Raw genomic sequence first — 114,178 nt, 5'->3', positions numbered from 1 at the left:
GCGGCATGAAGTGCAGCATGTCCCGCGCGCCGGGCTGGAAATGCACCAGGACGCCGTGCCGGTCGAAAAGCTGCCGGGCGAGCGCGCCGATCAGCACGGACTGATAGGTGAGGAACAGGGGATTGTTGGACACGTCGACCAGCTTTGCCGCCAAGTCTTCACGGAAATTGAGCCGGATGGCGCGGAACAGTCCCCGGCCGCGCACTTCCAGGAGGGTGCGCGGATATTTGATGTGCAACGCTTCCAGCCTTGCCTCCAGATAATCCCCCATTTCCCGCGCATTGTCGATCAACCCGTCTTCATAGAGTGTGTTGAGCGTCTCGATCGCGACCGCGCAGCTTTCACCGATCCCGCTGAAGGTGGAGCTGTGCAGGTTGCAGTCGTTGCGATTGCCATAGGCCTGTTCGAACAGGGCGCGCGAAGTCACCATCGCGCCGATCGCCCGCTTTCCGCCGCCCAAGGTCTTGGCAAGGGTCACCATGTCCGGCACCACATCTTCGTGCATGAAGGCGCAGAAACGGCCAGTCCTTCCGCAACCGACCTTCACCTCGTCGAAGATCGACAATATGTCATTGTCGCGGCAAAGCTGGGCGAATTGCTTGAGATATCCGGCCGGGGGGACCTCGCAGGCCGTGCCACGGATCGGTTCGATGATGGCCGCGATGATGCTGTTGCCGTTTGCGCCGCTTTCATCCGCGATCGCCCGGTGCATCGCGTCGATGTCGCCGTACGGGATATAGATAAGATTCTCCTTGGGCACACCCAGCAGGAAACCGGTATGGACATTGGTTGCGGTCGTCAGCGACAGTGCGCCATGCGTCTTCCCGTGAAAGGCACCGCGCATGCAGAGGAATTTCCGTTTACCCTTTGGCGTCTGGATGCGCTCTGCCAGTTTCATTGCCGCTTCGTTGGCTTCGGCGCCTGACGTCGAAAAGAAGCTGGTGTCCAGAGGATCGGGCAGGATTTGCGCCAGATTATAGGCCAAGGCCGCCTGCAGTTTGTGGGGGGCGAGCTTGATGATGTCGAGCACCTGTCGGGCATGGCACAGCTGTTCGGCGGCGACGATGCGGGGGTGATTATGGCCGAGGCCCGCCGCACCCATGCCGGTCGAAAAATCCAGAACCTCCCGTCCATCGGCCAGGTGCAGCACTATGCCCTGCGCTGCCCGCACGTCGAGGTCATCGAGGCCCAATATGCCATAAAGTCCCAGCAGATGCCGGTTGAGGTGCCGGGCATAGAGGCGGTTGGCTTCGCTTACTTCCAGCGACAGCGATTGTTCAAGTGTCAGGATCGCCGGCTGATCAAAGGCAGCGGGCAGGATTTCCTGTTTGAACTGGGTTGCCATTTTGACCGATTCTCCCGCCGAACGATGCCGATGGGACAATCTTTATGGACGCTGGAGAGACGCGGGAATCCATGGATTTATATACTCCCAAGGGGCCGTGGCCTAGCCCTTCGGAGGCTCACCATTTGCGACCGTTACACCCTCGAAATAGATGGCGGCCAAAGCGGTGCGGTTGGTGATGCGCAGCTTCTGGAAAATATTGTGGAGATGGATCTTCACCGTGCCTTCGCCAGCGCCCAATTGTCGCGCGATGTCGCGGTTGGAAAGGCCCCGGCATGCCTGCGCGGCGATCTCCATCTCGCGCGGGGTAAGCGCGGCCAGACCGAGCGACGGGCCGTCATCGCGCCAGACGCGGTTGGCTTGACGCGCCATTTCCTGTGGCAGCCATTGGCATCCACGCGCGACGCTCCGCAGGCAGTCGATCAGCGTGTTGGGGGCTGCTTCCTTCAGCACGACGCCCCAAATGCCGTTTTCGATCGCTTCGGATAGCTGTTGGGGCGTAATCAATGCGGTCAGGAAGACGGGCCGGACGGGCAGATTTGCCATCCTTATGCGCCGCAACAGCGCCAGCCCGCTGATGTCGGGCATGTTGATGTCCAGCACCACGATGTCGGGTTTCAATCGGTCGATCGCCTGGAAAGCCGCCGTGCCGTCGGTCATGCTGCCGACGACGCGGAAATCGGGCTCCATCGCGACCAGTTCGGCTAGGCCGTGCAGCACCACCGGATGATCATCCAGCAGGAAAACCGAATGCTTCATTGCAAAGGCACCTCGATCCGCATCGCCAGCCCGGGCGCGTAGCGCATTATGTCCATGCGGCCGCCCAGGTCCCGAATGCGCGCCCGCAAGGATCGCGGCCAGCCGGGCTTGCGGCCGGATGCCGGCACCATGCCGCAGCCATTGTCGGAGATGGTGAGGCGCAGGGCGTCATCCTGCTGGTTCAGTTCAACGGACAAACGGGTCGCGCCGCCATGCCGCACCGCATTGGCTGTCGCCTCGCTCAGCAATTGCCTGAGTTCACGGTGAAGATCGCCTGACGCCTCCATGTCGGGCGGGTCGATCGACAGGGCGATATCGCATCCCCATTGGTCGGCCAGTTCATCGGCGCTCTGGGCGAGCGACAGGGAAAGAAGGCGCACGGGCGGCGCTTCTGTGTCGCGGCTGCCCTCGACGAACAGGCGGATGCGGCGCTGCTGTTCGGCCATGACGCTCGCGACGCTGTCGAGCGCCCCGCGGGCGCCTTCCGGCAGGCTCATGCCGGCGGCCTTCAGTTTCAGCGAGGCGGCGGTCAGTTCCTGCAGAACGCTGTCGTGCAGGTCGCGCGCCAGCCGGATGCGTTCCTGCCCGCGTGCATTGTCGGCAATCGCATGGATCAACTCCCATCTTTCCAGCTCATGCCCGATGCGAAGCGCGGTGATCTGCGTCAGATGCTGCGTTTCTTCGTGATGATTGGCGGAGCCGATGACGAACAGCCTGTCCGCGCTCCCGGCGCTCCCTACGGGAGCTGATCGCACTCCGGCCGGGTCGGCAGATAGTTTCTCCCACCCGGCGGCGGCGGCGATCGCGTCCAGCTCTGCTGCATCGCCGCGCCGGAAAAGCTCCTTCCATTCCCGCTTCGGGCTTCTGGCGCGCCAGAAGGAGGGATCATCGATTTCCGCAATCCTGAGACCCCCCGCGCCCCACAATGCGACGGTTCCGCCGGAGCCTTTCTGATTTTGCCAGAGCAGCAGCACCTGGCTGACGCCGAGAAGCTCCGACGCATGACGCAGCATGTCGCTCAACAACAGTCGCCGGTCCGTCGGGGCGGGGGCCGGATACCAGCTGGCCAGTTGAGCGAAGCGGTGGCTGCTCCGCGCGCGGCATGCGCCGAAATAGCCGAGCATGGCCGCCGCCACGAGGAAATAGGCCGACCGCATGATCAACAGGTTGAGTTCGGACTCCCCATCCTGCAAATCCTGCCATCCCAGGGCTACCAGCAACAGCTGCATGACGACCGCGCCCAGCACGGCGCCCAGCATGTCCCAACGGAGCGTCGTCGCCAGCAGGATGAACGGCAGAAAAGGGAAAAATGGACTGCTAAGCTCATCCGTCAGATAGACGAGCGCGCCAAGCGCCAGCAGGTCTATGCCGTGAATGATCAGATGCAGCTTGCTTTCCAGCGGCCAGCGCGGCGGCGTCAGGGCCAGCCAGAGCGAAAAGGCGATATAGCTTGCCAGCAGCAAATGCGCTTCGGCAAGGAAACCGGCCGGGCGTGTCGGGTCCAGGTATATGGCCAAGGCCGCGAACAGCACCGTGACCAGCCTGCCCGCCGATATCAGCCATTCAGGATCGGCACCAACGCGCAATCGTCCCAGAAGAGAGCTTCTTCGTAATGCCGCCAACATGCGCGGCGCCGGTTCTTGCATTTTGCGCGTACGCATATCTTTGCGAGGATTGTCACGAACTTACATGATGCACAAATGCGATTATGGATAAGAGGCCAGAAGGCAACGGCCAATTCCGCGCGCATCAGTCGATCATCATCAGACTGGCGTTCCCGCCAGCGGCAGTGGTGTTGATCGATATCGACACCTCTTCGAGCAACCAGTCGCAATGATAGGCGAGGGGCTGGTCCTGGTCGGCGGCATGGACCGGGATGATCGGCCCGGGCATCGCCGCGACTTCGGCCACCGCCCGGGCGACCGTCATTCCGTCGCCTTCCACCAGGACGACGGAACAGGGGCCGTCCGCCCAAGCGGAAAAGGCGGTGGCGACATGGGGCGGCAGATCGTCAGGCAGCGGCTCTTCGACCACGCCCTGGTTGCCGGTCGCCAGCACCGCCGCCATCTGTTCGAACAAGCCATGCCGCGTGCTCGGCTTCATCCCTATCCGGCCACGGGGGTGAAGGCTGTAGAGGTTGCTTTCCCCCACCGGCCCCGGCAGCGCAAGCTTGGTTCCCAGCGTAGAGGCAGCGGCATAGTCGCGAGCTTTTGCCGCGTTGGCCCATTCACCCTTCGCTTCCAGCCAGTCGGCGAAATCATGGATCGGCGAAGCGGCATCCATTGCCCGGTGACGCAGGACGGGCGGCCGGGCCACCAGCCTGCCAAGGTAGAGCGGCCCGCCCGCCTTCGGGCCTGTTCCCGACAGCCCCCGCCCGCCGAACGGCTGGACGCCCACGATCGCGCCGATCATGTTGCGGTTCACATAGAGATTGCCCGCCTGAACGCGCGCCGTGACATGCGCGATGGTCTCATCCAGGCGGGTGTGCAGGCCGAAGGTCAGGCCATAGCCAGTCGCATTGATCGCATCGATCAGCGCATCCAGCCGCTCCCGCCGGAACCGCACGACATGCAGGACGGGGCCGAAAACTTCCTGTTCAAGCTCTGCGATATCGCCGATTTCGATGATCGTCGGCGCGACGAAGCTGCCATGCGCCGCCTCGACAGGAAGGGCGAGTTGATCGATATGTGCGCCGCGCGCGCGCATCCTGGCGACGTGCTTTTCGATCCCGGCCTTGGCCTCCTCCGTGATCACAGGGCCGATATCTACCTTCAGCGCGTCGGGCCGACCGAGACGCATTTCACGCAGTGCGCCCTTCAGCATCAGGAGGATGCGATCCGCCACCTCTTCCTGCAGGCACAGCACACGAAGCGCGGAGCAGCGCTGGCCAGCACTGTCGAAGGCCGACACCAGCACATCCGCCACCACCTGTTCTGCAAGGGCGGATGAATCGACGATCATCGCATTCTGCCCGCCCGTTTCGGCAACCAGCGGGATAGGGCGTCCCGCAGGGGACAGCCGCTTGGCAAGCTCGCCCTGGATCAGCCGCGCGACAGCGGTTGAGCCGGTGAACATGACGCCTGCCGTGTCCGGCGCTGCCACAAGGGCGCTGCCCAACAGCCCATCGCCGGGGGTCAGCTGAAGGGCATGGGCCGGCACGCCCGCCTCGTGCAGCAGGCGCACGGCCTCCGCCGCTATCAAAGGCGTCTGGCCCGCCGGTTTGGCGAGCACCGGATTGCCCGCGACCAGAGCGGCGGCGACTTGCCCGGTGAAGATCGCCAGGGGGAAATTCCATGGACTGATGCAGATGATGGGGCCCAAGGGCTGCTGCTCGGCGCCGAAGCTGGTGCGTGCCTGCACTGCATAATAGCGCAGGAAATCGATCGCCTCGCGCACTTCCGCGATGGCATTGGGAAGCGATTTTCCAGCCTCTCGGATCAGCAGGCCGAGCAGGATCGGCATGCGCGCCTGCATCGCATCGGCGGCGCGCTCCAATATCGCAGCGCGCTCGTCCACGGACTTGCTGCCCCAATCCGATGAGGCGGCGTGGGCGACAAGGGCGGCGGCATCTTCCGCCGCCACTTCCATTACCGTGCCGACCCTGTCCCGATGATCGGCGGGATTGACGATCGCCCGCTCTTCGCCTGACCCGAAAGTCGGGGCTGCCGTCCAGCCGATCTCTGCGCTTTCGCGAAGGGCTTGCGAGAGCGCGGCGAGCGTTGCCTCGTCGCTCAAATCGAAACCCGCCGAATTGCGGCGATCGGGATAGATATGGGCAGGCAACGCTATCTGGTCATGCCTGGCTCCCGGATGGGGCATGGCGCGGACCAGTTCGACTGGATCAGCGGTCAGATCTTCCAGCCGAACCGCCGGATCGCCGATGCGGTGGACGAAGGAGGAATTGGCGCCATTTTCAAGCAGGCGGCGGACAAGATAGGCAAGCAGCGTCTCATGCGTGCCCACCGGCGCATAGATGCGGCACGGCCGGTCAAGCTTGTCCTTGCCCACCACCTGCTCGTACAGCGGCTCGCCCATGCCATGCAGGCACTGGAACTCATATTGGCCGCTCCTGAAATCCGGCCCGGCGATGCGGTAGATGGTCGCGAGCGTCTGGGCATTATGCGTCGCGAACTGCGGGAAGACTGCGTCCGGTGCCGCAAGCAGCTTTTGCGCGCAAGCGATATAGGCGACGTCGGTATGCACCTTGCGCGTATAGACCGGGAAGTCGGCAAGGCCGTCCACTTGCGCCCGCTTGATCTCCGCGTCCCAATAGGCGCCTTTTACCAGACGAACCATGATGCGGCGCCCGGAACGCCGGGCAAGGTCGATGATCCAGTCGATCACGAACGGGCAACGCTTGCCATAGGCCTGGATGACGAAGCCCAGGCCGTCCCATCCGGCAAGGTCGCGATCGGTTGCCAGGCTTTCGAGAAGGTCGAGCGAAAGTTCGAGCCGGTCCATTTCCTCGGCATCGATATTAAGGCCGATGTCATAGCGCTTGGCGAGCAGGGCCAGCTGCCTCACCCGGGGCAGCAGTTCGCCCATGATCCGTTCCGCCTGCGCCCGGACATAGCGGGGATGAAGGGCGGACAGCTTGATCGAAATGCCGGGCCCTTCATAGATGCCGCGCCCACCGGCCGCCTTTCCGATCGCGTGGATGGCGCGTTCATAGTCGGCATGATAGCGGTCGGCATCCGCAGCGGTCGCCGCTGCCTCGCCCAGCATGTCATAGCTGTAGCGAAAGCCTTTCGCTTCCAGGTTGCGCGCGCGCTTCAAGGCTTGGGTGATCGTCTCTCCGGTGACGAACTGTTCGCCCATCATCCGCATGGCGAGATCGACGCCGCGGCGGATCACCGGCTCCCCGGCGCGCGCCACCAGACGCGTCAGCGCGGCGCCAAGCCCACGGTCATCGACGCTGCCGACCAGCTTGCCCGTGACCACCAGTCCCCATGTGGCCGCATTGACGAACAGCGATTTGCCACCGCCCACATGGGCGCTCCAGTCGCCGCCAGCCAGCTTGTCGCGGATCAGCGCGTCCCGGGTCGCATCGTCAGGGATACGCAGCAATGCTTCGGCAAGGCACATCAGCGCAACGCCCTCTTCGCTGGACAGCGAATATTCCTGGATCAGCGCTTCCACGCCGCTGCCGCTGCGGTTGGCCCGGAGCGTCGTCACCAGCTGGCGGGCGATTTGCCTGACCGCTTCCCGGTCCAGCCCATCCAAAGTTGCGGCCTCCAGCAGCGGCGCCACGCACGCCGCTTCATCGCGGCGATAGGCGGCCGTGATCGCCTGCCGAAGCGGGCTTTGCGATCGGATCGGGGGCGCGAAGGCGTCGAAGACGGCGTGATGGGGCATGGCCAGCAAATTATCCAAAGATCTTAGGCGTCATATATGGATAGAACGCGCTGAATTCCGACTTCCCGCAACGCAAAATGTACAGAAAGTGAGCTAGTCCCGCTTTGCGCATGCAAGCGCGAGCGTGTAGTTACTGGCGTCCGGGCAAGAAACTGCTGCCCTAGGGAGGAGAGGCCAATGGCTGAGTGGCGGCATCATTGGGCCGATATCAATGGCCTCACCATGCATTATGTCGAGCAGGGCCAGGGGCCGCTGGTGGTGCTGGCCCACGGATTTCCGCACAGCTGGTTCAGCTGGCGGCACCAGATCGCGGCTATAGCTGCCGCCGGATATCGCGTCGTCGCCTTCGATCTGCGCGGCATGGGGCAGACAAGCGCCCCGGTCGAAGAGGAAGCCTATGATGTTCAGCATACGATGGGCGATCTTGTCGGCTTGCTCGACCATCTTGGCGAGGAACGGGCTGTCTTTGCCGGGCTGGATTTCGGGCTCTTCGCCATTTACGACATGGCCTATCACTGGCCCCAACGCATGCGCGCAATCATCGGGCTGGGGAATCCGGCCTGGCCTCATGACCCGGACTGCTCGCCGCTGACCGCCGCCCGCGACCTCGGGCAAAGGCATTTCTATCATATCGACTATTTCACGCGGCAGCCGGGCGTTGCCGAAGCCGCGCTCGATGCAGAACCGCGCGCGTTTCTGAAGCGGGTCTTTTACGCTCTCTCAGGCGATTATCATTATGTCGACGTCTGGAAGCACCCGCCTGGGACATCCTATCTCGATGCCCTGCCCGAAGCGCCGCCATTGCCATGGCCGTGGCTGAGCGATCTGGAGCTTGAGTTTTTCGTGAGCGACTATGCCCGATCCGGATTTCTGGGCGGGCTGAACTGGTATCGCGCCATGGACCTGCGTTGGGCCTATCGCCGCCAGTTCGAGAATATACCCAACCCCGTGCCCTTCTATTTCCTGACAAGCGAGAATGACACGGACATGGAAGCTTTCCATGGTGACGATCCATTGGCGAAATTGCCAAGCCAATATGCCGACCTGCGCCGCGTCGAGATCCTGCCCAAAGCTGGACATATGCTCCAGATGGAGCGGGCGGCCGAAGTCAGCGCCCGCATGGTGGAGTTCCTGGCGGACATCGGCAGGTCGGAAGGCTGATGCGTGGAAGGGCAGAGGCTTCAGGGGGAGCGGGCGTGCGGCGCACCGCTGAAGGGCTAGCCCTTTCTGCGGCGAGGGCCGGTTCGGCTTTAAGTTACGGTACAACTTCAAGAATTGATCTCGCCGACCCATGTAAATGATGCTGCCTTGCTCGGACGTGACAAGGCTACGACAGCGTCAACGGGGATTTGATTAAGCCATTATTTGCTCAAACAGCTTGAAATCGAACGCCATCGACTTGATTTCGAGTGAATCTGCCCTTATCGCTGCGGGCAGGAGAGAGATGCTGAAGTAAACAGAATGGGTTTGGCCGTCCGGGCGCTGGGGTAAGGCTCAGTCGTCCGGAATTCTCTGGCTGGATCGTGACAACGCTGTCTTTCGGGTCGAGACAACTGGGAAGGCCATAAAAACCCGGCTTCATATCGGGCAAATTCAGGGAGGATGAATGTGAGGAAAACTCTATTTTTAATTGGTACGATGCTGACGAGCGCGCCCGCTTTTGCGCAGCCGGCAACGCAGGTGCAGAACGTCGAAGCAGCCGCGGGTAGCGGTAACGCCGCCGATATCGTGGTGACGGCGCAGAAGCGCGTCGAGCGTCTGATCGACACGCCGCAGACCGTCAATGTGGTCAACGGCGAACAGTTGGAGCGCTTCAACATCACGCGCTTTGAAGATGTCGCGAAGTTCGTGCCGGGTCTGTCGATCTCGTCGGGCGACGGCCGTCAGCAGGCCGTGTCTCTGCGCGGCGTGGCATTCGATCAGGACAGCCAGACGAACCGGTCGGTCGACATCTACCTCAATGAAGTCCCGTTCGATCCCACACAGGCGCTTCAGGCTCAATTCGACATCGGGTCCATCCAGGTGCTTCGTGGTCCCCAGGGCACACTGCGCGGCGGGACGGGTCCGTCCGGCGCGATATTGATCGGCACGCGCCAGCCCAGCCTGCAGAAGTTCGAGGTAAGCGGCAGTGCAAGCTATAGCGATCGCGAAGCCGTCAATTTGCAGGGCGGCGTCAGCATTCCCGTGGTGACCGACAAGGTCGGCCTTCGCGTCGCCGGTCTTTACGACCTCAATTATGGGAATGGCGTAAGGAACATCCTCACGGGCGACACCGACCGCTCGCGCTCTTACGCCGGTCGCATATCCTTGCTGCTGCATCCGACAGAAAATCTCGACATCCTCGTGATGCACCAGCAATTCCGTTCGAAGGTCAGGCAGCTCCGCCCCGTAGTCAGTGCGGAAGGTGCACCTGTTGGCGAGTTCGGCTTTATCGGTCCGGATGACCGCGCCGCGATCACTGATGGCGACAATCTGTTCGTCACAAAGGGACGCGCCACCATCGTCAATGCAAGCTATGATTTCGGCGGTCACCTGCTCAGCTACATCGGAAGCTATCAGAACAACGACTTCAACACCGTGCGCGATCTTGATCTTGGCAACGGGCTGCTGTCCTTTGGTCCTGGGTTCCGACTCCCGGTTCAGCTGTTCCAGCGGATCGACATCAAGACGAAGACCCTGACCAACGAACTGCGGTTCGAGCGGACTGGCGAACATTTCTGGATCTACCGCTTCGGCGTTTACTTTAACGACGTGAAGTCACCTTTCACTGGCCTCGTCGACTATACGGGTGCGAACGGTGACTGCGAAGCTACGCCCGGACCATTGGCCGGTTTCGGCTTGCCATGTCTGCCGTTGGGTGGAGGCACTCCGACGAAATCGCATGATCGGGGCTATTTCACGACGCAGACCTTCAACTTCACCGACAAGGACACGCTGGACGTCGGCCTGCGCTATTCAACGAACGAGATCAATGACCCGACCAATCCGTCAAAATATGACGCCTGGACCGGCACGGCGAGCTACAAGCATGAGTTTTCCGACAGCCTGATCGTCTATGGCAATTACGGACGTGCCTATCGCCCCGGTGGGTTTGACACGACCGAGGCTGCGACCAATGGAGGTCCGGGCCGCATTCCCACTTCCCTCTATAGATGGAGCCCGGAAAAGTCCGATTCTTTCGAAGTCGGCGCGAAAGGCACATTGTTCAATAATCGCCTGACCTATGCCGTGTCGGCCTTCTACCAGAAGTTCAACAACTTCATTAATCGGGTCAACGGCATCGCCTGTGACTATGATCCGTCGACACCTGGGACTCAGGACGGATGCTCCGCCACCAACTTGACCTATAATGGTGATGCAATCGTGCGCGGTGTTGAAATGGAGCTGCGCGGGCAGATCACGCGCAACTGGAATGCTCAGCTTTCGGCATCCTATACAGACGCCAAATATGACAATGCGGAAATTCCCTGCAACGACTATAACAATGACGGCAACCCCGACTTCGGCGGAGCACCCGCAGTACAACCCGGGCGCTATTACAGCGTTTGTTCGTCCAACAGCGCCTTGTCCGCGCTGCCCAAGTTCCAGGCGTCGTTCAACACGGAATATAGCATAGATCTGCCGGACGATTTCCAGACCTTCGTGCGCCTGTTGGGCCGCTATCAAGGCAAGCGGGTCAACCCGAACTCCAACATCCGCTACCCCAATTCCTTCAAGCTGGATGCGTTCGCGGGCGTCAGGACGCCGATCGGTGCGGAGGTGAACTTCTTTGTGCGCAATGTCTTCGACCAGCGCCGGGACAATGTCGATCCGGGCCAAATCTTCGACCTGTTCGGCACGCCGACTGGCTACACGGCGATCAATTATGATCAGCGCCGTGAATTCGGTATTCAGACGCGGCTTTCCTTCTGATCATGGGCTCGCCCCCAACAGGGGGCGGGCATCATGGTGAATGTCAGAGCCAAGGCAAAAGAGAGGGCCCGCTGCGCAAGCTGCGGGCCCTCTCTTCGATCTTCGGTCAGGGCGGCGGCACGCGGGGCAGCCGCGTGCCTGTCCTTAGGTCCTATTCAGCCGCCAGGCCATATTCCGGCGGCATGATCGTGGGCAGGCCCGGATCGAAATGGGCGGTCAGCAACTGGATGAACTCCCCGTCATGCAGCGGATCCGTCGGCATCTTGAACGGAACGCCGCGAGCGCGCAGTTCCGACAGGAAGATGTCGAACACCCGCTCATGCGACAGGTCATCGCTATGATCGAGCACCAGCGACATTTCATCCAGGTCCATGAAAATGTCCGCTCCCCAATGGACCAGGAACCGGACTTCGTCGGCGGGCAGCTGCTGGATGACCTTGCCGTCGGTCTTGATCTGCCAGTCGCTGGATGACGGATCGGCCGCGATGACGGAGTCGATCGCCAGACCCTCGGGCCTGCGCATATGCTCCGGACCACAGGAGTTGGCGCCATGATACATGACCTCATTCTCGACCACGGCGGCACGCCCCCACATCGGCGCGTACAGCTGCTTGGGCTGGCCCTGAGGACCATCGGGCCAGTAAGTGAAGCCCCCGCCGATCTGCCCCTTATAATACCAGGTCAGAACCTGCGCCTTCTTGATCTGCCACTCGCGGAACAGCCCTGATTTGGTCATCAGTCCGACGAGCCAGGACGGAGAATTCTGAATCGTGATGCCGCGGAAGTCAGCGCCATCGACGTGAGGCGTGCCGCCCGAACCCGAAGGACCCTGGATGTTGCAGAGCATCAGGTTCGGCGTCGCATATTTGGCGTTCCAATAGCCGCGCACCAGTTCAAGGAACTTGAAATTGAGGAAGCAATCCTCGATTTCGGGGTAGAGGCTGGCATGGCCGCGTCCCAGGGTCGCGCGGAACACGGGGCTCAGGAACATGTCCCATGTGGGCACAAAGCCTTCGGGAAGGCTTCCCGACGTCGTGGCGATCACTTCTTCAGGGGAAGAGAACTCCTGCGACAGGATCGTTTTCCACGGACCTTTGTCGCGCATGACGTTGAAAAGCCTCTGACGCTGATCTTCGCTGAAGGCGGCTTCTACCAGCTGCGGCTCTGCGACGGGTCGCAGGAATGCGTTGTTGTTCATGGCCGTTTCCTCATAGCCCGAAGGCTTCTTCTAACTGGCGCACAAAATAGCGGCGCTGCGGATCGCTGCGCCCTGACAGCCTAAATCCCGCGCCGGGAAAGAGTGGACAAAGCTCAACGATTGTCAATCCCGTGCTGCAAAGGTCATGTCCTTGCCGAGAGTGAAAAGAGGGGCTTGACTAAAGGTTGACGTGGACCAACAATTCCGCGGGCTTCGGGAAAGCAGTGCGCGAGTTGAGTGAAGCGAGTGCCGTCTTCCGGAAAATGTTGGAACGGCCGCGGGATGCCCGCCGGCCGGATAAGGCGGTTACTGCATGATGGAACATGTGCGCGCGGATGCATTTGATACGGGAGCGGCGCGACTGAGACGCGGCATGCTGGTTCGCGCCATGCTTGCGCAGAATACCGGCACCGGCTGCGCTTTCGGCGGGTTGGCCATAACCGTTCTCGCGCTGCAGGATCGTTATGGCGCATCTTTGGGCATGGCGGCGATGGCGCTTTCCCTTGCCGTTCTTTCCATGACTGCGTTCGGCCCGCTGATCGCGGGTGCCATCGCCCGCTGGGGTCTGCGGCGGATCATGCCGGCAGGAGTGCTGCTCTCCCTCATCGGATATATCTCCCTTGCCTATGCGCCGAGCATGCTGTTCGCACTCGCGGCCTGTGGTCTTCTGATCGGACCTGGCGCGGCCTTGTTTGCCGCCCTTCCGCCAGCTGTACTGGCGGGCGGCTGGTATCCCGAAGCGCGCGGCAAGGTGATGGGCATCACCTATCTGCCCCTGTTTACGACGGTCATTCCGGTGGTGGGCGTCAGCATCGTCCAGACTTATGGGCTGAAGGTCTTCTTTCTCTCGCTCGCCGCCCTGCACCTGCTGTTGCTGCCCTTGATGCTGGGCGTGGTCGACCCGCCGATGGAGGCGCTGGACGATCAAGGGCCTGCCGAAAGCCCGGGCTTGGGTTCTCGCCATATCGTCATCCTTGGCGGCGCGATGTTCTGGATGATCGCGGTGGCAGACGGCATCCTGAACGGCACCGCTATTACCGGGGGTGCGCACATTTTGCCAATCGTCACGGAATATAAGGCGTCGATGGAGGCAGGAGCCATGTTGCTCGCTGTGTCCGGCGCGTCGAGCATCATGGGTTCCCTATTTTCCGGCTACGCCTGCGACCGCATTGGTGCTGCCAATACGCTGGGTCTGGCCGGAGTAGGCTTTGCCATCGCCTGGGTCCTGCTGGCGATTACCGGATGGATGCCCGCCCTGGTTGTTTCTTCGTTCCTCATAGGTCTGTGTGGAGCATCGGTGTTCCCGCCGCTCAACGCGCTGGTGGTGCAGATCTATGGGGCCGAGGCGCTGCCGAAAGTGCTCGGCCTGCTGGGTGTCATGACGCTTCCCTTCACCTTCCTCATGTCTCCCGCCGCAGGTTGGTTGCGCGACTATGCGGGCAATTATGAACCCGTCTTCATCGCAGTGGTGATAGCCAGCGGCGCGGCGGCCGCCATATTCTTCGGCATCAGCAGATATCTTGCGCGCAACGGTGGATCGGGGAGCGACATGCCGGAAGCCGTCCTGTCGCCCGTCAACCCGACCTGAATTCTTCCAGCCATCCGGAACATTTCAGGCTGCCGGTCGACCGCTCGGCGCGCGCTTGATAAATGTTGAACAACGCCAACGATTGAGAATTTTGAGGAGCGGTAAAGCGCTAGTCATACGGCCTTGGCGGACCCGCCCTTCAGAAGATTGGAGGGAGAAAGTCGGATTGAGATAATCGCAAGAGAGGTTTTCCGGAGATGGCCCACAAGAAATTCCACCTCGGCTATTTCACCAAGTTCGGCGCCACCTCCTGGCCGGGTGACGGCACGGAGTTCGGTTCGCAATGGGCGGATGGGTCTTACCATAAAGAGCTGGCCCGGATGCTGGAGGCCGCGAAGTTCGACTTCATTTTCTTCGAGGACACGACGATCGTGGGTGACCGCTATGGCGGCTCCATGGAGCTGGATCTCAAGAACGCCACCCTGGCGCCCAAGCTCGACCCGTTGCCGCTCCTGCCCCTGATGGCGCAGGATACGTCGCACATCGGCCTGATCGCGACCGCCTCCACGACTTTCTACCCGCCCTATCTGCTCGCTCGGCTGCTCTCTACCATTGATAGCCTGACGAAGGGGCGGGCAGGCTGGAACATGGTGACGTCGAGCGAGAAGAACGCCGCCCTGAACTTCGGCCTGGAAAAGCTGCTCCCGCCGAGCGAACGCTACGACATCGCCGATGAGTTCGTCGAACTGTGCAAGAAGCTGTGGGACAGCTGGGAAGAGGGCGCGCTGGTCGCGAACACTGAAACCGGTGTTTATGTGGATCATACAAAGGTCCACACCGTCAACTTCGAGGGCAAGCATTTCCGCTCACGTGGCCCGCTGAACACGCTGCGATCGCCGCAGGGCTATCCTGTCCTGGCGCAGGCGGGCGCGTCTGATCGCGGGCGTGATTTCTCGTCCAAAAATGCCGAGGTCGTCCTTGGCATGATGACGGGCGGCGTCAAGGGCATGAAGGCCTATCGCGATGACATCCGCAACCGCGCCGAAAAGCAGGGCCGCAATCCCGACGACATCAAGGTCTTCTTCCTGACGCCGCTCAACATCCTCCCCGAAAATGGCGAAGTCCGCGAAATGACGGAGGCGGACAAGCAGGCCGCGTTCGAGCATAATATCGTCATGGCGTCGTCGTCGCTCGACATCGACTTCTCGCAATATGATCTCGACGCGCCCGTGCCGCAGGACATTGTCGCTGGCGGCCATACTAGTGCGCTTGAACATATGAAGAAGGCCGGGCGGGAGGAGGGCAAGTCCCTGCGCGACCTCTTCTCTACGGGGAAAGGCGGCAGCAATGCGCGCTTCAGGGGCACGGCGCAGCAGGTCGCGGACCAGCTGATGGCGGTGATGGACGAAGTGGGCGGCGACGGCATCCTGATCGAAGGATCGGGCTACAACCACCAGCTTCCAGCCCTGCTCGATGGCGTCATTCCCGCACTCCAGAAGGCGGGTGCCGTCCGCACCGAATATGAGGGCACGACCCTGCGCGAGATCCTGCGGGAATTTTAGTTTCGCGGCGGACTGGCCTTCGTTCAGCCAACAGCGGCCTGTTGCGACTGGCCGCTCGCCTCTTGCAAGACCATATTGTGCGTCTAAGGAACGGGATGATAATGCATTGAACTGAAAAAACACGATAAAGAGGTCGCAATGACGCGCATATTGGTGGCAGAGGATGATCCGCTGACATTAAGCGGCATCGGTATGCTGCTGGACAAGACCAACTTCGAAGTGGTCGCCACTGTGAACACCGGCACGGCGGCGCTCGACGCACTGCCCAAGGCGCGGCCGGACATGCTGATCCTCGACAACAGCATGCCCGAGCGCACCGGCCTCGACGTGTTGCGGACGCTGCGTCATCGCGGCGACAATCGCCCGGTCGTCCTGCTGACCGGCGGCATCAACGACCAGGCGACGAAGGAGGCCATGCAACTGGGCGTGGACGGCATCGTCATCAAATCGACCGCGCCCCGTGACCTTCTGACATGCCTGGAAACCGTGGCGCAGGGGCGGCGCTGGCTCGACCAGGAAGTCATGCAGCGGGCTATGCAACTGGCGATGTCGCCGGACGCGCCGCGCGATCCCTTCGCGGTGCTGAGCGGGCGCGAGCGGGCCGTGGCCTCGCTCGCCCAGCGGGGCCTGCGCAACAAGGAAATCGCCGACGAACTGGGCCTGACCGAAGGGACGGTTAAGGTCCATCTGCACAAGGTTTTCGAAAAGCTCGGGCTGCGCGGCCGGACCGAACTCATCCTGCTCGGCCAGGACCGCGAGGACTGACATTATACCCAAAGAGATAGGCGCTTTCATCCGAAGGTAAGCGCGCTTCTCGCCACGGGTTGAATGGCCGTCCCGTGGCACAGCGGGCATTTGCCGATCATGGCAGCGGTCGTGGACCGCGCATGATGGGCGAATGATGACGCGGTTTCTGATCCTCTGCATGGCGATGGTGGCGGCGCTCGGCTTTGCCGGCCAGCCCGCGCATGCGCAGGTGACCGCCTATGCCGCGGGTCAGGGATCGGTGAACAGCATCACCGTTGGCGTCGACGTGCGCGCTTCCGTGCGCGGCCGTTGCGGCTTCGCGACCGGCGGCGCGCCTTCGGGCAGCATCGACCAGGCGGATTTCGACCAGACCGGCTTCACCAGGGATTTCGCGATCCAGCTCAATTGCAGCGGCGCGTCGCGCATCGCCATCTCGTCGGCGAATGGCGGCATGGCGGGGTCCGCGACGGGCGGACAGGGCTATGCCGCCAAGGCGCCCTATCAGGTCGCGCTGCGCATGGTGGCGGATAATGGGACCAGCGCTTCTGCCTCCTGCGATGCTTCGGCGCTGGCTTCGGGCGGCGCTTGCAGCTTTGCCGGGGTGGCTGGCGAGACCAAGGGGCTGCGCCTTGCGGGCGCGTCGACGAAGGCGAACGGCTCCTATCTCCGCGTCAGCGCCCCTGCCTATTCCGGGGCCGACACGCTGGTCGCGGGCCGTTACAGCGACACATTGTCCATCACGGTTAGCGTTTCTCCTTAAAATGCTGATAAGTAGTTAGAATGAGTGATCTTTCACGATTGGAGAGCATTGTCATGATCGATGACGCGGACAATCTCCCCTCCGGCCAGCAGCCAGACAGTCAAGCGCCCGCTCGCCTGGATGGCGGCGATCCTGTTCCTCACGCCGGTTCAGGCGCAGGCAGGGGCGCAATTCGACGTGGTCGGTCATGTCGCGCCGCGATGCTGGATTTCGAACGCGGCCCTGCAGCCGCAACCCGCCACGCAGGGAAGCGCGATCTGCAATCAGGCGCGTCCCGCCCTGCAATCGCGCGTTCGCGTCCTGGAGACTGCCGGAACAGCACAGCCGCTGGGCCCGCAGCTGTCAGCCCGCACCGCGTTGGAGATCATCGTCTCGCCGCAACTGTGATCGGCTGGAAAGCCGGGCTGATTATCGCCGCCTTGTCCGGCGCGATCCTGACGGCGGTCCCCGCAAAGGCGCAGACGCAAATATCCTCCGTCTGCGGCGTCACCGGCAATGCCACCGCGCCTGCCAGCATCACCTATGACCCTTTCTCCCCCACCGGCCTTTCCGAAGTCACCATCCCGCTGATCCTGCGGCGCAACCGTGGTCTGCTCACCGGCCGCACGAATGAGGTCAGCCTGGTCCTTACCGCGCCATCGGGCACGCCGCCGCTGGAAGTCACCTATCGCGGTTATCGCGTCCTCTATCCCGAAGGATCGACCGCCGGGCGTCCCCGCTCGCTCGATTCGAAGGATGGCGGCGCGGGCGCAGCGGGAGAGATCCGCTACGACTTCGGCGGTCTCTTCTCCTCGGATCTGTCGGCCGCGCTAAACCTGCGCGTGTCGGTGCCGCCGGGCACAGACTTGTCCGCGGGCGATCCGATCATCCTCGACATGCTCTACATCTGTTCGGGGGAAGGCGGGATGCTGAGCGTGCCGGTGCCCACGCGGGAAACGGGGTCGATCAGGATCAACGTCAACACCGTCAGCGCGCTCCAGGCCTATTATGCAGGCGCGGCGCTCGACTTCGGCGAAATCGGCGATGTGACGACCGCGCAGGTCCAGGCTGCGCCGGACCGTTACACCACATCATCGGCCAATGCGCTCAAGGTCCGCAGTTCGGGCGCCTATGAAGTGCAGGTGCGATCGCAAAATGATTTCCGCCTCACCTTCCCCGGCGGCAATCTGGGCGATGCCGCGCAAACGATCCGCTACAGCGCCCGCTTCCTGGGGCAGGAGGTCACGTCCAACGCATCCTTCGGCACGCGCACCTGCGCCCGTGCGGGCGTCGGCGGCGAAGCGGGCACGCTCCCCTTGCGCGCCACGCTGAAGGAAGGCGGCGCGGCCAAGACACCCGCCACCAACTATGCCGACATCATCAGCATCACCTTCACCCCCATCGTGTCCGCCGCATCGGCGATCAACTGCGCGGGGCTCTAGGGTCCTCCCGCTATATCGTCCGGTATAGCGGCTTATCTCCTGAAGTTAGGGCGTTTTTCGCTGGCCGCTGAATGGGTTGGCCGCGTGAATGGCCGTATCTCCAATCTCGTCGGGGCGATCGCAACCCCAATCATTTTGGAGATATGAAGATGAAGAAGCTGCTTGTTTCCGCCCTGATGTTCGGTTCGGTCGCCACCGCCGCTCCCGCTTTTGCACAGGCCAGCGGTTCGGTGGATGTCAGCGGCACCGTTGCGGCAAAATGCTCTGCCGTGACGCCGATCAGCGGCAGCATCACGCTGGGCGAACTTGCCAAGGCAGACGGCACCGTCGATCCCGCCTTCGCTGGCAATACGGGCGGGCTCAGCCGCACCTTCACCATCAAGTGCAACGGCGCGAACCCCAAGCTCACGGTCGAAGCCAAGCCGCTGGTGAACGCTGCGGCGACCAACTCGCCCAACGGCTACACCAACACGGTCCACTATACCGCAACGGTCGTCGCAACCGGTGCCAAGGGCGGCAGCGCGACCGTGGCTGATCAGTCGCTCAGCTCCGGCGCGACCTCGGGCCAGGTCGGCGATCGTCTGGCGGCGGTTTCGAACAACCTCTCGCTCACCGTCGGCAGCGGCCTGACGGCGGACTCCACCGCGATCCTCGACGCTGGCACCTATGCGGGCAAGGTCGAAATCACGGTTGCTCCGGCCGCCTGATCCAGGACATCGGGCAGGCCTGATCATCGGGTCTGCCCGATCTAGCCCAGGGGCATGGACTTGAAAGATCCTCTCGCACTGGCGACGGAACTCCGGAGCCGGGCAGCGGATGCCCCGGCGGAGCAACGTGCCGACCTGCTGTTCCTTGCGACTGAATATGAGCGGATGGCCGACGTGGCCCCGCTTTCGCCGGATGGGGAGCAGGTGAGGGTCCGCCTGCCCCAATGATGCTCCAGTGCAACAGTGCATCCTTTCCGGATGAACATCTGGGCAATTCAGGCTTTTTCTGTCTTGGCGGCGGCGGCTCATAAGTTCATCACCTTGCCAGCCGCTCCGGTGAACTGGCCCAAGCTGTTAGGAACAAGCCCTTGAAGTTTCAGCCTAGATCCTTCGTCACTGCGCTCCTGGCCTGCGTGGCGGCAGCCGGACTTGTCCCGGCGGCGGATGCGATGACGGTCCAGCCGGTGGTCATCGATCTCACCACCTCTGGCCGCAGCATGAGCCAGGTCGTGACGGTCGAAAACAGCTTCGACAAGCCGCTACCGGTGGAACTGCGCATCGAAACGCTGGACCTGACCGCCGATGGCGCGAAGCCGACCGGTAAGGATAGCGGCGAACTCGCCGTCTTCCCCCCGCAGGCGTTGATTCAGCCCGGCCAGCGTCAGAATTTCCGCGTCCAATATGTGGGTGATCCTGCCCTCGCGCGCAGCAAACATTATTTCGTGACCGTCGCGCAGCTGCCGGTGCAGACCAGCGACACCCAATCCAACATCCAGCTGCTCTATAACTTCCAGGTGCTGGTCAGCATCTCGCCTGATGGTGCAAAGCCCGCTCTGTCGATCGCGTCGGCCGAAATCGGGAAGAATGCGGAAGGTGCGCCTGCCCCTGTCATCACCGTGTCGAACACCTCCGTCGCGCATGGCTATCTGTCGCGCGGCCGGGTCCGCGTTGTCCAGTTCGGCCCTGATGGCAAGGAAGTGCTGCGCAAGCAACTGACCGGGCCAGAGCTTCAGCAGACGATCGGCTATGGCCTGATCGGCGGCGGACAGACGCGCCGGGTGACGCTGCCCGTCACGCTTCCACAGCCCAGCGGCAGGGTCGAGGCGCAGTTCACGCCCGACAGCTGAGCCTACTCTTGTCCGTAAAGCCGACTGCCGCCGCCGGGGCGCTGCTGCTCGCCGCCTGCCTCATGCCGACTGGCGCGCGCGCGCAGACTGGCACGGCCTTGCCCGCGCCGGTGGTGATAGATCCCGATGCGAACGCAACTGGCATAAACCCGACCGGCAAGCCCGTCATTCTCACCGCGCCGGTGATGGACGGGCAAGCCTATCTCGGCGATGCGACCGTCACCTTGGATCCCGGCGGGCGGGCAAGCTTTTCCGCCGAACGCCTGCTGACGCTGCTTGAACCGCGCATCGCCGCTCCCCTGGTGGCGCGCCTACGCACCCGGCTTGGGGAAAGCGGCCAGCTGGACGGCGCGGACCTGCGCGGCGTCGGCGTCAGCATCCGCTATGATCCGCAAGCGCTGCAAGTCACGCTGGATATCGCGGCGCCCAGCCGGGCGGCGCGTTCGCTCGATCTTGGCGATGCTAACAGGCGCGGCCCCGTCACCTATGCCCCTCCCGCCGATGTCAGCGCCTATCTCAACATCCGGGGGTCGCTCGACTGGGTCCAGCAGGGTTCGGACGAAGGCCTCGCCGCGCCCATCACCTATCTCGACGGCGCCATCCGTGCCGGTGGCGTGGTGCTGGAAAGTGAGGCGAACTGGCAGGCGGGCGTCGCCGGGCCGGACCTGCAAAGGCGGGGCACCCGGCTCGTCTATGACGACCGGCGCAACCTTGTCCGCTGGGCCGGAGGCGATCTTCAGACCCTCGCGCGCGGTTTTCAGTCCGCGCCCGAAATCGCTGGCCTGTCCGTCTCGCGCTTCTATTCGCTGCTCGATCCGCAAACCATCATCCGCCCGCGCGGCAGCCGCAGCTTCCAGCTAGAGCGCCGCTCGGTTGTCGAGGTGCGCGTCAACGACCAGCTCGTCCGCCGGATGGAACTTGACCCCGGCACGTTCGACCTGCGCGATTTTCCGTTCACCCAGGGGTCCAATGACGTCAAGCTGACCATCACCGACGACGCCGGCCGCAGGGAGACGGTGGATTTCAGCATCTTCCTCGACCAGGCCCAGCTTGCCAAGGGGCTTAGCGAGTTCGGCTTCTACGCAGGCGTCCGTTCTCCGCTTGGACGGCGCGGGCCTGTCTATACCAATGATCTGGCGTTCAGCGGCTTCTACCGGCGGGGCGTCAGCGACCGGCTGACGCTCGGCGCCAATGCCCAGGCCGATGGCCGTGGCTGGATGGGCGGCGTGGAGTCGGTCGTCGCCACCTCCATCGGCACCTTCGGCAGCTTTGCGTCCGCGTCCCATGTGGAGGGCTCGGGATCAGGCTGGGCGTCCATCCTGACCTTCCAGCGCACGATCAGCCGCAGCAGCGACCGTGCCGACGCCCTGTCGCTTTCGCTGGAGGCGCGCAGCCGGAAATTCGCGCCGATCGGCACCATCACGCCCTTCAACCCCTACAGCTATATCGCGGGGGCAAGCTATAATAGCGGCATAACCGAATCCCTCTACGCCGGGCTCGACGCCCGCTATTCGCGCGGCCGCGATGGAGAGCCCGACGCGGGCAGCGTGCGCCTGACCGGCGGATGGCGGATTTCTCCCGCGCTCAACTTCACCGCCGATGTCGGCTATGAACGGGCGGGCCGCAACAACCGCCTCGCGGCCTTCCTCTCGCTGACCTATCGCCTCGACCGCTCGTCGAGCCTGCGCAGCGATTATGACAGCCGCAACAACCGCAGCCGCCTCAGCTACCAGAGCTACAGCGGCTCGGGCACCGGCGCCTATAATCTCAGCGCCGACGTCGAACGCAGCGATATCGGCGCAGGGGTGAGTGCCAGCGGCGTCTATTATGCCAACCGCGCCGAACTCGGCTTCAGCCATTTCGGCACGTTCGATCGTGACCTCAGCGGATCGACCGGCCAGCGCACTTCCCTCCGCTTCGGCACGGCGCTGGCGCTGGCGGATGGCGCTTTCTCCATCGGCCGTCCCATTCAGGACGCCTTCGCAATCGTCCGCGCCCACCCTTCGCTCAAAGGGGCGGACATTTTCATCGACGAAAGCGGCGACAGCTACACCGCCCGCACTGGCCGCCTTGGCACCGCGATCCAGCCCAGCCTCAGCAGCTATAGCGAGCGCAACGTCCTGACGACCGCGCCCGACGCACCGCTCGGCCTCGACCTTGGCGAAGGTTCCTTCCGGCTTCTGCCGCCCTATCGCGGCGGCTACAAGCTGACCGTCGGCTCCGATTATATGGTGAGCGTCGTCGGCCGCCTGATCGGCACCGATGGCCAGCCGCTTTCCCTCGTCGCGGGCCAGGCAGTCGAGGCAGCGCATCCGGACCGCGAGCCGATCCCGCTCTTCACCAACGCCGCTGGCCGCTTCGGCGCGACCGGCCTCGCGCCCGGCCGCTGGACCATCGTCATGGCCGATGCCGACAAGACCAGCTACGACCTCGTCATTCCGGCAGGCGCCACCGCGACCGTTCCCGCCGGGGATCTGCGCCCCAAGGGACAATAGCCGCGCCCATGCCGCCGCCCGGTTTGACTCGGGGCATTGCACCATGCAATGAACCCATCATGCATTCACGCAGTGATCATGTGCGTTTTCGCTACCAGGGGGGTCAGCTTCTCGCGGGCATCTAGCCCCGGGTTACGGCGCGTCATGCCCCGGGCCCGGGGCAAATCGGTAGATTGCAGCACGTCGGACAGATGTGCGCCCAGTCCTTTCGAAAGCCAGCGCCATGACCAGATCCTTGAGCCGGGGAAACCCGCCAGTTTATTTCATCGATTCCGAAGCCGACAGCCTCGCCAACCTGGCCCTGGGCGTCGCCAACAGCATGCCCGACGTCAGCGACCTGCTGCTGAGCGAAATCAACCGCGCGAAGGTGCAGGCGCCCTCGCGCATAGCACCCGATATCGTCACCATGCATTCGACTGTCGAATTTGTTGACGAAGCGAGCGGCGCCGATCGCACGGTGCAGATCGTCTACCCCGCTCAGGCAGACATCAGCGCTGGCCGCATTTCCATCCTCACCCCCATTGCCGCCGGGCTGATCGGCCTGCGCGAGGGGCAATCCATTAACTGGCCCGACCGAGATGGGCGCACCCGGACGCTGACGGTCGTCAAGGTGACGCAGCCCACCCGCATCTGATGCATCCACAAAAAGGAGAGAAGACATTGCCCCGTATCGACGAGAAACTCCTGCCGATATTCGAAGACGTGCTGAGGCGGAATGCCGGTGAAACCGAATTCCACCAGGCTGTCGAAGAAGTGCTGGAAAGCCTGGGGCTCGTCGTCGCCAAGCATCCTCAATATATGGACAACGCCTTGATCGAGCGCATCTGCGAGCCGGAACGCCAGATCATCTTCCGCGTGCCCTGGGTCGATGACAAGGGGCAGACCCACATCAACCGCGGTTTTCGCGTGCAGTTCAACTCGGCGCTCGGCCCCTATAAGGGCGGCCTGCGTTTCCACCCATCGGTCAATGTCGGCATCATCAAGTTCCTTGGCTTTGAACAGACCTTCAAGAACGCGCTGACCGGCCTTCCCATCGGCGGCGGCAAGGGTGGATCAGACTTCAATCCGCGTGACCGCTCGGATGGCGAAATCATGCGCTTCTGCCAGTCCTTCATGACCGAACTATACCGCCACCTTGGCGAATATACCGACGTTCCGGCCGGCGACATCGGCGTCGGCGCGCGAGAGATCGGCTATCTCTTCGGCCAATATAAACGCCTCACCAACCGCTATGAAGCGGGCGTGCTCACCGGCAAGGGCCTGATCTACGGCGGTTCCCGCGCGCGCACCGAAGCGACCGGCTATGGCGCCGTCTATTTCGTGGATCAGATGTTAAAGACCCGTGGCGAAAGCCTGGAAGGCAAGCGGGCGGTGGTGTCAGGCTCCGGCAATGTCGCCATCTTCGCGATCGAGAAGATCAAGGAATTCGGCGGCAAGGCGGTCGCCTGTTCGGACTCCTCCGGCTACATCGTCGACGACGAAGGCATCGACCTCGACTTGCTCAAGGAAATCAAGCTCGTCCGCCGCGAACGCATTTCCGAATATGCGCGGTTGAAGGGGGCAGGCGCCTATTTTGTCGAGCAAGGCGTCGTGTGGGACGTTCCGTGCGAAGTCGCGCTCCCGTCCGCGACGCAGAATGAACTCAATGGAAATGATGCCGCGACCCTGATCCGCAACGGCGTCGTCGCCGTAGGAGAGGGCGCGAACATGCCCTGTACCCCCGAAGCTGTCCGCCTGTTCCAGAATGCGAACATATTGTTCGGCCCTGCAAAGGCGGCCAACGCGGGCGGCGTCGCTACGTCCGCGCTGGAAATGCAGCAGAACGCGTCCCGCGACAGCTGGACCTTCGAGGAAACCGAGGCCCGCCTCGCCGCGATCATGCGGCGCATCCATGACAGCTGCGCCGAGACCGCCGAAGAATATGGCGCGCCCGGCAATTACGTCCTCGGCGCGAACATCACCGGCTTCGTCCGCGTCGCCGAAGCGATGGAAGCAATGGGCGTTATCTAGGGACAGCGCGGGCTTTCGCCGGTCCAGGCGCGCAGGCGTCCGGACCGGCGAAAGGCATCAATGCGGCTGGCCGGAGCCTCCACCGCCCTGCTGTCCTTGTGAAGCAGCGCCAGCTTCACCGCCGGGATCGCCGCTGCGTCCCTCCAGCACCTGGCCGCCCTGTCCATTGCCGATCTGGCCATTGCCGATCTGGATACGGCGGCTGCGCTCCTGACTGCCCTGCCTCGGCAGGCTGATCTTGAGCACGCCATTGTTGAAATCGGCATGGACCTGATCGGGATCTGGCTGGAACGGCAGCTGGATCGATCGGGAGAATGCGCCATAGGAGCGTTCGAGGATATGCGCCTGTTTGTCCTCATGCTCGCGCCGCTTCTCTCCGCTGATGATCAGCATCTCGCCCTCCAACCGAAGATCCACATCCTCCTGGGCGACGCCGGGAAGTTCGGCGGTGATCTCCAGCTTGTCCCCCGCCTCATGCACGTCGATGCGCGGCATGCCCATCATCGTGCCATGTCCGCCGGGGCTGCTGCCCATGGCCCGGAAGCTGTCATCGAACAGCCGGTTCACCTCGCGATGCAGGTCGAGAAAGGGGTCGCCGCGGTTCAACAGGCCGCGACCACCAAAAGGTGTCATGAAATGCGAAGCCATCGAAAGACCTCCTGTCCAGAGTATCAAGGCCCTGACGACGGAGCGGCCCGCCGCAGGGACCGCGCCAAAAACGATTGGAAAACAGGCTGGTTCCGCCGCAGCGCTCCGCTTCAGGATTTCCGTTCGCGGTAAAATTGCACGCCCAATTGCAGGCTTTCGGCGATCCGATCGGCCTTTTCCTGAAAGGCGGCCGCCGCTTCCGGCGCAAGCATGTCGTCGCTCGTTTGCCGCCACAGCGCCAGCCAGCGGCTGAAATTATCCTCTGTCATATGCGGTTCGTGCCGGACATGCGCGACCATGGGCTGCCCCTTGTATCGGCCGGTGCCCAGCATCACCGATGACCAGAATGCCTTCAGCTTCTCCAGATGCAGCGGCCAGTCGTCGATCGCCTGATCGAATATCGGGCCAAGCACCGGGTCGGCACGCACCCGATCGTAAAAGGCCGGGACGAGGCGGCCAATATCCTCCTCACTTATCTGGCTCATCTATCGGCAACCGGTAACGGCATGTCCTCAGTCACAGGAAATGGCAGCATTGCGCAGCTCATAGCCCGTGACGAGGGGATTCCACGTCAGTGTCGGCGCGCGGTCCAGCTTCAGGCCCGGCACCTGCAACAGCTGTTCCAGGAAGATGCAGCTTTCCTGAAGCGCGACCTGGGCGCCGGGGCATCGATGTTCTCCATCGCCGAAGGACAGGCCCGCATTGCCATATTTGGCGCTGACTTCCCGGCCCGGCACCAGTTCGCAGGGCCGCTCGCCAAAGGCCGCCATATCCGTGTTCGCCGCGCGAACATCGACGGCAACGGCCGCGCCCGGAGGGGCATCGGCCCCCGTCTCTTCGGCGGGGACGCGGCGATAGAGATAGCCGACCACCGGCTCCAGCCGCAGCAATTCCTCCAGCAAGGCGATCTTGCCTTTCTCATCGGCGGCGAGGAAGGCGGTCTTAACCTCCTCCCGCTCCAGCATGTGCCACGCGGCCATCACGATGAACTCGCGCGTCGTCGCCATGCCCGCCGCGCCATAGACCAAGCACTCGGTCAATATCTCCCGGCCATTATAGCCCTCGTCGATCAGGTGGGAAATGACATCGTCCCGCCGCTGCTTGCGCCGGGCGCGGATCGCCGGGGCGACATCATGATAGTAGAAGGACAGGACCCGATATTGGGCCTGCACGAATTTGATCAGCGACGTGACCTTGTTGGGGTGGGCTCGAAAATCGCCGGTGAAGAACACGTCCAGCCTGCGGGCGAGCCCCTTGGGATCGCTATCGGTCAGGCCGACGATATGGCTCGCGACCGCGACGGCCAGCTCCAAGCTGAGCTGGTCGAGGAAGCCGGTCTTTTCCTTTTTAAAGCGGGATATGAGCTGGTCGCTGAGTTCGACCATCAGTTCGCGATAATGGGTCGTGACGATGCGCGGGGTGAAGAACCGCGCCGTGGCGCTGCGCTGCACACGATGCGCTTCGCCTTCCAGGAACAGGATGGGCTGGCGCGTAGCGCTGCCGATCCGGCCGACCTGTTCGGCCAGGAAACCCGCCTGCCGCACATTCTGGTTGCGCAGGATGGCGCGCGCTTGGGCAAAATTGCCCGTGCGGACATCGGGGTCTACGGTCCCACCCGCACTCGACGCGGCGGCGGACTTGCGATCATCGCCCTTGCGATGAAAAGGACAGGCGCCTGAAAGACGAGCCTCCATCAGCTTCGACCCCTCATATGTGCACGACGGGCTTATAACTTAGGAGTAGCCCGGTGCCGGTCAAGGCCGCGCCTGTCCTCATCTTCAATGCGGGAAGGTGGGGAAGCGTCTGGCCGCAAGGCAGCCCGGCGCCTCCCACTTCATGATCAGTCGAACTTATAATCTTCCAGAACGGGCTTTTGCAGCTCGTTCCACATGTCGACGAGGCGGAACGGCCAGGGACCGACCGGGCGGCCCTTGCTGTTCTGATAATAGCTCTTCGACTTGGGATGGGTCCAGATCATGTGTTTCATCTGATCGTCGATCCGCTTGTTGTGGCGAAGGAAGGCTTCCTCCGTCACTTCAACCGTGCGCGCGCCACGAGCGATCATCTCATCGAGGCATTCGATCAGATAATGGACCTGCGATTCGCTGACGATGTTGAGGCCGCCTGCGTGGTTCGGGCCGATATTGGGGCCGGTCGACAGGAAGTAGTTGGGATAGCCGGGGATGGTCGTGCCCATATAGGCCCGCTCTTCCTCGTCTGCCCAGTCCACCGCGATATCGTGACCGTCGCGGCCCTTGATCTCCAGGTCCTGCACCAGCGACGACGCGTTGAAGCCGGTCGCGCAGATGATGATGTCCAGTTCGTAAACCTTGCCGTCATTCGTGCGGATGCCGTTGGGCAGGATTTCCGCGATGCCTGCCGTCTCCAGAGTCGTGTGCGGCTGCACCAGCGCATCGTACCAGCCCGCGTCCATCACCACGCGCTTGGAAAAGATCGGGAAATCGGGCGTCAGCTTCTCGATCAGGTCCGGACGGCCTGCCAGCTTGTGATGCATGTGCGACAAGGCATATTGGCGCATGCCTTCGTTGAGCGCCGACACGGCGATGCCGTCTTCGGGGTAGGACGGGTCCTTCACCACATTGGGGTAGAGGCCATCGGCCGCGAACCAGAACACCCGGAAACGGAACCATTCCTTGTAATAGGGGATGTGCCGCATCGCCCACTTCACGGGCTCGGGCACTTCCGCCTTCACTTCGGGATTGTTGATCATCCAGTGCTTGGTGCGCATGAAGACGACCAGTTCGTCGACTTCCTTGACGATCGTGGACACGATCTGCGCGGAGCTGGCGCCGGTGCCGATGACGGCGACCTTCTTGCCCTTGAGGTCGATATTCTCGTCATAGTCGGCCGAGTGGGTGATGATGCCCTGGAAGCTTTCGATGCCCTTGATGTCGGGCAGCACCCAGCGGTCGGTGGTGCCGAACGCGTTGAATACCGCATTGGCCTTGATGACTTCGCGCTTGCCGCTGTTCAGGTCTTCGACCGTGACGTTCCACACGGCTTCGTCCTGATCGAAGACCAGGCTGTGCACCATGGTCTTGAAGCGGATGTTGCGGCGGACGTCATATTTGTCGGCCACGGCGCGGAAATATTCACGCATGTCCGCACCATGGGGGTGGTAGTGGTTCCACTCCGGGCTGATTTCGAAGGAATAGGAATAGAAGTGGCTGGGCGTATCCACGCCGACGCCCGGATAGCGGTTCTTCCACCAGGTGCCGCCGACTTCTTCATTCTTCTCGATGATCACATGCTCGTAACCGGCACGCTCCAGCTCGATCCCGGCGAGGATGCCGGTCAGGCCCGCGCCGATCACCAGCACCTTGAAACCAGCCGGGGGAGGGGTGCGCTCCGACAGTTCCTTGCGCACGGGGCTGCGGTGGAATCCGCCCTGCTCCATGACCATCGGAACGAACTCGTCCGTCACCGGCTCGCCGACGCCGACGCTCATCATCTTCTGCATCAGTTCGATCGGCGGATCTTCCGACTTCGCCGCGCCCGGCGTCGTCAGCACATGGACCAGCTTTTCATGCAGGTCGTCGATGCAGTCCTGCGGCATCACATAGTCGGGATTGGTGTAGGGCGGGTGAATGTGGACCTTGAAGGTTTCCAGCATCGATTCATCATGCGTCAGGTGCACATAGACCATCAGCAGCGTCTGGAGATTGGCCGCCTTCAGCGCCTCCCGCAGTTCCGGACCGTCTGCGAGGGGAAGGGGGCGGCTGCCACTGTCAAGCATGTTCGGCAAAGTCGTCGTTCTCATATCCATATGTCTCTCCATGAGAGCTGCGGATCTTCCGGGGACGCGGGGGCCGTGCTGCCCTGCCGTTATCGCGCCGTCATCTCCACATTCTCGCTCAACCGTCCTTCAGGTCGCTGACGAACAGGACGCGCGCGTCCGGTTCGGGCATTTGCGAATCGGGCTCGACATGCTTGCCGCCATGCGCCAGGACGCATTAGGCCAGCGCGTCGGGCTCCTTGGCGGTAAAGCCAGCGATCATTCCCGTTCGCAGGAAGCAGGCCTATCCAAAAAGTTGATCATCGTCAACGATTTGAATCGGTGGCTTCTCCTGTTTCCCAGTGCCCGCATATCCCTGTTGATCAAGGGCGCAACTGCGTCCACCTTCGCCGCCAGCTTTTCCGCCAGGCGGACGAGCCACGGATCAGAACAGATAGCCGAACGGAGAGAAGGGCATGCAAAGGTTCCAGGATAAGGCCATCGTCATCACCGGCGGTTCCAGCGGCATCGGCCTCGCGGCGGCGCAGCGGATCATGGAGGAAGGCGGATCGGTACTGATCACTGGATCGAACCGCGACCGTCTGGAAAGCGCCGCTGCCGCGCTTCCCGGCGTGCATGTCCTGCAGAATGACGCCGCCCGGCCCGAAGCCGCCGAGGCCCTGGCGCAGGAAGCCGCCCGCCTGTTCGGCCAGGTCGATGGCCTCTTCCTGAACGCAGGTGTCGGCGCGGGCGCGCCGCTCGGCCATATCAGCGCGAACCTCTACCGCAACCTCATGGACCTCAACATCGGCGGCCCCGTCTTCGGCACCCAGGCGATGGCGCCTCTGATGCGCGACGGCGGCTCCATCCTGATCACGGCCTCGGTCGCAAAGGACAAGGGGCTGCCGGCAAGCGCCCTCTATGCCGCCACCAAAGGCGCCGTCCGCTCGCTGGCCCGCGGCTTCGCCCAGGAACTCGCCCCGCGCCGCATCCGCGTGAACACCTTGAGCCCCGGGCCGATCGCCACCGACTTTTTCAACCGCCTCGGCCTGCCCCCGGAACATCTGGGCGCCATCGAACAGCAGATGGCGGGCAACAACCCCCTCGGCCGCCTCGGCACCGCGCAAGAGGCGGCGGCGGTCGCCCTGTTCCTGCTCTCGGATGAAGCAAGCTATGTGACGGGTTCTGACTATTTCGTCGACGGCGGCGAAGCGCAGATCTAGCCGCTCTGCCTTGCCCGGGGGCCGTCAGCAGCCTGGCTCCCGGGCCAGCCCGCGAACCGCCGTTCCGTCACTCGCCATCCTGTACTGCCGGGCTTGCCGACGGCGACCTGATCATATGCTTGGCCCGCGCGCGCTGCTCGACCGCATAGGCGCGCTCGGCATCGCTCGGCATCACCAGCGGCACCGCCAGGCACATGCTCTGCGTCGGCAGCACGTCGCGCCACTGCTGGATCAGCCGCTTGTACGCCTTGCCCACCGGCCGGATCTTGCGGTCGAGATCGAACAGGCCGAGCGGATTGACGTTGCCATTCTTCTCACGAAGCGCGCTGTCCCAATCCACCTGATCCGTCAGCGAATACCAGGTAAAGCCGACGATCGGCACGCCGTCATTACGCACCCTCAGCACATTGGCCCATTGTTTCCACATCCAATCGACCGCTTCCGTGCCCAGCGGACCTTCGGACAGGTTGGTTTCGGTGTGCATCACCGGCAAATGATAGCGTTGATGATATTGGCGCGTGATCTCGCTATAGCCGAAAATCTCTCCCGACGCCCGCGTGGCCCCGTCCGCCGCAACGCGATGCTCGTTGGTGACATAATAGTCATTGCCCATGATGCAGTGCTGTTTCAGGCGATTGTCGAGGAAGAAATGATATTCCTCCCGCGTCATCCCGTGATCCATCAGATATTCGTACATCTCTGAATCCACGCGCCGCCCGTAATTCAGGTCCAGCGAAAGGAAACGCTGCGAATTCATGATTTCCGCGGGCTTGATGGCGGACGGAGATTCGGCGTGAAAATATTCCGAAGACTCGCTCTGGATGAAGATCGCGTCGGGCCGCACTTCCAATATCTGCCGCATCGCCATCACATTGGCGCGCACGATGTGCTTCAGCGCCGTGACGAACGCCACGTCGCTGCTCAGCTGCTCGTTCCACCAGCCATAGCGCGCTGAAAAGGTGGCGCAGATAAACATTTCATTGACCGGCGTATAAAGCTGAACCCAGGGAAAGCGCTCCGAAAAGGCGCGGGCATAGACGCCGAACAGGTCGCAAAAATCCGGGTTCTGGAAATTGCCGATCCAATCGGGCACGCCGAAATGGCACAGGTCTACGATCGGCACGATGTTGAGCCGCTTCAGCTCGGCAAATGTCTCGTCGGCAAAATCCCAGTCGTAACGGCCGGGCCCCATCCACGTCCGGTGGATCGGCGGGCCATAGCGGAGGTAGCCGATCTCCATTTCCTGAACGAGCGCGAAGTCCTCGCGCCATCGCTCATAATGGTGGCAACTCTCCATCTCGTCGACGCGCACCCGGCCATTGTCGATGGTGGGCACACTATTCTCGACGCCCGTCGCGAACATGAAATTGGCGATCGGCTCTCTCCCGGCAGCATCTGCCTGTCGAAACGCCGGGGCGGGCCTTGGTTTCCGCGGAAATCTGATTGCCATCCTCTGCACGCATGCGGGGAAGATGGCTGGATCCGTTTATTGAGGTTCCGAGAAAATCATGAAGGGCAGGTCGAGCGGCTCATATGCAAAGCCGAGCATCGAAATAGCAGCCGTGATCTGGCCCCTGTGATGCGTCCCGTGATTGAAGACGTGGAGAAGCGCGCTCGCCATAGGCAGCACGCGCGCTTGGCCTGTCGTCATCGTGTATGAAAGGTCCCCGGCGACAGCGGCTTCATCAAGCCCGTCAATATATACAGACCAGCGTGCCGTCGCCGCCTTCAGACTGGATGCCAATTCAGCTCGATCAGCCTCAACTTCCGCGTCCAGGCCCAAGCCCGTAACTGGTAACTGAGCAAATCTGGGATACCAAATTCCGCTATCGGTGAGCAGCAGATGATTGAGGGTCCCGTGGACCGATCCGAAAAACAGCCCAAATGGCTGATGATATTGTTCGTCCGCTATCTCTTCGACGGAGGCCAAAAGCCGTTCGGTCGCCCAAGCATGATAGCGCGCCATCTGCGCGATCTGCATTTTGAACGACACAGTCATGCATCTCTCCACCCCGTCATCCCGGCGCAGGCCGGGATCTCAGGCCGCTTTTTCAGGACCCTGACTAGCTTCCAAAAAGATAGCCGGACCCATCGGCGCGCCTCAATTATCGCAATATTCCCAGCGCCCCGAATTGCAGGCAGCAACCGCGCGCCGCCAGGACGCCATCTTGCGCTCATAGTCCGCGCGCGCATCGGCATAGCCCGAACCACCGCTCTGCGCGCGGCGATAGTCCCGCATGATCCGTGCATCGCGGTCCCGGACATAGGCGAGCTGCTGCTGGTTCATCCGCCGGATTATCGCACGGTCCCGCTCACGCGCCGCCGCACTGCGCATCGTCGGATCACGGGGATCATCGGCCATCGCCACAGCCGGAAGCATCGCGGCGCCCAGCATGGCCACGCATGCGAAAATCTTGACCTTCATGGATCCTTGCCCCCTTACGTTCCCTTGTCTCTGCTATTCGCGATCCGTTTCGTCCAAGGCAACGGATTTGCGACGAACGGCGGGCTGCGTCCGCAACCGGGATCGTGGGAGAGTGGCCGATGGCAGCAGGAGCGACAGGGATTTGAACAGCTTGTCAGGCGCGAAGAGAGCCTTTCCCCCGGACTTTTTCCGTCAGGACATCGAAGCGGTGGCGCGCGGGCTGATCGGTGCGACGCTGTTGGTGGGCGGCGTCGGCGGCCGCATCGTCGAAACCGAAGCCTATGACAGCGGCGACCCAGCCTCCCACAGCTTCCGGGGGCAGACGGCAGGCAATGGAGCGATGTTCGGTCCGATCGCCCACGCCTATGTCTATCGCATCTACGGCTTGCACTGGTGCCTCAATATCGTCGCCGGGCCGCCGGGCAGCGCCGTCCTCATCCGGGCGCTGGAGCCGTTGGAGGGCGTCGACCAGATGATCGCCCGGCGCGGCATTACCAATCCATTGAAACTCTGCTCAGGCCCGGGACGCCTATGCCAGGCGCTCTCCGTCGATGGCTCGCTGAACGGCGCCTCCCTGCACGCGCCACCTTTTGCGCTCCATCCACCGGCAGGTCCGGCGCCGATCGTCACCGGCCAACGCATCGGCATCAGCCGGGGCGTGGAAACGCTATGGCGCTTCGGCGCGAGCGGCTCTCCATATGTGAGCCGCCCCTTTCCGGCATAGCGCCCGTCAGTCTTCGTCGGGCTCGACACCCAACGCGTCTTCTTCGTCGCGGTCGAGCTGCGCATCGATCGCCTCGGCGATCAGGTCCAGCTGCTCATAGGATGCGCTCAGTTCCAGGCGTGGCCCATCCTCGGTTTCAAAGCTGATGAGATATTCCTCACCGGAGCGTGTGATTTCGAAACCGGAAATCTTGTCAGCCATGAAGGTCCTCCTGCGGGGGTCTGCCGAGCTTTTGGGGTGAGTGCCGTCAAGCGCTGGCGAGCGCCAAGGTTCCACGTGCCTCAGGCGGCGGCGCTGATCGTGCGACGGTTTCCAGCAGATCGGTAACGCAGGTGATGCGTTCCTCATCGCTTGTCTGCTGTTTCAGCAACCAGCGCCCATCCTTTTCGGCCAATTCCGCGTGGCCCGGATCGAACCCGGCCTTGTTGCGGGGGGTGAGGGCGATCGCCGCTGGCCCCGCATCCACCCGCGCGACATGCGCCGCCCGCGCCAATATCGCGATCCTGGCGCTGGCGACCAGCGCCTCCGCGACGGGCGGCATGGGCCCGAAACGGTCGATGATTTCCTCTTCGAACCGCTGCAATTCCGTCTCATCGCTGATACGGGCCAGTCGTACGTACAGGCCCAGGCGGATGTCGTCCTCTGGTATCCATTCCGGCGGGAAAGCGCCTGCCGCGCCGATATTCACCTCCGGCAGCCACAGGCCCGGATCTTCACCACGCGCCTGCCGGAGCGCCGCCTCGAACAGATGCTGGTACAGGTCGACGCCGATCAGCTTCATGTGCCCGGCCTGCGCATCGCTCAGCAGGTCGCCCGCGCCCCGCTGATCGAGATCGGCGGCACTGATCTCGAACCCCGCGCCCAGCTGGTCATAGGTCGAAAGGGTGCGCAGCCGTTTCATCGTACGTTCCGCGATGCCGGGACCGTCCGTCACCAGCATCACCTGCCCACGCCGGTTGCCGCGCCCAACCCGGCCGCGCAGCTGGTGCAACTGGGCAAGGCCGAAACGGTCCGCGCGCCACACGATCATGCTGTTGGCCCTCGGCACGTCCAGCCCCGCCTCTATGATGTTGGTGGCGAGCAGTATGTCGCCCGCGCCATCCGCGAAATCCACCATCGCCCGGTCGATCTCCGCCGCCGGCATCTTGCCATGGACCGTTACCAGCTTGAGCGACGGGACGATGCGCTCCAATCGCTCACAAAGGGGGCCGATATCCTCGATGCGCGGCACCACGACGAAGCTTTGCCCGCCACGCGACTTTTCGCGCAGCAGCGCCGTCCTCATCCGGTTGTCGTCGGGCTCGACCAAGCTTGTGCGGATCGGCTGGCGGCGTGCGGGCGGGGTCGCGATGATCGATATCTGCTGAAGCCCGATCATCGCGCGGTGCAGTGTGCGCGGGATCGGCGTCGCGCTCATCGCGAGCATGTGGATGTCCACGCGGCTGCGCAGCTTCGCCTTGTCCGCCGCGCCGAACCGCTGTTCCTCATCGATTATGACAAGGCCAAGGTTCGCATAGCGCACATCCTTGCCCATGACCGCGCCGGTGCCGATGACGATCTGCACCGATCCGTCGGCCAGGCCCGCCTTCACCGCCTTCTTCTCCGCCGCACTCGACAGGCGGGACAGGCCTGCGACCTTGATTCCGCTGTCGGCAAAGCGCCGCTTGAACGTCTTGATATGCTGGCTGACGAGCACAGTGGTCGGCGCGGCAAGGATGACCTGATATCCCGCCAGCGCGGCGAGCGCCGCTGCGCGCAGGGCGACCTCGGTCTTGCCATAGCCAACATCGCCGATGACCAGCCGGTCCATCGGTTTGCCCGATGCCAGGTCGTCGCGCACCGCCTGGATGGCGCGGGCCTGGTCGGCGGTTTCGTTGAACGGAAAACCATGAACGAACTGCTCATATCGTGACGGATCAGGCGCGATGACCGCCGCCTCCAACCGCGCCCTCTCATCGGCCACTTCCAGCAAAATTCGCGCGCTCTCGCTAATTGCTTCATGAATTTGCGCCCGCCGCTTCTCCCAACTCGATCCATCCAGCTTGTCCAGCCGCACCGCATCGGCATCCGCGCCATAGCGCCACATCCGCCCCGCTTCTCCGACCGGCACCAAACGCCGCGCTCCATCCGCATATTCGAGCGCGATCACCTCCGAACCGGAACCGTCCGGCGCAGGCTCCAGCCCGGCGACGCGGCCAACGCCATGATCCTCATGCACGACGACATCCCCGGCCCGCACCTCTCCGCCGTTCCGCGCGAGGACATTGGAAACCGCTTCCGGCGCCTCGCCAATCAGCGCCCGGCTTCCCAGAAGATCGGCGGCCGCGATCATGACGATGCCGTCCACAACAGCGCCCCGATCGATCGGCGCGATCAGCGCCGCGCCTCCGTGCTCCGGCAGCGCTCGCGCCTCTGCAAGGCTGGCGGCCTCGGCGAGCGAGATTTTCAGCTTCCGCTCGATCCGCGGCCGCAGGAAGCGCAAGTCCCGTTCGCTGCCGACGAGCAGGAGCCGATGCCCATCCGCCAGCAGCGGGCGGGCGAAGCGCGCCATCGCGGACAAGGGCGAAGGTTGCAAGGCGAAGCGAGGAACCTCCGTCACCGGCTCATCCAATGTGACTTCTGCCCAGGACTTGGTGGTCCGCGCCCAACTATCCTCATCAACGGCATCGTCACCTTTGGCCACTTGCGCCGCCAGCCGGACGAACCTGCGCCGCCGCTCGTCAGCCTTGGGCGACTTGACGATGGTCCCTCGGCTAAGATGAGCCAGGATGCTCACCTTCTCCGCGCATTCAGGCTCTGCCGCCCGGCCGATCTCCAGCCGTTCGCGTTCCTCGGTCGTCAGCTGTGTCACCGGATCGTAGCGGCGGATGCCGCTGATCCGCCCGTCTGCTATGTCGATGCGGGCGGGTGTTCCGGCATCGGCGGGGAAAATATCGATGACGTCGCCGCGCCCCGCGACTTCGCCCGGCTCATCCACCCGGTCGTCGATGATGTAGCCAATCGCCTCCATCTCTGAAGCGAAACGGCCGCTGTCGATGGGATCACCTTTCGCCAAGCTTGGCGGTGCGGCGTCGTAAGCCTCTGGCGCGGCGTAAAGGCGCGCGGCGGCTTCGCCACTCATGATCGCGGCCAGCGGTGCCCGGTCCGCATCCTCATTCAAGCGGCGCAAGCTCCGCAAGGCAGCAACGCGCTTCCCGATATTAGCTGGCGAGGCGGGTGCGTCGTCGCCCGGCAACGTGTCGCTGGAAGGCAGGAAGATAACGGGCCTGTCAGGCGCCAGAGCCCCAAGCGCTGCGGCAAGCGCGTCAGCCTCCTGCTCATCGTCCGCCAAGTAGAGCAGGTCTTCTTCTTGCACCAATTGCCACAATAGGAGCGCCGTTTCGCCCAAGCCGCGCGCCGCACTCATGCCGCATCGCCCTTTGGCAGTTCAGCAGGCGCGGCGGGCCAGTCTCCGTCCGCAAGAGGCGGCAGAGCCTCGAACCACGCTCTGTCTCGCTTCAGCGCGAAACCGTCGCAGGAAAAGCCGAGATCCTCGCGCGCCACGGCGCGGAGGACCTCATTCAGCCCACCAACGCCACTGGCGCTGATGACGACATAGCTGACCTTCCCGCTTTCGCAGGTGACAAGCGCTTCCACGACCTTGCCGACTGTCTCGCCATTCGGAGCGGTGACCGGCAAGCCCGCTACGCCGGTTGCGGTAAAGAGCGTAGGATAGGCGGAGCGGCGGCTCGCTTGAGTGGCCGACTTGCCACCATCCTCATAGGCGCGCTGGCGGCCGAGCCATCGCCACACGCCGACGAGGTTGACGAGCGTGAGGAAGCCGTTCGTCGCGACAAGGTTCGTCTGCCCCGACGATATACCAACGATCGACCAGGCGATCGATCCGGCGGTGAATACGACAAAGCCCCAACCCGTGACGCGCGCGCCCAGATTGGCGGCGGTCATCATCGCGGCGATCATGGTCGCAATCGGCGCGACCCAGCCAGCAACATCTTCCAGAACAAGCTCCCACGATCAGCGGCATCGAACGACGCTTCAACGCGCGCCGATCCGGTTGGTGGCGGCGGACGGCAGGGCCCGAGAAAAATCTATGCTAACCTATGTGAAGGCGCGCAGCCGATCCGAGGTCAGGACCGGCTGTGGGCTCTATCAGTCTTGCGGCAGGATCGCGGCGATCCCCGCGCGCGCGATCTGCGCGTCCTGGACCGACTTGACGCCTGACACGCCGACCGCTCCGACATAATCACCGTTGATGACGATCGGAACCGCGCCCTCCAGCATGGCAGCCATGCCGGGCGCAGACAGCATCGAAACACGCCCGCCGAGCACCAAGTCTTCGTAAACCTTCGATTCCCGTCGGCCTAGCATCGATGTCGATGCCTTCGATTCCGCTATCTTGGCCGTGCTCGCCGCCGCGCCATCCAGGCGGAGAAGCCCCAGCAGATGCGCGCCGTCATCGACCACCGCGATGGTAACGGCCCAGCCATTCGCCAGCGCCTCGGCCTCGGCTGCGGCGAGGATCGCCTTTACATCGCTTGCTTCCAGACAGTGCTTCGTCTTCATCCTGTTCATACCCGCTGTTGAAGGCGCCGGGGCGCTTGATGGAGCAGGCGCCTTATCACCCGCCGCCCATCTTGCCAGCATTATAGCGGGGCAGGCTGTTCTATGGCGGGCTGATCCGATTGCACGGGGATCGTCAGCAATTCGGGTTTGTCCGTGCCGAAGAACTGAATGGCGATCACAGCATCGCCTGCTGCCGCAAGGTCAGCCAGGGGCATGTCGACCGCGATCGTGTCAGGACCCGGCCTCTGCCATTTCACGCCGATGCTCCGTCCCCCCGGCAGCTGGACGGAGACATTCTTGACGCAGGCGGTGGTAGGTCCGCTCACCAGCAGCTTGCCGTACTTTCCGGCGATCAGTTGCTGGCCAGCCACGGCCTGCAAGCTGCCCGCCTGCGGAAACTGCAGCGCGAACTCCGGTCCTTCAAATGCGTCAAAGCCCCAATGTCCGTGCAAGCGCCCCGTCATCGGCCCGCTCATCTTTTCGGGTTCGAAGGAAGTCCCGAATATGTAGCCGCCCTTGTCCGCCCGCGCGACGACGGGTGCTTCGACGCTGCGGCCATCCTTGCCGGTAAGCCTCAGGGTCATGTCATGAGCATAGTCGGTGGCGAAGATAAGCGGCGCTCCATCGACTCCCAGCACCACGCCGGGCCGAGATCCGCATATCGGCGCATCACTGCTGCGGCGTAGCGGCGGGGGGACATTCTTTTCGATCGCCGGTAGTGCCGCAACCAGCACGGACTTCGGTTTGCGGAAGGAGGGAGCGCTGTTCAGCAGCAGCGACAGGGACTTGCCGTTCGCGATCCCGAGCGCTGGCAGGTAGTTGAACTCAGGATTGTTGAACGCGCCGAAGATGCGGGCAAGGTCGCGCACGACGCCGATATAGGGGCTGTAGAAACCATAGCCCCCTTCCCGCGTGGCGCTCAGCTGCAGGGCAAGATCGGTGGGAGCGCCGATGATGGTCTCCGTCAACGAGTTGCTGTGAATGTCGCCCAGCACAAGGCTGTCGCGGTTTTCGACCAGGCAAGCCGCCTGAAACTCGACGATCTTCGCGAGGCAATCCGGATTGAGCTTCACGGCAAGGCTGGAGGACAGGACCGGCGCCACATTCCTCAGATATTCGGGGTGGCTGTTTTCCTGTGACCGGATACCCAGGATGAAGGCGTTGAGCCGGGTGCGGTCCAGTGACGCCTTGTTGATGTCCTGAGTGACGCGAACAAATTCACCAGGGCGGCCGCGGATGGCATCGCTGATGGTGCTGAGGTCGCCGCCCGTGTCGGGAACCATGAACAGCACCAGCTGGCGAGCATGATCGGGTACGGTCAGCTTCAGGTTCCGTTTCCGCTCATTCTGCTCCCATGTTTCCGCGCTTGAAATCCATTTCTTCGGCGGCGGATTGATGGCGCCGCGCAGGAAAGCCGATATCAACCGGTAGCGGACTGATTGATCCTCAGGCAGGTTCGCGTCGATCCTGACGATGTCTCCGGTTGCAAGTGCGGGCACCTGGCCGATTGGCAAAGTCCGTCCCGCCCGCGTGACCGTGACGGACAGTTCCGGTCCGGGCAGGTCGAACGGCGCCGGGTCCGCCGCCGCGGCGACAACGGGAACCATGGCTGTAGTCAGCGCAAGAATGCAGATGCGCGTCGAACGAATCCAGCGATAGGTCATGTCTTCTTCCCTGCGCGGGAGAGCCGAACCGTCAAGAGAAACCGAGGAAATTTTTGCTCACGAAGCTCTGGAGGGAGGCAGAATGTGCGTCGCGCGCGTTGGAGTGCCTGCGACGCTGAGCCACTACCTTGGGTTACAGAAGTTGCCGATTGCCGCAGCTGCGACAATGTTGATATGATGGATGACGCATTTGGTTGATGAGAATATGTCTTCGGACGCTGCTGTAGTATTTCAGCATTTCTTCGAATTGTCCGTGGACATGCTCGCTACCGCTTCGTCCGACGACGGGACATGGCGCAGCGTCAATCCGGCTTTTGAGCGTATCTTGGGGTGGAGCAAATCCGATCTGATCGGTCACCTTATTGCACCGTTGGTACATCCTGACGATTTGGAACGAACACAGGCAGCAAGCGCTGACCTCGATCGCGGGGCTTCGTTGTTCGAATTTGAGCATCGGCTTCGGTGCAAGGATGGCAGCTACCGTTGGATTTCATGGCACGCCGCGGTTCGGGAAGCGGACGGTCTCGCCTATTGCATCGGCCGCGATGTCACCGCGCGCCGCGCAGCCGAGGAGCGGCAGGCATTTTTGCTGAACCTTAGCGAAGGGCTGCGCGATCTGGCAGAGCCGGTTGAGGTTCAGAAATTCGCACAGCGGTTGCTTGGCGAATATCTGGGCGCGACGCGCGTGGGCTATGCCGGGGATGTCGGCGATGGCGTGCCCGCCCAAATCTCGATCATCGAGGAAACGGCCCAGCGGACGCTTATTGCCGTGGAGCGTGCCCGGGCGGAGACTGCCTTGAGGAGAAGCGAGCTAAAATATCGTGATCTCTTCAATTCGATGGATGAGGGCTATTGCATCATCCAGATCCTGTACGAAGCGGGCCGCCCGGTCGATTGGCGCTTTCTGGAAGTAAATCCGGCGTTCGAAAAGCATAACGGGCTTGGCAATGCCGTGGGCCGGACCATGCGGGAACTGCAACCGGCGATCGAACCCAAATGGGTCGATATCTACGCGCATGTCGCGGAGACGGGCGAAAGCCTCCGGTTCGAGGAAGACTCGCAGGCACTTAATGGGCGGACGTTCAATCTCTTCGCCTTTCAGGTGGGCAACCCCGACGACAAGACCGTCGCCGTGCTATTCCAGGACATCACTGAACAGCGCCGGAGCGAGAAGGAGCTGCGCGAAAGCGAGGACCGCCTGCGTGTGCTGGTCGCTGAACTCCAGCATCGGGTTCGCAACATGCTGACGGTCGTCCGCTCGATGTTCGCAAGCACTGCGGAGACGAGCGAGAATATCGATCATCTGGTCGATCATTTCGTCGGACGGCTGGACGCACTGGCGCGTACGCAGGTGATCGTCACAAGCAGTGTCGATCAGACGGTGGACCTGGAAAATCTCATCAGGGACGAACTGCTGAGCGTAGGCGTCCATGATGGTCCGGCGGTCGAGATCGAGGGGCCGGACGTGGCCCTGAGTTCCAAGATCGGCGAGACATTGGGATTGGCATTCCACGAACTCACGACCAACGCGCTGAAATATGGAGCGCTGAAGGCTCCGAACGGGCGCCTGAATATCTCCTGGCACGTCGAAATGGATGATGGGGGGGCATCCAAGCTTCACCTGTGCTGGGCTGAAAGAGGCGTGCCCGCCATCTCCGTCAATCCTTCGCGTCAGGGATTTGGCCGCGAGTTGATCGAGGACGCGCTTGCCTATCGCCTGGACGCTGAAACCAGGCTGGAGTTCCGCTCCGGCGGCGTGCGCTGGTCCATTTCTCTTCCTTTGGCAGGGTAGGGAGTATAGGGCGCCGCACTGTTACAGGAGACCATCGTGCTACCAGCCCGGACGTTCAGCGTGTCGATAAAACAGGAATGGCGCGCTCTCTATGAGAAGATCTGGCGACCGGAGTTTTTCCCCGAGTGGGCCTCTGGCCTGGCGGAATCGGCGCTGCGCCAGGATGGGGACAGTTGGTTGGCCGACGGCGCGGAGGGGCCTGTGCGCATCCGCTTCACCCCTCACAACGACCTTGGGGTCATGGACCATTATGTGGATTTGGGTGGCGGGGAAGAGGTTCATGTCCCCTTGCGTGTGGTCCAGAATGGCGAAGGCGCGGAAGTCATGCTGACGCTGTTTCGCCAGCCCGGCATGGATGACGAGCGATTTGCCGCCGACATCAAATGGGTCAACCGTGATCTCAAAAGCTTGAAGAGGCTGGTGGAGGCCTGATCAGGGCGGGCGCATCAGGCCTCGCGCCATTCGCCCTGCGCAATGCCATCCAACGTCCAATCGCCGATCTGCCATCGCACGAGGCGCAGTGTTGGATGCCCGACCGCGGCCGTCATCCGACGAACTTGTCGATTCCGGCCCTCCCGGATCGTGATGCGGAGCCAGCAATCGGGCACGCTCTTGCGGTAGCGGACTGGCGGATCGCGTGGCCATAGGTCTGGCGTATCGATCCGCTCGACCTCAGCGGGCAGGGTGAGCCCGTCCTTCAGCTTTACGCCCCGCCTTAATGGCTCAAGTGCCGCATCGGAAGGGTCGCCTTCGACCTGCACCAGATAGGTCTTGGGCATCTTGAAGCGCGGGTTGGCGATCCGCGCCTGCAATCGCCCGTCATCGGTCAGCAGCAACAAGCCTTCGCTGTCAAGGTCGAGCCGCCCCGCAGGATAGACGCCCGGCCTGTCGATGAAGCTTGCAAGCGTCGGACGCGGCGGACCCGTGCTGTCATCCGTGAACTGGCAGAGCACGCCATAGGGCTTATTGAAGAGGATCAGCGTCACGGGATCAATCCTCCTCATCGAAGGCGAGGCTGCCCTGATCGATCAGTGCCTTGATAAGGGCGACCGCTCCGGCCGCTTGAGCAAGCTTTGGATCTGGCGCGACGGTGGAGACGGAGCATAGCCTTTCCGCGAGAGGCGCAGTGTCTTCGCCGCAATCGAAGCAATGACCATCGACGAACAGCATGAGGGAGGGGCCTTGCCGGATGAAGGCGTAACGGCTTGCCGGATTGCGGCTGAGCGCGGCGCCTTGGGCCAGCAGTGCCTGCACTTCATCGGGAGCGATTGGTTCTTGAGGCCGCCAGTCGGCGTCGGCATATTTGGGCAGGCTGTTGTGAAGCCCGAACCAGCGGGCGAAGGCGTCGCGATCGCTCAGCGCTTCCATCACCATCGCATGCATCCGGTCGAGGGCCGCGTTGCTTATCTCCCCGGGGTTGGACTGGAGGATGAGGTCGGGATCGGCATAACGATCTTCCTCCATCATGCCATCGGCCTGATGAGCGCTCCAGCCTTCGACGAGGTCGGCGCGGGAAGAGGCGCGAAAGCCGATAGAATAGGTCATGCAGTCATCGCCGAGAGCGACGCCGTCATGCGCGAAGCCGGGAGGCACGTAGAGCATGTCGCCGGGTTCCAAAATCCAGTCTTCCTCGGCGTTGAAATCCGCGATGAGGCGTAAGTCGTCATGGGGAAGCAAAGGCGTCGAAGCATCGCAGCGCGGGCCGACACGCCAGCGCCGCCGGCCGAGGCCCTGGATCAGGAAGACGTCATATTGATCATAATGAGGGCCGACGCCGCCGCCGTCTGTGGCGTAGCTCACCATGACATCGTCGATGCGCCAGCCGGGTATGAAGCGGAAGGGTTCGATCAGTGCCGCGACATCGGGGACATGATGGTCCACGGCCTGCACCAGCAATGTCCAGGGGCTGGTTCCGAGTTCGCCAAATCTGGCTTCCGGCAAGGGGCCGCTTTCCACCGTCAATTTACCGGCTGGTCCGGTGATCAGGCGCGATTCTATGCCTTCTTCGCAGGCGAGGCCGGCGAGTTCGTCCGGGTCGAGCGGGTTGTGCCAATTGTCCCACGGATTGCGGATGAGGAGGGGGCGTTTTTGCCAGAAGTCGTGAAGGAAATCGTCAACTGAAAAGTTTTTGAGATGCATGGGGTGCACATGGGGGGATTGGGAGCGGGTGTCAAAAGCCACTTTGGCGATCCGTGCTATTGAAAATCGGTCGCAATGTCATTAGCAGCGCCCGCAACGAGCGATCCCTGGGGGAACAGACATGACAAATCACACAATCCTGAAGCTGAGCGTGGCGCTGTCCGCGCTGGCTCTGACATATCCGGCCATGGCAGAGGACGCGGCGCCCGCCGCCGGTGAGGCGAGTGCGAGCGAACAGGGCATCATCGTCACGGCCCGCGCGGGGACGAAGACCGAGACGCCGCCGCTGGAAGTGCCGCAGCCTGTCACTGTGATCAGCGAGCGCACCTATTTGTCGCAAGGCGCGATCAGCATCAGCGATACGGTTAAATATGCCGCGGGCGTTACCGCCAACGCCTATGGCCGCGACACGCGCGTCGACAATTTCGTCATCCGCGGGATCGACGCGCTGCAGTTCCGCGACGGCATGCGCGACATTTTCAGCTATTATGCCAGCATCACGTCCGACCCCTATAATTTCTCGCAAGTCGAGATCGTGCGCGGCCCGGCGTCGGTGCTGTTCGGACAAGGATCGATCGGCGGCCTCGTCAATCTGGTTTCCAAGACGCCGACCTTCCAGACCGGCGGCGAAGCGTCGATCGTCTATGGCAGCTATGACCGCAAGGAAGCGATGGGCGACGTCAATGTCGCGCTGTCCGACACCTTGGCGATCCGCGCGGTAGGCCGGGTGCGCGACGCGGACACCTATGTCGATCATGTGCGGGACGACCGGGTGATGTTCGCGCCGTCCATCCGCTGGCAGCCGACGCCGGACACCGATCTGGTGCTGCAGGGGCTGTACCAGAAGGACAAGAGCGGATCGACGTCGCAGTTCCTGCCTGTCGTCGGCACTTTCCGTCCCAATCCGGCCAATGGCGAAAGGTTGGACCCGTTCCTGTTCGTTGGGAAGCCGGGGTGGGACCGCTATGATGGCCGCACGCTGCAGGCCGGGGGATCGCTTACGCAGCGTTTCGGCGACAATGTGCAGCTGAACTTGAAGGCGCGGTACATCGACAGCAATGTCGAATATTTCACCCATTATGCCGACAGCTATACCAACCCGACTGACCCGTTTTTGCCCTACGCGCCTTACGGCACTTATGGCCGCACCATCGGCCTGATAGCCGATGCCAGCGATGCGCGTATGAACGTGTTTTCGACGGACAATAATCTTCAGTTCAAGTTCAATACCGGCGCCAATATCGAGCATAAGCTGCTCGTCGGCGTTGATTATAGCTGGAACAAGGTCGGCAAGAGAGCAGCGGTCACGCCGGGCTTCTATGACGCAGACGGAAATTTCACGCTGGATAATGTCGAAAAGATCGACATTTACGACATCGATTATGACGCGCTGCAGACCTATGATCCGAGCGGTCCATTTGCCTACGCTTCACAAAAGCAGCTTGGCATTTATGTGCAGGACCAGATCCGCTTCTGGGATCGCGTCTCGGTGGTTCTGGGCGCGCGGCGCGACCGGGTGACGACTTCGGGAACGGCGGTCAAGGACAAGGCGACCACCTTCCGTGCGGGCATCATCGGCGAATTGGGTGCGGGCTTCTCGCCCTTCTTCAGCTATACCGAAAGCTTCCTGCCGATCGCGATGACGGTCGATGGCGGCAGCCCGGCCCGGCCGCAGCGCGGGACGCAATATGAGGTTGGCTTCAAGTGGCAGCCGGAACGCAACACGCTGATCACGGTGACGGGTTTCCATATCAAGGAAATCAACCGCATCATCTATGGCTCGGCTGGCTCCATCACGCAGTCCGGGGAGATCACCAGCAAGGGCATCGAGATCGAAGCAAGCCATCAGCTGCCCGGCAATTTCGAACTGCTGGCCAATTACGGCTATAACAAGCTGGTGTCGCACGATACGGCGACCTTCGATTATCTGCCGCGTCATACGGCGTCCTTGTGGACGACGAAGACGTTCGGCCTGGAAGATGGCGCGCAGCTGCGGCTGGGCGCGGGCGTCAACTATACCGGCAAGCGGACCTCCATCGGCTCGGCCTGGACGCTGGTGACGCCGAGCTACACCTTGGTCGATGCTCTGGCGGAAATCAGCTGGAAAGATTGGCGCTTTGCGGTCAATGCCACCAACCTGCTGAACAAGCAGTATTTCGCGTCCTGCCTGGCGCGCGGTGATTGTTTCGTGGGCGCGCCGCGCAATGTGATGGGGACGGTCGGTTATCGGTTCTGATCTCGCCTGTTCCCCTCCCGCTTGCGGGAGGGGTTAGGGGTGGGGCGAGCGGTAGCGAGCTTTTGACCTTTGAGCGTTGTGAGCGATTGCTGGCGCAATCGTGCCCACCCCCAGCCCCTCCCGCTTGCGGGAGGGGAGCAGTGAGGTACGCCCGTCCCGCTTGCAGGAGGGGCTACTGTGCTAATCTGGCCTTGACTCATTATGGAACTCACCGATACCCATTTCGCGAAATATGGGAAAGGATGAGGAATAATGGCGCGTTTGGAAGGCAAGGTCGCGATCGTCACGGGCGCGGGGCGTCAGGGTAATATCGGCGCGGCGGTGTGCGACGCATTTCTGCGGGAAGGTGCGCGGGCGGTGATCGCCACCGATCTGCGGACCGAAGATGCGGTCAGCAGCGAGATGGACGGCAAGCATGGCGCTGGCCGGTTCAAGCTCGTCGCGCAGGACGTGACGCAGGAGGCCGACTGGGCCAAGCTGGTGTCGTCGATCATGGCCGAATATGGCGCGATCGACGTGCTGGTGAACAATGCGGGCATTTCCATCCACGGCGGTATCGAGCACACGTCGCTGGAAGACCTGCACAAGGTCATGGCGGTCAACCATGATAGCGGTTTCCTGGGCATCAAGCATTGCGCCCCTGCACTGGCGGAAGCGGTGAAGCGCTTTCCCGGCGGCGGATCGGTGGTCAACACCGTGTCGATGGCGTCCCACATGCCCAATGCCAATAATCTGAGCTATCATGTGTCCAAGGCGGCGCAGCGCATGCTGACCATGTGCGCCGCGATCGAATTCGGCCCCAAGCGCATCCGCGTCAATTCGGTGCATCCGGGGCAGACGACGACGCCGCTGCTGAGGGAAGGCTATGAGGGCTATGCACAGATGGGCCTTTATGAATCCGCCGAGGCGGGTATTCAGGAACTTGTGAAAATGTGTCCGCTCGGCATCGAAGCCTTCCCGGAAGATGCAGCGCATGCCTTTGTCTATCTGGCATCGGATGAGTCACGCTTCGTAACTGGCGCATCGATCTATCATGACGGTGGGCTCGGCCGTCAATATTAAGCGGGATTGATGAGGGGCGGCCGAGGCTGCCCCTTGTCATGTTTCAAGATTTTTGTGCTGTTTGCTGTTGTCATGGGCGGGCGTTGGCCTGGTCGAGGCGTGACCGTCTTACACTGAGGGACTCGCGTCAGGCGTTTTGCGTCACCCTCAGGATTGACTTCTCCTTGTGATGCTTGGGCAGCATCGGAGGAAGCGGGGACCCCGGATCGAGTCCGGGGTGACGAACATTCAGACATTGCGATGTTGTATGCGACAGCCAGCAGCCGTGCGTTTGGGAAGGCTCAGCCCGAACGCGAAAGAGCGTTGTCCGCGACGGGCATCAGTCCCCGTGCGATCAGTTCCGCGACGCGAAGGGCCTTTGCGTCGGCCTGTTCGTCGGTCAGGGGCTCGGCCGTGCCTGCCGAGACAGCATCGACCATGTCCTGCGACAATAGCCAAAGGAACATCGATGCGACCTCCTCGCAATCAATGGCACGGATCAGGCCGCGTTCCTGAAGCCGTTCCAGATAGGCGCGGAGCGGCGCCTGCTGGCGCGCGGTTCGTGCCTCACCCATGGCATCGCGAAACTCGGGGAAGCGCAGGCCTTCGCGCATGCTGATCGCGGTCACGGCATGCGCAGCTTTGGTCCGGGTGCTGCGCATGATCATGCGGGCCCATTCATAGAGACCCTCCACCGGATCGTCCCGGTCGAGCAGGCGCAGGTCGGCAGCCATGTGCCTGTCCGCAATCCGGTCCAGAACGGCGCGCAGCAGTCCGGGCTTCCCGCCATATTTGGCATAGATGGTCTTTTTGGAAACGCTGGCGCGCTGGGCGATCAGTGTCAGCGTGGCGCGTTCATAGCCAAGTTCGATCAGCGCTTGTTCGGCCGCCTGGAGCAGTGTTTCGGCGCGTTCTTGAAGCTCTGCCGCGCGCGGACGGCCAGCGCCGCTTCGCTTTTTCCCCTGGTGCATGGTGATGGCTTGGCTTGATCGCGAGCGGAGCGCAAGGCCCGGCTGTACGAGAAAAGCGTCCCGCCTTGCCCCAGAAGGCGGGACGGGACGCTCCGACGGTCGCAGGCCGCCCCCGGGAAGCCGTGCGCGGGCCGCGTCCGGAAAGGGAAACCTGCTAAGCCATTGATAGTTCCAGAGAAGATCAGTCATTCGCAGGGACGGGCAGGACCGGCGATGTTGATGAGATTCTTTCATCGGCCAGGGCCATGGCGATTTGCGCGTTTCGTTGTTCCGGTCATTGCGGCCGATATTGGAACCACATCGCGCGGTTTTTGTGCGATAAGAGGCCATGGCCGGACTCACTGTCGATCGCCCCGCAGGCGCTGCGGAGGATTGGACGATCCCACAGGATTGGGACAGCTATTCGCCGCAGGATCATGCCGTCTGGGATGCGCTGTTCGCGCGGCAGGCCGCCCTGCTGCCGGAAAGGGCGGTGAAGGAGTTCATCGACGGGCTGGACATATTGCGCATTGCGAAGCCGGGCATTCCGAACTTCGAGGACCTGTCCGAACGGTTGATGAAGAGAACTGGCTGGCAAGTGGTCGCGGTGCCGGGATTGGTGCCGGACGACGTGTTTTTCGAGCATCTGGCGAACCGGCGCTTCGTCGCGGGGCGCTTCATCCGCAGGCCCGACCAGCTGGATTATCTGCAGGAACCAGATGTTTTCCATGATGTGTTCGGTCATGTGCCGCTGCTCGCTCATCCGGTCTTCGCCGATTATATGCAGGCCTATGGCGAGGGTGGGCTGCGTGCGGATGGATTGGGCGCGATCGAAAAGCTGGCGCGGCTCTATTGGTATACGGTCGAGTTCGGGCTGATCCGGCAGGACGCGGAATTGAAGATCTACGGCGCGGGGATCGTCTCTTCCTATGGCGAGTCCCTGTTCGCGCTGGATGATCCGTCGCCTAATCGCATCGGGTTCGGCCTCAAGCGGCTGATGCGGACCAAATATCGGATCGACGATTACCAGCAGTCCTATTTCGTGATCGACAGTTTCGATGATCTTCTGCGTCAGACGGTGGAGATGGATTTCGCGCCGCTTTACGAAGAGTTGAAGCAGGAAAGCACCATAGAGGCGGACGAGATCATCGATGAGGATCATGTCTTCAACCGGGGAACACAGGATTATGCCAGATCCAAAGCCTGACGAAGCAGCCGTGAGCATGCGCGTAACGCTTCACGGATATTGGCGATCGTCGGCGGCCTATCGTGTTCGCATCGCGCTCAACCTGAAGGGCGTCGGCTATGATCAGGTCAGCCATGACCTGCGCGCGGGGGAGCAGCGGGATGCCGATTATCTTGCGATCGCGCCGCATGGCCTGGTGCCCGCTCTGGAGGTGGGCAGCAGGACGCTCATCGAAAGTCCGGCGATATTGGAATGGATCGAGAGCAAATGGGCCGATCCGCCTTTGTTGCCAAGGGATGCGGATGAGGTCGCGGTGGTGCGGTCGATGGCGGCGCTGGTCGGATGCGACATCCACCCGCTCAACAATCTGCGTGTCCTCAACCGGTTGCAGAGCCAGTTCGGGGCGTCCAAGGATCAGGTGAAGCTATGGGTGCGGCATTGGATCGCGGAGGGTTTCGCGCCGCTTGAGCAGCTGGTCGCGCGGCATGGGGCGGGGTTCGCCTTTGGGCGCGCGCCGACATTGGCCGACTGCTATCTTGTGCCGCAGCTTTATAATGCGCAGCGGTTCGGGGTCGACCTGTCGCCCTATCCAAGGTTGGTGGCGGCGGGTGAGGCTGCGCTGGCGCTGCCCGCTGTGCAGGCGGCCCATCCGGATCGGCAGCCGGACGCGGATTAGGCCGTCTGTTCGGACTTGTTGAAGACGGCGAGTTGATCGGCGAAGGCGCGCTGGTAGGCCGGGCGCTGTTCGGCGCGGGCGATATAGGGCGGGAGATTGGGGTAGAGTTCGAGAAGCCCTGACCCGGTGAGCCTGCGCAGGACTGTGACCATCAGCAGATCTCCGGCACTGAAGTCGCCCTCCAGCCAATCGCGGTCGCCGAGCCAGTGGGAAAGCTCCGACAGGCGCTGCTTCACGCGGCTGTCGAGGAGGGGCATGCGTGCTTCATACCAGCTTTCGTTGCGCTCAAGATATTTGGGCATTTCCCACTCAAGGATCGGCGGTTCGACCGTGTTGAGGGCGGCGAACATCCAGGCGGTGGCGCGGGCGCGGCCATGGAGGTCCGCAGGCCAGAGGCCGCCATGCCGGTCACCGATGTGCAGGATGATCGCGCCGGATTCAAAGAGGGCGAGGCCATCTTCCTCATAGGCCGGGATCTGGCCGAAGGGCTGGGAGGCGAGATAGCCGGGCTGCTTCATTTGCGCAAAGGAGAGGAGCCTGACCTGGTAGGGCAGGCCAGCCTCTTCCAGCGCCCATCGCACCCGCATGTCTCGCGCCATGCCCCGGCCGCGATCAGGGGATCGTTCGAAGGCGGTGATGGTGATGGTCATCCTTCAACTCCGGCTGGCTGATCGGTGCATGGAAATTAGCTGTTCGAACCCTCAAAGTCGAACGGAGCGATCGATACGCAACCGATCCGGACGGATGAGGGTTGTCATGGTCGCATGGCACGGCGCCATCATGGGGTGCATATGAGCTGGATGGCGCTGCAGGCGGGGTTCTGGGGACTGGTTGGCGGTTCCGCGCTGCTTCTGGGAGCGATGGTCGGATATCTGGTTGCCCTGCCGCAGCGGCTGATCGCGGCGATCATGGCGGTGGGCGCCGGGGTGCTGATCTCTGCGGTCGCGTTCGACCTGATGGACGAAGCCTATTCGAAGGGCGGGTTCGATTCCGCCGCCTTGGGCTTTCTGGCTGGGGCGGCCGCTTATACCTTGGCCAACATTCTGGTCACGCGGAATGGGGCGAAGCATCGGAAGCGGTCAGGCTCCAACCCGGATCAGAGCCAGCAATCGGCCGACGCGGGATCGGGCATGGCCATCGCGATCGGCGCGCTGCTGGACGGAATACCGGAGTCCATCGTCATCGGCGTCAGCTTGCTGGAAGGAGCAGGCGTGAGCATGGCAGCGGTTGCGGCCGTGTTCCTGTCCAATGTGCCCGAGGGACTGTCGAGCGCCGCGGGCATGAAGAAGGCCGGGCGCAAGCCTGCCTATATCTTCCTGGTGTGGGGCGGGATCGCGCTGGCGTCGGGGCTTGCGGCGCTGATCGGGAATGTGGTGCTGGCCGACGCGGGCAATGAGGTGATCGCGGCGACGATGGCGGTCGCCGCTGGCGCGATCCTGGCGATGCTGGTCGATACCATGATACCGGAAGCGACCGAAGAGACGCATGAATTTTCAGGGCTGATCGCGGTCGCGGGATTCCTGTTGGCGTTCGTGCTTTCGAAGATGGGTGGATGAGATATGGGAAGGATCAAATCCGAGTTGCTTTTCCGTCACCCCGGATCAAGTCCGGGGTGACGATTATTTGAACATGATCATGACCGGGTGGGCGGGCGCCCGTCTTGCAGCGGAGCGCTGTCAGAGTCCGCTATCGTAGCGCGACATTTCCTCGCGATAGCGCGTGGTCATGCGATCCTGATCGGCGGGGGGTAGCTCGTCCTTCAGATGAAGGAAGCGGTCATTTTCCTCTTCATAGACATGATGAGCGACCGCGCCCTTGATATGCTCAAGCTTTTCCTGCCAGTCGTGACTGAGCGGATCGAGTTCCTCCAGCAGCGCCAGTTGGACCTTGGCGGCCTGCTGTTCCTCATAGGCCATGGCCATATGGCTTTTATGATCTTTGGACAGCTGCGGGTAGATGACGGCTTCTTCAGCGCTGGAATGGCTCGTCAGCAGGGCGGCGAGCTTTCTTTGCGCACTCGTCCGGCTCTGCGCATCGGCGGCGGCTTCTGCTTCGGAGAAGGCGGCCTCTATCTGCTGATGATGTTGCAGTATCTGGTCGAGCCAGTCGCCGGGCGCTGCCGCGGCACGCGCTTTCTGCCGCGCTTCGGCACGATCTTCCTCGGATTCCGGCGGCGTGACTGCCGCGACGATCCTGTCGAGAACGGACATTGCATGCTCCTATTGCTGAACGGATCGGCCGTGCAAAAAGGCACGGCCTGACATTCCAGCAATCCTCGCAGGCTTCGCAGGGTTCCGGGGCCGGGCGGCAAAGCGCGCCGCCGCTAACCCAGATTGCAAAGGCGGATGCGCGGCCCCGTCAGGCCGCGATCTTGTCCAGTTCGCTGATCAGGCGCAGGAACTCCACCTCATTTTCGTCATGAGGCGTGCCGTCCTCATGGAAGATGTCGTGGAACCAGCGTTCCTTCAGACCATCGATGTTGGGGTTTTCCCACTTGTCCCATGGCAGATGCGTCTGCGTCTTGCCACGGACCAGGCCCCAGCAGAAGGTGCCGACTTCATGCTCCTTCGCCACGGGGAGGATCGCCTGGAAGGTGCTGCCCGCCGGCCGCGCCATATATTCGGTGCAAAGCAGCGGGCGGCCCATGGTCTTGAGCCATTTCACGCGCTGTGCGAAATCTTCGGCGATGCCGTAGTTGTGGAAGGAGATGACATCCGAATTCCCGGTCTGGGCCCGCTGGATCGGACTCAGCAGGTCAGGCGCGGACCAGTCGCCAAGCCAGATGCCGCTGGTGAGCGGGTGTATCGGATTCATTTCCCGCGCCCAGCCGAATGCTTCGACGAGCAGCGGCACGACGAGGTCAGCCTTGGCCTGCAACGCGACGGGATCGCAGAGCGCGACTTCAGGACCATTGTCGGGTTCGTTCCAGATATCCCAGGCGAGCACGCGCGGGTCCTGGCCGAAGCGGCCAACGACGCCCCGGACATATGCTTCCAGACGATCATGTTCGTCGGCGTTCATCAGCGTCGGCATGCCGGGCGATTGCACCCAACCGCTGTTATGAACGCCTTCACGCGGTTCGGGCTGAGGCCCAAGCGCCGGTTCGGGATGCCAGCAGGAATCGAACAGCACCAGCATCGTGCGGATGCCGTGGCGGTCCGCGACGCCAAGGAAGGCCTCGATGCGGTCGAGGAAGCCTTGCGCATCCTCCAGCCAGAGCAGGTCATGCAGATAGACACGAACCGAGTTCATGCCCACCGACGCCGCCAAGGCGAGTTCGCGGTCGATGGTCGGCAGGTCGAAGGTGCTCGCCTGCCACATCTCCAGCTGATTGATCGCATTGGATGGTGTGAAATTGCAGCCAACCAACCAAGGTTGAGCCTTGAACCAAGCATGTGCCGCTTCCGGCGTCCAACGTTCACTCATAACTGTACCCGCTCACGACCCCCGTCCGATTCGACGGCTCTTTAATGGCGCGCCACTACGAACCCCGCTAATTTAGAACAAGAGGGTTAACTGGATATGAGTAAGTGGAATTTTCGATCGATTCCGATCGATTTCTAAGCGGCGTTTTGCATCGATTGTTCCCGGAAATGCTGGGCAAAATGTTCCATGGCCGAAAGGAGCGAGGGAAGCTGCGGACCTTGGGCCGTGGCGAGGGCGACGTTGGCGGGACGGGGGGCGGGCCAACCGAAAGCGTGATGAGCGACGGCATGGACGCGTGAGGGATCATGGCCGCATATTTCAGCGATGCTTTTTGCGAAATCGGCCCAGGAAAGAGCTTGGCCATTGGTGAGGTGCCAAAGGCCCGCCTCTCCGTCGATCAGCAGGTCGAGCGATGCCGTCACCAGATGCGGCACATAGGTCGGTGAGACGACAAGATCAGACGCCGCGTGAAATTCCTCGCCCCGTGCAAGCGCCGAGACGACAGCAGTCGCGAAATTATATTGGTCGTAGGGAGAGAAGAAGGCTGCGGTGCGCGCGATCAGATGCTGACCGGAAAGCTCCGCGATGCCTGCTTCCATCTGCGCCTTGCTGCGCCCATAGCTGTTGCACGGCGAAACGGCATCGCTCTCGACATAGGCGGAGCCTTTCGTGCCGTCGAAAACGAGGTCGCTGGAGAAGGAGAGCGTCGGGATGCCTTCACGCTCGCAAGCCTCGGCAAGCGCGATGGCGCCCAGTGCATTGGCGAGCATGCAGGCCGATTCCTCCGTTTCTGCTTCGTCGACCCGCACCCATCCGGCGGCGTTGACCACTGCCCAGGGGCGCAGCCTTTCCAGCGCCGCGCCGATGCTGGCGCGATCGGAGAGGTCCAGATCCTGGCGGCTTGTAAGGATGAAGGGGATGTTGCGGAGCGAACAGGCGCGGGCCATCGCCTGTCCCAAGGTGCCCGTCGCACCACAGATGAGCAGGGGTCGAGGCGATGTTGGACCGCGAGAACCGGCGATGTGCTGCGTGATCGGCGCGGGCCGTTGGACAGGCGGATGAACCATGCGGACGGGCCTATGCCACCAGCCCGCTTCTGTCGTGACAGGCGGACGAGCGGCCTTGGTCGCCAGCGCTTTTACCAGCGAAGCCATGGCGGTTGGGCGAGGTTGGCCGCTGCTCACGTCCCAGACGCCCGGTTCATAGACGCCCGGTCGAGTGAGGAGCGTGTTCCAGCCGGTGCTGCCCAGAAGGGACCAGATGGTCACCGCTTCCACCGGCACGCGCTGATCATTGAGACGGGTTGCGACGTCCCATGCCTGCGCCATCCAGCGGAGCTGTTCCTCGCGGGTGCAGCCATTATGCACTTCGGTGATCGCGACCGGCAGGCGGTAGCGTTCCCACGCTTCGCGGATCGCGCCTTCGAGCCCCTGGGAGGGTGGATCGAGCACGCGCACCGCCTCCACATCGGCGTAAAGCTGCGTCTCGCTGCCGCCATGCAGATGCCGGGGATAGCGTTGCAGGCGATGATCGAGGAAGCGGTCGCTGGTGAGATAATGGTTGATGCCGATCACGTCGGGCGGGCAGGGATCGTCGAGGATCGTTTGCAGCCGATGTTCGAGGCCGAAGGCCGCGATGCGTTTCCAGAAGGGATCGCTGCGGTCGATCTTTCCGCAAAGAAGATCCCATCCGGTCCAGCGCCGCATATTGTCGAATGTGGCCTGATCCCGGAGCGCGGCGGTGGCGTAGGTGCGGCCAAGGTCGTCCGTCTGGATCAGGCGTGCAGCAGGGTTGATGCGGCGGATGGCCCGCATCGACAGGCGGGTGGCATCGACCTGATTGAGCAGCGCCAGCCAGAAGTCGCGTTCGGAACGCAGATGCGGATACCAATGCCCGTACAGCGCCGAAAAGCGCGCGGTCGTCAGGGGTTCGTTGACGGGCGTCCAGTCTTCGATCCAGGGATAGCGTTCGGCGACATGGCGGGCATGAGTGGCCAAGCCTTCGGCGAAATTGTCAGAGACGAGGCTGGTATAGCGCGGCCCGCTGCCGTGATGGATGAGGCCTGCGATGACCCGGACGCCGAGTTCGCGCAGGCGGGAGAGCCTCTGGTCGCTCCACGCCCAATCGCATTGATCGGGATGATCCGGGCTGGTCCGTTCCCAGAGCACAGGGTAGCGGATCGCCTTTATGCCGAGTTCGGCGAAGCGGTCGAGATCCTCCAGCCGATCCTGATGGCCGCTCAGGCGGATCTGGTCGCCATAATGTTCGTGCACCCGGTTCACGGTGCACTCAAGGCCGCCCCATAGCTGCGGATATTCGGTCATTTCGGATCCCCTCTGATGGCTTTTGGAAGAGGAAGCGGTTCTGACGGTGCCCCCGAGTAGGTCGAAACGGTCCAGCCGTTCAAGTGGATGCCTCCAAATAGCATCCTTCCGCCAACTTATATCAGCGGCAGGGCAGGAACGCGTAAGCTACTCCCGGGGTTGTGTCTGCATTCATCATCCAGAAAGGTACGCGCTTATGGTCCCGCCCCATTCGTCCACTCGGCATGGAACAGGACCAAGTCCCAAACCCGGCGCTCATACGTTAATCTGCTTCAGTCATCTTCGTTGGAATTTCGTATTCCAGCGCCCGCAGCATCTGATGAGCCGCTTCGCCGCACACTCCCAGGTGCTGTTCTGGGAGGAGCCCAACCATGTCGCTGAGCTGAAGGCGCCAGACCTGCATGTCGAAACGTGCGCCCAGACAGGGGTCACGGTGGTTACGCCGCAGCTGCCCGCCGGGCTTCCCAGGGAGCAGGAGTGCGAGGTTCTGAAGCAGCTGCTCGACCTTTATCTCGCCGGGGAGCCGGGGCCGTTCATCCGCTGGTATTATACGCCGATGATGCTGCCCTTTTCCGAACATGTGATGGCGGACTGCATCATCTACGACTGCATGGACGAGCTTGCCAATTTCAAGGGTGCGCCGCCCGAACTGCTGCCGTTGGAGCAGCGGTTGCTGTCGCAGGCGGACCTTGTCTTTACCGGCGGCTACAGCCTGTATGAAGCTAAGCGGGACAAGCATCCTGCCGTCTATCCCTTCCCGTCGAGCGTCGATGCCCAGCATTTCGCGAAGGCGCGCCTTGCTCGCCCGGCCAATGACGATGGGCGCCCGCGCCTTGGCTTCTACGGCGTGGTGGATGAACGGATGGACGTCGAACTGCTCGCCGCACTGGCGGATGCGCGGCCGGAATGGGTGCTGGAGATCATCGGTCCGGTGGTGAAGATCAGCGAGGATGATCTGCCCCGCCGCGACAATCTGCGCTTCCTTGGCGGCCGGTCCTATGAGGATTTGCCCGCTTGCGTTTCGGCATGGGACGTTGCGTTGATGCCTTTTGCCATCAATGACGCGACGCGCTTCATCAGCCCCACGAAGACGCCCGAATATCTGGCTGCTGGCAAGCCGGTCGTGTCCACGCCGATCGCGGACGTGATCCGCCATTATGGCGACATCGAAGCGGTAAAGATCGCGCCGCGCGGGGAAGGCTTCATCGCCGCCTGTGACGAGGCGCTGGCCCTCGCGCGCGGCAATGGGCAGTGGCTGAAGGAAGCGGACCAGCTGCTGGCGGGCATGTCCTGGGACAAGAGCTTCCAGCAGATGGACAGGCTGATCAAGGATGCGCTGTCGCGCAGCGTCCACGCTCATCCGATCGTCTCCCCCACGTCCTGGAGCAGCAGCCGGTCGCATCATTATGATGTGATGGTGGTGGGCGCTGGCTTTGCCGGCGCGGTGATGGCGGAGCGGCTGGCGGCCGATGGCGGCAAGAAGGTGCTGGTGGTCGACCGGCGCCCGCATGTCGGCGGCAATGCCTTCGACGAATATGATGCGAACGGGGTGCTGATCCATCGGTACGGGCCGCACATCTTCCATACCAATAGCGAGGAGATATTCAGCTATCTGTCGCGCTTCACCAAGTGGCGGCCCTATGAGCACAGGGTGCTGGCGGCGGTTGATGACATGCTGGTGCCGATGCCGATCAATCGCACGACGCTCAACATGCTCTATGGCCTTGACCTCAAGACGGAAGAGGATGCGGCGGCGTTCCTGGCCGCGCAGGCGGAACCCGTGTCGGTCGTCCGCACGTCGGAAGATGTGGTGATATCGGCTGTCGGCCGGGAGCTGTATGAGAAATTCTTCCAGGGCTATACGCGCAAGCAGTGGGGGCTAGACCCGTCGGAACTCGACAAGGCGGTAACGTCGCGCGTGCCGACGCGGACCAATACCGACGATCGCTACTTCACCGACAAGTTCCAGGCAATGCCGCTGGAAGGCTATACGCGGATGTTCGAGCGCATGTTGGACCATCCCAATATCGATGTCCTGCTGGGTGTCGATTATTGCGAGGCGCGCGATGCCTATCCGCATGATCATCTGGTGTTCACCGGGCCGATCGACGAATATTTCGGCTATCGTTTCGGCAAGCTGCCCTACCGGTCCCTGCAGTTCGAGCATGCGCAGCTGGACCAGGAACAGTTCCAGCCGGTCGCGGTGGTCAATTACCCGTCGCCCGCGACCGAATATACCCGGATCACGGAATATAAGCATCTGACGGGGCAGCAGTCCCCCCGGACAAGCATCACCTATGAATATCCGGCGGCGGAAGGAGACCCCTATTATCCCATCCCCCGGCCGGAGAACCAGGCGCTGTTCAAACGCTATGAAGCATTGGCGATGGTGCAGCCGGACGTCAGCTTCGTCGGACGTCTCGCTACCTACCGCTATTATAATATGGACCAGGTCGTCGGGCAGGCATTGGCTACCTACCGCAAGATGGCCCAGCGCCACGTCCGCGAGCAGGCTGTTCCAGCAGTCATTGAACTGAGGCCTTCATCGGGCGCGGCTTAGCTGCTCCCCGCCGCTGTTGCCGGGGATGCGGCCGGAGCGTGATCCGATTTCTCTCTGATCGGATCACGCTCCGCTCGTTCAAAAGAGCTGCGCGATGACATGGGAGCTGCAATGCGTATCCATCATCTTAATTGCGGCACCGATTGCCCGCTGGGCGGCAGTCTGTTCGACGGGACCAGCCATGGCCTGACAGGGCGGCTGGTGTGCCATTGCCTGCTGATCGAAACAGACAGCCATGGCCTGGTCCTGATCGACACGGGCTATGGATTGCGGGATGTCCATCATCCCCATGCGGGCTCCCATTCCCGTATCACCCGCACGATGCGCGCCCTTCTCAACATCAAGCTGAAGGAGGAGGAGACAGCATATCGGCAGATCGAACGGCTAGGCCTTTCCCCGTCGGACGTGCGGCACATCCTGCTCACGCATCTCGATTTCGATCATGCCGGTGGGCTGGAGGATTTCCCGCAGGCGCAGATCCATGTGATGGATGCCGAATACAGGTCAGCGGCTGGCCCGCGCCGTGGCTTTGTCACGCGCAACCGTTACCGGCCAGCGCAGTGGAATGACGTCCGGCAATGGCGGCGCTACGGCGCGAGCGGAGAAAGATGGTTCGGGTTCGACGCCGTGCGCGATCTGGAAGGATTGCCGCCTGAAATATTGATGGTCCCCTTGCCGGGCCACACCTGGGGCCATGCGGGAATTGCGATCCACTCGGGTGGCCGCTGGCTGCTGCATGCGGGAGACGCCTATTTCTACAGGGGTGAGATGCGGGGGGCGGCGAGGCATTGCACGCCGGGCCTGCGGGCTTACCAGAATATGATGGAGGTCGATCGGCGGGCGCGATTGGAAAATCAGGAACGCCTGCGCCGATTATCCATCGAGCAGCGGCATGAGCTATCCATCCTCTGCGCGCATGACCGGGTGGAGTTCGACCGTGCAACGGCGGGGCGGCTGCTCTAGCTTCGACGGGAAGGATCGCGGCCGTAGCCGTCATTCTGAAGGACCACGCTGCCGCCGTCGGGAAAGGCGGTCAGGTAGAGGATATAGACGGGCACAGGTTCAGGAAGGGGGACGCGCAGTTCGGTGGCGTTGACCGCGCCCATGGCTTTGCCGTGCATGAGCCAGGTGTAGAGGCGTTCTGCGTCGGCCACGCGGACGCAGCCGGAACTCAGCAGACGATCCTTGCGGGCGAAATTCTGCTTGGCGGGTGTGTCATGCAGATAGATGCCGAGCCGGTTGGGCAGCATGAACTTGACCGCGCCCATCATGTTATCCGGACCCGGCAGTTGCCGCACGCGCAGCTTGGCGGTGCCCGCTGCAACCGCCGGCCAGTCTACCTCGTTGGCCTGGAGGATGCGGGCGTCATCGCCCCATCCCGACAGCAGTTCCAACCGCTCCTGTTCCAGAAGGGCGGGGCCGTCCGAAGCGATGCGGGCTGCACGTGCCTGGATGAGATCAGGCGGGAGGTTCCAATAGGGGTTGCGGACGGAAAAGCGGATCAGCCCGGCAAGCGACGGCGTCTGATGCTGCTTGCGGCCCACGATGACGGGCATTTCGGCCACGCTTTGGCCATTTTCGACCATGATCAACTTGGCCGATGCGCTGTTCACCAGAATGTAGCGGAGGCCCGGATCAGCGGGAAGGGCACGGAGCCGGTCCATGTTGATGAGGAGGGCCTGCTCATAATCGGGATTGGGGAGCCTTGTCGGGTTGATGCCGGTGCGACGATAGTCGCCAAGCGCCTTGCGTAGCCGCTCATAGAGCGGGTGCATCTGCTGGACCTGGGCGAGATAGGCTGTGGCGGAAGGCGGATCAGCGGTTGCGCGGAGCAGGGTGTCGGCGCTGGTCTGCGGCGCGAGACCGGCGTCCACATAGAAGACCCGGTTGCTTTCAGAGGGCGTGCGGAGGGCGCGGACATAGTCGAGCAGGGCTTGCGTCAGCAGGATTTCGCGATCCATCCCCTTCTGCCGTGTGGCGGTTATGGCCGCACTGAAGCTTTCGGGATCGAGGCCGTCTTCGCCCGCATTCGCCAGCATACGCCGGAACATGTCCGCAGCCGCATCCGTCCAGAAGGGACGGTGAGTGCGGGCGCGATAAAATCGCTGGATTGCGGCAGCATCTGCCGCTGCGCCTTCCAATATTATCGCGGGCGTATCGGTTGTGGGCGCATGGCCGATCGCGGGGCTGTCGCTTCGAAAGCCCAGAAGTGCTGCAACCGCCAGCGCGCCGATGCACATCCCGGCGATTTGTGTCTTTGGCGTTGAAGCGGACGGGCCGCTGCCGCCTGGGCGCGGCGTTACGGCAGCGGCGTCATCCGTCCTGGCTGTCAGCCGCGTTCTCCAGCACGCGATACCGCCGAGCCGCCAGTGCTGCTGTCTGATCCGGTCGTGCCATATTGGTCGCCGCTCATCGAGCCACTGCCGGTCGTTCCGGTGCTGCTTTCAGCCTGGCCTGAACCGTAGGTGCCGCTGGTGCCGCTCGTCGAGCCGGTCGAGCTGCCGCTACCCATTGTCCCGGTCGATCCCGACGAGGTCGTGCCGCTGGTGCCGCCGCTCATCGTTCCTGAGGTTCCGGATTGCGCCGTACCGCTGCCGCTGCCACTCCCGCTAGTGGTGCCTGAATTCTGCGCCAACGCAATTCCGCCTGCGGTCAGAGCGCCTAGCGCGCCGACTATTGCAAGTCTTTTCAACATATCATAGATTCCCTCTACTTGGGTGGGGCCGGGGAAACGAGGTGGTTACACTGTCGTTCCGCGCATGAATATTTGTTCTAACTTGAGTTACGCGTTTAATTGTTACGCTTACGTTTGGGTTGGGGGGCTTCTTGACATTCCGGACATTGCTGCTCGTCGCAGCCTTCGCTTGCGGGTCCGCGGCGACGCTGCCGGTTGAACGGCCGACCGTGGCGATCATCGATAGCGGTGTTGCGATGACCGCCGAACTCGCACCGCTGCTGGTCGCGGAATATGACGTGGCGGCGCACCCGGCGAGGGCGCCATTTCATCCGCGTTATGATCATGGCACGATGGTCGCGACGATCCTCGCACGCGCCGCTGGGCGCGATGTCGGGATCATATCCATGCGCATCGATGATCCTGAAGGATGCCCGGCGAATGTCAGCCCGCCTTGCCAGAATGATCCTGCGCCGGTCGCGGCCGCAATCCGGAAGGCGACGGCGCTGAGGGTCGACGCCATCAACATCTCGCTCGCGCTGGGCCAGGATGACGGCATTACGGCAGCGGTGCGGGAGGCCGGATCGAAGGGGATCAAGGTCGTGCTGGCGGCGGGCAATGAGGGATGGGATCATCCCGGCAATCTTGCCCCCGCGCGTGAGGCCTTTCCCGCTGCCGTGCTGGTTGGCGCGTTGGACGGCGCGGGCCATCCGTGGAGCGGCACGAACCGGCCGGGACCTACGCCGCGCGACTATAATTATGTCTGGCAGCCTGGCGTCAAAGTGCCCACGGCCGCTGCCGATGGAAGCGCGGTGCGTGGCACGGGCACATCCTTCGCAGCGCCGATCGAGACTGCACGATTGTTGCGGACTATCGGGCAGGTTCGGGCTTCCTCCCGGACCGCCAACGGGATTTCCTGAAGCCATATCAGCTTCTTTTGGCCGTTATTGAGGCAAGCTTCGTCTAAATTGACTTGATCAGGAACAAAATGCTTGGGGCGCCGATTATAATCCTGTGAGATGGAATTGAGGCGGCTTGTCGATGTTGTCCTTCATCCCCTTGTTATTCGACAATGATCTGGAGGCCGGTGTTTTGCGCCGGTTCGACAAGCCGCATCCTCTCATCTGCAAAAGGAGCACATGAAAGTGACCCAAGGAAGAGGATGGACATTGGCGAGCGCCTGCATGCTCGCACTCACCGCGTGTACGACGGCGACTCCCTATCAGCCTTTGGCGGAACGTGGATCGGTGACCGGCGGCTTTTCCGATGAACAGGTGGAAGCGAACCGGTTCAGGGTCACATTTTCCGGCAACAGCATGACGTCGCGCGACACGGTCGAGCGCTATCTGCTGTATCGGGCCGCCGAATTGACGCGGCAACAGGGATATGACTGGTTCGTCATGGCCGACCGGGCGACGGAACGGCGCAGCAGGACCTATGTGGACCGGCCGTTCAGTTCGGGCATGTACGGCTATTGGGGCCCGTCCTGGCGCTATTATGGCCGCGGGTTCGGCTGGCGGACCTGGGACCCCTTCTGGGGCGACCCTTTCTGGGACAACAGCATCGATGTACGCACCGTGGATCGTTATGAGGCGACGGCCGAGATCGTGATGGGCCGTGGGCGCAAGCCAATGAATGACGTTCGCGCATTCGATGCCAGCGAGGTTCTACGAAATCTCGGACCCAATATAATGCGCCCTACGTGACCAAGCTGCCTGGATGATGGCCGCAGGGGGCGCGGCGGGATGATGAATATGGTTGAGCCTTGGACCCATCGACGGTCCAAGGCTCGACTCCGTGTATGCGGCCGCAGGTGTCAGCGGCCAGAGCCGCTTTGTCCGGGCGCGGACGTGCCGGCAGATCCCCTGGCACTGGTTGGGGCATCGGTGCCGGAGACGGCGCCCCGCGTGCTTGTCTCGCCATCGGTCATGGCGCTCCCGGCGCCTTCGCCTGGAATGCCGTCAGGAACTGTCCCAACCGTGGTGTTGCTGGGCGCGAAGGTGGAATCGCCGGAATCGGCCTGGTCCGACGGAGCGCAGGCCGCGAGGCCCATGGCGATGATCATGATGGGAAGGGATTTGGGCACTTCATCTCTCCTGTTCTGGCATGGCAAGCAACCGGCCATGGGCGCGGCTGTTCCGGGGAACAGGCTTTCGACAATAGTGGGTTAATGCCATCGGCGTTCAGACGGTGACGGGTGCCTGTTTCCTGCCAGTGTCGCCGAAGACACGGAGATAGCGCGCAATTTCCGCCACGTTGCCCGTCGCTTTTTCAGGGTTGTCGGACAATTTGACGGCGGGCCTTCCATTTGCCTCCACCACCTTGCAGACGAGGGAGATCGGGTCGAGTCCGTCGCCTGGAAATGGCGCGCACTGCCGGAAGTCGTTGGTGAGGTTGGTGCCCCAGCCAAAGCTCATCCGCACCTGACCTTCAAAATGCCGATAGGTCTGTTCGATCGCATCGACATCCATGCCATCGGAGAAGATCAGCAGCTTGGTGCGAGGGTCGCGCCCTTTGTCGCGCCACCAGCGGATGATCTGCTCCCCGCCCTCGATCGGCGGCATGCTGTCGGGGCGGAAGCCGGTCCAGTCGGCGACCCAGTCCGGCGCGTCGCGCAGAAAGGCAGCGGTGCCGAATGCATCGGGCAGCACGACCAGCAGGTTGCCGCCATAAAGGGCCCGCCAATCCTGAAGGACGCGATAGGGTGTCGCTGCCAATGCTTCATCGCTGTCCGCCAGGGCTCCCAGCACCATCGGCAGTTCGTGCGCGTTGGTTCCGATTGCCTCAAGGTCGGCGTCCATCGCCAGTAGCACATTGGACGAGCCGATGAAGCGATGCCCGAGGCCTTCCTTCAAGGCTTCCACGCACCAGCGCTGCCACAGGAAGCCGTGGCGCCGCCGGGTGCCGAAATCCGATATGACGAGGTCGGGCAGACGGCTCAGCCTTTCCACCTTTTCCCACAATTTGGCCTTGGCGCGGGCATAGAGCACGTCCAGGGCAAAGCGCCCGCGATCCTTCATCGCCGCGCGGGAACGCAGTTCGTTGATGATGGTGAGCGCGGGAATTTCCCACATGGTCGCATGCGTCCATGGACCGGTGAAGCGCAGCTGATATTCGCCGTCCGCCCTGCTCAGTTCATAGTCGGGCAGGCGGAAGTCGGCGAGCCATGCGATGAAGTCCGGGCTGAACATCTGCGTCTTGCCATAGAAGCTGTTGCCTGCGAGCCAGATCAGTTCCTTTTTCGCGAAACACAGCGATCGGGCATGGTTGAGCTGCGCGCGGAGTTCGCCTTCGTCGATGCTGTCGGCAAGCCTGACCGAGCGGCTGCGGTTGATGATCTGGAACGTGACTTCGACGTCCGGATAAAGACGCCAGATCATCTGGAGCATCAGCAGCTTGTAGAAGTCGGTGTCGAGCAGGCTGCGGACGATGGGGTCCAGCCGCCAATTATGATTATAGGTGCGGGTTGCTATATCCGTGAAAACCATGGGCCATCCTGTCGGGGGTCAACGGCCAAGGCGGTGCAGGGGATCCATTTTCTTGTGCCCATCGGCAATGTGCCGCATCATCGATCCGTGCTTGGGGAAGTGAAGTGGCAGGGATGACAGTTTTGGCCAAGGACATGGCGGAAAAGCCCGCTGGCGGCCGTGCGGCCTATCTGGAGCGGCGGCGCGCGGCGACGCGCGACGGGATCGTCCGGGCGGCACGACAGGTGTTTGCCGAAGCGAGCTATGTCGATGCGAAGATCGACGACATATTGGGCGCGGCTGGAGTCAGCCGGGCCACTTTCTATTCGCATTTTGAATCGAAGCTGGAGCTTGCCAGCGCCATCTATGAGGAGACGGTGCCGCAGACGCGAGCCTTGTTCGAACGGCTGCCGCTGCTGGCGAGGCAGGATCGGTCAGCGGTCAGGGAGTGGTTGGCGGACTTTGTCGGTATCCATCTGGAACATCGCTATGTGACGCCGCTGATCGCGCAGTTGCAATTGTTCGAAACTGGCTTTCGAGCCCGAATATTGGCGGATACCGAGGTGCTGATCGACTTGGTGGCGGGATCAGGTGTCGATGCCTTTGCCAAGGCAAGCACAGACGATCGGCAGCGCATCGGGGTGCGGCTGTTGTTCAATCAGATTGCCCATGTGTGCGCGGAGGTGGCCCGGGGCGAGTTTGGCGTGCAATCCGACATCTGCCTGGATTTGGTGGCAGAGGATATTGTCCGGTTCGTGAAACCGGCTGCCTGACGGGCCGCGAAAGCCGGTGGACTTGAAACCAGACTGAGAGTATGGTTTCAAGAATAACAGGAGTAGGAGAGGCGCCGGTGGTGATCCGGGTCGGCATGGTGGGTGCGAGCCCCGATTATGGCTGGGGTTCTGGCGTCCATCGCCGGGTGATCGAACGATTGCCTGGCTACACGCTGCAAGGCGTATGCACGACGCGGGAGGAAAGCGCCCGGGAGGCCGCCGCCAGGTTCGGGGCGCCGCTGTGGTTCACTGATGCCGAAGTGCTGGCGCAACATCCCGACATTGATCTCGTCGCGATTTGCGTGAAGGTGCCGCATCATCATGCGATTGCCAGGGCAGCGCTGAACGCGGGCAAGCATATCTATTGCGAATGGCCGCTGGCGATCAGCGTGGAGCAAGCGGAGGAACTGGCGGCACTGGCGCGGCGGCGGGGCGTCAAGGCGATGATCGGCCTCCATCTGCGCGGATCACCGGTGATGACCCATGCGGCCAACTTGGTCGCGGAAGGCTATGTGGGCAGGCTCTACAGCGTGACGCTGCATGCGCGGATTTTCGGTCCGGTGATGCGGGCGATGGCGATGCGGGCAGGCGGCACGACGCTCCTGTCCATCTATGGCGGACATTTGATCGACGCCATGGACCATCATTTCGGCCCGATCGAGGATGTCGATGTGCGCGGGGCGATCCATTTGCCGCCGGTCGATGAAAATGGTGCGCCGATTGATCGGGATGCCGACGATCATTTGCTGTTCGAGGGCAGGCTGCGGGGTGGCGCGCTGTTCCAGATGAACCTTGCAGGCGTGTCGATGAGCGGCATGGGTTGCGAGTGGCGCATCGAGGGCAGCGAAGGGTCATTGCTGTTATCGACGCGCGACCCAAGCCTTCCCGCGATAGAATCCTTGGTGCTGCATGGCGTACGAGGGGGTGGCGCGATGGAGCCGATCGCCATCCCCTCTGCCCTGGAATGCGCGGCGATACCTGCTGAACCAGACCGCTACAGCGCCTATCCGGGCAGCTTCGCATCGCGCGAGGCGCTGTCGTCCATCGGCAATCTCTATACGCGTCTGGGCGAAGCCATAGTGAACGACGCAGCGGTTGAGCCAGATTTCGATCGGGCGGCCGCCATCCAGAACCTGCTTGCCCGTCTGGACGGCGCAAGCTCTCCCCGTGCATGTGCACAAGCTGCCGGAGTTACGCCATGAAAGCTGAATTGGAAATCGCCGATACCGCGCAGGCCGACAATGCCGAAGAGGTCACGTCGGGTAGTGCGATCTTCTACCTGAACGGCCGCCGCAAGGTGCGGACGGAAAGCAGTGTGCTGGTCAGCTCTTCGCGGTGGCTGAACGATGCGCGGGTGCGCGAGTGGATCTCGACCGAAAATCTGCGGCGCAACGGTCATGACTATCCGCTGCTCTATGGTCTCCCGACGCTGATGCAGGCGGTCGATGAGGTGCGTGATGTCGAAGAGGCCGAAAAGCTGGTGGCGGAGGAACGCCGCCGTAACCCGGCATTCGACCAGTGGCTGAACGAAGCTTTTGTGTCGACCTACAGCAAGGATGATCTGAAGGAATATCCGGAGGGTTCGGTCGGCCGCCAATTGTTCGAATATATGGATGAGTTCGACCTTTCGCCTGAACTCAACTCCCGCATCCTGGACAATCCTGATTGGAAGCCAGCGAATACGCTAGACTATTGGAACCTGCGCATGGGACAGACCCATGATGCCTATCATATATTGGGCGAAGTAGGATTTGGATCAGTCGCCGAATATTTCATCACCGGCGTGGTCACGGGCAATGTGTTCCGGCATCTGGGCGCGGAACTGGCGGGCGCTCTGATGACGGTCAATACGCTGATCATGTTCCCTTGGATGACGCGGACGATGCTGCATTATCCGGGGGCGTGGCCGGATTTGTGGCGGAACCTGTCCTATGGCTATGAGGTGGGGCAGCAGTCGGACGCGCTGTTCACCGCGAAGTTCGAGGAGATCATGCACCTTTCACCCGCCGAGGCGCGGGCGGCGCTGGGCTGGCGCGGGCACCGGGAGGGCGTCGATAGTAGGCAGGCGTCGATGATCTTTGGCGAGGGGCGGGAGATCATTCCCTGAAGTTGTGGCGCGGGTTCTTGAAAGGGAAGAAGAGGACTTCGACAAGCTCAGTCTGAACGGTGCTTGTATGTTCCGGACAGATCAGAACGGGAGGAGGCGCTTAGCCCCCTCCCGATATCTCACTTCCCGTCGAGATGGGCGAAGTCGAACTGGCTCGTCGGAATGATGTCGATGCGCGAAAAGTCGATGAAGCCTGCGCAGCTGTCCGCCATATCCTTTGTATTGCGGGCGAATTTCTCATCATCGCCGACTGCGTCGAAGAAGGCGGGAGAGTTGGTCATCGCTTCTGGCGTGAAGCATTCCTCGACAAAGGCATCATAGTCGGGTGCATTGGGCGTCAGCGCGCGAACGATGATATTCTGGACATATTCGAAATTCGCCTGCGTATCGATGGCGACGCGGGTGTGGTGCCGGTGCCAGTGCGCGACGGCATCGTCCCAGCTCATGTCCGAGCGGAAGGAGATGAAGCTCGCCTGCGACCAGCCCCAGGTGCGTGACCCGGCCTGCGGCGCATGATCCCGGTTGGGAATGATGGTGGATTCAGCAACGACCCACAGCTCGAAGCGGCTGCTATGTTCGGCCAGGATGTCGTCAATGGGTCCGCGGAAATGGGCATTGGCGGTGGGTAGCCAGAATTGCACCACCGCATCCTGCTGCGGCTGCTGCCATGTTTGCAGGAGGGGGGCAGCTGGTTCCACGGTCGCGTCGCGCAGGTTCAGGCGGATCGCAGTTGCGCCCGCATCCTTGAGCGCAGCGGGGAGCGCGGCTTTCAACTGTTCGGCATAGTCGGCGCGGGTGACGCCCTCGGGCGCCCAAAGAGCGCAGATCAGCTTTTCCATTCAGATCTCTCCATCAATCTTTCAGGTCAGTCGAAATTGGCCTGTCCACCGTCAAGCGGGATGGTGGCGCCCGTCAGATAGGACAGGTCCGATCCGCACAGGGCGACAATGGCGCGGCCGATATCTTCCTCCAGCCGGCCGATGCGGTCGAGCGGGATGGTGCGAAAGAAGGCCTTTGCCTCCTCGGGATTATTCTCGATCCACCATTTGAGGCCCGGCGATTCGGCGTGCGGAGCGATGGTGAGGACGCGGATATTCTGCCGCCCCCATTCCGCCGCGCCCGCGCGGGTAAGGACACGGGTCGCCTGCTTCACAGCGCCATAGCAGCCATAGCCGGTCATGTCCCAGCGGATGCCAGCGGAAGAAGCGAAGTTGAAGATGGTGCCGCCGCCGCGCGCCGCCATATGGGGACGCACCAGCTTCATCAGGCGGAACGAGGCGAGGGGGCCAGATTCAAATCCTGCCAGGAAAGCCTCGTCCGTCACTTCATCGAGCAGGCCAAGCGGCACTTCCTGCGCATTGTTGATCAGGATATCGACGCCGCCAAGATCGCTGACCGCCCGGTCGACGGCAGCGGCGAGATCGTCCGCTGCCTTTACGTTACAGGCGACGGCGATGGCGCGAACGCCATGGCCTTCGGCAAGGCGTGCGGTTTCCTCAACCTTTTCGAGCGTCCGCCCTGCCAGCAGCAGATTCACGCCTTCAGCCGCCAGGGCTGTGGCGATGCCCTGCCCGATGCCCTGTCCCGCCCCGGTGATCAGGGCAACCTTGCCTTTGAGAGCCGACATCGCTCTATCCTTTCCCTTCATTTTGTTTCTGTGGCCTGCGCGTTGCCGCGCCTTGGATGTCAGACCTGGCGCGGCCGCAAGATCGCGTCGCTGCCGCCGTCGATGAAGATCAACTGACCCAGCAGATAATTATTTTCCATGTTGAGCAGGAAGTCGAGCAGTTCGGCGATCTGTTCCGGCCCGGCATATTCGTTGACGGCGATCGGATTGCTCTGGTTGATGAGCTTTACCATGTCCGGCTGGCTGAGCAGCGGTGTCGTCATCGGCGTTTTCACCACGCCAGGCCCGATGCCATTCAGCAAAATGCCTGCGCCGCCCCATTCGGGCTGCACCGCGGCGCGGCGGACCCATTGCGATAGTGCGTTTTTCGACGTGGAGTAGGCGTTGCCCCCATCATTCGCCATGGCTTCGCGCGCGGCCTCTTCCTTGCCCGCGAGGCAGAGTTCGACCACCTGGGCGTTGGACGGCAATATGGCGGTGGTGGAGCAGATGGCGACAGCGCGCGGGCGGGCCGATTTCGCCAGCAGCGGGCGCAATCCTTCCAGCGTGGCGACCGCGCCGAAATAATTGATGCCGATCGTCTCCCGTTCCATCCCTTGGGCCGAGATGCCGGCCCCGGCGAGGACCGCGTCGATGCCATCGGGTGCGCGGCGCGTGACCTCATCGATCATGCTGGTCCGACCTTCCGCCGTGCCGAGATCCGCATCAATGTCGGAATTGCGCAGGTCGACACCGATAACCTGGTGACCCGCGCGCTCGAGCCTGTCGCGTGTGGCGGCGCCGATTCCCGATGCTGCGCCAGTCACGACTATGGTTCTGCTCATGAAAACACTCTCCGCCTTTTGCTTTGTTGCGTTGTAGATGGCAGCTTTTGCTGCGCATAGCCAGTGCTTGTTCTTATGAGCCTATGAGATTATCGTTGGTTCATGACGCAGCAGGTTCCGATCGGCCAAGAGGCTCCGTTGCACAGCGCGACTGGGCCGTGGACGGTATTGGCCGTCGTAACGAGCAGCGCCGCGCGGGTAGAATTGCGCCGGTACGAACTTCCGCGTCCCAACGAGATGTGGGAACTGGACGAGGCACCGATCCTGTCGATCGTCATGCCGCGCGCCGAAGGGACGCAGGGCGAAATCATGTTCGACCTAGGCGACCGGCGGCGGCACAAGGTCGGCCGCCTGATGCTGCGGCCCGGCGGCATTGCCATGCATTCGCGGGGCGACGGAGGTACGCTCGACATATTGACCTGCCGGTTCGATCCGGTGCGCTTTGCGGCGGTGACGGGACTGTCGGATTGGGATTCGCGGCGGTTGAGCCGGTGCGCGTCGATTACTTCGCCGGTGCTGATGGCGTTGGCGGAACGGCTGAAGCAGGAGACGGTGACGCCTGGCTACGGCTCGGAAATGGCGGTCGAGGCGTTGGTGCAACTCGCGATGGTGGAGCTGGCGCGGTTGTTCCGGCGGCCGCGACAGGCTGATGCCGCGCAGGGTGGCCTTGCGCCCTGGCAGCTTGCGCGGATCGAGGAGGCACTGCGGTCGAGCGATGGGGAATGGCCGACGACGCAGGCGCTTGCCAGCCTGTGCGGGATCAGCCGGTCGCACCTGTCGCGGTCGTTCGCGGCGACGGCGGGCATGGCGCTGTCTGACCATGCAGCCGCGATCCGGATGGAGCGGGCGCAAGACATGATCCGGGGCGGCGTGCTGCCGATGAGCCGGATCGCGGAGGCGCTGGGCTTTGCGACGGCAAGTGCGTTCAGCGCCGCGTTCCGGCGCGCCACGGGGCTAACGCCGCGCGCGTTTCGGCAGGGGTTTCATTAAGGGCTGACTGTGTTCGGGGTTACGCAAGTAGGCTCTAGATCGCCCGATTGGCATTGAGAAATTCGATCAGCACTTGGGCGAGTGCTGCGCCCTGGTCTTCCTGCACGAAATGTCCGCCGTTGGCGATGCGGGCGTGCGGCTGGCCTTTCGCGCCGGGGATGCGGCGTTGAAAGACCTCTTCCCAAGCGATCGTGGCGGGGTCCTGATCGCTGAAGGCTGTGAGGAAGGGCTTGTCCCAGCTTTCAAGGAAGCGCCAGGCGGCGCGGTTTGCCTCCAAGCCTTCGGCGCCCTCAGCGATCGGGATGCCACAGGTGATCTGGAGCATGCCTTTCTTGTAGGACGCGTCGGGGAAGGGCGCGGCGTAGGCGGCGAGGACGTCTGCCGGAACATCGGTAGCGCAGGCGCGGCCGACCAGCAGGTCGAGCGGCAAGTCTTCGCTGGTGCGGCAGGTTTCGACCCAGGCGGCGATCTGCTCGCCCGGCCAATCCGCCACGCCGAGCGGCGGCGCATCGCAATTTTGCAGCAGCGTGTTGGTGGCGAGAACGGCGCTGAAACGCTCCGGACATTCGGACAGGACGCGCAGCCCGATGGGGCCGCCCCAATCCTGGCAGACGAGGGTTATGCCGGTGAGGTCGAGCGTCTCGACAAAGGCCCGCATCCATTTGACGAAGCGGTCGAACCCGTAATCGGCGCGGCTGGCAGGCTTGTCCGACTTGCCGAAGCCGATCATGTCGGGCGCGATGACGCGATAGCCCGCTGCCACGACCGGGCCAATCATGTGGCGGTAGAGATAGCTCCAGGTCGGGTTGCCGTGCAGCATGAGGACGATGGGGGCTTCGCGGTCCCCCTCATCCACATAATGCATGCGCAAGGGGCCGAGGCGGGCGTCTTCCACCTCCACATAATGGGGCGCGAAGTCATAGCCCGGCAGAGCGTCGAAGCAGGCTTGCGGCGTACGCAGGATGCCGGGCCGGACTTCCATCGTCAAAGGATGTAGCGTTCGCGATAAGTGGCGAATTCGCGCTTGATCGCCTCTTCATCAAGGCCGAAGCGTTCGAGCGAATAGTCGTGCATCGGCCGCTGCTCGCGCTTGTTGCCCGCGAGGAATTCAGCCAGCACTTCTTCCAGCTGGGCATCGACGGGGATGCCCATGCGAGACAGCACGCGCTCTGCCTGCGCCATCGGTTCCTTGCCGACTTCGCGATAGTCGATGTCGATGAAGCGGTCTTCGCCGATCCGTTCACGCGCTGCTTCGAACAGGCGCATCCATTCTACAAGGCGCGGGAACCAGAAGGCACCGACTTCCGCGTCAGTAAGGGTGGCGCTGAGCTTGTACAGCGCCGCCTGCATGGAGACGTAGGAGGGCACGGTCTGCAACGGGTCGCGGTGCGTCATGATGAGCAGCGCGTCCGGGAAAGCCTTTGCCGCGACTTCCGCATAGGGGAGGTTGGAGGGGCTCTTCAAAATCCACTTGCGGCCCTTGCGCGAAGGGTCCTGCCACTGAAGATATTTGAGGATGGTCTTGAGGTCCTCATGCCCTTTGGACTGGTCATATGTGTTCAGCCAGCGGCTGAAGCTTGGCACATAATTCATGCCCTCTATCATCGTGCTGACGAACATCTGGCCGAGGACCAGGATTTCCTCGTCCGGCGCGTCGGGTTCGAGGGGATGGATGGACGCGAGTTCGGGCGAAAGCTGCAGCCAGCCATCGATCATCGCCTGCGCATAGGCACGGCGTTCGACCGGATTGCCGCGTTCTTCGCCGGGGAAAGGAGCGAAATTCTGCGCCTCGTACCAGCGCAGGCCCGTCATGCCGGGCGCGCTGGCGAGCAGGCGCTGGAAGATGGTGCTGCCGGTGCGCGGCAGGCCCAGGATGATGCCCGCGACATCGACCTTTTCGTCGAGGATTTCCGGGTGGCGCTTGATGTCCTCCACCATGCGCAGGCGGCTGACCAGGCCCTTGACGATGACCTCGGTCGTCGAAGCGCGCCCGGCGGGGGTGAGGCGGCCTTCGCGGTTCGATGCCTCGATATAGCGGTCCATCGGTTCGAAGAACCACTCGTCCCCGAAATCGGAGAGCCCTGCCCGCTCGCGCGCCTGTTGCAGCAGCGCCTCCCGTTCGAGGGGCTGGGTCTGGATCTGGTCGGGCTGGGTCGCCATGGTCGTCACTCTTCTTCAAAAGCTTAAAGGTTGGGGTAGGTCAGCCTGCGGTCTGGCCGCCGTCGACGGGGAAGGCCACGCCGGTGATGCGCTTGGCCTCTGCCGATGCAAGGAACGCAACAGTGTCGGCAATGTCGTCGGTCGTCGCCATCGCGCCGCTGTCCAGCCAGGAGGCCGAACGCATGACCATCTGCCAGTCGATATTGTCCGGCGGCGTCTGATGCAGCATCGGCGTGTCCACGCCGCCCGGGCAGACGGCGTTGACGCGCACGCCTTCCTTCGAAAACTCCAGCGCCAGCGCGCGGGTCAAGCCGACCACGCCATGCTTGGATGCGGTGTAGGCCGAATTATAGGGCACGCCGACAAGACCGGCGGCGGAAGCCATGTTGACGACATTGCCGCGCCGCGCGACCAGATGGGGCATGGCCGCACGGCACATCTGGTAGACGCCCGTCAGGTTCACTGAGATAACCCGATCCCAACGGGTGCGATCGACATCTTCGAAGCGGCCGAAGTCCAGCACGCCAGCGATGTTGCAGAGGATGTCGAGCCCGCCATGAAGCGTGACAGCGCGATCGATTATGGCTTTGCAGGATACTTCATCCGCGACGTCGAGCGCCAATGCGGTGGCCGCCGGTCCAATGGCCTGCGCGGCGTCCTCGACACCCTGCGCATTGCGATCACCGATGACGACTTTTGCGCCGTCTGCTGCGAGCCGCCTTGCCACCGCCAAGCCGATCCCGGACGCCGCGCCGGTCACAACCGCGATCTTGCCATCCAGACGCATGTACCTCTCCTCATCTTTTAATTTGTTGATCGATGCTTGCGTCAATTTGCTACGCAATTCAAGGCTCATGCACGGAAAAACTTGACAAGCGCGAACCTCGCAGGCCTGATCTGGTTCATAAAATCAGAAGGAGGATGTCTGATGCTTTCGCTCCAGGAAATTTCGGACCGGCTTGAAATTCAGGATCTTCTGTCCCGCTACAGCTATGCCATCGATGAGCGGAACTGGGACGGACTGGACGAAGTCTTCACGCCTGACGCGGTGATCGATTATAGCGAGACGGGCGGGGCAAAGGGCAGCGTCGCGCAGATCAAGGCATGGTTGCCGGTTGCCATGGAGCGGTTCCCCCTCTTCCAGCATATGGTCGCGACGACGAAGCTGGAACTGGACGGCGACACAGCCCGCAGCCGGACCATGCTGTTCAACCCGATGGTCTACAAGGGTGACGATGGCAAGGAGCAGGTGTTCTTCATCGGCCTCTGGTATCGCGACAAGCTGGTGCGGACCGGCGAAGGCTGGCGGATTGCCGAGCGGTACGAGGAAATGGGCTACGCCCATAATGTGCCCGAGATGCCGCCGATCCCGCCCGTCCCAGCTTGACGGTCTCGCGCTTGCTGGCGGGCTCCGCGGCCCGCGCTGCCTCTATCTGCACCGGCCAAAATGTCCTATAGCTGGCGTCAGCTGCACGGCGTTCGTGCAGCGTCATGGTGCCAGGCCAAGAGGGGGACGACGCCAGCCGATGATCAGCAGCGAGGCAGAAAAAATCGAAGAGGGGGCGAAGAGGCGGGTCGGCAGGCCCAATGCCCGTGAAGCCGAGCTGAAGCATGAGGCGATGTTGGAGGCGGCGCTGGAGGAGTTTTCCAGCCATGGATTTCATGGTGCGTCCGTGCGATCCATCGCTGAGCGGGCGGGCGTGTCGACGCGCACGGTGTATAACCGTTACACGGACAAGGTCGCGCTGTTCGAAGCCTGTCTGGAGATGTCGGCGATCCGCCATCATGTTCCGACAGATGGGAAAGGCACCCTGCGTGAACAGTTGATGCGCTATGCGCTGCACGTCAGCAGCCGCGTCAATGAGGACCGACAGGTACGGTTGGCCCGCATCATTTTTCGTGAGTGCATCAGCTTTCCTCAATTGGAGGAAGTGTCCCGCCGACAATTCGAGCGGTTTCAGCTGGAACCGCTGCAGAATATCCTGACAGCGCATGGTTTTGCCAAGACGCAGGCTACGACGCTGGCGGAATTTTATGTCGCCCTGCTGCTGCGGCGGTGGCAGAACCGCATCATCTACAATGAGAAGGCGATGACCCCGGCGCAGATCAGGGCCAATGCCGAAACCGCGACGAACCTGTTCCTGAATGGCGCCAGCGGAATGTCCAACGAGGATCCGAGCACCCGCAAGGCATGACCGGACCTGCCGGGCCGTCAGACTGTAGCGATCGGCGTCACGGGTGAACCCACGCTGCCGGGCAGGCGGAGCGGCGGCGCGGTGAGCAGGAAAGCATGGCGGCCCCGTTCTCCAAGCCATTGGGCCAGTTCTTCCAGATACCAGAGTTCACCCAGGAAGATGCCCTGGCGGAACAGGCAGAGGTCATGGACAGGCAGGCGGATCGGCGGCGGTTCGGGCGAGAGAATGAGGTCGAGCGCCTCGATCGCGAGATTGTCCGAGCAGATGGCGGTGATGCCGCTGTCGATGATCCATTGGAGCAGGCTTTCGTCACGCCCGTCGAGCGCGCACCCGGCCATTGCAAGCGGCACATCCTTGCCGCGCGCTTCCCGGTCGAGCAGCATGCGATCGACACCAGTGTAGAGCAGCAGGAAATCGCCTGTGCGCACCTCCACGCGCTGGGCATTTATCGCGCGCAGCAGATCGTCGCGCGTGATCGGTCGGTACTCCGTTCCATAGGCGGCCTTCAGGTTGACCAGGACGCCGCGCCCTTGCACCCCGGCTGTCGCCAAGGTCTCTATGCCGAGCGCGCGGGCGCAGGGCGCGCCAGCGGCACCTTCACCACCGCTGACATGATCGCCAGCGCGGAAGCCGTTATAATAGACCAGTTCCGCCACCCCATCTCCGTCCGCGTCGAAGGTGCGGCCCCGATGCGACAACGCGTCCCACTGCGTTGAGTGCTGCGTGTATAGCAGGACCCTGTCGTCGCAGGTGGATTCTTCGCCATTGGGGTCGAGGCGGTTGTACATGTCGCCTTCCTCATCGCAGGCCGCGCTGAGCAGCGGCGGGCGGCGGAAAGGCGTGAGGGGAATGGTGGGCACGTTGAGCGGCAGGCTGAGCGTGAAGGCGATGCCTTCCCGGACTTCCGCCATCGCGGCGCGGCGGCGTTCCGACGTGATCAGGTTCATCCGGCCGATCTGATCATCGTCGCCGAAATCGCCCCAATTCGACCCTTCGGGCCGGTTCACCCAGCGCGGCATCTCCACTCTCCTCTTATTCTGTCATCCTTGGGATGCAGGCGCATCGTGGCTGCTCATGCGGCCGGGGTAAAGCTGCATCATGACGCGGCGCAAGCCTTCGCGCCAAGGGACCCGGCAAGGTCCGGTGATGGCGAGACGCCGTGCGTTGTCGACGCCGGAGCCGGGCTGCGCTCCGGGCGCTGGAGCGATCTCGACACGCGCAGGGAGGCCGAGCAGACTTCCGGCATAGGCGGCCATGTCCTGCACGCTCACCATGTCATCCCCTGCCCAATTGACGATGGTCGCGGGGACGCTCGCAGCATCGAGGAGGGCGGGCAGTTGGGCGAGCAGATCGTCGTCATGGATCGGATTATAGGGGCAGGGATCGGACCGCGTGATCCACGGGCGGCCTTCCGCCATGGCTTGTGCGACCAGTGTCGGCAATCCGCCGCGCGGCCCGTAGGACGCGCCCATCCGGGCGAGGGTGACGGGTATGCCGAACTCGCGCGCGCAATAGCGGGCGACCGCTTCCTGCGCGATCTTCGCGACTGAATAGGCAGTCATGCCGGGCAGCATGGCGTCGCCGAGCGGGTCGGTTTCGCTATAGGCGTGGCGCGGGTCGGGGTGCGGCTTGTAGACGGCGACGGTCGACATGATCAGCGCCGCTTCGACATTGCGGCAGTGGGACAGGAGCAGGCCGGTTCCTTCAGCATTGGTGGTGATCGCCTGATCGCAATCGCTGCCTTCGACCGAAGCGGCGAGATGCAAGAGATGCGTGAAGTCGCGGGGGAGGTCGGAAAAGTCAGGCTGCTGGAGGTCGACGGCTAGGGTCCTGATTCCCGCATCCTCGACTTCCCGTCGCTGCGCAGGATCGCTGAAGCGGGCGATGCCCCAGACTTCATTGAAAAGCGCGAGGGAACGGGCAAGCGGAAAGGCGATCTGGCCAGCGGGGCCGGTGACCAGGATCTTGCGTCCTTGAAGCGTGGAAGATGATGCCATGATCCGAAGCGTAGGCGAGACGCGGCGCGGACCGTAGCGAGGAGTGCGGTTCTACGCATTTCCGTAACGGAGTGGCGTAAATGTGGCTCTAATTAATGGATGAAATGGTGAATTGGCCGCAGTTAGGATATTGATTTCACATCAGGGCATGTTATTAGGCCGCGCGAAGTGAGTGCTTACATAACGTTCCGGTCAACGGAGGTGGCGCTGAACCATAAAAAGGGGAGTCCAGATGTGCGGCCTGTATGACATCAAGAAGATGACCGGCAGAGACGCCGCAGCAGCACCTATCCCGAATATCGCCAGCGCGCCCGCCTAATCTTACCCTTGCCTGCATAGGCTGATCCGGTCGGATCGGTAACAAAAATCAATTCAGTAAAAAACGTCTGGAGAGGATTGGGGCTGCGGTGGACGCCGCAGGCCTCTGCACCACATGCATAGGAGAGTGTGAATGTCGTCTGTTATCCGCGCGCGGCGCCGATTGCCGTTGCTTGCCACCAGCATGATGGCCGGTGTTGTCGTGTCGATCGTGGCTCCGGCCGCCCTGGCCCAAACCGAAGCCCAACCGCAGGGCGCGGGCGAGAATATCGGCCTCACTGACATCGTCGTGACCGCCAACCGGCGCGCGGAACGCAACCAGGATGTTCCGATCGCCATCACCGCGCTGTCCGCCGATCGGCTGGAGCAACAGGGCATCGCCAAGGAGCAGGACCTTCAGGCGAGCGTGCCGTCGCTGGTCGTTGGTCCCAACGGTCAGGGATCGCGTGAATCGCAGTCCTTCACCATTCGCGGCCAAGGCGCCACCTTCCAGGCATCGCCTGGCGTCGTCGTTTACATGAACGAAGTGCCGCTGCCCGCTGGCATCACGCTCAGCCAGCAGGGCGGCCCTGGCAACTTTGTCGATCTTGAGAATCTGCAGGTACTGTCCGGCCCGCAGGGCACGCTGTTCGGTCGCAACACGACCGGTGGCGCCGTGCTGTTGGTGCCCAAGAAGCCGACGAACGAGTTCGGCGGCTGGATCAAGGGCGAGATCGGCAATTACGACCGCCGCTATGTCGAAGGCGCGGTCAATGTTCCCGTTATCGAAGACAAGCTGCTGGTCCGCGTCGTCGGCGCATTCCATGATCGCGATGGCTTCACGCGCGATGTCGTATGGAACAAGGATCGCGACGACGAACATTGGTATTCAGGCCGCATCGGCATCACCTTCAAGCCGACCGAGACCATCGAAAACTACACCATGATTTATGGTGCGAAGTCCAGCAACAATGGCGCGGGCTTCGTTCACAAGGGCTTCAACATCGAAGGGCTCAAGAGCCTGGTGAACCCTGCCGATGGCTCGCCGGCCCCCTTCTGCATCGAAGGGCCAACCATTCCGAACGCGGTCGCATCCTGCGACGTGTATCGCGCTGCATCGGCACAGGCCAATGCATTGGGCCCGCGCAAGACCGCACTCGGGGTCGATATCTTCTCGCGCACCAAGACGTGGGGCGTTTCCAACACGACCGATATCGAGTTGAGCGACGAACTGACGCTGCGCAACATTGTCAGCTTCCAGAAACTGAAGCTGGATTATGCCTATGACAGCGACGGCACGATCCTGCAGCAGCATGATGTTGATCCCAATCGCCTGCCCGCTCCAGGCCAGGTCCTGCTGCCAGGTGACAACACGCCGCTGACATATCTCAATGCGTCGGATCCGGGCTTCCCGCGTGACGATCTGAAGCAGTTCACGGAAGAACTTCAGCTGCAGGGATCCACCCTCGACAAGCATCTGACGTACACGGTCGGCGGTTTCTATTATGACCAGCGGCCGAGCGGCAAGCAGGTTGGCGCAGCGATCGTCTACTGCCCGGCTGCGTTCACCGGATCCAATATCGTGTGTCCGTCAAACTACAGCACTTACGGCACGACCCAGACGTCGAAGGCCCTCTACGCTCAGGCAACATTCGATTTCGGAGCGGTGTCGCCTGCTCTGGAGAGCTTGCGTCTGACCGGCGGCTATCGCCACACCTGGGACAAGATCCGTGGTTTTTCGACGGCATTCGTACCGGAGATCAATGGAACTGACGCGACTTGCGCATCGAGCGGTCTGACCGTGCCTCTTGCGACTGCCATCGCAGATTGCACCTACACCGCGGAACTGAACAGCAAGGCTTCGACCTGGCTGATCGGACTTGATTACAAGGTGATGCGCGACGTGCTGCTGTTCGGCAAGGTGAGCCGTGGGTACAAAGCAGGCGGGTTCAACCAGCAGGCCGTGTTTACCAACACCCGAACCTTCCAGCCGGAAAAGGTCACATCCTATGAAGCTGGCTTCAAGGCCGACTTCCGGATTGCCGATGTGCCATTCCGTCTGAATACCAGCGCCTATCTGCTGGACTACAAGGACATTCAGCGGGCTGGGGCGGACTATAATCCCGCGTCGGCCGCTGGTGGCGCGGTCGTCCGCAATGCCGACGCGCGGATCAAGGGTGTCGAAGTCGAAGCTTCCATGCAGCCGTTCAAGGGCCTGGAGATCGGTGGTAACTTCAGCCACACTGACGCGAAGTACAAGACATATGAGTTCACCACGAGCACCGGAGGCTTCGGCTGTAACGGTGGCGTGGCGCCGGGTGGCACGGTGGACCTGAGCTGCCTGCCGTTCCAATATGTTTCGCCATACATCTGGAGCATTCATGCGAATGCCACGATACCGGTTGGCGATGACATGGGTGATTTGAACTTCTTCGTGAATTATTCGCACAGTTCGCGTCAGTATACTGATCCCGGCAACGTGCCTGCGCAGCAGCCGGGCGCCTATCTGGAAGCGTTCGGCTTGCTCAACATGTCGCTCGATTGGAACGGCGTTGCGGGCAGCGGGTTCGATGTGGGGCTGTTCGTCACCAATGCGACCAACAAGCTTTATCGCATCAGCAACAGCAACGTGTACCAGCAGGGCGGGTTGCTGTATCAAACGAGCCTCTATGGCGAACCCCGCATGTACGGGCTGCGCCTGAAGTATCGCTTCGGCGGCGAGTGAAAGAGAGGGCTGGGGAAACCCGGCCCTTTTTCTTTGTGGACATGCCGGGCAGCCAAGGCATCATCGGTATCGATAGAATGGACCGGGAGAGGGCGAATGGTTGCAAACGGATTGCCGGAGCGGCTCGCCCGCCCGGAGATGAGCGCGCAGGAGGCCTTTGCCGCGTTCATTGGCGGGTGGCAGCTGGTCCTGTGGACGACCTTTCATTCCGATGGCTCGCGGGATCATCCCTTTGGCACGGATGCCCTTGGCCAGATCATGTACAGCGCCGACGGACATATGAGCTGTCACCTGATGCAGGCGAACCGGCCCCTGTTCGGCAAACCCAGCGTGTATCAGGTGAGCGACGAGGCGCTCGGGGAGTCGATCCGGGGCTATAGCGGCTATTTCGGGCGCTTTTCGATCGATGCGGAAGCCGGGATCATCATCCACCATGTCGATGGGGCGTGGTATCCCGACTGGATCGGATCAGACCAGCCGCGCCATTATGCATTCGAGGGTGATCGGCTGTTCCTGGAAGCCGCGATCGGTGATGATCTGGTGCGGATCGAGTGGCGGCGCGTGGTTACGGTTGCGGCGCGGGAGATGAGTGGCGCGTGATGCGATCACCGCCCATCATCTGTTTTCCCGAGAGGCAGGATCCAATTCCGGCGGATATTTGCCTGGAGCATGATCGATCCTGTTTGCTCCGGATCATGCTCTAGGCCGATAGGGCCGCCATCATGCGTGCAGCCAGCGCCTTGGGCACCCGAAGGGGATTTAGATGTTCAGCGACTGACGAAATGCGGTCACCATTGAAGGTGAACAGGAAAACATAGTCGTTCGTGTAGACCTGACCGGCGTCGAACATTCCTTCAGACCGGGCTTCGGCGGCGGCGCGATCGCCCTCCGCAATGATCGCATCGATGTGGAAGGCAAGGCCGTCGGGAAAGATGCTTTTCAGCATGGCGGGTACAGCGCGGTATAGCCGCGCCTCCATTTTTCCTGATGCAGTAGTCCAGCAGGCCAGATCATCCGGGAAGAGATCGGCATCGAAGGCACCGCTGGTGAGGCCGTCGAAGAAGCGGCGCACAAGCTGCCGTTGCCGGTCAGCCATGCGCGCCATTTCTCCAGCTGGTCAGGATCACGCGTTCGCGCCGGTCATGTCGCGGGCGGCGACATAGGCGAAGGTCATTGCGGGGCCGATGGTGACGCCCGCGCCGGGATAGCTTTCTCCCATGGCTGAGGCGGCATTGTTGCCGACCGCATAAAGGCCAGGGATGGGCGCGCCTGCATCGTCCAGAACCTGGGCCTTTGCATTGGTGAGCAGGCCGCCATTGGTGCCGATGTCGCCCGGATAGATGGGCATGGCGTAGAAGGGGCCTTTGTCGAGCGGACGCAGGCAGGGGTTGGGGCCGTGGCGGAAGTCGCCATACATTTTGTCATAGGCCGCTTCGCCGCGATGGAATTCGGGGTCTTCACCCTTGGCAGCATGGGTATTGAACCGGGCGATGGTGGCCGAGAGCGCCGCCGGATCGATGCCGATCTTGCCCGCCAGCTCCTCGATCGAGCGGCCCTGCTTCAGGATGCTGCGCACGCCCTTGTTATGCATGAAGGTCGGCATGAGCGGGTAGAGGGGGCCCATCGGAAACTGGTGGCGATATTTGTGGTCGAAGATCATCCAGCTGGGGCTGGCGTCGTGATGTTCCGCTTCCCGCCGCGCCATTTGCTGGCCGACGATATGGTAGGAGGCGGCTTCGTTCAGATAGCGCTTGCCGCTCTGGTTGACCATCAGGCAGCCGGGCAGCGCCCGTTCGACCGTGCATAGCCGCCCGCGATCTTCGCCGGGCACATAGAAGACCGGCGCGGCCCAGGCCGATTGCAGGTTCAGCATGTTGGCGCCGACCGCTTCGCCCGCACGGATCGCGTCGCCGGTATTGCTGGTGACGCCGCCCGAATAGCGGGACGTGGGATAAAGGGGCGAGTTGGCGTCGCGCATCGTCTGGTTCTTGTCAAAACCACCGGCGGCGAGCACCACGCCCTTGCGCACGCCGATGCGGTAGGGCTTGCCATCCTTTTCGACCACGGCGCCAGTGACGCGGCCGTTTTCGCGGATGAGTTCGCTAAGCGGCGTGTTGAGCCAAACGGGCACGCCCGCCTTGTCGAGCGCCATGCGCAGGCCGCCGGTCAGCGCATTGCCGAGCGTCAGGCGGCGATCCTTGCGCGAGGTCAGGCGGAAGGGAAGGTCGAGCCAGTAGCGCGACATGTTGACGACGAGGTTCTTCATCCAGCCCTTCGTGCGGTAGAGCAGTTCGCTCGTTTCGCTGAAATGCCAGTTGAGATAGCCGAACAGGCTGGCGGCGGGCGAGGCGAAGCGCAGGGTGCGGATTTCCTTGCCGAGCGGCTTGCCGTCGATGGGCATGGGAAGATGGGTGCGATAGCCCTGCGCCGACCCGCCCGGATTTTCGGCATGATAATCGGGATAGGGGAAGGCCATGTACTGGACCGGCGTGTTCGCCATGACCCAGCGCAGCATGGGCGCGGCATTATCGACATAGGCGCGGATATTTTCGTCCGGCACATTGTCCGCCGAAAGGCCGCGCAGATAGGTGAAGGCGTCGTCGAGATTATCTTCGAAGCCCGCCGCCTTGGCCACGTCGCTGCCCGGGATCCAGATGCCGCCGCCTGACGTGGCAGACGTGCCGCCCCAAAGATCGGCCTTTTCAACGATCAGCACATCGGCGCGGTTGTGCGCTCCGACAAGACCCGCGAGGAGGCCGCCCGCGCCCGACCCCACCACCAGAATGTCGACTTCCTTGTCCCAATTACTCATTACAGCCCCATTCCGATCCGGGTTCCCAAGCGGACGGGTGGCGCTGCCGCGAACAGGCCGCTGCGCCAATCCCCTCCCGCAATATTCACGCGAACTGTGACCTTACCGGCTATAATGTCAACTCTTGCGTAGCTGCGGCGCGATTTTAGCATGCAAGGGCGGTGGTTTGGCGGCGATCAGCAGCGGCCCGTCACCGGGATGCAGGCGCCGGTGACAGCGGCCGCGCCGTCCGACAGGAGGAAGGCGATGACGCTGGCGACCTGCGCTGGCGAGACCCAGCGGCTGAAGTCGGCGTCGCTCATGTCCGCGCGGTTGGCGGGCGTGTCGATGATCGACGGCTGCACGGCGTTGACGCGGACGCCATTGTCCTTTTCTTCCTCGGCCAGCGCTTCGGTGAGCTTTGCGATGCCCGCCTTGCTGGCGGCGTAGGCGCCCATGCCTGCGCCTGCCTTTATCGCGGAGGCTGCGCCGATGCTGACGATCGCGCCGCCGCCTTCACGAAGCGAGGGGAGGGCGGCGCGCACGGCGTTGACGGCGGTGCGCAGGTTGATGTCGAACAGCGTCGCCCAGGTCGCGACATCGCCATCGGCGACGGTTTCCCAGCGGAAGGTGCCCGCGACGTTGACGAGGGCTGAGAGGGGCCCGTTGGCGCCGATCGCCTGATTGACGGCGGCCGCTGTTGCGTCAGCGTCAGCCAGGTCGACGCCGCCCAGATAAGTGCCCTGCGTCCCCGTGCCTGCGCTGTCGGCGCGGTCTATGCCGGTCACCTTATAGCCTGCCTGGACCAGCGCCTGGGTGACGGCCTGGCCCAATATGCCAGCAGCGCCGGTCACGATCGCGTGAGTCTTCATGCCATCTTCTCCTGTTCGTGGCTCTGTTGCGGCGATCAGAGCGTCGATTCCTTCAATTTTCCCTCGCCCGGCAGTGAGGGGGCCTCATCGGAGCGACCGACGCGGGTCAGGTCGTGGGGATAATGGACAGAAGCCCGCCAGAAAAGCAGCCCGCCGAAAATTGTCAGCACCGAAAGCGAGAAGAGACTGATGCGGAGGGATTCGGCACCGAACCGGTCGGCGAGCAAGTCGCTGACGATGCCGCCCAGAACGGGGCCGAAGGCGCTGCCTATGACGTTGATGATGACGACCAGCATCGCGGTCGCCTGGGCCCGTTGGTGCGGCAGGACGAGGCGGGCGGCTGCCCCGAAGGAAGGGCCCGCCCACATCGCGGCCATCATGCCGGTGAGGATGGAAAGCAGCGCGACGCCGGGGACGCGCAGGCCGCCGATCTGGACGGCGGCGCCGCCGGGCAGCGTGAACATGACGATGAAGAGCGGGAAGGCGAGCAGGAAGGCGATGGCCGGGACGCGCAGCTGCCATTCTTCACCACGCACGCGCAGGCGGTCGACGATGACGCCGCTGAGCAAGCTGCCCGTGATGCCGCCGATCGCCGCGCCGATGCCGAGCCAGGAGCCTGCTTCGACAATGGTCATGCCATGGGACCGCATGAAGAAGGCGGGTTTCCATATGGCGGCGGCATAGCCGAAAATGTTGAACGTCCCGACACCCAGGCCCAGCAGGCGCAGGGAAGGGATCGACCAGCAGCGCCGGATGGCTCGCCACAGGCTTTCGGACGGCTCATCGCTGGGCGTCTGCGCGGCCTTGCTGCGGCGCGGGCCGGTGAGCCAGAGCAGGAGCGCCAAGGGAAAGCCGGGGATGGCGAGCGCGAAAAAGGCCCAGCGCCAGCCCCACATCGCGGCGACGGCCGCGCCGCCGGTGAGGCCGAGCACGACGCCGATATAGGTGGAGGCGGAAAGAACGCCCATAGCGCTCGACCGGCGGCGTTCGTCATAGAGGCTGGCGAGGAGAGATTGCGCTGGCGGCAGGCCGCCCGCCTCGCCGATGCCGACCATCAGGCGGGCAATGCTCATTTGCAGCATGTTGCCAGCCGCACCGCATGCCGCCGTCGCTGCGCTCCAGAGCGTGGCCGACAGGGTGAGGACCCCGCGCCGCGACCATCGGTCGGCGAAACGGGCGAGCGGCATGCTGAACAACACATAGCTGGCGACGAAACCGGGCCCGCCGACGAGGCCGAGCAGCGAATCGGACGCGCCGAATTCCGTCTTGATCGCCGGGATGAGGACGGAGAAGACGTGGCGATCCGCGTAGCTGAGCGAATTGATCGCCAGCAGCAGCAGCAGGATATAGAGCGCATAGGCCGGGCGGGCCGGCCTTTCCTCCATGGGCGCCATCATTCTCTCCTCACATTGCGGGCACCCGGTCCGCGCAGCTGAAACTTCATGGCCGGGTGCAATTATCCGAGGAGGCATGGCGCAGGCGCATCAAATTCGCAAGCGCTGAGGTGCGTTGATCCGCAAATGTGGAGCGGCGCCGGACGGGCAGGCCCGGCCGGTCCGCTCCCAGCGAACCTCTCCTTTACCTCACCATTCCATCTCTGGCGGGACGATCAGGTCTTTCACGGCGTCAGGGGCATAGGTCCAGGGTTCGTCGAAGCCGACCGAGACCGAGCTGTAGCCAAGGATCTGGCGCAGGACCTTGGACGAGCCCTTCATCACTTCAGGGTCGATCGTCATCGGGAAGTTGATCATGGGCTTCCACCAGGGCGGGCAATAGCCGACGATCACGCCAGCGCGCTCCAGGTCCGTCGATGTGTTCGCGCCCGTGCCGTGCAGCAGCAGGTCGGTGTAGATGAGCACGGACCCGGCTGGCGCTTCGGCAGGCACGGATTCATACTGGACCGCCCAGGATTGCGGTTCCGTATCGCGATGGCTGCCCGGGACCATGCGGGTCGCGCCATTGGCTTCGACGAAATCATCGAGGCACCAGATGAAGCGGGTCTGCGCGGCACCGGCGGACAAAGGCATCGCGCCGCTGCGGTCGCGGTGAATGCCCTGCTGCGCGCTCCCGGGACGGGTGACGTTGGCGCCATAGCTGTGCACCAGATATGATTCGTCCAGTGTCTGCGGCCCCAGCAGTTCGCGGGTAAGCTGAAGCGGCATTTCATGTTCCAGAATGTCGCGGAAGAAGCGTTCCCGGTTCATCAGATGGCAGCCCGACATGCGGCGGTTGAGATCGTCATTGTCGGTGTAGAAACGGCGCACGCGCTCTTCGTCGATCGCTTCTTCGCGGGCGATCTCGGCGGCGAGGAAGTCGCGCATCTCGCGCGCCTTGTCCCGGCTGACGACCTCTGCCGCGATCGCATAGCCCGCGCGGTCGAGATCGGCGCGGATCTGGTCCATGTCCTTGGTCGGTTGCGGCAGGGGACCGTCAAATTCCAGATGTTTTACGGGGCGGGTGTCCATCGCGCCCATATTGTGCGTGACTTGGCGTTTCGCGTTTCCGGTGGCCATGGCTTATCCTCTCTCTCCTATTCGTCCGTGTTCCGGATCGTCCCTATTTTATAATCCCGATCTCACGCAATCAATTCAAACGGCCGTTGTACTTTCCTGCTTGAGGGCGCGCACCGCCATGGTCCAGTGCCAGGCGGCCCACAGGAAGAAGGCGGTGAGGCAGATCAGCGCATCGCGCAGGCCAAGCGCCGCGTCACCCCCGCGCAGATAGGCGAAGGCGTCGCTGAGCACGCCTGCGGCAAGTGGTCCCATCGATACGCCGATCAGGTTCGCCGCCACGATGTTCACGGCGCTCGCCCGCGCGCGCATCGACACCGGCGCGAGGCTTTGGATGAGGGCGATGGAGGGCGCGGTCCAGAAGGAGCCGACAATGTAGCTCGGGATCAGGATGAGGAGGACGCTCTGCCCATCCGCCATGCTGAGCGCGACAATGTCCAGCGGGATGGAGAGGAGCATGCCCGCGATCGGCAGCCAGAGCGCCATGTGGAGGCCTGACTTGGCAAGGCGCGTCCCCTGCCAGCCGCCTGCCCAGGTGCCGATCGCCCCGCATATGCCGGTCAGCAGGCCAAGGCCGATGCCGACATGCGCCAGGCTCATGCCATGGTTGCGGATGAGGAAGGAGGGTAGCCAGGTCGAAATGCCGGTCTGGGCGAAGGCCATGATCGCCGTACCGGCGACGATGTGGACGAAGGCCCGCCGCCGCGCCAGCACACGCAGGCTCTGGAAGAAAGTCAGCGACTCTGGCGCTTGTGCCGGTTGATCGAACGGGTCTTCGGTTCCGCCACGGATCGGCTCGCGGGCGATGAGGGGAAAGAGGATCGCGATCAGGATACCGGGGACACCCGCAAGCAGGAGAGCCGTGCGCCAGTCCGTCGCCTGCGCGACGATGCCGCCGATCGAAAGGCCCGCCATGACGCCGACCGGCACGCCAATGGCGAAAAGGCCCGCCGCAGCGGGGCGCTCGCGGGGCGGGTAGAGATCGGAGATGAGGGAGTGGGCGGCGGGGGCGAAGCCTGCTTCGGCAAGTCCCACGCCCATGCGCGCGGCGAAGAAGGCGCCGAAACTGCGGGTGAGGCCGCAGAGCGCCGTCATGACGCTCCAGCTGGCGGTGAACAGCGCGATCAGCCGCACGCGATTGACGCCACGATCGATCAGCTGGGCGATGGGAATGCCCATCAAGGTGTAGAAGATGCCGAAGGCTCCGCCGGTCAGTAGGCCGAGTTCCCAGTCAGCGAGCTTGAAGTCGGCCTTTATGGGTTCCTGAAGGATGACGACGATCTGGCGATCGAGATAGTTGAGGCTGTAGATGAAGGCGAGCATCAGCAGCATTGCCGTGCGGCGTCGGCCCTGGAGCGGGGGTGATGCGGCGATAGCGCCCGGTCCAACCGCCGGGAGGGCATCTGACATGGTCAGCGGTGCCGGGTTCGTCATCAGCTTGTCTCCCAGGGAGCCGCCACATGCGCAACGGTTCAGGTCATGGGAGCCAAGATCATCGGATCGCGATCAGGATCAACGCGGGTGCGCAACTTTCCGCGCATATGGAAGGCATCGCTTCACGACCGGGGCAGGCCGAGGTGATGCTGCGCGATGATGGTGCGGTGAACCTCGCTGGTGCCGCCATAGATGGTCTGGCCGATTGATTGGCGGTAGGATTCCTCGATATTCGCCAAGGCTGGCGTTCCATGGGTGAGCGTGCCGGGCGCGGCAAGGGCGGAGAGATCGGCGGCGTCAGCCATGTAGATTTCGGTGGTGAACATCTTGGCCATCGGGCCGATGGCGCGGGTCATCCGGCCTGCCTCTATCGCCCAGGTAACGCGGCGGCACATGAGGTCGGCGATTTCCAGATGGGTGCGCACGCGGGCAAGGCGGGCGCGGACGGTTGGCTTGTCGATCGGGCGCTTGCCCGCCGCGTCGCTGCTGTTTGCCCAATCAAGCGCGGCGCGCATCAGGCTGTGGTGATAGATGTGATAGCCTTCGCCGCCATGTTCGATTTCCATGGCGGCGGCCATGACCTTGAGCCCGCCATTGACTTCGCCGAGCCGGTAGCGATCGGACACGCGCACTTCGTCATAGAAGGTGATGTTGGTGCGCTCATCCTGGAGCGTGTCGACCGGCTGGATCGTGATGCCCGGCAGGCTCATGGGGAAGAAGAAGATGGTGATCCCCTTATGCTTGGGCGCGTCGGGATCGGTGCGGGCGAGCATCAATATATAGTCGGAGATATGCGCGCCGGTGGTGAACATCTTTTGCCCGGTGATGATCCAGTCATCCCCATCGCGCACGGCACGGGTGCGGGCGGCGTACATGTCCGATCCTGATGCGGGCTCGGTAAAGCCAAGGCAGGCGAGGGCCGATCCGTCGGCGAGGCGCGGCAGCACTTCGGCCTTCAGCTCGGGCGAGCCGAACTTCATCGTCATGCGGGCGCCCATGTTGGTGCAGCCGATCGGGATGCGGGAGATGCCGAATTCCTCGAACACGCGGCCGAGCGCGGTGACTTCCATGGGGCTGCGGTCCTGCCCGCCCCATTCACGGGGCCAGTCGGGATAGGCGAGGCCAGCGGCGGCAAGCTTGCGGTGGAGGTCGGGCAGGTGGCCGTCGGTGGAGGTGGCGGCGGCAGCTTGCAGTTCGGGGGTGACTGCGGTTTCGAGAAAGGTGCGCACTTGCGCTGCGAAGGCTTCTTCGTTTGCGTTGAAGCCCATGTCCAGGCCGGGATCGCCAGCGTCGGGCAGGGCGGTCGTCGTGCCTGCCCAGAGGCGATCGCCCGCGTCGACCAGCCTGTCTTCGGGGTCGCCTTCAGCCAAGGCCACGCGGTCTATCGCGAGGAAATAGAGGTGGATGTCATATTCGTCGGACAGGCCATAGCCGCCGAAGGTGCGCAGCGCCCGGCGCACGGCAGCGCGCGCGGTGGTGGCGGTCCACCAGCTGGTCATGGCGGCGAGCGCGCCTGCTTCGGGCTGCTTCTGTGCGACGCCCCAGACGGTGCGCCATAGCAGCAGGCGGCCGCCCTCCATGTCGGTGATGGAGTCGGCGAGGGGGAAAGCCACGCCCTGAAACGCGCCGATCGGCTGGTCGAACTGCTTGCGTTCGGTGGCGTAGGCGGCGGCCATTTCGATGGCGCGGGTGCCTGCGCCGACCAGCCAGGCGGAGCGGAGCAGGGTTCGTTCGGTGAGGGCGGCTTCGTATGACTGCCGTGCCGCATTGCCGCTGGCTATGATGCGCGCTTCGCCATTGGGCATGGCGGCGTGGATGGCGTCGGATTGCCAGCTGAGCCGGATGCAGCCGTCCTGCGCGTCGAAGCTGATGGGCGTGGAGGATGCCTGATCGAGCAGCGCGGCGGCGGCTTCGCCCTCAAGGTGGCCCAGAAGCGCGCAGGCGGCGATGCCGTCAGCGATCGGGAGGGGGGCCGAGCCCCGGCCTGCCGCTTCGCAGATCAGCGCGGCTTCCATGAGGCCCATGCCAAGGCCGCTACGATCTTCGGGCGCGCGCATGGTGATGAAGCCCATCTCGGCGGCTTGGCTCCACAGGCTGGCGTCGACGGCGCCTTTGGACGCGCGGGCGGCCTGCACCACCTCTTCGCGATCGAAGAAGCGCAGGGCTGCTTCCTGCATCATCGCCTGCTGTTCGCTAAGTTCGAGATTCATGCCGTTTTCACCTTGTTCGCGCCCTTCTGCTTGGCCATCCTGAAGTGCAAGATGTCAATTTGGCGGCGGCGCGCTTCCGGCAGTGCGGAAGGGCGCGGGTAACGGATGTCCGCAACGCCGATCGCGCGCAACCAGCGGTCCAGGAGTAAGTCAGATGGTAGAATATATCCGTTACGCGGTCGAGGAACGGGTGGCGACGATCACGCTGGATCGCGCCGACCGGGCGAACGCGCAGAATGAACCTTTTTTGCAGCAGTTGAACGAAGCGTGGGAAAAGGCGGCGGCGGATGAGTCCGTGCGCGTCATCCTGCTGCGTGCGGAGGGCAAGCATTTTTCCGCCGGGCATGATGTGAGCGCGGAGGCCATTCGTGACGGGTCGTTCAACCGCATCCGCGAGACGATCCCGGAGCGCGGGCTGCTGGGCATACATGAATGGGAGGCCAAACATTATCTCGGCTATTCCAGGCGCTGGCGCGATATTCCCAAGCCTTCGATCGCGGCGGTGCAGGGCGCCTGCATCGCGGGCGGGCTGTTGCTGGCGTGGCCGTGCGATCTGATCATCGCGGCTGACGATGCGCGCTTTTCCGATCCGGTGGTGCTGATGGGCATCGGCGGGGTCGAATATCATGGGCATACGTGGGAGCTGGGGCCGCGCAAGGCGAAGGAGATGCTGTTCACCGCCAAGCCGATCGACGCGCATGAGGCGGAACGGCGGGGCATGGTGAACCGGGTCGTGCCGCGCGCGGAGCTGGATGCCGAGGCGCTGGCGCTGGCGCGGGAGATCGCGCAAATGCACCCGCATGCGCTCGCCATGGCGAAGCGGGCGGTGAACCAGACGCTCGACATCATGGGGCAGAGCGCGGCGCTGCAAAGCTGTTTCGATATTCACCAGTTGGGCCATGCGTCAGCCTATGGCCAGACCGGCGAGTTCATCGTGGCGGGCATGGACAAGGTGAAGTCGCACTCATGAGCATCCTGACGCAGGTTGACGGGGGCGTCGCCACGCTGACGCTGAACCGGCCGGATCGGTTGAATGCGGTGACGGAGGCGATGCTGGACGAGATCGCGCTGACGCTGCGCGGCTGGTCTGTTGATCCGGCGGTGCGCTGTGTCGTGCTGGCGGGTGCGGGGCGGGGTTTCTGTGCGGGCTATGATCTGTCTGGCGATGGCAAGGCGGCACGGGACGAGCCGATGCGGGCCGATGAGGCTGCGGCGCGGATGAGCATTCATGCCGAGATTCCGCTGTTGCTCCATCGCATGCCCAAGCCGACGATTGCTTGTTTGCGTGGGCCGGTTGCGGGGAGCGGGCTGGTCATGGCGGCCGCGTGCGACATGCGGATCGCTTCGCGCACGGTGAAGTTCAAGCTGGCCTTTGCCAGCGCCGGGCGGTGCGGCGATCCGGGCGGCAGCTACCTGCTGACCCGGCTGCTCGGCGCGGCGCGGGCGCGGGAGATGTTTCTGCTCGACGAGCCGATGCTGGGGGACGAAGCGCTGGCGAGCCGGTTAGTCAATCGGCTGGTTGAGGATGAGGCGCTTGAGGGTGAGTGCGCCGCCCTGGCGGCGAAGCTCGCCAGCGGGCCGACGGCGGCTTTTGCGGCGATGAAGCGCAATCTCAACGCGGCGGGAGTTATCGCGCTGGAGGAAAGCATGGCGCAGGAGGCGGCGGCGAACGCGCAGATCAGCCTGTTGTCGCATGATGCGAATGAAGCAGCGCTGGCGTTCATGGAGCGGCGCACGCCCAATTTCCTGGGCCATTGAAACGCAAGGAATAGCGGCTCTTTAAGAGGCCGTTCCGGCATTGCGGAAATGGCACGGGTTCGGCTTACCTCGGTCTTAAGTTTCGATATTGCAAAAAATGAGACGGGCGCACTCGGACGCGTCCGAAAAGAATGGGACGGGATGAATGGCCACGGCGGCAAAGGCGATCGACACTGATAGCATCCAGCGCGCGGTTGAACTGGCGGACCTCAATGCTCTGCGGGTCGCGCTCTATCAGAATAGCGGGGATGAGGAGATTGGCGCTCTGCCCGCTGCTGCGCAGATGAGCGACGGGCAGAAGGCGTTGCTGAAGGAGCGCGCGGTCGAGTGGTTGGCGGACAATGCCGGTCCGGTGGATCTGCCGGAGCCGCCCGAGGACGAGCTGCGCCGCCTGATGACGATGCTGTCGGGCGAGATGACGGATGTCGAGTTCGAGGCGCGGCGTGATCTTCCGGCCTTCCGTGCCGTTCCCTGCGCCGTCGAATGGGAAGGCGAGAAGCCTAAAATTCCCGAAGATTTCCGCATCGTCGTCATCGGCAGCGGCCCGGCTGGAATCGCGGCCGGGGTACAGTGCGAGTTGTTGGGCCTGCCCTATCTGCTGCTCGATCGTCAGCCGGAGGCGGGGGGCACCTGGACGATCAACCGCTATCCTGATGTGCGGGTCGATACGCCGTCGATCACCTATGAATATAGCTTCGAAAAACTCTATCCCTGGGGCGAGCATTTCAACCGGGGCGAGGATGTGCGCACCTACCTCCAGCATGTCTCGCGCAAATATGGGGTGATGGCGAACAGCCGCTTTGGCCATGATGTGAAGGGTGCGGTGTTTGACGAAGGGCGCAACGTCTGGAAGCTGGACGTCGAAACGCCCGGCGGACGTCAGGAGATCGTCGCCAATGTGGTGATCACCGCTTGCGGCACCTTCGCCAATGCGCAGCTGCCCGACATTGAGGGTGTGCATGATTTCGGCGGGCAGATCATTCATCCGTCCGCCTGGCCGGAGGGGCTGGACCTTAGCGGCAAACGGGTCGCCATTATCGGCAATGGGTCGACCGGCGTACAATTATTGAGCGCGGTGGCGCAAAAGGCGGGGCATGTCAGTGTCGTGCAGCGCACGCCCCAATGGATCAGCCCGCGCGAAAAATATGGCGCGCCGATCGAGCCGGAACTGGCGTGGCTCAACGAGAATATGCCCGGCTATTGGAACTGGTCCCGCTATACCGCGACGATGCCGCTGTTCGACATCGATCGCTTGCAGCGCGTCGATCGCGAATGGCAGGCTCAGGGGGGCAAGGTCAGCAAGGCGAATGACGACCTGCGGGCCTTCCTGACCAACTATATCCGGCAGGAAACCGGCGGGCGCGAAGACCTGATCGAAAAGCTGATACCCGATTATGCGCCCATGTCGCGCCGCCCGGTGGTGGACAATGGATGGTATCGCGCGCTGACCCGCGACAATGTGGAGTTGCTGACCGGATCGGTGGCGCGCTTCACGAAGAGCGGCTTTGTGATGGCGGACGGGACGGAGCGGGACTTCGAGGTCGTGATTGCCGCGACCGGTTTCGACGTGCTCAAATATCTGTGGCCCGCGCGGTACAAGGGGCTGGAGGGCAAGGACCTGCACGACACCTGGGACGCAGGCGATGGGCCGCGTGCCTATCTGTCGATGATGGTGCCGCAATTCCCCAACTTGTTCATGCTGTACGGCCCCAATTCGCAGCCGCTGACCGGGGGCACCGGCCTGCCGCAATGGTGGCTGATCTGGGCGAGCTATGCAGCCCAATGCGTCATGCGCATGCTGAAGGAAGACAAGCGGCGCGTCGATGTGAAGCCCGAGGCGTTCGAGCGCTATAATCGCGAACTGGATGCCGAGGCGCAGAACTGGCTTCAGATGACGCCTGAAGGCGGTATCGAGAAGAATTATTATGTGAACCGGGAGCATCGCAGGCTTCAAGTCAACGCGCCCTGGCTCAGCCCCGATTACCACCGCATGTGCACGGTGGTGAATTGGGACGATCTGGAATTGAGCTGAAGGAACGGCGATGCCCCGCCCGGCCCTGGCCGCGTCACGCGCCATCGACATATTGAACTTCATGGCGGCAGCGCCCTTGCGCGGCTATTCGCTGACGGAGCTGGTGCGGCAGCTGGACCTCAATCCCGCATCCTGCCACGCGCTGCTGGGCGCGATGACCCGGGACGGTTATCTCGTCCGGGCGCAACGGGGGAAGGATTATCGTCTAGGCCCGGCGCTGATCGCGATCGGTCATGCGGCGCTGCAATGCCATCCGGTGGTGGCGGCGGCGCGGAACCAGATCGCGCTTTTGTCGGCTGAGCTGGACCTGGACAGCCTGCTCACCGCGCGGCTGGATGACCGGCTGATCGCGCTCGCGTCGGAAGGGCCGGGGCGTATGCCCGGTCTGGCGGTGGGGCAGCGGGTGCCGCTGATCCCGCCGCTGGGCACGCCCTTCCTCGCCTGGGCGGGTGAGCGGGAGGTGGATAGCTGGCTGGGCAAGGCTGCGGGGGCGATCGATGCCGACCGGCTGCGCCAGTCGCTCGCGATGGTGCGGCAGCGCGGCTATGCCGTCACGCAACGCAGCCCGGAGCAGGCGGCGACAGGGCTCGCCGTTCTCGGCATGGCGGAGGAACCGCTGGCCGGAGACTGGCAAAAGCGCGTCGCGGAACGGATCGGGCAGATGGGCGAGGATTACCTGATGATCGAGGCGCAGCCCGATCGGCTGCATCCGGTGATGATGATCTCCGCCCCAGTGTTCGGCGCGGACGGCGCGGTGCTTTGTACCCTGTCGCTTTTCGGTTTCGACCGGCCGCTGCCGTTGAGCCGGATCGCTGCTCTGGGCGAGGCAGTCGCGCGGCATTGCCGGGCGGCGAGCGGGATGCCGTGTGAGCCGGACAAGCAGATGAGTGAAGTTGGGAGAGGCTGAACATGCGGGCGCTGATCTACGAAGGGCCGGGCAAGATCCGTTTTGTCGAGGATGTCGAAGTGCGCGAGCCGGGCGCGGGCGAAGTGCTGGTGCGCATCGCGGCGAGCGGCATTTGCCATTCGGACATTTCGGTCATCAACGGCACGATCGACTGGCCTGCGCCTGCGGTGCTGGGCCATGAAGGGGCGGGCATCGTCGAGAAGCTGGGGCCGGGCGTCACCGAACTGGCGGTGGGCGATCATGTGGCGCTGCATACGCTGGCCAATTGCGGGCGTTGCGGCCCGTGCGAGAGCGGCAGGCCGACCCATTGCCGCCAATCCTATGGCAACCGCGCCCAGCCGTTCAGCCGTAACGGAGAGCCGGTGTCGAGCTTTGCAGCGACATCGACCTTTGTCGAGAAGACGGTGGTGAAGGCCAATCAGGCGGTGAAAATCGACCCGACGGTGCCGCTCGACATCGCCTGCGTCGTGGGATGCGGCGTGCTGACGGGGGTGGGATCGGTCGTCAACCGGGCGCGGGTGAAGCCGGGCGAGACGGCGGCGGTGTTCGGTATTGGCGGCATCGGGCTCAACGTGCTGCAGGGCCTGCGGCTTTCGGGCGCGAGCCGGATCATCGCGATCGATTTGCTGGCGACACGCGAGGCGAAGGCGCGGGAGTTTGGGGCGACCGACTTCATCGATGCTTCGCAGGGCGATGTGCCGCAGCGGATCAAGGACATCGTGTCCGGCGGCAATCCCGATCATGGCAGCGGCGTCGATTGGGCGTTCGAGTGCGTCGGCAATACGCGCGTGCTGAACGATGCCATGGCGAGCCTTGGCTGGGGCGGCAATTGCGTGATCGTCGGGACGACTGCGATGGGCACGATGGCGGAGGTTTCGCTGACGCCGCTCTCCTTTGTTGATCGCGGCGTCATGGGTGCGCGCTATGGGGCGTCGCGGCCGCATCAGGATATCCCGTCCTATATCGCGCAATATCGGCAGGGTAAGCTGCTGCTGGATGAGCTGGTGACGCAGCGTTATGATCTGGCCGACTTCGAACGGGCCTTCCATGACCTGGAGGAGGGCAAGCTGGCGCGTGGGGTGTTCGTGCTGTGACCGCGGCCGGTGCCTGGAATCTGCCGCCGCTGCGAGAGGGCCATGCCGCCGATGACGCGCTGATCGAGCGGCGGGCGCGGGCGGCTGGTCCTGCTGATGCTGTGGAGCGGGCGGGCGAGGCGGTTATTGGTGGCGTGCGTTGTTTGGTTATCGAGCCGCGTGGGTGTGATGCGCGGGGGGAGATGATCTACCTGCATGGCGGGGGGTATCGGCTGGGTTCGCCGCTTGCCTATGTGGATTATGCGCAAAGGATCGCGGATGAGGCGGGTTGGCGGATCATCCTGCCCTTTTACCCGCTGGCTCCCGAGCAGCCCTTTCCGGCGGCGTTGCACGCTGTTGTCGCGGTTTATCGCGGGTTGGAGGACAGGCAGTCGGTGGTGGTCGCGGGCGACTCTGCCGGTGGCGGGCTAGCGGCGGCGCTCTGCATAGTTGCAGCGCGTGCTGGTGAGCGGCCTGCGGGTGCCGTGCTGGTGTCGCCGATGCTGGATTTGACGGCGCGCGGTGAAAGCCTTGACCGTAATGCGGCACGTGACCCGATGTTTTCCAAGGCTGCCGTGTTGGATAGCGCGCAGTTATATTTGCAGGGGCATGATCCGCGTGATCCGCTGGTTTCGGCGCTGGAGGCTGACCCGGCGGACTTTCCGCCGACATTGGTGCTGACCGGCGGCGCGGAGGTGTTGCTGGATGAGGTGGTTGCCTTCGCCACGCGGCTGGCGCTGGGGGATCGGCGGGTCACTTTGCATGTCGCGCCGGGCATGGGGCATGTGTGGCCTTTGCTGGCGCCTGAGACGGGCGAAGCGCGGGATGCGGTCGCGGCGATTGCGGGCTTTGTGAAAGCGTTGGAACCGGCTCAATCCGGGGTTTCCATGTAGCCGGAAAGCCGGTCCGCTCAATTGACCGGAAGCGGGCCGGTGCAGGACAAGTGTAGCATCAACCTATTATAGCTGACCGAAAGACATTGTGATGACGACGCCCAGCCTTCCCTTTCCCGTCTATGACGCGGACAATCATTTTTACGAGCCCGAGGATGCGCTGTTCCGGCATCTGCCCAAGAAGTGGCACAAGGATTTCCGCTTCGTCGAAGTGGATGGCCGCAAGCGGCTGGCGATCAAGGGGCAGATTTCGGACTATATTCCCAACCCCACCTTCGAGCGGGTCGCGGCGCCGGGGACGCATGTCAAATATTACAAGGCCGAGAATCCTGAAGGCCTGACGATGCGGCAGATGACGGGGAAGCCGATCGCTCCGCCTGAATCCTGGCGCACCGGCAAGGAACGGCTGGCGGTGCTCGACGGGCATAATGTGCACGCGGCGCTCATGTTCCCCACCCTCTTTTCGGTCATCGAAAAGTGGATGAGCTATGACCATGAGTTCCTGCACGATGCCCTGCATGCGCTCAATCAGTGGACGAGCGAGGAGTGGGGCTTTGCGCGCGAGAACCGGTTGTTCGGCGTTCCGGTGGTGTCGCTTGCCGACATGGACCGGGCGCTTGCCGAGACGGACTGGCTGATCAAGCAGGGTGCGCGGACGATTTGTATCCGACCCTCTCCGGTGCCAGGCTATCGCGGCGGGCGGTCGATGGGGCTCAAAGACTTCGATCCATTCTGGGCGCGGATCGAGGAGGCGAAGATCTTCGTGTCGATCCATGCGTCCAATTCCGACTATGATCATCTGATCGAAATGTGGACCGGCGGGGCGGAGTGGCTGCCGTTTGAATCCGATCCGTTCGTCAATTGCCTGAGGATCATCGAGCGGGCGATTTCCGACACGATCGCGGCGATCATCTGCGGCGGCGTGTTCGATCGCTTCCCGGGGGTGCGGATCGTCAGTGTCGAGAATGGCGCGAAGTGGGTCATTCCGCTGATCGAGCAGTTAAAGCATGTTTATGGGCAGATGCCGCAGAAATTCATGAATGATCCCGTTGACCAATTTCATCGGAATATCTTCGTGACGCCCTTCGTCGAGGATGATTTCGGGCAGTTGAAGGAGCATATGCAAGTCAATCGCATATTGTTCGGGAGCGACTATCCGCACCCTGAGGGGACTGAACACCCACTCGACTTCCTTCATGAGTTGACGAACTATTCCATGGCCGAGAAGGAAATGGTGATGTCGTCGAACCTCAAGGGTCTGTTGGAAGGCGTGCGCAATTAACGACGGCGGCCAGTTAGGACTACCATCAGTGAGCCAGGACGTTATCGAGCAGCTTCGCGCCAACCTGCGCGACCATAAGGACGAGCGCGGCATCGAGTTCGAGGGCCGGTGGGTGAGTTGGGGCGAGGTGGCGCGCTATGGCGATGCAGTGGTCGCGCTGCTCGACGCAGCCGGTTGCCCGCCATCGGCGAAGGTCGGCATCATCATCCGCAACCGGCTGGCACATGCGGCGGCTGTGGTGGGGCTGCTGGCGCACAGGCGGTCGGTGAGCTTCGTCTATCCCTTCCTCCCCGCGACCGCGATTTCGGACAATATCGAGAATCTGGGAGCCGCCGCGATCCTGGCGGACCAGCAGGATTGGCCGAATTTCGCGCAAGCAGCGGGACAGGCGGGCTGCGCAGGGGTAGCCTTTGGCGGGATCGACGACGCCCCGAGACTGGTCGATGGGCTGGAAAAGTGCAGGCGATCCTCGTTTGACGATGCCTTGCCCGATGGCGGGATAGAGGTGCTGTCGAGCGGGACTACGGGCACGCCCAAGCGCATTCCGATGCCGCTGAAGCTGCTGGAGCGGGCGGTGATGAGCGCACCTGGCGCAGAGTCCGGCAGCGCGCCGCCGGTGCAGATCAATATCTGGCCGCTGGGCGGTGTGGGCGGCGTGTGCCTGCTGACCGGCGCTGCCGTCAACAACACGCCGCTGGTGCTGATGGAGCGCTTCACGGTCGATGGGCTGGTGGATGCGCTGCGCCGCCACAGGCCGGACACGCTGGGCCTCAATCCCACGGCGATCGCAATGATCATGGATGCGAATGTGTCGCCCGAGGACATGGCGAGCGTGAAAAGCGTGTCGGGCGGATCGGCCTATCTGGACCCGGACCTTCAGGAACGGTTCGAGGCGCGCTATGACCTGCCGATCCTTTGGGGCATGGGGGCGACCGAATTTTGCGGCACTATCGTCCGCTGGACGCCGCAGATGCGGGCGGAGCGTGGGGACAGCAAGCGTGGCAGCACCGGCCTTCCCATGCCGGGCGTCGAGATACGCGCGATCGATCCCGAAAGCGGCGTGGAAGTGCCGCGCGGGACGGAAGGGCTGCTGGAAGTGCATTGCCCGTCGGTGCGGGCTGACTGGGTGCGGACCACCGACTTGGTGATGATCGACGAGGACGGATATGTCTTTCACCGCGGGCGGCATGATGGGGCGATCGTGCGGGGCGGCTTCAAGATATTGCCCGAGCGTGTGGTCGACGTGCTGCGTCAGCATCCGGCTGTGGTCGATGCTTCGGTGGTGGGAATACCCGACGCGCGATTGGGCGCGGTGCCGGCTGCGGCGGTCGAACTGAGCCAGAGCGCCGGGGCGGTGGATGAACAGGCGCTGCTGGCGCATGTGCGGGCCGAATTGCCGCCGACGCATGTGCCGGTGGAGATCCGGATCGTGGATGCGCTGCCCCGCACGCCATCGCTGAAGGTCAGCCTGACCGAGATCAAGAAGATGTTCCTGGCCGACGCCGCATGAGCGGGCGCGCATAACGAAGAGGATGGGGAGGATGACCGTGTCATTGCTGGGCCTTGAAGGAAAGAAGGCGCTGATCGTCGGTGGCGGGCGCGGCATGGGCGAGGCCAGCGCGCTGCTGCTGGCGGAGGCCGGATGCGACATCGCCGTGCTGGACAGCGTGATGGAACGCGCCGAGCAAGTCGCCAGCGAAGTACGCGCGATAGGGCGGGCGGGCATTCCGATCGAGGCCGATATATTGGACGAGGCATCAGTCAAGAAAGCGGTGGCGGATGCGGAAGGCGCGCTGGGCGGGCTTGATATATTGGTGACGATCGTGGGGCAGGCGCTGTTCAAACCGCTGCTCGACGTGACGTTGGAAGAATGGGATTATGACCAATCCCGGAACCTGCGCTACTTCTTCGTGACGGCGCGTGCCGTCGCCCAGTCGATGATTGCGCGCGGGGTGGGCGGATCGTTGATCTGCATCGGGTCGGTGGATGGTGCGGTCGGATCGCCGATGCATGCGCCCTATGGCGCGGCGAAGGCAGGCCTGATGCATCTGGTGAAGTCGATGGCGACCGAATGGGGCCGGCATGGTATTCGCGCCAATGCCGTGGCTCCGGGCAGCATCACGACGCCGCGCCTGCCCGAAACGGCGGAATCCCGTGCGCTGATGGAGTCGAGCGTGCTGCCGATCGGCCGTCCGGGCACGACGCGGGACGTGGCGGGGGCCGTGCTGTTCCTGGCGTCGGGATTGTCGGAATATGTGACCGGCCACAGCCTGTTCGTGGATGGCGGATGGATGGCAGCCAACCATTTCGACCCGAGGGTCATGGCGACCAAGAAGAGCAACGAATAGGAACGACGTTCACTCCGCAAGGAAGCGCCTGATCGCAGACAGGCATGTGTCGAAGGCGTCATGCTGGGGCCAGTGGCCGCTTTCGGGCAGGCGCAGTTCCCGCACATCGGGGATATGGGTGAGCAAATCGGCGGGCAAGCCGGAAGGCCAGCTGCGTTCGCCATAGAGGAGGAGGGTCGGGCAGGCGATGTTGCGCCACAAGGCCCGGACATCCTCCATCGGAATGTCGGGAAATGCCCAGACGGCGAGATAGGGATCATGCTTCCATTGCCATCCAGCCTTGCCAGCCCGCCGCAAGCCATGGCGCGTCATGTGCCGCGCCTGCGCGGAGGTGAGGAAGCCATGGCGTTCCCGCATCCGTTCGACCGCTTCGTCCACCGACGCGAAGATGCGCGGGGCGGTGCGGGAGGCGGCTCGCCGCTCCCCGAGCCAGTTGCGAGCGCTTTGGTCGATGCTTTGGCTGGACCGATGCGCCTCGATCGCGAGCGGTGCGCCGACGGCCTCGATCGCGACGATCCGGCTGATCCTGTCGGGATAGGATCCGGCAAAACGCAAGGCGATGTGCGCGCCGAGGGAATGGCCGATCAGGATGGCCGGGCGCTGCGGACCCAGCGCCAGATGCTCCGCCAGCGCGTCGAGATCGGCCAGATAGGCCGCGAAGTCGTAGCGCCCGTCCTGCGCCCAGCCGCTGTTGCCATGGCCGCGAAGATCGGGGGCAATGATGTGATAGTCGGGCAGCAGGGCATCCGCCAGCGCGTCCCAGCTGCGGCCATGATCACGGCTGCCATGCATGAGGATGGCGAGCGGCGCGCCCTCCTGCGCCCATTCGGTATAGCTGAGCGGCATGCGGCCGTTGAGGAAGCGTCGCCTGACGGGCTTTGTCCTGATGTGGGAGCGGCGTTCTCTGTCGTGCATGCTGGCAGTTTAGAGATGAGCGACGATGCGCTGGCGACCGGCAATGGCGGCTTTCCATATTCGCGTAACCGCGCGGGTCGTAGCGGATTCCGGACGCTTGAATCCCTGTTGCGCTCAGAATATGGTAGTCTTCACCAAAATTCCGGTGACCGGCAGAACCGGCGCCCGCAAGGACGATGTAGGAGGCGGGATGAGCGCTAACTCACAGACGGAAGGCAGGTCTGGCGGCCGGGGTAGCGTCAAGTCGTGCCTGCGCACCCTGGAAGTGCTGGAATATTTCATGAAGTCGGGCGAGCCTGCGCGCACGATCGAGATCAGCGAAGCATTGGGCATTCCCAATTCAAGCGCGGACGAGATTTTGCGGACGCTCGCGAGCACGGGTTATCTGAGCTATAGCCAGGCGACGAAGCTTTATGCGCCGTCCTACAAGATCATCGCCAATGCCACAGCGATCGAGCAGAGCTTTTTTGGAAGCGGCCGGATCAATGAGGTGATGGAGGATATGCGGCGCGAGACCGGCGGGTCGGTCTTCGTCACGCAGCAGAATGATTGCTGGTCGGAAAGCGTCGCGGAAATGTCCGGCGGCTGGGCGGCGAAGCCGGACGTCGAGCCTTATTATCCCACCGAGATGATCTGCTTTCAGCGTAACAGCTGGCGGCCGGGCACCAATTTCGCCGCCGCGATGCTGGCGCAGCAATCCAATGTCGACATCATCCAGCTGGCGACCCGGACGCAAAAGCTGGGCCTGGGTCCGAAGGGGCCAACGCTGATGAAGCATCTGGTGGACCGGATTTCAACGACGCGGGCGCGCGGGTTCGCCCTGTGCCGCCGGAGCGCGTCCATTCCTGTGGACTCGATCGCCGTGCCGCTGCGGGTGCCGCATGGCGTCGCCTCCTACGCGATTGGCGTGGTCGGCGATCCGCTGTTCGTGAACGACAATGATGTGCGGCAGATGCTGTCGGGCATGCAGTCGGTCATCTACCGCTATAATGATCGCATCCGCCGCAAGACGACCGTCAGCGTTCAGTAATCGCCTGGCGTGACGAGCGCCTGCGCTATGTCAGCAGCGCTGGCGATGCGTGCCACCATGCGGAGTTGATCCCGCACGATGATGTCGTGGGTGGCGGGATCGGCCGCCGCGATGCAATCTTCCGCGACGATCGCGTGATAGCCAAGGTCGGTCGCTGCCAGGGTGCAGCCTGCGACGGCGACGTTGGTGGACACGCCCGTGATGACGACCGTCCCGATGTGCAGGCGGCGCAACAGGGCGTCGAGGGCGGTGCCATGGAAGCCGATGAGGCCGGAGCTACGCTCTATGATGAAATCTTCAGTGGCAGGGGCGAGTTGCGGCATGATCTCCGCCGCTGGACTGCCGGTCACGAGCGAGCCGCCCTTGCGCGCCATTGCCGCAAGCATGCTGTTGCGCTGGACGTCCGCAAAGTCGGGGCGATGGGCGATTGTGAGGTGGAAAACCGGGAGGCGGGCGGCGCGGAAGCGGGCGGCGAGATCGGCGATGCGGGCGATGATGCCGCGTTCATTGACTTGGGCGATGAGGCCGGAAAAGCCGCCCATGCCGGGTTCGACGATGCCGCGCTGACATTCGCTGATGATCAGGGCCGGGCGGCCATGAAGTGGAACGGGCAAAGTCTTGGCTCCTGAACAAATTCCGATGGTCAAGGAGCGCTGCGCGCGCGGCTTCGGCAACAGCGGAGCGGGCCGCTCCACAGATACGGAAAGGCGGGGTTGGCGGTTGGTTGCCGTCCCGCTGCCGGTAGACATGCGGGCATAGAAGAGTGAATTTGCGTAGGAGTTGGTGAATGGCCGCGAAATATGCCGATGTGGCGGGGACTGCCCGTGCCGATTTACGGGCACGCAAGCTGCCGTTGAAGGACAGCCCGGAATTGCGTCAGGCTCTGGCGGAGGGCGAAATTCACACGCTGCTGATGACTTATGTCCATCTGAGCGGCGACGAGGCGATGCTGGACAAGTTCGTGCCCCACATCAAGTCGCCCTACGCCTATCCGCCAGAAGAGATTCCGGGCGAACTGGTCGAGGAGCTGAAGGAAAAGCTGCTTCATGTGCTGACTACGCCTGGCGCTGCAATGGACGAGGAGCCGTCCGACGCGTTGATGCACCGGATGATGTCGGCTGGCCTGGCGGAGGAGGTGGCGGACGAGTTCCTGCCGCTGCTGTTCGACCAGATCGGCTTCCGCCCCGAACAGCCCCGCCTCGCGCGCAAGGATCGGAAGCCTGCGCCTGCCGGGTTCAAGGTGCTGGTGATCGGCGCGGGGATGACGGGCATCGCGGCTGGCGTGAAGCTGGCGGAGGCGGGCTATGACTGGGAGATCATCGAGAAGAATGAGGAGGTCGGCGGCACCTGGTGGGAAAACCGCTATCCGGGCGTGGGCGTCGATACGCCGAGCCATTTCTACTCCTTCTCCTTCGCGCTGAATTCGGAATGGCATAATTATCATCCGCTGGGCACCGACATGTTCGCTTATCTGAAGCGCGTGGCGGATGATTATGACCTGCGGCCGAATATCCGCTTCAACACGCGGGTCGAAAAGCTGGTGTGGGACGAGGATGCGGCGGTGTGGAACGTCACCGTGCGCAAGAAGGATGGCAGCGCGGAGGTGATCCGCGCCAATGCGGTCATCAACGGGCATGGGCCGGTCAACCGGATGAAGTGGCCCGCCATCCCCGGGCTGGAAAGCTTTGCGGGCACGCGGCTGCATACGGCGGCGTGGGACACGTCGATTGACCTCAAGGGCAAGCGCGTCGGCGTGATCGGCACGGGCGCAAGCGCGGCGCAGCTGATCCCCGCGATCGCGGGGGATGCGGGTGAACTGCACGTCTTCCAGCGCAGCCGCCACTGGGTGATGCCGAGCCCGGCCGGGAATGACGAGGTCACGGACGGCGTCAAATATGCGATGCGGCACATTCCCCATTATCTGGAGTGGTTCCGTTTCCGCATCTACTGGTATGCGGCGGACGGCCTGTATCCCAATGTGCTGCTGGACCCCGAATGGCCGGAGGATTCTCCATCGGTCTCCGCGGTCAATGAGACGATGCGCAAGTTCGCGGTCGGCTATATCGACAAGATGTTCGCCGACCGGCCGGACCTCAAGGAAAAGCTGACGCCCGATTTCCCGGTCTTTTCAAAGCGCATCATTCTGGATCGCGGTCCCTATTTCCCCACTTATCTCCAGCCGCATGTGCATCTGGAGCAGACTGCCATCACAGAGGTCACACCCAAGGGGCTGGTGCTGAAGGATGGGCGCGAGATCGAGCTGGACGTGCTGATTTGCGCGACCGGGTTCGACGTCGCGAACATGCTGGGCGATCTTGAGATCGTGGGGATTGGTGGCAAGCATCTGCGCAGCGAATGGGGCGCGGAAGATCCGCGCGCCTATTTCGGAATGCTGGTGCCGGGCTTCCCCAACTATTTCCACACGGTGGGCCCCAACAGCGCGCCAAACCATGCGGCGGGGCAGAACCTGATTTCGGAGCGGCAGGTCAATTATGCGATCGAATGCCTCGACTGGGTCAATGCGCAGGAGAAGAGGGCGCTTCAGCCGAGCCGGTCCGCCTTCGACGCATGGCAGACCAAGGTCGAGACGCAGATGGTCAAGATGATCTGGAGCCATCCGCGCGCCTATAGCTATTATAACAATAGCAAGAAGCGGAACTTCCTATCCTGGCCGTGGCGGCTGATCGATTTCTGGAATGAGTGTCAGGGACCGCGCAAGGAAGACTTTGAACTGCTGTGAATGGAATGAGGGGCGGCCTTGCTGGGCCGCCCCTCAAACTTTCAAAGCTGGTCGGTGTAGGTGTCCGTGCCAGGGATCGTCGGGATGAAGGGCGATGCGATCGCGATGCGGCCGATGCCGCTTTCCTCGATCGCCTGGGCGAGGGGGACATAGGCGCTGTCCCAGACGGCTTTCGGGTCCTCGACGGAGAAGCTGAGGAAGACCGCGCGGTCATTGACCTCTACCGGCACATCCTTGGGACTGGTCGGATCGAGCGGCAAGGGGGAGCCGGTGAGTGCCACGTCACCCGGCAGGTCGCGGGCGCGCAGCAGGGCGGAGAGGTCCGCGCTGGTCTTGCCGGGGTTCAGATCGACGATGAAGGCGACGAGCCCGCCAAAAGGGCGATCAAGCGCGAGTTCGATCGGCATCGTGCTGCCGGGCGCATTATATTCCTCGTCGAAATTGTAGAAGCTGGTGTGGATATGGTCGCGTTCCTTGAACATGCGGCCGGCGGCGTGAAGATCATTGACCTGTTTGACCGCCCACGCGTCCCAATCCTTGTGATGCCCGTCGAGGATCCAGTAGAGTGCGAGATAGGAGCCTTTCGACAGGTCCATGCTGCCTGAACCGAAGCGCTTCGCCTTCTCCACACGGGTGGCGACGTAGCGGCCGCCTGAAACCGTGTAGGCGCCGATCATGCAGCCGCTGTAGAAATGATCGCGCTCATACCAGCGATTATAGGCGACCTCATAGCCGGGGCGCGGTTCAACCATGGTGAAGAGCAGGGAGCCCAAGCGTATCGGCCGGTTGGCGCGCGCTATGTCGGCCCTCTCATATAAGGTTTCGCAGCTTTGCATGGGCCTCTCCTGAAATTGATGGCGCACTGAAGCGTGCGCGGGAGCCGGATTAAAGCAGTGCTGCGCCTCTTCCGGGTCGGCGGAAGGTCGCGGGTGGCGCTACCGGCCTGCCAGGGCGCGATAGGCAGGGTGGCCGATGTCGCTCAGCACATCGACATGGCGGGGCGTCCAGCCCAGTTCCCGGCGGGTACGGGGGCTGCGCGAGCGGCTGCATGTCGCCATGCCGATCAAAGTTTCGAACTTCCCCCAGCGGCGAACGCCTTCGGCAAAATCGACGCTGCGCGCCTCGATGCCGAGGTCGCGCGCGACCGCTTCAGCCAGAGTGCGGTTGTTCAGTTCGCCCGCGACCGCGTGATAGAGGGCTCCGGCTGAACCCCGCTCCAGCGCGAGGCGGTAGACCTCTGCCAAGTCGTCGACATGGATGTTGGAGTAGAGGTTGAGCCCTTCCCCGAGATAGCCGACTTCGCCGGTGCGCCCCGCATCGGCGTAGAACATGCGCAGATGTCCGCAGCCGCCATGTCCCCAGATCATCGGCGGCCTGATCACCATGGCGCGCGCGCTGCCCGCCGATCCGGCGCGACGGACCATGGTTTCGGTCTCAAGGCGGAGGCCGATATATTTGGAGGGCTCGAACGGGTCGTCTTCGGCAAAACTGTCCTCGCTCCAGAGCCCATCGGTGCGTTGCGACAAAAGGCCGGTGCCGCTGGTGAAGATGAAGTGATGGCCGCGCCCGTCAGCGGCATTCAGCAGCCTTTTGACGGCGTCATGCTCCTGCTGAAGCAGCAATTGGACTGCGTAGATGGTGGCATCGTGATGGCGCATCATGTCGATCACCGCGTCCAGATGCGAAAGGTCGCCCCGCAAGGGGGTTATGCCATGATCGGCGAGCGTCCGATCGCCTTCGCCTGTACGGCTGAGGCCGCTGACCTGATGGCCGGATGCCCTGAAATGCTGGGCGATGTGCGATCCGAGATATCCGGTCGCGCCAAGGACGAGAATGCGCATCGGGTTCCTTCCGCGCGGGAGGAAGCAACAGCGATGCACCCGGCGTCAAGAGCCGGGCCGTGCGTTCCGGAGAGGCGGAGGCAAAAGGGGAGCGTCCGCAATCAGGTTCTTGCCGTCACTCCCGGGTCCCGCTCTTTCGGCAGCGTGAGACAAGAAGTGGGACCCCGGCTCAAGTCCGGGGTGACGATTATTTAGAACTGATCTTACGCTAAAGCGAGCTGACGAGATGGCCGCCGTCGACCACCAGTTCCGCGCCGGTGATGTAGGCGCCAAGGTCCGACGCGAGCAGGAGCAGGGCGCCGTCAAGATCTTCCGGACTTCCAATGCGGCGCTGCGGGATCCTGTTGATCATCGCCTTGCCCGTGTCCGTTTCCCAGACATGCTCGTTCAGCGGCGTGACGATATAGCCCGGGCAGAGGGCATTCAGGCGGATGCTGTGGCGCGCCCATTCCAGTGCCATTGCCTTGGTCATCTGTACCACGGCGGCCTTGGAAATCGAGTAGGGGCCAAGCTGAGCCCCTTGTCGAAGGCCCAGGATGGAGGCGATGTTGATGATGCTGCCCGGCGTGCCTGCCGCTACCATCGCGCGCGCCGCCCCGCGCGCGACGAGATAAGCGCCGCGCGCGTTGGTATCCATCACGCTGTCGAATTGGGTCACGTCCTGATCGAGCATCGGCCCGGTGGTGGCGATGCCTGCATTGTTGATCAGGATGTCGACGGCGCCAACCGCTTCCCACAAGCGATCGACGGAGGTGGCGTCCTGCACGTCGAGCGTGATGGCTCGCGCGTTGGGGAGCGATGCGGCGAGCCTTTCCAGCTGGTCACCCCTGCGCGCGGTAAGGACCAGCTCAACACCCTCTGCAGCGAGCGTGCGCGCGAAATGCGCGCCGAGTCCGCTGCTTGCGCCGGTGATAAGCGCGGTCCTGCCCTCAAGCCCGAAGGTGCGTGCCGTCATGCAGCCATCTTGTGCCGGGACTCCAGCGGCGCATCTGGGTGATAGCTGGTGGGGCTGGTGGCATAGGCAGCGGCCAGCGTCGCGATGAAATCGGGGTCGGACATCGGGTCTGTCGGGACCGTTACTGGAATGCCCTTCGCCTTCAGGTCCGCGATCATGATGTCGAAGGCTTGATCGGTGGTGAGGTCATCGGTGTGATCGTAGAAGCGCTTCAAGTCCGCCATGTCGGTGAACACGTGCGCGCTGTAGTGGAAGAGCATGCGCATGTCGCTGGCTTCATAACGGGCGACGATGCGATTGCCGTCTATGATGCGCCATCCATCTTCGCCATCCGCTTCGATCATCGATTGAAGCGTCATGCCAACCGCCATGTCGCGCTTTTCGCGCGGGCCGGATGCCTCGCCCCGGTGGAACATATGCTGATTGTCGGTCACCAGGCCACTGTTCCAGATGGGAGCGGTCAAGCGCTGCGGCGTGCGATCCGGGCCATCGGGCCAGTAGGTGAAGCCGCCATCAATGTCGCAGTCATAATACCAGGCGATCACCTGGCCCGCCTTCACTTCCCATGAGTCGAAGAGGCAGGATTTCGCCATGACCGCGCCCAGCCATGCGGGCATGTTGGTGGGATCGAGCCCGCGCCAGCTGCGGCCGTCGATATGGCCCGGGTCAAAGCCGTGACAGGGTGCGTTGATGTTGAATTGGAAGAGATAGGGCGCGCCGTATCGCGCTCCGTGCATTTGCCTGACCAGATCGAGCAACCTGCGGCTGTAGAATATGTCATGCGCTTCATCGATATAGGGCAGGCCATTATTGCCGAAGGTGCCGCGAAACGCCGGGGTCAGAAGGTCCGCCAAGGTGATATTTTGATTTCGTTCGCCCTTGGGCGTCGAAACGGCGAGCATTTCTTCCGCTGAACTGAAGTGGATGGCCTGGATCAACTTCCACGGACCCTGGGTGCGCAGGATGTCCATCATCTGTGCATTTTCAGCATCCGTGAAGATGTCGCTGATCGGCCGGGGCGGGACGATCGGGGTCATGGGGCGGCGGCGCTTCGATGGTTCCATGGGTCCTCTCTCTTATCATTAGAACTTCGTACGGCCGCCGCCGTCAGTGCATCTGTCGTCAGGCGGCCAGTGCTTCCTCCGGTTCAGGCGGGAAGATGGATGGCTTTCCAGGATCATAGGTCTGGACCAGCAGGCGGATGAACTGCTGATCGGTGAGCGGATCGCTCGGCACCTCGAAAGTGGCGCCGCGGGCGCGCAGATCGGCGATCAGCATGTCGAACACCTGATCATTGCTGATGTCGTCGGTGTGGTCGAGCGAGCGCTTCAGTTCGCTATAATCCATGAAGATGTCCGCACCCCAGTGGATGAGGAAGCGGAACTCTTCTTCGGGTATCTTCTGGATGACCTTGCCGTCTGTCGTGATCTGCCAGCCGTTTGGATCTTCGGGGTCGGCGCTGATGAGCGAGTTGATCGCAAGTCCTTCGGGCTGGCGAAGGGCGGCTGGGCCGCTGGCTTCGGCCGTGTGGTACATCATTTCATTTTCAACGACGACGGCGCGGCTCCACATCGGTGCCTTGATCTGCGCGGGCTGGCCCTGCGGACCATCGGGCCAATAGTTGAAGCCGCCGCCGGTCTTGCCCTTGTAATACCAGGTGATCACCTGCGCCTTTTTCGCGCGCCAATGTTCGAACAGGCCGGACTTCACCATGATGTTCATCAGCCATACCGGCGATGTCTGCATGGAGATGCCGCGGAAACGGGTGGCATCGACATGGGGCGTCTCGCTGCCACGGCAGGGGCCCTGAATGTTGAACAGCATATTGTCGGGGCGGGCATAGTCCGCTTTCCAGTAGCCGCGAACCAGATCGAGGAATTTATGGTTGAAGAAGCAATCTTCGATCTCGGGATGCTGGACTGTCGATCCTTGCGCGAAATAACCCCGGAATACCGGCGAGAGGAACATGTCCCATGTGGGCGTGAAGCCCTTTGGAAGGCCGCCGGAAGTGGTGGCCACGACTTCCTCGGGTGATTTGAAATGCTGTGCCAGGATCAAGGACCAGGGGCCGTTTTCCCGGACGACATTCAGCATGCGGCGATGCTGGTCGTCGGTATAGGCGTTTTCGATGATCTGCGGCGGGGCCACGGGGCGGAACTGGGTGGTCATGTCAACTCTCCTGAGTACCTACATCGCCGTCCGCCGTTTGGTTTGCAGCCCGTGAGAGCTGTGGCGGTTCGGTTACTGAGTGAATCCTAACTTATTCTTCCGGGGTTCGCAAGATATGACAACACATGCTGTACTTCAGGCAGGTTGGTCCGCCGACATCTCGGGCAGCCATTCACGGACTGCGGTCTTCAGCAACTTGCCGTTGGGATTGCGGGGGAGCGGCCCCTCTACGATGTAGACATGGTCGGGCACCTTGTAGTCGGAAAGATTGCGCGCGCAGAAGTCGCGCAGGGCCGTGCCATCCAACTGGCCAGGGGCCACCACGAAAGCCTCGACTCGTTCGCCGAGTACCGGGCAGGGCCTGCCGACGACAACCGCTTCAGTGACGGCTTCATGCGACATGAGCATGTTTTCGACTTCCACCGAATAGATTTTGAAGCCGCCGCGATTGATCATGTCCTTCATCCGGTCGAGCACGCGGATATAGCCTTTCGCGTCCATGGTGCCGATGTCGCCGGACCTCCAATAGCCGCCGGTGAAGCCGCGCTCCGTCGCTTCTGGATTGTTCCAGTAGCGGGGTATGGTCATTGCGCCTGCGATCCAGATTTCTCCCTGCTCCCCGCGCGGGAGTTCGCGGCCTTCCTCATCCATGATGAGAATGTCGGCATAAGGCAGGGCCTTGCCGACCTTGTCCGGATGAGCGGGACAGTCGCCGAGCGGCATCATGACCGCCGGGGAGGAGGTTTCGGTCGATCCGTAGATGTTCACCAGCGTCAGTTGGGGGAGCTGGGCGGCAAGCGTTTCGATGCAGGATTCGGCCATGGGCGCGCCGCCAAACGCGCCGATCCGCCAGTTGGACAAGTCGAAGCCAGCGAAATCCGGCTCCATCAGGCACAGCTTGTACATGGCCGGGACCATGATGGCGTAGCTCATGCGTTCGGCCTGGGCGAGTTCCAGGAAGGGGCGGGCCTTGAACGCCTGCTGCATCACCACCTTGCCCGCGACCCGGATGCTGAGCATCAGGATGAGCGCGATGCCGGTTACGTGAGAGGCGGGTACGGCGAGGATCATCGACTCGCCATCGCGCAAGCCAAGATGCTGCTGGCTGCCGATGCAGTTGGTGACGAGGCCGAGGTGGGTAAGCACCGCGCCCTTGGGGCGGCCGGTGGTGCCGGAGGTGTAGAGGATGCAGAAGGGATCGTCCTCGCCAACGGCGGCGCAGTGCGGGGCGTCGGTTGGCGGCTCGGCTTCAGCGTTGGACCATAGAGCGGCTTCGTCGGGATAGCGCAGCCAGTGGCGCAGTTCGGGATGGTCGGATCGGTTGGGCAGCTGGTCCTCCAGCGCGTCGTCAAAGATGATCGCCGCCGCGCCGCTGTCATTCAGCACATGGGCGGTTTCGGGGGCACGCTGGCGGATATTCATGGGCACGGCGATCAGGCCCAGCCTTGCCGCCGCCAGCAGCAGGGTGGAATAGTCCGCGCGGTTGGAGAGAAGGATGGCGAGCCGGTCGCCCGCTGCCAAGCCCAGGGATGTGAGGCGCGCCGCGCAGATGGCGACGCGGGCGGCGAGGACGCTATAGCTCCACCGCTCTTCGCCATCGACCAGTGCGATGGCTTCGGGCGACCGGCTGACGGCGTCCAGGAACATGGCGTAAATGTCTGCGGGGCGGTCCTGATGGCAATCGACCAGCCTGTCGTGATGCACTTCCTTGCGGAGTTGCAGATGCTTCATCTCTTTATCGGTCCTCTCCATCCGGCCTGTTGTGCTATGCCGGTCACGAAGCCCTTGCAGGGCTTTCTAATTACACCTTGCATTGTGCTTCTTCCCTTGGCAAGCGCCAGCCAACAAAAGGAGCGGAGACAAGCCATGGCAGATCATGAGGATGATGCGGCGATCGTCCGCAAGGTCGAGAATTTCGTCCGCGACGTGGTGATCCCCTATGAGACGGATGACCGGAGGGATGATCATGGTCCGCTGGACGCGCTGGTGCAGGAAATGCGGGCCAAGGCGCGTGAGGCAGGCGTCCTGACGCCGCATATCCGCGCCGACGGAACGCACATTAGCCACCGGGCGACGGCGCGCGTGCTGCGCGCTTCGGGGCTTTCGCCGCTCGGGCCGCTCGCTTGCAACACCAATGCGCCCGACGAAGGCAATATGTTCCTGCTGGGCAAGGTCGCCACCGCGGAGCAGAAGTGCCGCTATCTCGATCCGATGGTCGCGGGCAACGGACGCTCCTGCTTCCTGATGACCGAGCCGGCGGCGGAAGGCGGAACCGGATCGGACCCCTCGATGATGCAGACCGTTGCGCGGCTGGAGGATGGCGAGTGGGTGGTCAATGGGCGCAAGGCGTTCGCCACCGGGTTTGCCGGGGCCAGCTTCGCGATCCTGATGGCCAAGACGGAGCGCGATGACGGCGCGGCCGCTGCAACGATGTTCCTCGTCCCGCTGCCGCACCCCGCGCTGGTGCAGGAACGGCTGATCGGCACGATCGACAGCTCGATGCCGGGAGGCCATGCGGTGGTGAAGGTCGAAGACCTGCGCCTCCCGCCCGACGCGGTGCTGGGCGCGCCGCATGAGGGCTTTGCCTATGCGCAGGTCCGGCTCGCCCCGGCGCGGCTCACCCATTGCATGCGCTGGCTGGGCGCTGCCACGCGGGCGAACGAGATTGCGACGGACTATGCGGTCAAGCGGCAGGCGTTCGGCAAGCCGCTGATCGATCATGAGGGCGTCGGCTTCATGCTGGCCGACAACCTGATCGACCTGAAACAGTGCCAGCTGATGATCGATTGGTGCGCGGACGTATTGGACTCAGGCGAAAAGGCGATCACTGAAAGCTCGATGGCGAAGGTCGCCGTATCGGAAACGCTGTTCCGGGTGGCGGACCGGTGCGTTCAGGTGATGGGCGGGACCGGGGTCAGCCATGACACGATCGTGGAGCAGGTATTCCGCGAAATTCGCGCCTTCCGCATCTATGATGGGCCGACTGAGGTGCATAAATGGTCGCTCGCCAAGAAGATCAAGCGAGAGGCGCTGGCGAAGTCATGAATGCCGAGGAACTGAACGCCGGGCTTTCCGACGTGCGCGAGGCGCACCGTTTCGATGAAGGCGCATTGCAGGCATGGCTGCGCGAGAATGTGCCCGAAGCGCAAGGCCCGCTGACCGTTCGCCAGTTCAAGGGCGGGCAGTCCAATCCGACTTTCCGACTGGACGTGCCAGGACGCTCCTTCGTCATGCGCCGCAAGCCGCCCGGTGTGACGGTGCCGGGTGCCCATGCCGTGGATCGAGAGGCGCGGGTGATAGGCGCGCTTGGCAAGCAGGGTTTCCCTGTGCCCCGCATTTACGGCCTTTGCACGGACGATGCGGTGATCGGCAGCTGGTTCTACGTGATGGAGTGCGTCGAAGGGCGTGTGTTCTGGAATTCACGTTTTGAGACCGTCGCGGCGGAAGAGCGGGTCGCGTATTTCGACGCCATGAACGCGACTTTGGCGCAGCTTCACAATTTCGATCCTTTGGCTTTGGGTCTCGATGATTTCGGGAAGAAGGGCAATTATTTCGAGCGGCAGATTGCGCGCTGGTCGCGCCAATATCTGAGCGACGAAGCGGCAGGCCGCGATCCAAACATGGACCGGCTGATCGAATGGTTGCCGGCGAATATCCCGGCAGGCGATGAAAGCCGGATCGTCCATGGCGACTATCGTGCCGACAACATGGTGTTCCATCCGACCGAGCCACGCGTGGCGGCAGTGCTGGACTGGGAGCTTTCGACGCTGGGCCATCCACTTGCCGATTTCGTCAATCATCTGATGATGTACCGGCTGCCGCCTACCATTCTATCCGGCCTGCGGGGTGCCGACTTCGCCGCGTTGAAGCTGATGCCGGAAGAGGAGTATATCGCCGCCTATTGCCGCAGGACCGGACGAGAGGGGATCGGCCATATCGGCTTTTACCGCGCCTTCGCCCTTTTCCGGCTTGCGGCCATCTATCACGGCATTAAGGCAAGGGCACTACGCGGAACGGCCGCATCAGCGCATGCAGAAGAACTGGCGGCGCAATATCCCCTGCTCGCCCAATTGGGATGGAGCGAGGCGGAAGCGGTTTGATCAAAAGGGGAATGGTGGAATGAAGACCCGGATTACCGAGCTTACCGGCACGCGCTATCCCATTATTCAGGGTGGCATGCAGTGGGTGGGCCGTGCCGAGCTTGCGTCGGCGGTGTCCAATGCCGGCGGTCTGGGCATCCTGACGGCGCTGACGCAGCCGACGCCCGAGGCGCTGGCCGCCGAGATCGAGCGGTGCCGCACCATGACCGACAAGCCGTTCGGCGTGAACCTGACCATTTTGCC

At 62.9% G+C, this 114,178-nt stretch carries 101 protein-coding genes (1 of these 101 cut by a window edge); 50 read left to right on the top strand and 51 right to left on the bottom strand.

Features of this window, described 5'->3' with window-relative positions; translation table 11 throughout:
* From MU848_RS13240 to putA, 4 genes are all read right to left on the bottom strand, one after another.
* Window positions 1-1,345, bottom strand: the 5' portion of a protein-coding gene (locus MU848_RS13240) for an aspartate aminotransferase family protein (RefSeq protein ID WP_247233048.1). 143 nt of this gene lie to the left of the window's left edge; the window shows 1,345 of its 1,488 coding nt (coding positions 1-1,345); its start codon is at window positions 1,343-1,345; its stop codon lies off the left edge, out of view.
* A 102-nt stretch (window positions 1,346-1,447) separates the two neighbouring features.
* Window positions 1,448-2,104 carry a response regulator gene (locus MU848_RS13235; protein ID WP_201516193.1) on the bottom strand — a complete coding sequence of 219 codons (657 nt, stop codon included), beginning with the start codon at window positions 2,102-2,104 and terminating at the stop codon, window positions 1,448-1,450.
* Entirely contained in the window at window positions 2,101-3,729 is a 1,629-nt protein-coding gene (locus MU848_RS13230; protein WP_247233046.1) for a sensor histidine kinase, read from the bottom strand. The genes MU848_RS13235 and MU848_RS13230 overlap by 4 nt, the downstream gene beginning before the upstream one ends.
* Window positions 3,730-3,853: 124 nt before the next feature.
* Window positions 3,854-7,459 carry a trifunctional transcriptional regulator/proline dehydrogenase/L-glutamate gamma-semialdehyde dehydrogenase gene (gene putA, locus MU848_RS13225; protein ID WP_247233045.1) on the bottom strand — a complete coding sequence of 1,202 codons (3,606 nt, stop codon included), beginning with the start codon at window positions 7,457-7,459 and terminating at the stop codon, window positions 3,854-3,856.
* Between the two features lie 177 nt (window positions 7,460-7,636).
* Between putA and MU848_RS13220 the strand changes: the two genes are divergently transcribed.
* Both MU848_RS13220 and MU848_RS13215 read left to right on the top strand, forming a co-directional pair.
* The gene (locus MU848_RS13220) at window positions 7,637-8,620 is read left to right on the top strand and encodes an alpha/beta hydrolase (protein ID WP_247233036.1); all 984 of its coding nucleotides are present in this window, start codon (window positions 7,637-7,639) and stop codon (window positions 8,618-8,620) included.
* A gap of 477 nt (window positions 8,621-9,097) precedes the next feature.
* Window positions 9,098-11,371, top strand: a complete 2,274-nt coding sequence (locus MU848_RS13215; protein WP_247233028.1) for a TonB-dependent receptor — start codon at window positions 9,098-9,100, stop codon at window positions 11,369-11,371.
* Window positions 11,372-11,522: 151 nt separating this feature from the next.
* On the opposite strand, the gene MU848_RS13210 is transcribed toward MU848_RS13215, so the two are convergent.
* Window positions 11,523-12,569, bottom strand: a complete 1,047-nt coding sequence (locus MU848_RS13210; protein WP_247233026.1) for a hypothetical protein — start codon at window positions 12,567-12,569, stop codon at window positions 11,523-11,525.
* 313 nt (window positions 12,570-12,882) lie between these two features.
* Between MU848_RS13210 and MU848_RS13205 the strand changes: the two genes are divergently transcribed.
* From MU848_RS13205 to gdhA, 12 genes are all read left to right on the top strand, one after another.
* Window positions 12,883-14,157 carry an MFS transporter gene (locus MU848_RS13205; RefSeq protein WP_247233024.1) on the top strand — a complete coding sequence of 425 codons (1,275 nt, stop codon included), beginning with the start codon at window positions 12,883-12,885 and terminating at the stop codon, window positions 14,155-14,157.
* Window positions 14,158-14,354: 197 nt separating this feature from the next.
* On the top strand, window positions 14,355-15,659 hold the full coding sequence (locus MU848_RS13200; RefSeq protein ID WP_247233022.1) for an NtaA/DmoA family FMN-dependent monooxygenase: 1,305 nt from the start codon (window positions 14,355-14,357) through the stop codon (window positions 15,657-15,659).
* Between the two features lie 138 nt (window positions 15,660-15,797).
* Window positions 15,798-16,424 (top strand): response regulator transcription factor, encoded by a 627-nt coding sequence (locus MU848_RS13195; RefSeq protein WP_097093173.1) that lies wholly within the window; start codon window positions 15,798-15,800, stop codon window positions 16,422-16,424.
* 136 nt (window positions 16,425-16,560) lie between these two features.
* Window positions 16,561-17,166, top strand: a complete 606-nt coding sequence (locus tag MU848_RS13190) for a hypothetical protein (RefSeq protein WP_141397874.1) — start codon at window positions 16,561-16,563, stop codon at window positions 17,164-17,166.
* A 60-nt stretch (window positions 17,167-17,226) separates the two neighbouring features.
* Entirely contained in the window at window positions 17,227-17,553 is a 327-nt protein-coding gene (locus MU848_RS13185; RefSeq protein ID WP_247233014.1) for a hypothetical protein, read from the top strand.
* A complete protein-coding gene (locus tag MU848_RS13180; RefSeq protein ID WP_247233012.1) occupies window positions 17,550-18,587 on the top strand; it encodes a hypothetical protein in 1,038 nt (345 codons plus the stop codon). The genes MU848_RS13185 and MU848_RS13180 overlap by 4 nt, the downstream gene beginning before the upstream one ends.
* 149 nt (window positions 18,588-18,736) lie before the next feature.
* A complete protein-coding gene (locus MU848_RS13175) occupies window positions 18,737-19,294 on the top strand; it encodes a hypothetical protein (RefSeq protein WP_141397875.1) in 558 nt (185 codons plus the stop codon).
* A gap of 60 nt (window positions 19,295-19,354) precedes the next feature.
* On the top strand, window positions 19,355-19,522 hold the full coding sequence (locus tag MU848_RS13170; protein ID WP_247233010.1) for a hypothetical protein: 168 nt from the start codon (window positions 19,355-19,357) through the stop codon (window positions 19,520-19,522).
* 140 nt (window positions 19,523-19,662) lie between these two features.
* Window positions 19,663-20,421, top strand: coding sequence for a fimbrial biogenesis chaperone (locus MU848_RS13165; RefSeq protein ID WP_247232996.1), 759 nt, complete (start codon window positions 19,663-19,665; stop codon window positions 20,419-20,421).
* Window positions 20,422-20,429: 8 nt separating this feature from the next.
* A complete protein-coding gene (locus MU848_RS13160) occupies window positions 20,430-22,916 on the top strand; it encodes a fimbrial biogenesis outer membrane usher protein (RefSeq protein WP_247232994.1) in 2,487 nt (828 codons plus the stop codon).
* 223 nt (window positions 22,917-23,139) lie between these two features.
* On the top strand, window positions 23,140-23,550 hold the full coding sequence (rnk, locus tag MU848_RS13155; protein WP_247232992.1) for a nucleoside diphosphate kinase regulator: 411 nt from the start codon (window positions 23,140-23,142) through the stop codon (window positions 23,548-23,550).
* 26 nt (window positions 23,551-23,576) lie between these two features.
* A complete protein-coding gene (gdhA, locus tag MU848_RS13150) occupies window positions 23,577-24,926 on the top strand; it encodes an NADP-specific glutamate dehydrogenase (protein ID WP_449325348.1) in 1,350 nt (449 codons plus the stop codon).
* Between the two features lie 57 nt (window positions 24,927-24,983).
* Here gdhA and MU848_RS13145 read toward each other — a convergent pair whose 3' ends face one another.
* The 4 genes from MU848_RS13145 to MU848_RS13130 form a co-directional block, all read right to left on the bottom strand.
* Window positions 24,984-25,574: an Hsp20/alpha crystallin family protein gene (locus tag MU848_RS13145; RefSeq protein ID WP_247232988.1), complete on the bottom strand. Its 591-nt coding sequence runs from the start codon at window positions 25,572-25,574 to the stop codon at window positions 24,984-24,986.
* A 110-nt stretch (window positions 25,575-25,684) separates the two neighbouring features.
* On the bottom strand, window positions 25,685-26,059 hold the full coding sequence (locus MU848_RS13140; protein WP_247232969.1) for a group III truncated hemoglobin: 375 nt from the start codon (window positions 26,057-26,059) through the stop codon (window positions 25,685-25,687).
* A 27-nt stretch (window positions 26,060-26,086) separates the two neighbouring features.
* Window positions 26,087-27,268: a cytochrome P450 gene (locus MU848_RS13135; protein WP_247232967.1), complete on the bottom strand. Its 1,182-nt coding sequence runs from the start codon at window positions 27,266-27,268 to the stop codon at window positions 26,087-26,089.
* A 146-nt stretch (window positions 27,269-27,414) separates the two neighbouring features.
* Window positions 27,415-29,361 carry a flavin-containing monooxygenase gene (locus tag MU848_RS13130; protein WP_247232961.1) on the bottom strand — a complete coding sequence of 649 codons (1,947 nt, stop codon included), beginning with the start codon at window positions 29,359-29,361 and terminating at the stop codon, window positions 27,415-27,417.
* A 172-nt stretch (window positions 29,362-29,533) separates the two neighbouring features.
* On the opposite strand from MU848_RS13130, the gene MU848_RS13125 reads away from it, so the two are divergent.
* Window positions 29,534-29,806: a hypothetical protein gene (locus tag MU848_RS13125; RefSeq protein WP_247232959.1), complete on the top strand. Its 273-nt coding sequence runs from the start codon at window positions 29,534-29,536 to the stop codon at window positions 29,804-29,806.
* Complete coding sequence (locus tag MU848_RS13120) at window positions 29,787-30,533, top strand: SDR family NAD(P)-dependent oxidoreductase (protein ID WP_247232957.1); 747 nt, start codon at window positions 29,787-29,789, stop codon at window positions 30,531-30,533. The genes MU848_RS13125 and MU848_RS13120 overlap by 20 nt, the downstream gene beginning before the upstream one ends.
* A gap of 67 nt (window positions 30,534-30,600) precedes the next feature.
* Here MU848_RS13120 and MU848_RS13115 read toward each other — a convergent pair whose 3' ends face one another.
* The 3 genes from MU848_RS13115 to MU848_RS13105 form a co-directional block, all read right to left on the bottom strand.
* On the bottom strand, window positions 30,601-31,896 hold the full coding sequence (locus tag MU848_RS13115) for a family 1 glycosylhydrolase (RefSeq protein ID WP_247232955.1): 1,296 nt from the start codon (window positions 31,894-31,896) through the stop codon (window positions 30,601-30,603).
* A 123-nt stretch (window positions 31,897-32,019) separates the two neighbouring features.
* Window positions 32,020-32,514 carry a DinB family protein gene (locus MU848_RS13110; RefSeq protein ID WP_247232953.1) on the bottom strand — a complete coding sequence of 165 codons (495 nt, stop codon included), beginning with the start codon at window positions 32,512-32,514 and terminating at the stop codon, window positions 32,020-32,022.
* A gap of 120 nt (window positions 32,515-32,634) precedes the next feature.
* On the bottom strand, window positions 32,635-32,958 hold the full coding sequence (locus MU848_RS13105; protein WP_247232950.1) for a hypothetical protein: 324 nt from the start codon (window positions 32,956-32,958) through the stop codon (window positions 32,635-32,637).
* A 142-nt stretch (window positions 32,959-33,100) separates the two neighbouring features.
* Between MU848_RS13105 and MU848_RS13100 the strand changes: the two genes are divergently transcribed.
* Window positions 33,101-33,682, top strand: a complete 582-nt coding sequence (locus MU848_RS13100; protein WP_247232948.1) for a DNA-3-methyladenine glycosylase — start codon at window positions 33,101-33,103, stop codon at window positions 33,680-33,682.
* 6 nt (window positions 33,683-33,688) lie between these two features.
* Here MU848_RS13100 and MU848_RS13095 read toward each other — a convergent pair whose 3' ends face one another.
* The 5 genes from MU848_RS13095 to MU848_RS13075 form a co-directional block, all read right to left on the bottom strand.
* The gene (locus tag MU848_RS13095) at window positions 33,689-33,883 is read right to left on the bottom strand and encodes a hypothetical protein (protein ID WP_097093189.1); all 195 of its coding nucleotides are present in this window, start codon (window positions 33,881-33,883) and stop codon (window positions 33,689-33,691) included.
* Window positions 33,884-33,929: 46 nt separating this feature from the next.
* Window positions 33,930-37,088: a DEAD/DEAH box helicase gene (locus tag MU848_RS13090; RefSeq protein ID WP_247232940.1), complete on the bottom strand. Its 3,159-nt coding sequence runs from the start codon at window positions 37,086-37,088 to the stop codon at window positions 33,930-33,932.
* Window positions 37,085-37,642 carry a PRC-barrel domain-containing protein gene (locus MU848_RS13085; protein WP_201516168.1) on the bottom strand — a complete coding sequence of 186 codons (558 nt, stop codon included), beginning with the start codon at window positions 37,640-37,642 and terminating at the stop codon, window positions 37,085-37,087. Before MU848_RS13085 ends, MU848_RS13090 begins: the two co-directional genes overlap by 4 nt.
* Window positions 37,643-37,831: 189 nt before the next feature.
* Entirely contained in the window at window positions 37,832-38,245 is a 414-nt protein-coding gene (locus MU848_RS13080) for a GlcG/HbpS family heme-binding protein (RefSeq protein ID WP_247232932.1), read from the bottom strand.
* A gap of 80 nt (window positions 38,246-38,325) precedes the next feature.
* Window positions 38,326-39,909 carry a hypothetical protein gene (locus tag MU848_RS13075; RefSeq protein WP_247232930.1) on the bottom strand — a complete coding sequence of 528 codons (1,584 nt, stop codon included), beginning with the start codon at window positions 39,907-39,909 and terminating at the stop codon, window positions 38,326-38,328.
* 181 nt (window positions 39,910-40,090) lie between these two features.
* On the opposite strand from MU848_RS13075, the gene MU848_RS13070 reads away from it, so the two are divergent.
* Together MU848_RS13070 and MU848_RS13065 are read left to right on the top strand one after the other, a co-directional pair.
* Window positions 40,091-41,701 (top strand): PAS domain S-box protein, encoded by a 1,611-nt coding sequence (locus MU848_RS13070; protein WP_247232929.1) that lies wholly within the window; start codon window positions 40,091-40,093, stop codon window positions 41,699-41,701.
* 36 nt (window positions 41,702-41,737) lie between these two features.
* Window positions 41,738-42,133 (top strand): polyketide cyclase, encoded by a 396-nt coding sequence (locus MU848_RS13065; RefSeq protein WP_247232926.1) that lies wholly within the window; start codon window positions 41,738-41,740, stop codon window positions 42,131-42,133.
* Between the two features lie 14 nt (window positions 42,134-42,147).
* Here the strand turns inward: MU848_RS13065 and MU848_RS13060 are convergent, their stop codons facing one another.
* Both MU848_RS13060 and MU848_RS13055 read right to left on the bottom strand, forming a co-directional pair.
* Window positions 42,148-42,687 carry a pseudouridine synthase gene (locus tag MU848_RS13060; RefSeq protein ID WP_176502290.1) on the bottom strand — a complete coding sequence of 180 codons (540 nt, stop codon included), beginning with the start codon at window positions 42,685-42,687 and terminating at the stop codon, window positions 42,148-42,150.
* A 4-nt stretch (window positions 42,688-42,691) separates the two neighbouring features.
* On the bottom strand, window positions 42,692-43,840 hold the full coding sequence (locus tag MU848_RS13055) for a cupin domain-containing protein (protein WP_247232924.1): 1,149 nt from the start codon (window positions 43,838-43,840) through the stop codon (window positions 42,692-42,694).
* 121 nt (window positions 43,841-43,961) lie between these two features.
* Here MU848_RS13055 and MU848_RS13050 point away from each other — a divergent pair, with 121 nt between their 5' ends.
* Both MU848_RS13050 and MU848_RS13045 read left to right on the top strand, forming a co-directional pair.
* The gene (locus MU848_RS13050; RefSeq protein WP_380800825.1) at window positions 43,962-46,076 is read left to right on the top strand and encodes a TonB-dependent siderophore receptor; all 2,115 of its coding nucleotides are present in this window, start codon (window positions 43,962-43,964) and stop codon (window positions 46,074-46,076) included.
* 252 nt (window positions 46,077-46,328) lie between these two features.
* A complete protein-coding gene (locus MU848_RS13045; RefSeq protein ID WP_201516490.1) occupies window positions 46,329-47,138 on the top strand; it encodes an SDR family NAD(P)-dependent oxidoreductase in 810 nt (269 codons plus the stop codon).
* Between the two features lie 281 nt (window positions 47,139-47,419).
* Here the strand turns inward: MU848_RS13045 and MU848_RS13040 are convergent, their stop codons facing one another.
* Window positions 47,420-48,088, bottom strand: a complete 669-nt coding sequence (locus MU848_RS13040; protein ID WP_247232922.1) for a TetR/AcrR family transcriptional regulator — start codon at window positions 48,086-48,088, stop codon at window positions 47,420-47,422.
* Between the two features lie 328 nt (window positions 48,089-48,416).
* On the opposite strand from MU848_RS13040, the gene phhA reads away from it, so the two are divergent.
* Window positions 48,417-49,274, top strand: a complete 858-nt coding sequence (gene phhA, locus MU848_RS13035; protein WP_247232915.1) for a phenylalanine 4-monooxygenase — start codon at window positions 48,417-48,419, stop codon at window positions 49,272-49,274.
* A gap of 16 nt (window positions 49,275-49,290) precedes the next feature.
* On the top strand, window positions 49,291-49,929 hold the full coding sequence (gene maiA, locus MU848_RS13030) for a maleylacetoacetate isomerase (RefSeq protein WP_247232913.1): 639 nt from the start codon (window positions 49,291-49,293) through the stop codon (window positions 49,927-49,929).
* Here maiA and MU848_RS13025 read toward each other — a convergent pair.
* Entirely contained in the window at window positions 49,926-50,579 is a 654-nt protein-coding gene (locus tag MU848_RS13025) for a glutathione S-transferase family protein (protein ID WP_247232912.1), read from the bottom strand. The genes maiA and MU848_RS13025 overlap by 4 nt on opposite strands.
* Window positions 50,580-50,693: 114 nt before the next feature.
* Between MU848_RS13025 and MU848_RS13020 the strand changes: the two genes are divergently transcribed.
* Window positions 50,694-51,485 (top strand): ZIP family metal transporter, encoded by a 792-nt coding sequence (locus MU848_RS13020; protein WP_247232910.1) that lies wholly within the window; start codon window positions 50,694-50,696, stop codon window positions 51,483-51,485.
* A gap of 120 nt (window positions 51,486-51,605) precedes the next feature.
* On the opposite strand, the gene MU848_RS13015 is transcribed toward MU848_RS13020, so the two are convergent.
* From MU848_RS13015 to MU848_RS13005, 3 genes are all read right to left on the bottom strand, one after another.
* Window positions 51,606-52,139 (bottom strand): hemerythrin domain-containing protein, encoded by a 534-nt coding sequence (locus MU848_RS13015; protein ID WP_201516484.1) that lies wholly within the window; start codon window positions 52,137-52,139, stop codon window positions 51,606-51,608.
* Between the two features lie 148 nt (window positions 52,140-52,287).
* Window positions 52,288-53,355, bottom strand: a complete 1,068-nt coding sequence (locus MU848_RS13010; protein WP_097093204.1) for a cellulase family glycosylhydrolase — start codon at window positions 53,353-53,355, stop codon at window positions 52,288-52,290.
* Window positions 53,356-53,489: 134 nt separating this feature from the next.
* Complete coding sequence (locus tag MU848_RS13005) at window positions 53,490-55,679, bottom strand: sugar nucleotide-binding protein (RefSeq protein ID WP_247232907.1); 2,190 nt, start codon at window positions 55,677-55,679, stop codon at window positions 53,490-53,492.
* A gap of 319 nt (window positions 55,680-55,998) precedes the next feature.
* Here MU848_RS13005 and glf point away from each other — a divergent pair, with 319 nt between their 5' ends.
* Both glf and MU848_RS12995 read left to right on the top strand, forming a co-directional pair.
* Window positions 55,999-58,239 (top strand): UDP-galactopyranose mutase, encoded by a 2,241-nt coding sequence (gene glf, locus MU848_RS13000; RefSeq protein WP_247232891.1) that lies wholly within the window; start codon window positions 55,999-56,001, stop codon window positions 58,237-58,239.
* Window positions 58,240-58,350: 111 nt separating this feature from the next.
* Window positions 58,351-59,202: an MBL fold metallo-hydrolase gene (locus tag MU848_RS12995; RefSeq protein WP_247232881.1), complete on the top strand. Its 852-nt coding sequence runs from the start codon at window positions 58,351-58,353 to the stop codon at window positions 59,200-59,202.
* Here MU848_RS12995 and MU848_RS12990 read toward each other — a convergent pair.
* Both MU848_RS12990 and MU848_RS12985 read right to left on the bottom strand, forming a co-directional pair.
* Window positions 59,199-60,479 (bottom strand): L,D-transpeptidase family protein, encoded by a 1,281-nt coding sequence (locus MU848_RS12990; protein ID WP_247232878.1) that lies wholly within the window; start codon window positions 60,477-60,479, stop codon window positions 59,199-59,201. The genes MU848_RS12995 and MU848_RS12990 overlap by 4 nt on opposite strands.
* Window positions 60,480-60,568: 89 nt before the next feature.
* A complete protein-coding gene (locus MU848_RS12985; RefSeq protein ID WP_247232871.1) occupies window positions 60,569-60,934 on the bottom strand; it encodes a hypothetical protein in 366 nt (121 codons plus the stop codon).
* Window positions 60,935-61,065: 131 nt separating this feature from the next.
* Between MU848_RS12985 and MU848_RS12980 the strand changes: the two genes are divergently transcribed.
* A complete protein-coding gene (locus MU848_RS12980) occupies window positions 61,066-61,833 on the top strand; it encodes a S8 family peptidase (protein WP_247232869.1) in 768 nt (255 codons plus the stop codon).
* A gap of 219 nt (window positions 61,834-62,052) precedes the next feature.
* A complete protein-coding gene (locus MU848_RS12975; RefSeq protein WP_247232866.1) occupies window positions 62,053-62,619 on the top strand; it encodes a CC0125/CC1285 family lipoprotein in 567 nt (188 codons plus the stop codon).
* A gap of 110 nt (window positions 62,620-62,729) precedes the next feature.
* Here the strand turns inward: MU848_RS12975 and MU848_RS12970 are convergent, their stop codons facing one another.
* Complete coding sequence (locus MU848_RS12970; RefSeq protein WP_247232864.1) at window positions 62,730-62,999, bottom strand: hypothetical protein; 270 nt, start codon at window positions 62,997-62,999, stop codon at window positions 62,730-62,732.
* Window positions 63,000-63,096: 97 nt separating this feature from the next.
* Entirely contained in the window at window positions 63,097-64,401 is a 1,305-nt protein-coding gene (pncB, locus tag MU848_RS12965) for a nicotinate phosphoribosyltransferase (protein ID WP_247232850.1), read from the bottom strand.
* A 113-nt stretch (window positions 64,402-64,514) separates the two neighbouring features.
* On the opposite strand from pncB, the gene MU848_RS12960 reads away from it, so the two are divergent.
* The 3 genes from MU848_RS12960 to MU848_RS12950 all read left to right on the top strand — a co-directional run bounded on the left by MU848_RS12960 (window position 64,515) and on the right by MU848_RS12950 (window position 67,260).
* Window positions 64,515-65,153, top strand: coding sequence for a TetR/AcrR family transcriptional regulator (locus MU848_RS12960; RefSeq protein WP_247232843.1), 639 nt, complete (start codon window positions 64,515-64,517; stop codon window positions 65,151-65,153).
* Between the two features lie 77 nt (window positions 65,154-65,230).
* On the top strand, window positions 65,231-66,355 hold the full coding sequence (locus tag MU848_RS12955; protein WP_247232841.1) for a Gfo/Idh/MocA family protein: 1,125 nt from the start codon (window positions 65,231-65,233) through the stop codon (window positions 66,353-66,355).
* The gene (locus tag MU848_RS12950) at window positions 66,352-67,260 is read left to right on the top strand and encodes a hypothetical protein (protein ID WP_247232839.1); all 909 of its coding nucleotides are present in this window, start codon (window positions 66,352-66,354) and stop codon (window positions 67,258-67,260) included. Before MU848_RS12955 ends, MU848_RS12950 begins: the two co-directional genes overlap by 4 nt.
* 119 nt (window positions 67,261-67,379) lie before the next feature.
* Here the strand turns inward: MU848_RS12950 and hsh3 are convergent, their stop codons facing one another.
* Genes hsh3 through MU848_RS12935 form a run of 3 tightly spaced genes read right to left on the bottom strand, consistent with a single transcriptional unit; the run spans window position 67,380 to window position 69,711 of the window.
* Window positions 67,380-68,099 (bottom strand): 7-beta-hydroxysteroid dehydratase Hsh3, encoded by a 720-nt coding sequence (gene hsh3, locus MU848_RS12945; protein WP_247232837.1) that lies wholly within the window; start codon window positions 68,097-68,099, stop codon window positions 67,380-67,382.
* Window positions 68,100-68,125: 26 nt separating this feature from the next.
* A complete protein-coding gene (locus tag MU848_RS12940) occupies window positions 68,126-68,887 on the bottom strand; it encodes an SDR family NAD(P)-dependent oxidoreductase (protein WP_201516472.1) in 762 nt (253 codons plus the stop codon).
* 59 nt (window positions 68,888-68,946) lie between these two features.
* On the bottom strand, window positions 68,947-69,711 hold the full coding sequence (locus MU848_RS12935) for an SDR family oxidoreductase (RefSeq protein ID WP_247232830.1): 765 nt from the start codon (window positions 69,709-69,711) through the stop codon (window positions 68,947-68,949).
* Window positions 69,712-69,813: 102 nt separating this feature from the next.
* Between MU848_RS12935 and MU848_RS12930 the strand changes: the two genes are divergently transcribed.
* Window positions 69,814-70,701, top strand: coding sequence for a helix-turn-helix transcriptional regulator (locus tag MU848_RS12930; RefSeq protein WP_247232822.1), 888 nt, complete (start codon window positions 69,814-69,816; stop codon window positions 70,699-70,701).
* 34 nt (window positions 70,702-70,735) lie between these two features.
* Here MU848_RS12930 and MU848_RS12925 read toward each other — a convergent pair whose 3' ends face one another.
* Genes MU848_RS12925 through MU848_RS12915 form a run of 3 tightly spaced genes read right to left on the bottom strand, consistent with a single transcriptional unit; the run spans window position 70,736 to window position 73,648 of the window.
* Window positions 70,736-71,683, bottom strand: coding sequence for a haloalkane dehalogenase (locus tag MU848_RS12925; protein WP_247232819.1), 948 nt, complete (start codon window positions 71,681-71,683; stop codon window positions 70,736-70,738).
* Window positions 71,684-71,685: 2 nt separating this feature from the next.
* Window positions 71,686-72,861 (bottom strand): sulfotransferase family protein, encoded by a 1,176-nt coding sequence (locus tag MU848_RS12920; protein ID WP_247232818.1) that lies wholly within the window; start codon window positions 72,859-72,861, stop codon window positions 71,686-71,688.
* A gap of 40 nt (window positions 72,862-72,901) precedes the next feature.
* Entirely contained in the window at window positions 72,902-73,648 is a 747-nt protein-coding gene (locus tag MU848_RS12915; RefSeq protein WP_247232817.1) for an SDR family NAD(P)-dependent oxidoreductase, read from the bottom strand.
* Window positions 73,649-73,789: 141 nt separating this feature from the next.
* On the opposite strand from MU848_RS12915, the gene MU848_RS12910 reads away from it, so the two are divergent.
* Together MU848_RS12910 and MU848_RS12905 are read left to right on the top strand one after the other, a co-directional pair.
* A complete protein-coding gene (locus MU848_RS12910; protein ID WP_097093222.1) occupies window positions 73,790-74,248 on the top strand; it encodes a nuclear transport factor 2 family protein in 459 nt (152 codons plus the stop codon).
* A gap of 139 nt (window positions 74,249-74,387) precedes the next feature.
* The gene (locus tag MU848_RS12905) at window positions 74,388-75,056 is read left to right on the top strand and encodes a TetR/AcrR family transcriptional regulator (RefSeq protein ID WP_247232816.1); all 669 of its coding nucleotides are present in this window, start codon (window positions 74,388-74,390) and stop codon (window positions 75,054-75,056) included.
* 17 nt (window positions 75,057-75,073) lie between these two features.
* Here MU848_RS12905 and MU848_RS12900 read toward each other — a convergent pair whose 3' ends face one another.
* Both MU848_RS12900 and MU848_RS12895 read right to left on the bottom strand, forming a co-directional pair.
* Complete coding sequence (locus tag MU848_RS12900; RefSeq protein WP_247232815.1) at window positions 75,074-76,075, bottom strand: cyclase family protein; 1,002 nt, start codon at window positions 76,073-76,075, stop codon at window positions 75,074-75,076.
* Between the two features lie 21 nt (window positions 76,076-76,096).
* Window positions 76,097-77,053, bottom strand: a complete 957-nt coding sequence (locus MU848_RS12895) for an NAD-dependent epimerase/dehydratase family protein (protein WP_247232814.1) — start codon at window positions 77,051-77,053, stop codon at window positions 76,097-76,099.
* Window positions 77,054-77,504: 451 nt separating this feature from the next.
* On the opposite strand from MU848_RS12895, the gene MU848_RS12890 reads away from it, so the two are divergent.
* Window positions 77,505-80,075, top strand: coding sequence for a TonB-dependent receptor (locus tag MU848_RS12890; protein ID WP_247232813.1), 2,571 nt, complete (start codon window positions 77,505-77,507; stop codon window positions 80,073-80,075).
* Window positions 80,076-80,171: 96 nt separating this feature from the next.
* Window positions 80,172-80,675, top strand: coding sequence for a lipocalin-like domain-containing protein (locus MU848_RS12885; RefSeq protein WP_247232799.1), 504 nt, complete (start codon window positions 80,172-80,174; stop codon window positions 80,673-80,675).
* Between the two features lie 100 nt (window positions 80,676-80,775).
* Here MU848_RS12885 and MU848_RS12880 read toward each other — a convergent pair whose 3' ends face one another.
* From MU848_RS12880 to MU848_RS12850, 7 genes are all read right to left on the bottom strand, one after another.
* Window positions 80,776-81,171 (bottom strand): nuclear transport factor 2 family protein, encoded by a 396-nt coding sequence (locus tag MU848_RS12880; RefSeq protein ID WP_247232796.1) that lies wholly within the window; start codon window positions 81,169-81,171, stop codon window positions 80,776-80,778.
* Window positions 81,172-81,198: 27 nt separating this feature from the next.
* Window positions 81,199-82,887: an FAD-binding protein gene (locus tag MU848_RS12875; protein WP_247232788.1), complete on the bottom strand. Its 1,689-nt coding sequence runs from the start codon at window positions 82,885-82,887 to the stop codon at window positions 81,199-81,201.
* A 176-nt stretch (window positions 82,888-83,063) separates the two neighbouring features.
* On the bottom strand, window positions 83,064-83,738 hold the full coding sequence (locus tag MU848_RS12870) for an SDR family NAD(P)-dependent oxidoreductase (protein WP_247232786.1): 675 nt from the start codon (window positions 83,736-83,738) through the stop codon (window positions 83,064-83,066).
* 35 nt (window positions 83,739-83,773) lie between these two features.
* Window positions 83,774-85,135, bottom strand: coding sequence for a spinster family MFS transporter (locus MU848_RS12865; RefSeq protein WP_247232776.1), 1,362 nt, complete (start codon window positions 85,133-85,135; stop codon window positions 83,774-83,776).
* A 186-nt stretch (window positions 85,136-85,321) separates the two neighbouring features.
* A complete protein-coding gene (locus MU848_RS12860) occupies window positions 85,322-86,251 on the bottom strand; it encodes a phytanoyl-CoA dioxygenase family protein (RefSeq protein WP_201516457.1) in 930 nt (309 codons plus the stop codon).
* Between the two features lie 75 nt (window positions 86,252-86,326).
* Window positions 86,327-87,682, bottom strand: coding sequence for a spinster family MFS transporter (locus MU848_RS12855; protein ID WP_247232769.1), 1,356 nt, complete (start codon window positions 87,680-87,682; stop codon window positions 86,327-86,329).
* A 122-nt stretch (window positions 87,683-87,804) separates the two neighbouring features.
* Window positions 87,805-89,892: an acyl-CoA dehydrogenase gene (locus tag MU848_RS12850; RefSeq protein WP_247232767.1), complete on the bottom strand. Its 2,088-nt coding sequence runs from the start codon at window positions 89,890-89,892 to the stop codon at window positions 87,805-87,807.
* A gap of 154 nt (window positions 89,893-90,046) precedes the next feature.
* On the opposite strand from MU848_RS12850, the gene MU848_RS12845 reads away from it, so the two are divergent.
* The 9 genes from MU848_RS12845 to MU848_RS12805 all read left to right on the top strand — a co-directional run bounded on the left by MU848_RS12845 (window position 90,047) and on the right by MU848_RS12805 (window position 100,185).
* Complete coding sequence (locus MU848_RS12845; RefSeq protein ID WP_201516454.1) at window positions 90,047-90,862, top strand: enoyl-CoA hydratase; 816 nt, start codon at window positions 90,047-90,049, stop codon at window positions 90,860-90,862.
* Window positions 90,859-91,650, top strand: a complete 792-nt coding sequence (locus MU848_RS12840) for an enoyl-CoA hydratase-related protein (RefSeq protein WP_247232765.1) — start codon at window positions 90,859-90,861, stop codon at window positions 91,648-91,650. Before MU848_RS12845 ends, MU848_RS12840 begins: the two co-directional genes overlap by 4 nt.
* Window positions 91,651-91,795: 145 nt before the next feature.
* A complete protein-coding gene (locus MU848_RS12835; RefSeq protein WP_247232763.1) occupies window positions 91,796-93,682 on the top strand; it encodes a flavin-containing monooxygenase in 1,887 nt (628 codons plus the stop codon).
* Window positions 93,683-93,692: 10 nt separating this feature from the next.
* Window positions 93,693-94,589 carry an IclR family transcriptional regulator gene (locus tag MU848_RS12830; RefSeq protein WP_247232755.1) on the top strand — a complete coding sequence of 299 codons (897 nt, stop codon included), beginning with the start codon at window positions 93,693-93,695 and terminating at the stop codon, window positions 94,587-94,589.
* Between the two features lie 2 nt (window positions 94,590-94,591).
* Entirely contained in the window at window positions 94,592-95,683 is a 1,092-nt protein-coding gene (locus tag MU848_RS12825; RefSeq protein WP_247232754.1) for a Zn-dependent alcohol dehydrogenase, read from the top strand.
* A complete protein-coding gene (locus tag MU848_RS12820; RefSeq protein WP_247232752.1) occupies window positions 95,680-96,555 on the top strand; it encodes an alpha/beta hydrolase in 876 nt (291 codons plus the stop codon). The genes MU848_RS12825 and MU848_RS12820 overlap by 4 nt, the downstream gene beginning before the upstream one ends.
* 91 nt (window positions 96,556-96,646) lie before the next feature.
* On the top strand, window positions 96,647-97,837 hold the full coding sequence (locus MU848_RS12815) for an amidohydrolase family protein (RefSeq protein ID WP_247232750.1): 1,191 nt from the start codon (window positions 96,647-96,649) through the stop codon (window positions 97,835-97,837).
* 28 nt (window positions 97,838-97,865) lie between these two features.
* Window positions 97,866-99,347: a class I adenylate-forming enzyme family protein gene (locus tag MU848_RS12810; protein WP_247232740.1), complete on the top strand. Its 1,482-nt coding sequence runs from the start codon at window positions 97,866-97,868 to the stop codon at window positions 99,345-99,347.
* 31 nt (window positions 99,348-99,378) lie between these two features.
* Complete coding sequence (locus tag MU848_RS12805) at window positions 99,379-100,185, top strand: SDR family NAD(P)-dependent oxidoreductase (RefSeq protein ID WP_247232737.1); 807 nt, start codon at window positions 99,379-99,381, stop codon at window positions 100,183-100,185.
* Between the two features lie 9 nt (window positions 100,186-100,194).
* Here MU848_RS12805 and MU848_RS12800 read toward each other — a convergent pair whose 3' ends face one another.
* A complete protein-coding gene (locus MU848_RS12800) occupies window positions 100,195-101,100 on the bottom strand; it encodes an alpha/beta fold hydrolase (RefSeq protein WP_247232735.1) in 906 nt (301 codons plus the stop codon).
* Between the two features lie 190 nt (window positions 101,101-101,290).
* Between MU848_RS12800 and MU848_RS12795 the strand changes: the two genes are divergently transcribed.
* On the top strand, window positions 101,291-102,130 hold the full coding sequence (locus MU848_RS12795; RefSeq protein ID WP_176502296.1) for a helix-turn-helix domain-containing protein: 840 nt from the start codon (window positions 101,291-101,293) through the stop codon (window positions 102,128-102,130).
* On the opposite strand, the gene MU848_RS12790 is transcribed toward MU848_RS12795, so the two are convergent.
* The gene (locus MU848_RS12790) at window positions 102,124-102,744 is read right to left on the bottom strand and encodes a cysteine hydrolase family protein (RefSeq protein WP_247232733.1); all 621 of its coding nucleotides are present in this window, start codon (window positions 102,742-102,744) and stop codon (window positions 102,124-102,126) included. The two genes, MU848_RS12795 and MU848_RS12790, sit on opposite strands and share 7 nt — an antisense overlap.
* A gap of 173 nt (window positions 102,745-102,917) precedes the next feature.
* Between MU848_RS12790 and MU848_RS12785 the strand changes: the two genes are divergently transcribed.
* Window positions 102,918-104,870 carry a flavin-containing monooxygenase gene (locus MU848_RS12785; protein ID WP_247232724.1) on the top strand — a complete coding sequence of 651 codons (1,953 nt, stop codon included), beginning with the start codon at window positions 102,918-102,920 and terminating at the stop codon, window positions 104,868-104,870.
* A gap of 41 nt (window positions 104,871-104,911) precedes the next feature.
* Here MU848_RS12785 and MU848_RS12780 read toward each other — a convergent pair whose 3' ends face one another.
* The 6 genes from MU848_RS12780 to MU848_RS12755 all read right to left on the bottom strand — a co-directional run bounded on the left by MU848_RS12780 (window position 104,912) and on the right by MU848_RS12755 (window position 111,566).
* Complete coding sequence (locus tag MU848_RS12780) at window positions 104,912-105,706, bottom strand: hypothetical protein (RefSeq protein ID WP_247232722.1); 795 nt, start codon at window positions 105,704-105,706, stop codon at window positions 104,912-104,914.
* A gap of 99 nt (window positions 105,707-105,805) precedes the next feature.
* The gene (locus MU848_RS12775) at window positions 105,806-106,711 is read right to left on the bottom strand and encodes an NAD-dependent epimerase/dehydratase family protein (RefSeq protein WP_247232720.1); all 906 of its coding nucleotides are present in this window, start codon (window positions 106,709-106,711) and stop codon (window positions 105,806-105,808) included.
* A gap of 208 nt (window positions 106,712-106,919) precedes the next feature.
* On the bottom strand, window positions 106,920-107,666 hold the full coding sequence (locus MU848_RS12770; RefSeq protein ID WP_247232718.1) for a glucose 1-dehydrogenase: 747 nt from the start codon (window positions 107,664-107,666) through the stop codon (window positions 106,920-106,922).
* Window positions 107,663-108,730: a hypothetical protein gene (locus MU848_RS12765; RefSeq protein WP_247232699.1), complete on the bottom strand. Its 1,068-nt coding sequence runs from the start codon at window positions 108,728-108,730 to the stop codon at window positions 107,663-107,665. The genes MU848_RS12770 and MU848_RS12765 overlap by 4 nt, the downstream gene beginning before the upstream one ends.
* A 58-nt stretch (window positions 108,731-108,788) precedes the next feature.
* A complete protein-coding gene (locus tag MU848_RS12760; protein WP_247232697.1) occupies window positions 108,789-109,835 on the bottom strand; it encodes a hypothetical protein in 1,047 nt (348 codons plus the stop codon).
* 135 nt (window positions 109,836-109,970) lie between these two features.
* Window positions 109,971-111,566, bottom strand: coding sequence for a class I adenylate-forming enzyme family protein (locus MU848_RS12755; RefSeq protein ID WP_247232695.1), 1,596 nt, complete (start codon window positions 111,564-111,566; stop codon window positions 109,971-109,973).
* A 135-nt stretch (window positions 111,567-111,701) separates the two neighbouring features.
* Between MU848_RS12755 and MU848_RS12750 the strand changes: the two genes are divergently transcribed.
* The 3 genes from MU848_RS12750 to MU848_RS12740 all read left to right on the top strand — a co-directional run.
* Window positions 111,702-112,880 (top strand): acyl-CoA dehydrogenase family protein, encoded by a 1,179-nt coding sequence (locus MU848_RS12750; protein WP_247232693.1) that lies wholly within the window; start codon window positions 111,702-111,704, stop codon window positions 112,878-112,880.
* A complete protein-coding gene (locus MU848_RS12745) occupies window positions 112,832-113,935 on the top strand; it encodes a phosphotransferase (protein ID WP_247232691.1) in 1,104 nt (367 codons plus the stop codon). The genes MU848_RS12750 and MU848_RS12745 overlap by 49 nt, the downstream gene beginning before the upstream one ends.
* Window positions 113,936-113,954: 19 nt before the next feature.
* On the top strand, window positions 113,955-114,178 hold a 224-nt coding region (locus tag MU848_RS12740; protein WP_247232623.1), incomplete at its 3' end, for an NAD(P)H-dependent flavin oxidoreductase.

This window comes from Sphingobium agri (assembly GCF_023051225.1).
Taxonomy (GTDB): domain Bacteria; phylum Pseudomonadota; class Alphaproteobacteria; order Sphingomonadales; family Sphingomonadaceae; genus Sphingobium; species Sphingobium agri.
Note: the sequence above shows the minus strand (reverse complement) of the source record. Positions and strands in the feature narration are given on the sequence as shown.

What these genes read in the sequence shown, in the direction of transcription:
- MU848_RS13235 (WP_201516193.1), bottom strand. Translation starts at nt 2,104, where the DNA reads ATGAAGCATTCGGTTTTCCTGCTGGATGATCATCCGGTGGTGCTGCAC.
- MU848_RS13230 (WP_247233046.1), bottom strand. Translation starts at nt 3,729, where the DNA reads ATGTTGGCGGCATTACGAAGAAGCTCTCTTCTGGGACGATTGCGCGTT.
- putA (WP_247233045.1), bottom strand. Translation starts at nt 7,459, where the DNA reads ATGCCCCATCACGCCGTCTTCGACGCCTTCGCGCCCCCGATCCGATCG.
- MU848_RS13220 (WP_247233036.1), top strand. Translation starts at nt 7,637, where the DNA reads ATGGCTGAGTGGCGGCATCATTGGGCCGATATCAATGGCCTCACCATG.
- MU848_RS13215 (WP_247233028.1), top strand. Translation starts at nt 9,098, where the DNA reads ATGCTGACGAGCGCGCCCGCTTTTGCGCAGCCGGCAACGCAGGTGCAG.
- MU848_RS13210 (WP_247233026.1), bottom strand. Translation starts at nt 12,569, where the DNA reads ATGAACAACAACGCATTCCTGCGACCCGTCGCAGAGCCGCAGCTGGTA.
- MU848_RS13205 (WP_247233024.1), top strand. Translation starts at nt 12,883, where the DNA reads ATGATGGAACATGTGCGCGCGGATGCATTTGATACGGGAGCGGCGCGA.
- MU848_RS13200 (WP_247233022.1), top strand. Translation starts at nt 14,355, where the DNA reads ATGGCCCACAAGAAATTCCACCTCGGCTATTTCACCAAGTTCGGCGCC.
- MU848_RS13195 (WP_097093173.1), top strand. Translation starts at nt 15,798, where the DNA reads ATGACGCGCATATTGGTGGCAGAGGATGATCCGCTGACATTAAGCGGC.
- MU848_RS13190 (WP_141397874.1), top strand. Translation starts at nt 16,561, where the DNA reads ATGACGCGGTTTCTGATCCTCTGCATGGCGATGGTGGCGGCGCTCGGC.
- MU848_RS13185 (WP_247233014.1), top strand. Translation starts at nt 17,227, where the DNA reads ATGACGCGGACAATCTCCCCTCCGGCCAGCAGCCAGACAGTCAAGCGC.
- MU848_RS13175 (WP_141397875.1), top strand. Translation starts at nt 18,737, where the DNA reads ATGAAGAAGCTGCTTGTTTCCGCCCTGATGTTCGGTTCGGTCGCCACC.
- rnk (WP_247232992.1), top strand. Translation starts at nt 23,140, where the DNA reads ATGACCAGATCCTTGAGCCGGGGAAACCCGCCAGTTTATTTCATCGAT.
- MU848_RS13145 (WP_247232988.1), bottom strand. Translation starts at nt 25,574, where the DNA reads ATGGCTTCGCATTTCATGACACCTTTTGGTGGTCGCGGCCTGTTGAAC.
- MU848_RS13140 (WP_247232969.1), bottom strand. Translation starts at nt 26,059, where the DNA reads ATGAGCCAGATAAGTGAGGAGGATATTGGCCGCCTCGTCCCGGCCTTT.
- MU848_RS13135 (WP_247232967.1), bottom strand. Translation starts at nt 27,268, where the DNA reads ATGGAGGCTCGTCTTTCAGGCGCCTGTCCTTTTCATCGCAAGGGCGAT.
- MU848_RS13130 (WP_247232961.1), bottom strand. Translation starts at nt 29,361, where the DNA reads ATGGATATGAGAACGACGACTTTGCCGAACATGCTTGACAGTGGCAGC.
- MU848_RS13125 (WP_247232959.1), top strand. Translation starts at nt 29,534, where the DNA reads ATGCGCCAGGACGCATTAGGCCAGCGCGTCGGGCTCCTTGGCGGTAAA.
- MU848_RS13120 (WP_247232957.1), top strand. Translation starts at nt 29,787, where the DNA reads ATGCAAAGGTTCCAGGATAAGGCCATCGTCATCACCGGCGGTTCCAGC.
- MU848_RS13115 (WP_247232955.1), bottom strand. Translation starts at nt 31,896, where the DNA reads ATGTTCGCGACGGGCGTCGAGAATAGTGTGCCCACCATCGACAATGGC.
- MU848_RS13110 (WP_247232953.1), bottom strand. Translation starts at nt 32,514, where the DNA reads ATGCAGATCGCGCAGATGGCGCGCTATCATGCTTGGGCGACCGAACGG.
- MU848_RS13105 (WP_247232950.1), bottom strand. Translation starts at nt 32,958, where the DNA reads ATGAAGGTCAAGATTTTCGCATGCGTGGCCATGCTGGGCGCCGCGATG.
- MU848_RS13095 (WP_097093189.1), bottom strand. Translation starts at nt 33,883, where the DNA reads ATGGCTGACAAGATTTCCGGTTTCGAAATCACACGCTCCGGTGAGGAA.
- MU848_RS13090 (WP_247232940.1), bottom strand. Translation starts at nt 37,088, where the DNA reads ATGAGTGCGGCGCGCGGCTTGGGCGAAACGGCGCTCCTATTGTGGCAA.
- MU848_RS13085 (WP_201516168.1), bottom strand. Translation starts at nt 37,642, where the DNA reads ATGATCGCCGCGATGATGACCGCCGCCAATCTGGGCGCGCGCGTCACG.
- MU848_RS13080 (WP_247232932.1), bottom strand. Translation starts at nt 38,245, where the DNA reads ATGAAGACGAAGCACTGTCTGGAAGCAAGCGATGTAAAGGCGATCCTC.
- MU848_RS13075 (WP_247232930.1), bottom strand. Translation starts at nt 39,909, where the DNA reads ATGACCTATCGCTGGATTCGTTCGACGCGCATCTGCATTCTTGCGCTG.
- MU848_RS13070 (WP_247232929.1), top strand. Translation starts at nt 40,091, where the DNA reads ATGACGCATTTGGTTGATGAGAATATGTCTTCGGACGCTGCTGTAGTA.
- MU848_RS13055 (WP_247232924.1), bottom strand. Translation starts at nt 43,840, where the DNA reads ATGCATCTCAAAAACTTTTCAGTTGACGATTTCCTTCACGACTTCTGG.
- MU848_RS13050 (WP_380800825.1), top strand. Translation starts at nt 43,962, where the DNA reads ATGACAAATCACACAATCCTGAAGCTGAGCGTGGCGCTGTCCGCGCTG.
- MU848_RS13045 (WP_201516490.1), top strand. Translation starts at nt 46,329, where the DNA reads ATGGCGCGTTTGGAAGGCAAGGTCGCGATCGTCACGGGCGCGGGGCGT.
- MU848_RS13040 (WP_247232922.1), bottom strand. Translation starts at nt 48,088, where the DNA reads ATGCACCAGGGGAAAAAGCGAAGCGGCGCTGGCCGTCCGCGCGCGGCA.
- phhA (WP_247232915.1), top strand. Translation starts at nt 48,417, where the DNA reads ATGGCCGGACTCACTGTCGATCGCCCCGCAGGCGCTGCGGAGGATTGG.
- maiA (WP_247232913.1), top strand. Translation starts at nt 49,291, where the DNA reads ATGCGCGTAACGCTTCACGGATATTGGCGATCGTCGGCGGCCTATCGT.
- MU848_RS13025 (WP_247232912.1), bottom strand. Translation starts at nt 50,579, where the DNA reads ATGACCATCACCATCACCGCCTTCGAACGATCCCCTGATCGCGGCCGG.
- MU848_RS13020 (WP_247232910.1), top strand. Translation starts at nt 50,694, where the DNA reads ATGGCACGGCGCCATCATGGGGTGCATATGAGCTGGATGGCGCTGCAG.
- MU848_RS13015 (WP_201516484.1), bottom strand. Translation starts at nt 52,139, where the DNA reads ATGTCCGTTCTCGACAGGATCGTCGCGGCAGTCACGCCGCCGGAATCC.
- MU848_RS13010 (WP_097093204.1), bottom strand. Translation starts at nt 53,355, where the DNA reads ATGAGTGAACGTTGGACGCCGGAAGCGGCACATGCTTGGTTCAAGGCT.
- MU848_RS13005 (WP_247232907.1), bottom strand. Translation starts at nt 55,679, where the DNA reads ATGACCGAATATCCGCAGCTATGGGGCGGCCTTGAGTGCACCGTGAAC.
- glf (WP_247232891.1), top strand. Translation starts at nt 55,999, where the DNA reads ATGAGCCGCTTCGCCGCACACTCCCAGGTGCTGTTCTGGGAGGAGCCC.
- MU848_RS12995 (WP_247232881.1), top strand. Translation starts at nt 58,351, where the DNA reads ATGCGTATCCATCATCTTAATTGCGGCACCGATTGCCCGCTGGGCGGC.
- MU848_RS12990 (WP_247232878.1), bottom strand. Translation starts at nt 60,479, where the DNA reads ATGTGCATCGGCGCGCTGGCGGTTGCAGCACTTCTGGGCTTTCGAAGC.
- MU848_RS12985 (WP_247232871.1), bottom strand. Translation starts at nt 60,934, where the DNA reads ATGTTGAAAAGACTTGCAATAGTCGGCGCGCTAGGCGCTCTGACCGCA.
- MU848_RS12975 (WP_247232866.1), top strand. Translation starts at nt 62,053, where the DNA reads ATGAAAGTGACCCAAGGAAGAGGATGGACATTGGCGAGCGCCTGCATG.
- pncB (WP_247232850.1), bottom strand. Translation starts at nt 64,401, where the DNA reads ATGGTTTTCACGGATATAGCAACCCGCACCTATAATCATAATTGGCGG.
- MU848_RS12960 (WP_247232843.1), top strand. Translation starts at nt 64,515, where the DNA reads ATGACAGTTTTGGCCAAGGACATGGCGGAAAAGCCCGCTGGCGGCCGT.
- MU848_RS12950 (WP_247232839.1), top strand. Translation starts at nt 66,352, where the DNA reads ATGAAAGCTGAATTGGAAATCGCCGATACCGCGCAGGCCGACAATGCC.
- hsh3 (WP_247232837.1), bottom strand. Translation starts at nt 68,099, where the DNA reads ATGGAAAAGCTGATCTGCGCTCTTTGGGCGCCCGAGGGCGTCACCCGC.
- MU848_RS12940 (WP_201516472.1), bottom strand. Translation starts at nt 68,887, where the DNA reads ATGTCGGCTCTCAAAGGCAAGGTTGCCCTGATCACCGGGGCGGGACAG.
- MU848_RS12935 (WP_247232830.1), bottom strand. Translation starts at nt 69,711, where the DNA reads ATGAGCAGAACCATAGTCGTGACTGGCGCAGCATCGGGAATCGGCGCC.
- MU848_RS12930 (WP_247232822.1), top strand. Translation starts at nt 69,814, where the DNA reads ATGACGCAGCAGGTTCCGATCGGCCAAGAGGCTCCGTTGCACAGCGCG.
- MU848_RS12925 (WP_247232819.1), bottom strand. Translation starts at nt 71,683, where the DNA reads ATGGAAGTCCGGCCCGGCATCCTGCGTACGCCGCAAGCCTGCTTCGAC.
- MU848_RS12920 (WP_247232818.1), bottom strand. Translation starts at nt 72,861, where the DNA reads ATGGCGACCCAGCCCGACCAGATCCAGACCCAGCCCCTCGAACGGGAG.
- MU848_RS12915 (WP_247232817.1), bottom strand. Translation starts at nt 73,648, where the DNA reads ATGCGTCTGGATGGCAAGATCGCGGTTGTGACCGGCGCGGCGTCCGGG.
- MU848_RS12910 (WP_097093222.1), top strand. Translation starts at nt 73,790, where the DNA reads ATGCTTTCGCTCCAGGAAATTTCGGACCGGCTTGAAATTCAGGATCTT.
- MU848_RS12905 (WP_247232816.1), top strand. Translation starts at nt 74,388, where the DNA reads ATGATCAGCAGCGAGGCAGAAAAAATCGAAGAGGGGGCGAAGAGGCGG.
- MU848_RS12900 (WP_247232815.1), bottom strand. Translation starts at nt 76,075, where the DNA reads ATGCCGCGCTGGGTGAACCGGCCCGAAGGGTCGAATTGGGGCGATTTC.
- MU848_RS12895 (WP_247232814.1), bottom strand. Translation starts at nt 77,053, where the DNA reads ATGGCATCATCTTCCACGCTTCAAGGACGCAAGATCCTGGTCACCGGC.
- MU848_RS12890 (WP_247232813.1), top strand. Translation starts at nt 77,505, where the DNA reads ATGTCGTCTGTTATCCGCGCGCGGCGCCGATTGCCGTTGCTTGCCACC.
- MU848_RS12885 (WP_247232799.1), top strand. Translation starts at nt 80,172, where the DNA reads ATGGTTGCAAACGGATTGCCGGAGCGGCTCGCCCGCCCGGAGATGAGC.
- MU848_RS12880 (WP_247232796.1), bottom strand. Translation starts at nt 81,171, where the DNA reads ATGGCTGACCGGCAACGGCAGCTTGTGCGCCGCTTCTTCGACGGCCTC.
- MU848_RS12875 (WP_247232788.1), bottom strand. Translation starts at nt 82,887, where the DNA reads ATGAGTAATTGGGACAAGGAAGTCGACATTCTGGTGGTGGGGTCGGGC.
- MU848_RS12870 (WP_247232786.1), bottom strand. Translation starts at nt 83,738, where the DNA reads ATGAAGACTCACGCGATCGTGACCGGCGCTGCTGGCATATTGGGCCAG.
- MU848_RS12865 (WP_247232776.1), bottom strand. Translation starts at nt 85,135, where the DNA reads ATGATGGCGCCCATGGAGGAAAGGCCGGCCCGCCCGGCCTATGCGCTC.
- MU848_RS12860 (WP_201516457.1), bottom strand. Translation starts at nt 86,251, where the DNA reads ATGGCCACCGGAAACGCGAAACGCCAAGTCACGCACAATATGGGCGCG.
- MU848_RS12855 (WP_247232769.1), bottom strand. Translation starts at nt 87,682, where the DNA reads ATGACGAACCCGGCACCGCTGACCATGTCAGATGCCCTCCCGGCGGTT.
- MU848_RS12850 (WP_247232767.1), bottom strand. Translation starts at nt 89,892, where the DNA reads ATGAATCTCGAACTTAGCGAACAGCAGGCGATGATGCAGGAAGCAGCC.
- MU848_RS12845 (WP_201516454.1), top strand. Translation starts at nt 90,047, where the DNA reads ATGGTAGAATATATCCGTTACGCGGTCGAGGAACGGGTGGCGACGATC.
- MU848_RS12840 (WP_247232765.1), top strand. Translation starts at nt 90,859, where the DNA reads ATGAGCATCCTGACGCAGGTTGACGGGGGCGTCGCCACGCTGACGCTG.
- MU848_RS12835 (WP_247232763.1), top strand. Translation starts at nt 91,796, where the DNA reads ATGGCCACGGCGGCAAAGGCGATCGACACTGATAGCATCCAGCGCGCG.
- MU848_RS12830 (WP_247232755.1), top strand. Translation starts at nt 93,693, where the DNA reads ATGCCCCGCCCGGCCCTGGCCGCGTCACGCGCCATCGACATATTGAAC.
- MU848_RS12825 (WP_247232754.1), top strand. Translation starts at nt 94,592, where the DNA reads ATGCGGGCGCTGATCTACGAAGGGCCGGGCAAGATCCGTTTTGTCGAG.
- MU848_RS12815 (WP_247232750.1), top strand. Translation starts at nt 96,647, where the DNA reads ATGACGACGCCCAGCCTTCCCTTTCCCGTCTATGACGCGGACAATCAT.
- MU848_RS12805 (WP_247232737.1), top strand. Translation starts at nt 99,379, where the DNA reads ATGACCGTGTCATTGCTGGGCCTTGAAGGAAAGAAGGCGCTGATCGTC.
- MU848_RS12800 (WP_247232735.1), bottom strand. Translation starts at nt 101,100, where the DNA reads ATGCACGACAGAGAACGCCGCTCCCACATCAGGACAAAGCCCGTCAGG.
- MU848_RS12795 (WP_176502296.1), top strand. Translation starts at nt 101,291, where the DNA reads ATGAGCGCTAACTCACAGACGGAAGGCAGGTCTGGCGGCCGGGGTAGC.
- MU848_RS12785 (WP_247232724.1), top strand. Translation starts at nt 102,918, where the DNA reads ATGGCCGCGAAATATGCCGATGTGGCGGGGACTGCCCGTGCCGATTTA.
- MU848_RS12780 (WP_247232722.1), bottom strand. Translation starts at nt 105,706, where the DNA reads ATGCAAAGCTGCGAAACCTTATATGAGAGGGCCGACATAGCGCGCGCC.
- MU848_RS12775 (WP_247232720.1), bottom strand. Translation starts at nt 106,711, where the DNA reads ATGCGCATTCTCGTCCTTGGCGCGACCGGATATCTCGGATCGCACATC.
- MU848_RS12770 (WP_247232718.1), bottom strand. Translation starts at nt 107,666, where the DNA reads ATGACGGCACGCACCTTCGGGCTTGAGGGCAGGACCGCGCTTATCACC.
- MU848_RS12765 (WP_247232699.1), bottom strand. Translation starts at nt 108,730, where the DNA reads ATGGAACCATCGAAGCGCCGCCGCCCCATGACCCCGATCGTCCCGCCC.
- MU848_RS12760 (WP_247232697.1), bottom strand. Translation starts at nt 109,835, where the DNA reads ATGACCACCCAGTTCCGCCCCGTGGCCCCGCCGCAGATCATCGAAAAC.
- MU848_RS12755 (WP_247232695.1), bottom strand. Translation starts at nt 111,566, where the DNA reads ATGAAGCATCTGCAACTCCGCAAGGAAGTGCATCACGACAGGCTGGTC.
- MU848_RS12750 (WP_247232693.1), top strand. Translation starts at nt 111,702, where the DNA reads ATGGCAGATCATGAGGATGATGCGGCGATCGTCCGCAAGGTCGAGAAT.
- MU848_RS12745 (WP_247232691.1), top strand. Translation starts at nt 112,832, where the DNA reads ATGGTCGCTCGCCAAGAAGATCAAGCGAGAGGCGCTGGCGAAGTCATG.